Raw genomic sequence first — 113730 nt, 5'->3', positions numbered from 1 at the left:
AGCGCGATCAGGGCGAAACGGACATCGTCGACGGGCGAGGCGCGGTAAAAATGGAGCGCGGTGACGGCCAGCCCGCCCAGCGCGATCGCCGCGACCTGTCCGGCTTCGATCAGGCTGCCGCCAGGCCGCCACAGGCGCCAAAGTGCAGCGCTGCCGTAGAGGGCGATGATCCCTGCCATGACAAAGGTAAAGACCAGCACCGGCGGCGAGGGCCAACCGCCTGCGAGTAGTAGAGCGACAGCCAAGCCGACCGGCACCAGGCGGCGGAGCGATGCTTCGCGACCGCTCAGCCAGAGAAAGGCGATCGACAGAAGGCCGAACAAGGCCCAGTGGAGCGGCGCGAACCCGCCGGTGGCGACCAGCGCGGCCATCTGGGCCGAGGCGACGACAGCTGATGCTGCCCGCAACAAAATGGCCTTGCTGCCGGAAAAGGCCAGCAGCGGGAAACCCACGCCTATCGCCAGGATCAGCAGGCCGACCGAGAGAGACGCGGTAAGGTCGAGCGCGCCGTTCAGGATCAGCAGGCTGCCCCAGCCTGCGCCGCCGATCAGTGCGCCGATGCCCAGCCACAGCCAGCGCTGGGTGCGAGACAGGGCGCACAGCCCGCCAATGGTGAGCGCGAGATAGCAGGACAGGAGCGGGACATTAGGCTCGTTCGATCCTGCCAATGCGGGCGCAGCCAAGCCGCCGACCAGACCCAGCAGAGCACTCGGTGCGCCAAAGCGCAGCGACAGCCCCATGGCGATCGCCGTCACAGCGGCCAGGCCGACAAAGGCGGTCGCGGGTCCGATCAGATGATAGAGATTGGCGGCGGTCAGGATAACGGCGTACAGCGTCGCGATGCCCGCCCCGGCCAGCGCCTGACGCACGCGGGGATCGCGTAGCCGGTCCTCCTGCCGCAGCGCGCCTTCCGCAGCGACGATCAGTCCGCCACCGAAGAGCAGGCCCAGCATGAGCCTGATGACCGGCGACAGCAGCCCTGTGTCGATCGAATATTTGACCAGCAACACGCCCGCCACCGCTAGCGTGATACCGCCCGCCCATATCGGCAGACGACGGCCGAACAAATCCTCGAACGCAAAGCCGGGGCGGGCAGGGGAGGCAGCCTGAGTCTCGGGGGATAGTATCGGGTCCGGGGCGGCGACGGGAGCGGAATCGCGCACAGCCGCAGGGGATGGCACGACAGGCTCGGGCTGTTCAAACGGTCTCGGCTCGACTGCCGGTATAGGCAGGATGGGCGCTTCTGGCTCTTCGGGCGTCCTTCGCACTACGGCAGCCGCGACCGGTCGCAGCGCTGCGGTTCTGGATGGCCATATGGCGGCGGATGGCGCGGGCCGCGCATCCGTCTCGATCAGGGCGAGGCGAGATTCCAGCGCCTTCATCCGGCTTCGGGTGTCGAACAGCACGACCCCCAGCACGATCAGGACCAGCGTAACCAGCATGACTCACCCTCCAGTTGATCCGTGCGTGATAGTGCGAAATTAGACGGTGATCAATTAAAATATTAGACAGTGATCAATTCAGATCATACAGCGATGTCATGGGCAGACGATCCGACCATAGCCGCGCTGAACTGGAAGCGTTGATTCTAGACGAAGGGCACCGCCATATGGCGGAAGTCGGCTTCGCCCGCTTTTCCGCGCGCGAAGTGGCCAAACGCATCGGCTATGCTGTCGGGACGCTCTATAATGTGTTCGGCAGCTATGATCGGCTGATCGTGGCCATCAACACCCGTACCTTTGAACAATGGGCCGCCTATCTCGAAGACCGGCTGGCCCAGCCTTCGACCGACCGGATCGCCGCGCTGGTGGAAGGCTATTTCAGTTTTGCGGCAGAACATATGCCGTTGTGGACCGCGATCTACGACCATCGTCTGCCGCCAGACATGGCCATGCCGGAAGGGTTTGCCGCGCGGCGCGGCGCGTTGACCGATGTCGTTGTGCGCGAGGTCGCGGCGGTGTTGCCGGTCCAGCTGCGGGACCGCGCACCGCGCCTTGCCCGATCGCTGGTGGCCACCGTCCACGGCCATTGCACCTTCGCCCTCAACGGAAGTTTCGCTCTCTTGGGCGAAACCGCGCCGTTGGACATGGCGATCGCACGGGTAAGGGAGTCGCTGGCCGCTTCGGGCGCATCGATGCCATTGGCGGATACCGGGTAGTTTCGACCATGAAATGGTTAGAAATTTTGGAGCGCGATCTGCAATTCTCCGCTGGTCGGCACCAGATTGTGTCCAGTGGCGGTGCTACATTGGCCCGAATGGGTTGCGATGCCCGAACTCGCACCCTGGCGCGACTGAACCGGCCTGAACCCGGCAGTCGGATATCCCTGTCGCCGTAAAGCCGAGCGAGGGATAGAAAAACATCCAGAAAGATAGCGGACGGTCTGCACCTTGGCAGCGAAAACTGAATGTTGAGCGTCCGTGAGGGTCGTAAGCCTCTTATGCCGCAATTTTGCTTGTCCCGTGAATCAACCATTCTAAACTGAGGAACAGCGCAGGGGAGCGACATGGGCATATTGGATTTTCTGTCGAAGCAGTTCGTCGATGTCATCGACTGGGTGGAAGAGCCGGGACAACTCGGCTGGCGGGTGCCGCTGGCCGACCGGGAAATCCAGAACGGCGCGCAACTGACGGTGCGGGAGGGGCAGATCGCCGCCTTCTTCAACGAAGGGCGGATCGCCGACATGTTCGGTCCGGGCCTCTACACGCTCGATACATCGACGTTGCCCCTGCTGACGGCGATCATGAACTGGGACAAGGGTTTCAAGTCGCCCTTCAAGTCGGACGTCTATTTCTTCTCCGAAAAGGAGCAGATCGGCCTGAAATGGGGCACGGCGCAGCCGGTAACGCTGCGCGATCCCGAATTGGGGCCGCTGCGCGTCCGCGCCTTTGGCAGCTACAGCTTCCGCGTCAATGAGGTAGCACCCTTCGCCTCGCGCATCATGGGCACGTTGGGCGAGGTGAAGGTCGCGGATATCGAGCCGCAACTGCGCGCCGCGATCCAGACTGCGCTGGCAACCGGGGTGGCCGGCGGCGGCACCGCTTTCCTGGATCTGGCGGCCAGCCAGACCGCCTTGTCCGAGGCGCTCCGGGCAGCGGTCGCGCCGGCCTTCGCCCAATGGGGCCTGTCGGTCGAAAGCTTCTTTGTCGAGAGCCTTTCCCTCCCAGAAGAGGTGCAGAAGCATCTCGACAAGGCCAGTTCGATGCGCGTGCTGGGCGACCTCGACCGATACGCCAAATTCCAGGCGGCCGAAGCGATCGAGACGGCAGCGGCACAGTCTGGCGGCGTGGCCGGGATCGGGGCTGGCGCGGCGGCGGGACTGGCCATTGGTCAGGCGATGACTGGCGCGCTGGGCGGTGCGGCGGCAGCGCCGGCTCCAGCCGAAGACCCGTTCGCGCTGATCGAAAAATTGCACAAGCTGCTGGATATAGGCGCGCTGACCCAGGCCGAATTCGATACGAAGAAGGCGGAACTGCTGGGCCGTATTCGATAGCACCCGATGCAGTCGGTCGCCTGTCCCACTTGCGGCGCGGACGTCATCTTCCGCTCGGCAGCGCTGCCCGTCCGGGTGTGCGACTATTGTCGCACGCTCGTCGTCCGCTACAATCAGGGTGCGCAGGGCCAAATAACGGAAAATGGGGGGGAGGCGGCGATCCTGCCCTTCGACGTCAGCCCGATCCAGATCGGGACGGAAGGGCGCTGTTTCGACCAGAATTTCCAGATCATCGGCCGGGTGCGTTGGGCCTGGGACGATGGCGCCTGGAACGAATGGCTGATGCTGCTGGCCGATGGCAGCCACGCTTGGCTGGGCGAGGCGATGGGCCAGTTCATGGCGCTGCGCGAGGTGGTACTGACGGGATCGCTGGCACAGGTCATCCGCCGCCTGATGAACGATAGGCCGGTCAAGCCGGGCGAAAGCGGCAATATCGACGGACAATCCTATGAGGTCGCCGATGTCCGCACCGTGCGCTGCATCGGCTGCGAAGGCGAGCTGCCTTTTACCGCGCCCGCCGGTTGGGAAACGCTGAGCGTCGATTTTCGCAATCGCGACGGGCGCTGCGCCTCCTTCCAGAAGGACCGGCACGGTCCGACTCTCTATGTCGGCCATCATGTGACGCTGGCCGCGTTGCAACCGCGAAACCTGCGCCCGCTCCCCGGCTGGAGTGTGCCCGCTTATGGCTGAGGATGACAGCGTCCGCTCCCTGTCCTGTCCGGCTTGCGGCGGCACGATCGCGCTGCGCGCGGCTGGCTATACGGTCACGCTGGCCTGCGAATATTGCGGCACGCTGATCGACGCGACTGATCCGGCGGTTAGGATCATCACCCGGTACAATGAAATGCAGGCTTCGCTCGCGATCCCGCTCGGCACGCGCGGCACGTTGCGCGGTATCGAATGGGAAGCGATCGGCTGGATGGAGCGGTCGGACGGCTGGGCGACATGGGAAGAAACCCTATTGTTCAACCCTTATGAGGGCTATCGCTGGCTGATTGCGCAGAATGGCCAGTGGAGCCTGGGCACGATGCTGACCGCCGCGCCGCAGCGCGATGGACCCGACCAGATCGTCGGCGGCCGCCGCTTCACCCCCTTTTATGGCGGCAACACCGCGCGGGTGACACGGGTCGCGGGCGAGTTCTACTGGCGGGTGAAGCCGGGTGAGGAAGTGCGCGCGAGTGACTATGTCCGCCCTGGTTTCATGCTCAGCCTGGAGCAGGACGATCGGGAGCAAGGCTGGACGATCAGCGAGCTGTTGACCGGGCGGGAGATACGGGCGGCCTTTGATGTCGATCCGCCGCCATTCTGGATACCCGGCATGACGCCGCTGGCGCACCAGCCTTCACCCTATGCCCGGCGGATCAAGGACTGGTGGCCGATCGCCGCCCTGTCCTTCGTGGCGCTGCTGGTTTTGCTGGCCCTGTTCGGCCGGACCATGCAGCCGCAAATGTTCAGCCTGTCGGTGACGCCCGATGGCCCCACCGTGTCGCAGACCTTCGGCCCGATCGCGCTGCCGCTTGGAAAGCAGGCGATGACGGTCGAGGCGTTGACCCCCAGCGTGGAGCAGGGCTGGGTGGATATCGACGTGTCCTTCGTCAATCGCAAGACGCAGGACAGCTATGACGCCTATGCCCTGAACGAACATTATTCGGGGCAGGATTCGGACGGCTACTGGTCCGAAGGTGCGCGGTCGCAGACCTTGAAGATTGCAAGCCTGCCGGCCGGAACCTACGACATGGTCGTCGATGTGCAGGCGCATCATTGGGGCAGTTCGGGCAATTGGGCCTTTGACTCGTCGAGCAGAACCTACAAGGCGGAAGGCCAGCCCCCGATCGAGGTCAATCTGACGGTGGCACGGGGCGCGCGCTTCACATCCAATTTCTGGCTGGCGGTGCTGATGATCCTGGTCCCGCCCTTGTTGATGCTGGTCCTGCACATCATGTTCGAAAATGCCCGGCTGGCGCAGAAGGACGGTTCGCCGGCCGACGCCGACGACTGGTTGCGGGGGATGGAATCGCCATGAACCGCAGCAGCTTCCTCTATGCCCTTTGGTGCCTGAGTGTAATGGGTCTCTATCTGACCGCCGCGTCGCAGGGCTATTCCCCCTTCGCCGACGGCGGACGCACCGCCAGCGCCGCCCGCGCCTATGGTCCCACGCATAAATAGGAGACGTCGATGATCATCTCTCTACCGACCTTGCTCAATTCATTGGTCTATGCCGGGATCGGCATCGTCGTTTTCGTCGTCGGCTTCGTCATCCTTGACCTGCTGACGCCGGGCAAATTGTGGGAGGAGATACGCGACAAGCAGAATGTCGCCGTCGCCCAGTTTGCGGGCGCCATCGCCATAGCGATCGGCATCATTGTAGCCGCCGCCATACATGGCTGACACATCGTTGCCGCCGACCGAGCGCAGACGCACCGCGCTGGTCGGACTGCTGCTGGCCAGCGTTTTTGCCGTTGCGACCTGTGGCCTTATCTACGAACTGCTTGCAGGGACGATCGCCAGCTATCTGCTGGGCGACAGCGTTACGCAATTTTCGATCGTCATCGGCACCTACCTCTTCGCCATGGGGGTGGGCAGTTGGTGTTCCCGCTATGTGAAGCGCGACGAATTGCGCCTGTTCATCCGCGTCGAGATACTGGTTGCGCTGCTGGGCGGCTGGTCGGCGGCCGGCCTGTTCCTGCTCTTCCCGCTGGTGGAACAGTTCCGGGCGATCCTCTATGGCCTTGTCTTCGTCATCGGTTTTCTCGTCGGCCTGGAAATTCCGCTGCTGATGCGTATCCTGCGCGACCGGTTCGATTTCAGCGAGACGGTGTCGAACGTACTGACCTTCGACTATGTCGGCGCGCTGGCGGCGTCGCTGCTGTTTCCGCTGCTGCTGGTGCCGCATCTGGGGCTGATCCGCACAGGCCTCATGTTCGGCCTGCTCAATGTCGGGGTCGCATTGCTCCTGCTGCTGCTCGTTCCCGCGCGCGCCAGCCTGATGCGGGAGCGCATCCTGGCGCTGGTCGTGATGGCCAGCCTGATCGCAGGCTTCATGGCGGCCGAGCGCATTCAGCGCTGGTCGGAAATCGCCGCCTATGGGGAGCGGGTCATCTATGCGACGTCCAGCCCCTATCAGCGGCTGGTGCTGAGCCGACATGACGACGATATCCGCCTCTACCTTAACGGCAATCTGCAATTTTCCTCGCGCGACGAATATCGCTATCATGAAGCGCTGGTGCATCCGGCAATGGGCCGCGTCGCACGCCCGGCCAATGTGCTGATCCTGGGCGGGGGAGACGGCTTGGCTGCGCGAGAGGTGTTCCGCCATCCGGGCGTGCGCAGCGTTACGTTGGTCGATCTCGATCCCGCCATGACCCGCCTGTTCGGCCAGACCGGCCTGCTGCGCACGCTGAACGGCGACGCCCTGACCGACAAGCGTATGCATGTCGTCAACGCCGATGCCTTCCGCTGGGTGCGGGAGACGCAGGCGCGTTTCGATGTCATCATCGTCGATTTCCCCGATCCGGTGGATTTTTCCGTGGGCAAGCTTTACACCGAAACCTTCTACCGTATGTTGCGCCCGCATCTCGCGCCCGGCGGCATGGCTGTCATCCAGAGCACGTCGCCGCTGGTCGCGCCCGCCGCTTTCTGGACCGTGGCGCAGACGCTGGAGGCGGCCGGTTTTCAGACCAGACCCTATCATGTCTATGTACCGAGCTTCGGCGAATGGGGCTTCATCCTGGCCGGACTGGCCGATCCCGGCACGACGACGCGCCTGCTGCCTGGCAATCGCTTCCTGTCGGATGCGACCGCCCGGCAGGCACTGTTCTTTCCACCCGACATGGCGCGCCGCCCGGTGCCGGTGAACCGGCTCGACAATCAGGCACTGGTGCGCAGCTTCGCCGAGGAATGGGCCCGCTATGAAGGCTGACGTTGGCGGTCCGAGCAGGCGCACCATCCTGAAGGGCGGGATGGCAGCGGCCACCGTGCTGGCTCTACCGGGCTGCGAAACGCCGCCTTCGGGCAGCAGCGGCGGCGCGGACATGGTGATTGGCCACCGCCTGCGCGACGGCGCCTTCCCGGAACCAGTGCGCGAGGAGCGCGTGCCGGTCCTGATCGCTGGCGGTGGGGTGGCAGGGCTGTCGGCGGGCTGGCGGTTGCGCGAAGCGGGCTTCGATGATTTTCGCCTGATCGAACTGGAAAGCCAGCCCGGCGGCAATGCCCGTAGCGGCCACAATGCTGTGTCGGCCTATCCGCTGGGCGCGCATTACCTTCCCATTCCCAATGAAGAAGCGCGCGGGCTGCGTCACATGCTGCGGCAAATTGGGATCATCGTGGGCGATCGGGATGGCAAGCCTGTCTATGATCCGCTGCAACTCTGCGCCGACTTGCAGGAACGGCTGCTTTGGCAGGGGAAATGGCAGGAGGGGCTGGTGCCCAAGACCGGCCTGTCCCCCAAGGACAAGGCCGACCTTGCCGCCTTCGACCGCGCCATGGCCGCTTTCTCCAGCCGTTGCGACGCGCAGGGACGGCCTGCCTTCGCCATCCCCATCGCCTATAGCGCGCAGGATGCCGACCTGCTCGCGCTCGACCGGATCAGCTTCGCCCATTGGCTCGACCGGCAAGGCTGGACCTCGCCGGTACTGCGCGCCCATGTCCGCTATGCCTGCCGCGACGATTATGGCGCCGAGCCGGGCGACGTGTCCGCCTGGGCCGGCATCCATTATTTCGCCAGCCGGCGCGGCTTTGCCGCCGCGGGTTCGGGCGACAATGAACTGACCTGGCCAGAGGGCAATGGTCGCCTCACCCGGCTGATGGCCGATCGGCTGGGGAACCGCATAGCGACGGGGCAGGTCGCCTTCCGCGCCCGGCGTGGCGAGCGCGGGGCGACAGTCGATATTTTCGACGCGGCGCGGGGGACCAGCATCCGCTATCGCGCCGACGCGGTGATCCTTGCCATGCCCCATTTCATCGCCAGTCGCCTGCTGGGCGAGAAACCCGATACGGCCTACAGCTATGCCCCCTGGTTGATCGCCAATGTCACGGTCGATCGCGCACCGGAGGGGAAGGGCAGCGCGCTCGCCTGGGACAATGTCTCGGCCAGCAGCGCCTCGCTCGGCTATGTCGTCGCCACCCACCAGAGCGCATCGCGCGCGGGGCCGACGGTGCTGACCTGGTATATGGCCCTGTCCGACATGCCGCCCGCATCCGCCCGCCGCCTGCTGGTCGACCGGTCCGATGCGGACTGGCGGCGGCTGGTGCGTGACGATTTGCTGGGGATGAATCCCGACCTGGACGGCGCGATCCGGTCGATCGACCTTTGGAAGTGGGGTCACGCCATGGTCCGGCCGACGCCCGGTTTCCTGTGGGAGGTCGCGCCGCAGCAACGTGCGGCGATCCAGCCGCCCTTCTTCCGCGCCCATTCGGACCTGAGCGGGCTGTCGTTGTTCGAGGAAGCCCATTATCGAGGCATGGCCGCGGCGGAAGCGGCGCTATCCTCGATCGGCCATCCGCATGAGACGCTACTATGATTCCGCCCATGACCTATGATGGCCGACACCTGCTGGCGGACCTTTATGGATGTCCCGTGCTGGACGATGTCGCGCTGATCGACGCCGCCCTGCGCGGCGCGGCGGAGAGCGCCGGGGCGACGGTGATCGGCCTTCACCTCCATCATTTCGGTGAAGGACAGGGCGTCACCGGCGTTGCCCTGCTCGCAGAATCCCACATGTCGATCCACACCTGGCCCGAGCATGGCTATGCTGCGGTAGATATCTTCCTGTGCGGCGCGCGCCATGATCCGGCGGCGGCACTTGACATATTATGCCGATATTTATCGCCTGCCCGTATAAGTCAAAATCTAATGCGCCGGGGTGACATTTATGATCTGGGGCGAGAAGTTGACGGCCAGCAACGGGAACGTTGAAATTGATTGTCGAGCGGCCACTATGCATCGAGATAATCGGTGGCTGAACCGTACTTGCGAAAACCTATCAAGCAGGCTATTGGCCGCATAGCCAATCTTGGCAGGTCCTGAACACGGAAAGGAGAATGACATGCGAGCAGCTTTTGCAAACCAGCCGAACATTCTTACTATCCGGAATATTCAGGATCAAATTGCATGGGCAATTTCCTTACGGGCGACCTTTATCGCCTGACGCTTTTCGCTGACCTGCAACGCGCAGGGCTTAGCGCCTTTACTACTGAAAATCTCTGCCGCCGACCCACCCCTTCCATCGGAAAGGAGTCCGGTCATGCGCGATGACATGTTCAAGCTTCTCGTCGAGCGGCCCCGCTGGGGTGCCGGTCACGCGCAAGCGGCAAAACTGAAAAGGACCTATGATCAGGACATAAAATATATCGGCCTCAAGCGCCATGCGTGGATCGCATCGCCCTACACCAAGTCTCTGAACGAGAACTTCGCGCCACTGATCCGCTTTTTGCGCAGTCGGCGCGGGCAGTCGTGGGGCAACATCTTCAGCGAGATATGCGCCGGCCTCGACACCGGGAGCACGGTGAAGATGCATGTCCGTCAGCATATCGAGGACTTCGTACTGACGCGCATCTCCGTGGGTCGCGATGGCGAGTGGATGTTCGAAGGAGAGGTGCTTGAACGAAACGGAAGCTGGTTCCGGCAGCGCAAGTTCTTCGTCGATCCCGAGGACGGGCTTCTGAAGGACTATGCGCAATTGCGGGACCGTTTGCCGTCGGTAAATCGGTCGCGGAAGGGAGGTGCGCGATGACGCAGGCATCCGTCAGCCTCATCGCCGCCGATCCTGCGCGTCTCGATCCATTGGCCGTCGACCAGCTTTATGCAACCGCGCGGCTCGAAGGGATCGAGCGCGTCGTGGGCCTTCCCGATCTCCATGCAGGTAACGGCATAGCGGTCGGGGCGGCCTTCTGGTCTCACAATCATATCTACCCGCATCTGGTCGGCAGCGACATCGGTTGCGGCATGGCCTTATGGGAAATCGACTGCTCGCTACGGAAATTCCGGCCGGATTCGGTGGAACGGAAACTTCACGGCCTCGATGCGCCATGGTCGGGGGAGGTGGAGGGCGCACTGGCAGCGGCAGGGCTACCCCCGGATCTGGCGGCCCAATCGCTTGGCACGATCGGCGGCGGCAACCATTTCGTGGAACTTCAGCGGATCGAGGAGGTCATCGACATGGTGCGCTTCGAGGCGCTGGCGCTCGACCAGGATCGTCTTTGGATGATGGTTCACAGCGGGTCCCGCGGGTTGGGCCATGCGATCCTCCAGTCCCATGCTGCCGCCAATGGCAGCAAGGGGATAATAGCGGATGGGCTGGAGGGACGGAGCTATATCCGCCGCCATGACGACGCCCTGGTCTGGGCCATCCTCAACCGTAAGATCATTGCGGAGCGCTTCACCGAGAAACTGGGATGGGAGGGCCGGCGCATCCTCGACATTTGCCACAACAGCGTGACGTCCCATCGGGGGGGATGGCTGCATCGCAAGGGGGCTGCACCGGGGAATCGCGGGCTGGTGGCGATCCCAGGTTCGCGCGGCGATTTCAGTTATCTCGTCGAACCCCTGCCGGACGGTGAGGACATGGCCCTCCACTCGCTGGCTCATGGGGCGGGACGCAAGTGGAGCAGGACGGATGCCCATGCGCGCCTGTCCGGGCGTTTCAGGCCTGCCGAACTGGAACGCACCGCATTGGGTAGTCGCGTCATCTGCGAGGACAAAAGACTGATCTTCGAGGAAGCGCCGCAAGCCTATAAGGACATCCACTCGGTCATCGCCGATCTGGAGCATGCGGGCCTCATACGAGTCATTGCGCGATTGCGCCCGCTGCTCAGCTACAAGACGAGGCGGACATGAGCGAGATCATCCTGCATCTGACATCCGGCTGCGGGCCGGACGAGTGTCGTTGGGTCGTAGGTCAACTCGCTGTCGCCTTTGGCAAGGAGGCTCGGGACGCTGGCCTGTCGTGCGAACTGCTCGAAGGGTATGACGGACTGCCGTATTCCCTGTTGCTCCGTGTCAATGGCGAAGGGGCTATGGCCTTCGCGACCGCGCGGGCTGGCACGATCCTGTGGATAGGCGACAGCCCCTTCCGTCCGCATCACAGGCGACGAAACTGGTTTGTGGGCGTCGCCATAGCGCCTCAGCCCGAATCCATGATCGACCTCAAAGAGGAGGATATCGACTATCAGGCGATGCGTGCGAGCGGACCGGGCGGTCAGCATGTGAACAAGACGGACAGCGCCGTCCGGGCGACACACCGGCCCACCGGACTGATCACGACTGCGCAGGAGCAACGGTCGCAGCACGCCAATCGAAAGCTGGCCAGGCTGAAACTGGCGCTATTGCTTGAAGAGCGGAGGGAACAGTCGCAGGCGCAGGGCCGGACTGCGGAGTGGACTTTCCACAAGCAACTGGAACGCGGAAACCCCGTCCGAACCTATGCGGGGCCGCGCTTCACTGTGAGGCGATAACACTGAGGAAAGTCGCACCCGGTGGCAGCCGCAATGGGCCGCCACCGGGTGCCCGTCACCGGATTTCCATCAGGTGCGAACCATCCTGCTGTGGAGTAAAAGCGCAACGTCGCCCAAGGAATTGCGCGATCACATCGCTGGCGGTGAAGCTGTGCTGGCTTGGTTTCACTGTCGTGAAGCTACAACCGCCCACGAGCGCGAACGGCAGCAGCAACTGATCCGCGAGATACGGCCCAGCAAAGGCTTCGGAGTCGAGATAGCCAACCATGCGGCCGACCGCGCGCTTTGCTACGCGATCCGCCGGCACGCCAAGCTCGCCAAAGCCGCTGACGATCTCCGTGCAATGCTCGAACCGCGCTTCGAGCAAAAGGATGTTGCCCGGCCCCTGATCCTCCGGCAATTCACGCACGAAACATTCGCGATCGCTCCAGCCAAGCCCCTTTTGCGCAGCCTTGATTTCCCGGTCGGCAATGTCGAACGGCAGGCCCGCAAAATAGGCGCAGGCGCTCCGCTCCAGCAACGCGCCGCGTTCGATGCAGTCGATCGGTGCCAGCGGAGCCGGGTTGATATCAACCTCGATCCGGCCACCCCCACGCGGATAAAAGCCATGGCGGATCAGCCGTGCTTCGACGCGCGGCCCCATGCGATTGATAATCGGCAGGAAGACTCGCGCGATGAAGTCGAACGGGGGTGCCAGCATATTGTGGGTGCCGCCCTCCAGCACTAACCGCGAGGGCTTGTCGGCCAAGATCAGAGGCATCAGTACGGTCTGGAGCACGAGCCCCGTCGACCCGGCGGTGCCGACCGAAAAGCGATACTCGCCCGGCACGACATGGCCCGGCTGGAATGTTAGTTCGGATGATCCGACGCTCAAGCCCTCACAACAGGCGTTGCCCACGGTGCAGGCGGCCTCAATCGCCGTAACATGCTGGCGCATCAGGCCGGGCTTGGATCGCCTGGCCCGCACATTCTCGATGCGGACGGGCGTGCCGGTAACCAGCGATAGCGCGCACGCATTGCGCACGACCTGCCCGCCGCCTTCGCCTTCTGATCCGTCGATGGTAATCATGGTTCCCCCCTGGATATGCGTGAAGGGTTACCCCTTCACGCACACCACCTGCTTTAACGTGTGGACGATCTCCACCAGATCGGCCTGCGCCGCCATCACGGCTTCAATCGGCTTGTAGGCCTTGGGCGTCTCGTCGAGGACGCTTTCATCCTTGCGACATTCGACACCCTGCGTGTCGCGGATATGCTCATCCAGCGTCACCAGCTTCTTTGCCTGGGTCCGGGACATCACACGCCCCGCACCATGGCTGCAGCTGTCGAACGATTCCGCATTGCCAAGGCCCCGGACGATGAAGGATTTCGCCCCCATCGATCCCGGAATGATGCCCATCGTCCCCTTCGCCGCGCGCACCGCGCCCTTGCGGGTCACGAGCACATTCTTACCGAAATGATTTTCCCGCTGCACATAATTGTGGTGGCAGTTGACCGCTTCCAGCTCGGCATCGAAGGGTTTCGCGATCTGGCCGCGCAGCGCCCGGATCACATTGGTCATCATCATCCGGCGGTTCAGCGCGGCAAAATCCTGCGCCCATTCGACCGCCTCGACATAGTCGTCGAAATGGTCGGTCCCTTCCGGGAAATAGGCGAGATCCTCATCGGGCAGGTTGATGAACCACTTTCGCATGTCCTGCTTGGCCAGTTCGATAAAGAAGGTGCCGATCGCATTCCCCACGCCGCGCGAACCCGAATGGAGCATGATCCAGACGCGCTGCTCGGTATCGAGGCACAGTTCGATGAAGTGGTTGCCCGTCCCCAGCGTGCCGAGATGGACAAGCTGGTTCGTGTTCTTGAACCGCGGATATTTCGCCGTGATCCGGTCGAACCGCTCCACCAGCGTTGCCCAGGCGTCCACGATCGCGGCCGGCGGGTCGCCCCACGAGCCAGTATCGCGCTTGCCACGGCCGACGTCCCGGCCATGCGGCACGGCCCGTTCGATGGCCGAACGGATAGCTTCCAGATTATCCGGAAGGTCGCTCGCCATCAGGGAGGTCCGCGCCGCCATCATGCCGCAGCCGATGTCGACGCCGACCGCAGCCGGGATCACCGCGCCCTTGGTCGGGATCACCGAACCCACGGTGGCGCCGATGCCGACATGCACGTCAGGCATGGCCGCGACATGTTTGAACACGAACGGCATCTGCGCCGCCTTGCGCAGCTGCTCGCGCGCCTTGTCGTCGACCGGCACGCCCCGCGTCCACATCTTGATCGGCACGCCACCGTCGACATGCTGATAGTCGAAATTGCTCTGGGTCATCATGACCTCCTTCTACATTCATGGTGCTGGCGACGAGGTTTGGCGAGACCGTTCGCGGATTCGAACCGCTCGGCCCGAAGGCCTTTCCCGATGTAGTCCCGCCAGCATTCGCCAGCATGTAATTGGTCCAAGGCGACGAGGGTTTTGACGGACACCACCTGCTCTAACCTCTGAGCTACGGGTCGATAACGGACCGACCCGGCAGGATTCGAACCTGCGACCTGGGGAGTTGCAATCCATGTAGTCCGTCAGGCATTCGCCAGGTTGATCTCGTCCACGACGACGAGGGTTTGGTGAAACGGTCATGCTCTACCCACTGAGCTACCCGGCTCGCACCGGGGGCGGATTCGAACCGCCGACAATGTAGTTTCACCGGCATTCGCCGTGAGAGTTTGGTCGGGTCGTGGCGACCAGTTACGGTGAGACGGCGGTCCTTAAGCTACGTTCCGGCGGCGGGATTCGAACCCGCATCTCCCTTCCAACCTTGCGGCCTTCCAGGCGCTTTACTCTTCGGACCTGTCTGTGGAGGATGTAGTCCCACCAGCATTCGCCACGACCCTGTTCCTAATACTCCACTTTCCTGATGATCTCGACCCAATCCCGCGTCTCGCCGGACACGAAGCGCGCGATCGTGTCGAACACGGCGTCGGAAAAGCCTCCGACATTAAGGATGTCCGCCCGGCCGGTGGCCTGCGTCGTCCAATAGGGCGCCACATCCACGCATACGAGCTTGGCGCCTGGGTTACGCTTCTTCAGCTTATCCCACTCGGTCATCGTCGCGGTCGCACCACGCCGGGTGGCATCCACCCAGCTTTCATTGTCCGACACGATGACGACAAGGTCGACCGCCGCCTTTTCCCGGTTCAGTTTCGCCAGCGGCGCCGAGACATTGGTCCCGCCACCACCGACCGCCGCCAGCTTCGCCGCGTTCACCGCTAGCCGATCGGTTGCCTTCAGCGTCAGGTCGATGACCTTCTGCTCAAACGGCAGCACATGAGCATCGCGATTGGTCCGCAGCATCGCAGCCGCGACCAGAGCCGCAACATCGATACACCGCACCTTGGACGAGGCACCCTTGCGATAGCCCGTCACCGGCGCGTTCATCGACCCCGACACATCGGGGCAGACGACAACCCGACCCGGCACCTTCGGCACCCCCTGAAGCGACAGCTCCAAGGCCTCCTCCAGCGCCGCCTGCACCTTGAGCGGCACGCCCGCATCAACCTGACCCAATGCCACTATCAATTGATAGGGCAGGGGCCGGACCTTGCGGAGCGCATCGCGATCGGCGAGACGCACGGCAACCGCATCAGTGACCCCGTCCACGCCGAACGCGCCTTTCCGCGCCAACGTGTTCAGGTTCATCCGCAGCGCCTGCCACCCCATGCGGGTCGACAGTTCGGCCCATAGTTCCGCGCTCAGCGGAAAAGTGGTGAGCCACTCGAACGGCACCGGTGGCAGGGGGAGCGAGCGATCGCTCTTCCATGCCTCGAACGCGGCGATCTCGGCGGGCAGCGCGGCGACGTCATAGGGACGGCCGATCAGCCAGCCATAAAAGGCCTTGCGCGTGGTATCCGCCGGCTTGGGGTGCACCATCTTGACGATGTCGGCCAGGCTTGGGGCATTGCCCGTCGCCGCCGCCATCAGATCGCGCATAGACGCCTGCTCCAGCCAGCGCTGGACCAGCCGCTTGGGCCGCGAGCCGAGCGACGTTCGCCCGACCTGCCCCGACCGCAGAATCTGCACATAGCTGCGCAGCAACCGCCCGCTGTTGATCACCCGTCCGAAGACCGGCACCGACAGGTCGGGATCGGCCACCGTCAAATACGCCGCCAGAAGGGCCGGCATATCCTTCATCGTACCCGATGACCGCGCATAGACGGCCGCCTGGGCAACGAACATCGGGTCCACCGCCTTCGCTGCGTCCAGCACCTCGGCCAACTGCGTTTCGGTAGTGCCATAGAAATTGTCCGCCAGCGTGCCGGTAGCGGCCAGTTGGGCAAGCTTCTGCTCGGGCCCATAAGCATAGGCCGGGGCACCCTCATAGTTCGTCGCATCGGCACCTTTACCCGCATTGGGCATCAGCATCGCGACGGCGGAAGCAAAGAGGCTCTTGTTGGCCATGTGCATCTTCCTTGTATCTCTGCCGGTTCCGGGGCGACCGGCCCATTCCGATCGCCCCATGTTTCCGATCCGCTTGTCCGAGAGGCGAATTATCGCCGCGTCGAACGACCAATACGTTGCAGAGGACGTGCCAATTGGCGCCGAAGTCAGAAATAAATTTCCTAACAATCTGATAAACAAAGAATAAAATGATTCGATAGACCTTGAACCGAAGACTGCCTGCCTGGTACACGGTGAATTTTTCTATCGATATAGATCGTTATTTATCTTATGAGATAAACTATGAAACCAACAGTCGTCATCGGATTCCTCGGTTCCACGCTGGATGCCAGCAAATTTGGCCCATCGCGCTGGAACAAGTGGCGCCCTTCGGTTGGGCTGACCATGCATGAGGATTTGCGGGTCGACCGCTTCATCATGCTTCACGGCCGCCAACATCAGCGGCTCGCCGAATATATCTCGGAAGACATCGCCTCCGTCTCGCCGGAGACCACGGTCGAACGACGCCTGCTCGATTTCGACGATCCTTGGGATTTCGAGGAAGTTTACGGCAAGCTGCTCGATTTCGTGCGAGCAGAACCCTTTGATCCGGACGTCGAGGATTATCTGATCCACATCACGACCGGCACCCATGTCGCACAAATCTGCCTCTTCCTGCTGACCGAGGCGAACTACCTGCCGGGTCGCCTGCTACAGACCCAGCCTTCTCGCGGCGCGCCGTCGAGCGGGCCGGGCACATGGACGACCATCGACCTCGACCTGTCGCGCTACGACAGCATCGCCACGCGCTTCGCGGCGGCGAGCGCGGAAAGCACGTCCTTTCTCAAGTCCGGCATCGAGACGCGGAACGCGGCGTTCAACCGGATGATCGACGAGATCGAGCAGGTCGCGATCCGCTCGCGCGCGCCCGTGCTGCTGATGGGACCGACCGGCGCGGGCAAGAGCCAGCTTGCGCGGCGCATTTATGAACTCAAGCGCCTGCGTCACCAGGTGAAGGGCGGGTTCGTCGAAGTGAATTGCGCCACCTTGAAAGGCGACAGCGCCATGTCCGCACTGTTCGGGCATCGCAAAGGCGCCTTCACCGGCGCGGTCGCCGACCGACCCGGCCTTCTCCGTGCAGCGGATGGCGGCATGTTGTTCCTTGACGAGATCGGCGAGCTTGGGCTGGACGAGCAGGCCATGATCCTGCGCGCGATCGAGGACAAGAAGTTCCTGCCCGTAGGCTCTGACAAGGATGTCGCCAGTGACTTCCAGCTTATCGCCGGCACCAATCGCGATCTTGCCCGTTGCGTGCGCGATGGCACCTTCCGCGACGATCTCTATGCGCGGCTCAACCTGTGGACGTTCACGCTGCCGGGCCTTGCGGAACGCCGTGAGGATATTGCGCCCAACCTTGACTATGAACTCGACCGGTTTGCTGAACGCGAAGGAAGCCGCGTCACCTTCAACAAGGAAGCGCGTGACCATTACATTGCCTTCGCTACGAGCGCGAAGGCTTTGTGGCTGGGCAATTTTCGCGATCTGGCGGCCAGCATCACGCGAATGGCGACGTTCAGCCCGAAAGGCCGCATCGATCTCGACTGCGTAAAGACTGAGATCGCCCGCATGAAGCGAGCATGGGTACCGGATCATACCGGTGATGACGGTCTTGATGTGTTGCTCTCCCCGGAACAGCGTGCGGCAATCGATCCTTTTGATCGGGTGCAGCTCGCCTATGTCACGAAGGTTTGTCGCGAAAGCCGCTCGCTGTCTGAGGCTGGCCGAAACCTGTTTTCTGCCTCGCTGTCGCGGCGCGCCTCCTCCAACGATGCCGATCGGCTCCGGAAATATCTGGCGCGTTTCGATCTGAGCTGGACACATTTTTGAGATAATGACCGAACAGAAATGTTTCCTTGCCGTTGATCAGAGAGCGGCGTTCCTGCGGAAAAAATACAAAAACCACCGATAGCCTTGAACTTCAATCATTCGCTCATAAGGCGGTCCGCGCCGGAGGCGCAGAAATTAGCTTTTCGGCTTATGACCGAGAGGTTGCCTTTACGTACCTTTGGCCGTTCCCCTGCGCTGGCACCGTTGGCGGCGAGGTCGTCGCGGGTTGCGCTGTATGCATGGCAGCGTTGGCTGTTGGCCGACGCCTTGACAATTCAGGCCAGGGGCTGCCGTGAATTTCCTGCTCAACAAACCGTAGGGGCGGTTCTTAGGGGCGATCAGTTCCCTGACGGGTCGAGCAGGTTGATAAATGCATCAATCATTCGAACCGGATTATCTTCCCCGATCCAATCATCTGCGCAGAGCGGAAATAGCGTGGTTTGTTGGCGATCAGCATTAGAAATGAAGCGACCCATTTGATCCCCCAAAACGCTAGACCACCATAGCATATCTGCCGCATTTTGACACAGTCTGGACCTGAGTTGGACCTTCCGTGATTATGGTTTAACGTCGGCTGGCGCCCGCACAAAGTTCACCACCCTTTATGCGTTCACCGCCAGGCGTCACCGAATGTCCAACTCGTTCCGATCCCCGGCTTCTATTGCCTGCGTGGAGCCGCGCCTCCTGAAATGTCGATGCTTGGTTTCGTCGGCGTGCCATTCGGCTGGGTCGATCCCGGCGGTCCATCGACGATCACCCGGACTTCCTTGAAGTTCTGCGCCAACGTCTGGTCAGCCGGATCGACCAGGCCGGATCGCTGACCGTTGGCGGCCAGGCGGATGATGTAGTCGCCCGGTGCCGTGAAGCTGATGGTGCGGGAAATATTGACCCGCTGCTGCGGCTTGGGCAGGACCGTCGCGTCAGTCGCAGTGCCGTAGGTCCAGTTGTACTGCACGATTTGACCAGTCGTCGGCGGCATTTGCAATGTGCCGACGAGCTTCACCGGCTCATCGACGGCGACCCTCGCATGATCGCTGCCGTTCACCGTGACCTCGACCACAGGCTGCAGTCCCTTGCGCAGGGCCGCGTCGGGCGACAGGATGACCTGGGTATTCGGAAGGTCGAAGCTCCACCGCGAGGACGGCTTGGGCGCCACGCCCTTTTCCGCCCAGGCCATCATGTCGATCAGCGCCTGGTTGAACACTCCGCCGACGATCCCGGCATTGGTATGACCGCCACGCTCCTGGTAATAGGTCCGCAGCATCTGTTCGGCCTTGGCCTTGCCCAGCGTCTGTTCGATGCTGTTCGCATAGCCCGCCACCCAGGAGGGGAACGCCAGAAAGTCGGACATGTTCTGGAAGAGCATCACCTTCGTCTTGATGTTGCCGAGAGAAAGCACCCCGGCGCCACTCCTCATGGTCGATAGGTCTGCCACGCTGTAAGCGCGTTGTGGATATTTCGGCGTCCCGTCGGCGTTGCGATACTGATCATATTGGTAATATCCGGGCACGATGGTGTGGCGCGGATAGAAGTATGAGGCGAGAATGAAGCGGTTGGTGACGCGGATCTGGCCGCCCTTGGCCAAGGCCTGCAACAGGACTGGGCTATTGTTCCCCGAAAGCTTGAGCAGCCCCGTCTGGCGGTCGATCGTACCGGAAAGCGCTCCGTAGGCGTCGGAACGCTGGAGTGGATCCACCACGCGCGTGCGCCCATCAGTCCCATAAACGTAGAAGCGCTGGCCGGTGGTGCCAATCGGTGAGACGGAGGCGGGCGGGACCGGGGGAATAGCGGCGGGATCAAGCTGGACCGATACAACCGCGCCCGCCGCATCGCGGTTTACTGCGGTGATCGGTGCGAAGCCGTCGATCTTGGCGGCGGTCAGGTAGGACGGCGGATTGCTGCCAGCGTAACCCGGCTTGGACCAGAAATCGTCCTCGTACGTAGGGTCGAGATGAAAAATCTCGTCTGTCCCGACGATCGGCTTCAGCCACATCATCGGGTTCAGCTCGTTAAGCGGATAGCCTGCGGCAAGCAGCTCGTTAAGGACCGATTTTTCCTCTTCGTTGAGCCCATCGTAGAGCAAGGTCTTTTCCGTAGCGGAGAGGCCATTCGATGCGTCGACACCATGACCGACCGCTCTAAGATCCATCAAATGTTCACGCTTCGCTTGCGGCACGGCCAGGAGAAAATGTCCCTGCCACTGAAAGGCGTGGGCCGGGTTCCCGCGCGTGGCGGGGCAAATAACGATGACCCCAGCCCAGACCCCGCTCTGACCTTCGGCTGCGGCCTGGGCCATCTGTCCGCCGCCGCTGCACCCCCAATAATAGCTGTAGATGCGGCCTGTCGTGCCATACATCTTGTGGACAATATCATCGGCGATTTTCGTGGCCGCCGCGCTGTGTCGCCAATGCGCCGAGCTGTTGGCGGGACCGGCGTTGACGTGGTTCACCGACATGGCTCCGTTGGTGAAAGCCAGGCGGTTGTCGATAACGCTGTCCGGGGTAACCGGATGCTGGATCTGCATCGAGCGATTGCGGAAGAAACGCTTGTCGGGGATGCGGAAAACATAGTCCTGCTGACGCAGGGTCGGGCTGTCGAAGACGCCCGGCGGCAAGGGATCGGTCTGGACATTGCGGGGGCGAAAGTAGCCCTTGATCTCGGTAAAAGGGATGGGTCCGCCGACACCGTCATAGGTCTGCTGCGTGGTGCTGGTTATCACGAAGTTGCTGGCGTTGAAGTAGGGATCGGCGCAGTGCTCGTCGATGATCAGCTTTGGCTCGATGCCTGCGCGCACGATCATCTCCGAAGGTTGCTCGAACTTGCAAACGGGGCTTGCCGCGGGTGGCGAGTCTGCAAGCGGTGTTCCGGGAGCCGCGAGAGCAGGCCAGGCATTTATGACGCTGCCGATTGCGAGGCCCGCCAAACAGATACTGATACGTGCCAACATCGTTCGCCTGTGATTCACATCTTTGCTCGTGAACAAAAGTCGCGTTTTCAACTTGCTCGATTGCTATGTACTACTGTCAGACTGCGCTGACAAAAAAGAGTTTCCCAAACGCCGGAGGCTCTGATTCATGTGTAAACGGCCCTTTGGCAAGGGTTTTGTTGTCGGAGCAATTGGCTTCGACCGACCGGATATCCGCAACCTCCGCTTCTGCCCTGCCGCCCCGTGGATGAGCTTAAGGCCAGTGATGGCGCAGCGCTCGCCACAGGCGCGCAGCACGACGCCCCGGAAAACCGCGGCCTCGCTCTATCCTGGAGACGAGTATCGTCATGCGGCGGCGTTCCTGTTCGGCGAAGAAGGGCATGGCCTCCTCGTGGAAGAGGGGCGGTGTCAGATTATCGACGCGCGGCAGATTCATCGCCCGGGCGCACTCCGCTCGTGAATGTCGATCATCAACAGCGTCATATGGGCGTGCTACCCCTACGCACATCAAGTTCATTCGAACGCAACACGCGCTGCTGAAACTGTCGAGGCGTGATCCCGGTCCAGCGACGGAATGCGTATGCAAAGCTCGATGTCGAGGAAAAGCTGAGGGCCATTGCGACGGCCTTGACGCTACCCTCGTTCCACAGAAGCTTCTTGGCAGTTTCCATGCGGTGATGCTGTACATAATGACCAAGCGTGCAACCATGGCTCTTGAGAAAGCCACGGGTAAGCTGTCGAACGGAAATGCTGCACAGCGCCGCCAGTTCGATGAGCGTCGGCGGAACAGCCAGGCTCTGAAGGCGCTCGTCGATGAGCCTCAATCGCCAGGCTGCGAGTCCGCCGTTGACGTGATCGTCCTGTACGGATTCGAGATAGCGGCAAAGCTCGATCGTCAACTGGGTCGCTATGGAATCCGCCAGAAGCTTTGAATCCCGGCGTGGGCTGCGCGCTTCTTCCGTCAATCGGCGCAGCAGCAACCTTACAGTGTGGCTGGAAACATCCATCGCTGCCCGGAGCCGCTGGTCGGTCCATTCCAGTTGGCCGCCCAGGCGCTGTAAAGCGAGCTTGCCCTTCAGTTCGCAGCGGATCGACGATTGGATGCCGCCGCCATCCCACCGGACAGAAAGAGGATGGCCAGGCGGCACCAGCACGATATCGCCGAGTTTCTCGAAGCGATTGCCGCCCCACTTGTCGACGAATGCGCCACGCGCGTTAACCGGACGTGGTGTGACGGATAGATCGAGAAGCGGATTGCCGCAACTCCATACCGAACGCCCATTGGGGACGACGGCAGCATGGACCAACCCAATCTCGACGCTTGATACGCGCAGGCCAGCATTGATCCCTTCTCCTGCACCGCTCCAGGCATTGGCCGTCATCGCATTCAGCATCCGCAGTTGAGTTGGCTCATCTTCTACACATGGACAGCAATTTGGCCAACTATCGACGTCGCGGCCAATTTGCGACGCGCAGGGGCATTGCGCAAGCGCGCTTCAACGAACACAAAAGCTGCAAATCGAACATAAGAATTGATTGGAGGGTGCCGATGTCGACCCAAGCCGCGTCCATGCAACTGGATGATTTCGATGTTCTCATTGACTGGGAAAAGCTGAAAATCTGGCTATCGACTACAGAGGAATTGAAATCAGTATCAATTAATTCTGTCAGCAAGTTGGATGGCGGACTTCAGAACAACGTCTTTCTTATAAAAACTGATGGACAAGACATTATCCTGCGCCGTCCCGGAAAGCACCTCAAACCCAAGAGCAATGAAACGATACTCCGCGAGGCACGGGTGCTGCGCGCTTTGAGCGGCAGCGCTGTACCGCATCCGTCCGTGCTGGCGACATGTGACGATGAGACTGTGATCGGCGCCTGTTTTTACCTGATGGAGCCATTGGAAGGCTTTGCCAAATCTGGCGATCTGCCAGGTGATTATGCAACGGATGCCAACTGGCGGCGTGCAATGGGCGAAGAGCTTGTCCGTGCGGCCGCGGCACTGGCGGACGTCGATCATGTCTCGGTCGGCCTGGCCGATCTAGGAAAACCGGAAAACTGGCACGAGCGCCAGGTCGCACGCTGGCGGTCCCAACTGGAAGGCTATGCCGCAACGCCTGGCTACGATCCAGGAGAATTGCCGCACACCGATGCAGTAGGATGCTGGCTGACCGACAATCTTCCCAGTGATCGGCAGATCGGCCTTGTCCACGGCGACCTGCAATTTCCCAACGTCATGTTCTCGCTCAAGGCTCCGATCATATCGGGTGTGCTTGACTGGGAACTTGTGTCGCTGGGCGATCCACTGCTCGACCTCGGCTGGATCTTGTCCAGTTGGTACGAAGATGGTGACCCGGATGGCAAGTCGCCCATGGTCAAACCTTGGGACGGTTTCCTGACGCGGAGGGAACTCGTCGAGCAATATTGCCAGTTGCGTGGTCGCGACGCGACGCAGGTTCCATGGTTCTTTGCCCTGGCCTGCTACAAGCTCGCCTGCCTCCTGGAAGGGACATATGCCGCATCCAAGGCCGGCAAGGTTCCGGCCAAGGTCGGTGATTCCGTACATGCCTATGCGACCTGGCTGATGAACAAGGCCCAACAGATCGTGGCTGCCTGAGGGCGGGCAATCACAATCAGCAAGATGGGATTTTGAGCATGGATTTTTCGGTGGATGCGCAGTTCCAGCAGAAGCTGGACTGGATGAACGCCTTCGTCCGCGACGAGGTGGAGGCCATGGATCTTCTATTCCCGCAGGGGAGCGAGCAATTCAACGTGAAGAACAGGAAAGCGCGAACCCTGGCGAAAAGGTTGCAGGCCAAGGTCAAGCAGCAGGGGCTTTGGGCATGTCACCTGACGCCGGAACTTGGCGGCAAGGGTTACGGACAGGTCAAGCTGGCGTTGATGAATGAAATTCTCGGCCGGACATCGTGGGGGCCGGTGATATTTGGGTGCGCAGCACCGGACACAGGCAATGCGGAGATCCTCGCGATGTTCGGCACTGCCGAACAGAAGGCCCGCTATCTCCAGCCCCTGCTCGATGGCGATATCTTTTCCACCTATGCGATGACGGAGCCTCAAGCCGGTGCCGATCCCAAGGAGTTCACCTGCCGCGCATGGCGCGAAGGCGACGAATGGGTGATTGAGGGCGAGAAATGGTATGCCTCGAACTTCAAGAATTCGAGCTTCGTCATCGCGATGGTGGTGACCAACCCGGAAAACCCGCCCCACCAGCGCATGTCGATGTTCCTTATTCCTTCGGACACGCCGGGGATCGTCGATGTCAGAGACGTCGCGGGCATGAACGATAGGGTGGACAATGGTCATCACGCCTATCTGCGGTTCGATCGCGTCCGTGTACCGCTCGATGCGATGCTCGGCGCACCGGGCGAAGGCTTCAAGCTGGCCCAGGCCCGCCTTGGCGGAGGCCGCATCCATCACGCCATGCGCGTTGTCGGCCAGTGCCAGCGCGCGCTCGACATGATGCTGGAGCGGGCTGTCTCTCGCCGCACGCAAGGTCGATCGCTTGGCGATCATCAGTTTGTGAAGGGGATGATCGCGGACAGCGCCATGGAACTGGAGATGTACAGGCTTCTCGTGCTGAAGGCCGCCTGGACCATCGATACGCAACCCCATGGCGCGGCGCGCATCAATATCGCGATGAGCAAGGTCGCAATGGCCCGCGTCTATCACGACATCGTCCGCCGTGCGGTCCATCTGCATGGCGCGCTCGGCACCACGCATGAAACGCCACTGGCGAAGATGTGGATGGGCATTCCGATGCTGTCGGTGGCCGATGGTCCGACGGAAGTCCATCAGGTCCAGATCGCGAACATGCTGCTGAAGGATGCAGTACCCGTCGATCGCCTGTTCCCCAGCGAGCATATTCCAACAAGGACCGCCGATGTCGAGGCTCGCTATCTGTCCGAGCTTGAAGAGATCGAGCGCGAACTTGCGATAGCATGATTGGATCGACAGATGCGTAGCCTGTTTGACCTTACCGACAAGGTTGTCCTCGCAACGGGGGGAATGAGCGGCATCGGCCTGGCCTTTCTGCAAGGATGCGCGCGGCAGAATGCCTCTATTGCGATACTGGACCGCGATACGCGCCAGGCTCGAAATGTCACGGACAAGCTAAAGGCTCTGGGCGCGCCGATCGTGCATATTGAAACGGTCGATGTTTCGGATGACGACAGCGTTGATCGGGCGTTCGCATCTACGATCGGCGCCATGGGTAAGATCGATTGTGTCTTTGCCAATGCAGGCGTCAGTAATCGCGCAAAGTCCTTCGATGAGATCACGAGTCAGGACTATCATGCGCTGCTGGACGTCAACCTGCATGGCGCCTTTTACACCCTGCGCGCGGCAGTGCGCCATATGAAGGCGCGTGCGGAGGAAGGCGACCCAGGAGGATCGCTCGTCGCTTGCGGCAGCCTGTCGATCTTCCAGGGGCTTCAGGGCATGGAGCACTATGCGGCAGCCAAGGGTGCCTTGCTGGCTATGATCAAGGGACTGGCGGTAGAGATGGGGCCTTATGGGGTCAGGGCGAATATGCTGGTGCCCGGCTTCATCCTGACCGGGCTTACTGGCAGCAGCCCGGAGACTGAAAAGCTGATCGAGCACTTTTCCCGGATAACTCCGCTCGGTCGTCCGGGTGACCTGTCAGACATTGAAGGGCCGGCGGCCTATCTCGCGTCCGACGCCTCCAAATTTCAGACCGGCGGTACGCTGATCATCGATGGCGGCAGACTTGTCCGAAATGGCTGACCCCGTGCTTGGCAGCCAATTGATGATATCCTTCTGGATTTGAGGTGTTTCATGTCGGTTTCGATTGATTTGAGTGGACGGGTGGCTGTCGTGACTGGCGGAAGCCGGGGTCTGGGCCGGGCGATCACATTGGGGCTAGCGCGGGCCGGTGCCGCAGTTGCCATCGCCAGCCGCAAGATCGGAAGCTGCGAGGCTCTGGCCGAAGAGGTGGCAGCGGCAGGCGGCAGAGCTTCCGCCCATGGTTTCGATGCGGGCATTTGGGACGATTGCGACCGCCTTTTCCAAGAGGTCAACGACCGTTGGGATGGCGCACAGATACTTGTCAATAATGTGGGCAAATCGCCAGTCGAACCCTCGTCGCGAGAAACCAGTCAGGCGGCGTTCGATCATATCCTTGCGGTCAATCTGCGCTCCGCCTTTCGCCTTTCATCGTTGTTCGGCGCGCGGATGGTCGAGCGCGATGGCGGCGCTATCATCAACATAAGCTCAACCGGATCGATCAAGCCGGAACCCTATTTCGCGCCCTATGCTGCCGCGAAGGCCGGCTTGAACGTGCTGACCGAGTGCTTTGCCAAGGAATTTGCGCCCAAAGTCAGGGTCAACACAATCATGCCGGGTCCCTTCCACACCGATGGGACCAGAAGCTGGTCGCGATCGGACGGATTTTCAGACCATGCACGCAAACACCAGCCGCTTGGGCGAGGCGGCGAGCCCGACGAGATTGTCGGCGCGGTTCTGTTCCTCGCCAGCGATCTGGCTTCCTATGTCACTGGCACCCGCGTGGCGGTCGATGGCGGACACAGCATCTCCAGAGGATGATCAACCCCGATATCCGCAAATTGAGGAACGAATTGTGAAAGATCGGGTCGCCCTAGCCAGCGGACGGAAGGCCAACGGGAATCTTGTACTGGCGGCGTGCCGGCAGTCGCATCGAACATAACATGTCGCTCATCGAACTGGTTGTGGCGATCATGTCGTTGGGGTTGGCTTCTACCCCGGTTGAACAGGCGGCGGCGATCAGGGGTGTGTGCCCTCGCTCTTGGCCAAAGCCTCAGCGATTTCGCGCGACCCGATGGTGATCCTGAGCGAACACAGCGTTCATGGACGGTAGCAGTTCAGGCCTCGGCAGGTCGCTTCGCGCGCCAATGACTACTCGCCCGTTTCTCTCTCATCAGAAGGTGACATACGAGACTGTCCCGGTGATCGGGACGTCGTTTCTGTCCCGGCGGAACCCAATCCACTGGCGCACGGCCACAGAAAAGGCTGTTGGGACCATCGATCCTTTCCCCTGCCATCGATGCCGACAGCGCCGTGGCGATCATCCCGGCAATCATCGTCAGATTGCTATACCGCATGACTGAACCGGGTTTCCGCCGGGCGGAGATAGGTGTCGAAGCACGCTGCGATCGAACGGGCATAGGGCTGCGCGTCGGGCAGGATCTTGATCCTGCCTTCGCCCAGTTTCACCATGCCCATACGGACAAATCTGTCGAGGCTTTCCGACCCGCAAAGATCGCCGACAGGCGCCATACCATCGCAAAGCAAGCGCTCGATCAGACGCCCGCGCTCTTGGTCGTCCAGGCTCCGCACGACACCGCGTGTCGCAGGCAATCGGTCCCCTGCGACGATCTCTCTATACGCGCCGGCATTTTTCTCATTCTGCACGATCAGGTCGGGAAACTGGCTGATCGCACTGGCGCCCAGCCCAATCAGCATATCGCTGTCATCTTCGGTAAAGCCCTGAAAATTGCGTCTCAGCGTGCCGTTGGCGGCGGCTTGTGCCAGCGGGTCCTGAGGCAGCGCAAAATGATCAAAGCCGATCGCGCGATAGCCTGCGGCGGTCAGCATGGCATGGCCGCGCGTTGCCATGGCGAAGCGTTCCGCCATGCCCGGTAGGTCCGCCTGCGCGATCCTGCGTTGGCGGTGCAACAGATGGGGCATATGCGCATAGCCGAACAGCGCGATCCGCGAGGGTGCCAAACTTATGGTGGTTTCAAGGGTCTGGGCCAGATCCGCCTCGCTTTGCCCCGGCAAGCCGTACATCAGGTCAAAACCGACCGTCACATTGTTCCGCTTGAAACGGGCAACCGCCGCCTCCACCATGTCGACCGGCTGAATCCTGCCGATGGCCTGCTGGACGTGCGGGGTGAAGGTCTGCACCCCCAGATTGACCCGCGATATACCCATCCGGGCGATGGCGTCGATCCAGCTCTGGTCGAGCCGCCGGGGGTCGAGTTCGACCGAGAGGGACGCGGCGCTGGTGTCGAAGCAGACCAGCAGCTGATGGTTGATACGGAGCCAGTCGACCAGTGGCAGCGAGTTGGGACTTCCACCGCCAAAGGCGATCTGCGTCACCCGGCCACGTCCGCCAAGGCGCGCCGCGACCATGGCGATTTCCTGCTCCAGCGCATCGACATAGGCGGCGAGGCGATTAGGCCGGGTCGCGGCACCGGTGTTGCAACCGCAATACCAGCAAATGTCATGGCAATAGGGAATATGAAGATAGAGCGAGATGCGCGCGTCCCCGCGCACGGACGCGAGCCGCGCCTCCAGCGCCTCTGGGCCCACATCATCGGTAAACTGCGCGGCGGTGGGATAGCTGGTGTAGCGCGGCACTGGCGCGGCCAGCAGGTCGGGGTGGTATTGGAACATGGGGATCGGCCTGCCACCCGATAGCCTCTGCTGCATTGCGCTGGATCAAATCAGCAATTGCGCGGCGTCAAGGACGTCGGCGCAACTCCGGCGCACAAGGCCGCCACTGACCGCAACATCAGGGACGGAGAAAGATAATGCGCATGAAAATCATCTTGCTGGCCAGCGCCATGGCGGCCGCTTCGGCCACCGCGCCGGCGCAAGCCAAGCAGGGCGATATAGTCGTAAGGACGCGCGCGATCATGGTCGCGCCCAACGAAAAGAGCGGCAGCGTGCTGCCGGGCTTTCCGGGGGAAAGGGTATCGGTCGACAACAGCATCATGCCTGAAATCGACATCACCTATATGGCGACCGACCATATCGGCTTTGAACTGATCGCTGCGACGACGAAGCACACGGCGAGCGGCCGCACCGGGACCACCGGCAGTATCGGCAAGCTGGCCTCCACCTGGGTGCTGCCGCCGACGCTGACAATCCAATATCATCCGGTCGTGGACGGTCATGTCCGCCCCTATGTCGGCGCGGGCATCAACTATACGCTCTTTTATGCCGAAGATGCGTCCAAGGCGCTGGAGACGGCGGTCGGCAAGACCAGGGTCCATATGTCCGACAGCGTCGGCTGGGCCGGGCAGGTTGGTGTCGATATCGACCTGAACGACAAGATATTCCTCAACATCGACGTCAAATATATCGATATCAACACGAAAGCGCGGCTGGCTACGACAGCAGCAGGCACGCAGCGGGTGAAGCTGGCACTCGATCCTTTGGTATTCGGCGTGGGCGTGGGGATGCGTTTCTGACGCCCTGAATAGGGACATTTGCGGATGGAGGCGGCCGCAGCACCGGCATAATCAGAAGGGCAATTCCCTTACGTATCCATCCCCGGAGTTCACCCCATGAAAACCATTCTGCTGCACATCCACGGGGATAGCGCCCAGACGAGCAGGATGGAGGTCGCGCTGGACATTGCCCGCGCGACCGGCGCGCATATCCGCTGCCTTCAGGTCACGCCGGTCATCGATTATGTTTCGGCGGATATGTATGGCGGCAGCTATGTGCTGCCCAGCGACATCGACAATATTCGCGTCGCCGAGGCGCAAGAAAAGGCCAAGGTCGAAGCGCGGATGCAGCGCGAGGGCGTGACGTGGGACTGGCGGCATAGTGACGGCGATGTCGTGCAGTGCCTGCTGTCCGCGTCGCGGCTGGTCGATGCGATCGTCGTGACCCTGCCGGCGCAGGGCCGCCGGGCGATTGGCGATCCGCTGCCGATCGTCGCCGACCTTGCGGTCAGCAGCCGCGTGCCGATCCTGGCGGTGCCGCAGGGGTGCCAGGGCTTTGTCTGTCAGGGGCGGGTAATGGTGGCATGGGACGGATCGCATGAAGCCGCCGTCGCCTTGTGCGCCGCCCGGCCGCTGCTGGCGCTGGCCAGCGAAGTGCATGTCGTCACGGTCGAGGAAAAGACCAAGCGCGATTTCCCCCCGATCGACGCCAGCGAATATCTCTCCCGCCACGGCATTGCTTCGGAAATCCACGAATGGCCGCGCAAGGGGCGCACGGTCGAGGAGGCGCTGGCCGCCGCTGCCGCAGAATTGCGCGCGGACTGGATTGCCATGGGTGCTTTTGGCCATAGCCGCCTGCGCGAGACCATCTTTGGCGGCGTCACTCGCTACCTGCTCGGCGAAGCGCGGGTTCCGCTCTTGCTGGCACACTGATTTCCGGTCAGTGATGGGCGATGGCAATCAACGATGTCGATCCGCGCGATGATGCGCACAGCCTGGAACAGGCATTGTTGGGATCGATCCTGGCGACGGTGCCTGACGCCTTGATCGTCATCGACGCGCGCGGGCGCATCATATCGTTCAGCCCCGCGGCGCAGCGCATGTTTCACTATAGCGAAGCCGATGTGCTGGGCGAGAATGTGGCGATGCTGATGCCATCGCCCGATCGGGATCGGCATGACGGCTATCTGGCCCATTATCGCGACACAGGCGAAAAGAAGATCATCGGCATCGGTCGCCTGACCACGGCCCGGCGGCGGGACGGGTCGACCTTCCCGATCGAACTGGCGGTGGGCGAGGTGCATGATCAGGGGGAGCCGCTATTTACCGGCTTCATCCGCGACCTGACCGAGCGGCAGCGGACCGAGCGGCGGGTGCAGGATTTGCAGGCGGAACTGAGCCATGCGTCGCGCGTGACCGCCATGGGGACGTTGGCCGCCGCGCTGGCGCATGAACTCAACCAGCCCTTGACCGCAATCGCCAACTATATGGAGGCGGGCCGCGATCTGCTGGCGCAGGACGGCGCGATCGACCGTGCCTTGCTGGGCGAAGCGATGGACGAGGCCGCGACCCAGGCGCTGCGCGCGGGGGAGATCATTCGGTCGCTGCGCGAATTCATCCGCCGTGGCGAAGCCGACCGCCAGCCCGAAACCGTCGCCACTTTGTTGTCGGAAGGGGTTGCGCTGGCCTTTATCGGCATCGACAGCCGGGGCATCGACATGGACATTGCCGTCGATCCGCGTGTCGGTAGGATCATGGCCAACAGGGTGCAGGTGCAGCAGGTGATCATCAACCTGGTCCGCAATGCGGTGGAGGCCATGGAGGGACGGCCAATGCGCATCCTCCATCTCTCCGCCGCGCCCGATGAGGAAGGCCGCGTGGAAATCATCATCGCCGACAGCGGCCCCGGCCTTGATCCCGCAGCCGAAAAATCGCTCTTCACCCCATTCAGCACCACCAAGCCCACGGGCATGGGCGTTGGGCTGTCGATCAGCCGCACCATCGTCGAAGGGCATGGCGGCCGCATCTGGACGAGCCGGTCGCGCTGGGGCGGGGTCGCCTTTCACTTCACCCTTGATGCTGCGGATTGACGCCATGACCCAACCCCTCATCTATGTCGTCGATGATGATGAGGCGATCCGCCGATCGCTCAGCTTCATGCTCAAGACCAGCGGCTTTGCGGTGCAGAGCTTTTCGGGCGGCATCCCGTTCCTGAAGGATGCCGCCGGGCTGGCGCAGGGCTGCGTCCTGCTGGACGTGCGGATGCCGGATATGGACGGGCTGGAGGTCCAGCGCGAACTGCGCGCGCGGGGCATCATATTGCCCGTCATCATCATGACCGGCCATGGCGACGTTGGCATGGCGGTGGCTGCGATGAAGGCGGGCGCGACCGACTTCATCGAAAAGCCGTTCGAGAAGGCGGCGCTGCTGGACGCCATCGCCGCTGCCTGCGCCCAGGTCGCCGCGCACCGCGATGCGGGCGCCCGGCGGGACGAGGCGCAGGCGCGTCTCAACATCCTGACCGATCGTGAGCGTGAGGTGCTGAACGGGCTGGTCGAAGGGCTGCCCAACAAGTCGATCGCCTATGATCTGGGCATTTCGCCGCGCACGGTGGAAATCCACCGCGCCAACCTGATGCAGAAGCTGGACGTGCGCAGCCTGTCCGAAGCTTTGCGCATCGCGTTCCAGGCGGGGCTGGAATGACGCCTGATCAGGGACATTACGGATAGGCCCATGCCCGTCGCTGCGTCAGGCAGCGATCATGATGATGCATTTTGATCTGGCGCAAACCGCGCCCGCCGCCGCTCCGGTCCCCTGCCAGGATGCCAGCTATTGCCAGCAATGCGACGTGCGGGCGCGCGCCATTTGCGGCACGCTGGAGGATGACGAGCGCGCCGCGCTCAATCGCCTTGGTCGGCGGGTCATGGTGCAGGCCGGACAGACAGTGATGTGGGAGGGCGACGACGCCACCATCGTCGCCAATGTCATTGAAGGCACGCTCAAATTGTCGGCCTCCACCGGCGACGGACGCGAACAAATTGTCGGCGTAGTCTATCCATCCGATTTCATCGGCCGCCCCTTTGGCCGCAGCACGCCGCACAGCGTCACCGCGCTGACCGACGCGCGGCTTTGCCTGTTCACGCGGGGCGCGTTCGACGGCTTTGCCCGCAACCATCCCGAATTGGGTCATCGCCTGTTGCAACGCACGCTGGATGATCTCGATCGGGCGCGGGCCTGGATGGTGCTGCTGGGTCGCAAAAATGCGCGGGAAAAGATTGCGACCTTCCTGCTCGACATGTCGCATCGGCTGGCTGGGGAGGGCGCTGGGCCGCTCGACAGTTTCGCGCTGCCCCTGTCGCGTCAGCAGGTCGCCGATGTGCTGGGCCTGACGATCGAGACGGTCAGCCGCCAGATGACCGATATGAAGCGCGCCGGGATCATCGCGCTGCCCAATCGGCGCACCGTCGATATTCTGGATCGCGACCAACTGGCCTGCTGCGCCGAAGCGGCCTGATCCGCCTGTTTCGGCCCGGCTAGGGACATTCCCCTACAGACCCCGATGCCCCCTTTTGACAGAGGACAAGGACAGTCGATGCCCGGCCGTGCAGGCGCGGCGACGAACATATCTCCTGGGGGATAAGCATGGAACAATTGGTCATCAAGGCGGGCGGATGGTTCGCGCTGGCCCTGCTTGCAGCCGCTGCTGCCGTCATGGCAGCGGACACCGGCTTTGCCGTCCATATGACGATCGTCGCAGCGACGGGATTGCTGCTTGCGGCGCTCACGCTCAATCGCGCCGATTATGGCGCGATCGTGCGTGGCGCGCTCAGAATGCCCGATCCGGGGCGCTATGATGACGACATGGTTCGCTGGGGCGTGATCGCCACCATTTTTTGGGGTCTGGCGGGATTTCTCGCCGGTCTCTACATCGCGCTTCAGCTGGCCTTTCCGGCGCTGAACCTGGGCATCGAATATACCAGCTTCGGGCGGTTGCGGCCGCTGCATACTTCGGCGGTGATCTTTGCCTTTGGCGGCAATGCGCTGATCGCGACCAGCTTCTATGTCGTGCAGCGCACCTGCCGCGCGCGGCTCGCCTTCCCGACGATGGCCCGGTTCGTGTTCTGGGGCTACCAGATGTTCATCGTGCTGGCGGCCACCGGCTATCTGATGGGCATTACCGAGGGCAAGGAATATGCCGAGCCGGAATGGTATGTCGACCTGTGGTTGACGGTGGTGTGGGTCTGTTACCTGCTGGTGTTCGGCGGCACGATCCTCAAGCGGTCCGAACCGCATATCTATGTCGCCAACTGGTTTTACCTCGCCTTCATCATCACCGTGGCCATGCTGCACATCGTCAACAATCTGTCGATGCCGGTCAGCCTGCTGGGGTCCAAAAGCTATAGCGCTTTTGCGGGGGTACAGGATGCGCTGACCCAATGGTGGTATGGCCATAATGCGGTCGGCTTCTTCCTGACCGCCGGCTTCCTGGCGATGATGTATTATTTCGTCCCCAAGCAGGCCGAGCGACCGGTCTATAGCTACCGCCTGTCGATCATCCACTTCTGGTCGCTGATCTTCCTCTATATCTGGGCGGGTCCGCACCATCTGCATTACACCGCGCTGCCCGACTGGGCGCAGACGCTGGGCATGGTGTTTTCGATCATGCTGTGGATGCCCAGCTGGGGCGGGATGATCAACGGCCTGATGACGCTGAACGGCGCATGGGACAAGATCCGCACCGATCCGATCATCCGCATGATGGTGATGGCGCTCGCCTTCTACGGCATGTCGACCTTTGAAGGCCCGATGATGTCGATCAAGGCGGTCAACAGCCTGTCCCACTATACCGACTGGACGATCGGCCATGTCCATAGCGGCGCGCTGGGCTGGAACGGCATGATCACCTTCGCCTGTCTCTATTATATGACGCCGCGCCTGTGGGGCCGGGAACGCCTCTATTCGCTGCGGATGGTCAACTGGCACTTCTGGCTCGCGACCGTCGGCATCGTTCTCTACGCCGCGGCGATGTGGACGGCGGGCATCATGCAGGGGCTGATGTGGCGCGAATATGGCAGCGACGGTTACCTCGTCTACGCCTTCTCCGAAGTCGTGAAGGCCATGTTCCCGATGTATGTCATCCGCGCTGCGGGCGGCCTGCTCTATCTGGCCGGTGCGATCATCATGGCGGTCAATATTGGCCTCACCATCGCAGGACGCCAACGGGACGAAAAGCCGATGCGCGACGCCGCCTTCGATCCTGCTGCGGATCGTCCCCTCCAGCCGCACGCCGCGTGACGGAGAAACCGACATGGAAACCAAGACAAAACGCAAATTCTTCGATCATGGCCGACTGGAGCGTAACGTCTCTTTGCTGGGGATCGCGTCGCTGATCGTCGTCGCCATTGGCGGCATCGTGGAGATCGCGCCGCTCTTCTGGATCGACAGCACGATCGAGAAGGTGGAGGGGATGCGCCCCTACACCCCGCTCGAACTGGCCGGGCGCAACATCTATATTCGCGAAGGCTGCTACAATTGCCATAGCCAGATGATCCGCCCGTTCCGCGATGAAGTCGAACGCTATGGCCATTACAGCCTGGCCGCCGAAAGCATGTATGATCACCCCTTCCAATGGGGGTCCAAGCGCACCGGGCCGGACCTGGCCCGTGTGGGCGGGCGCTATTCGGATGAATGGCATGTCCAGCATCTGGTCGATCCCCGCGCGGTCGTGCCGGAATCGATCATGCCGACCTATCCATTCCTGGCGGAGCGGGAATTGAAGGCAGGCGACATGAGCGGCGACCTGACTGCCCTGTCGCGGGTCGGCGTCCCCTATGACAAGGCCGCGATCGCTGCCGCCAATGAGGATTTGAAGGCGCAGGCCGATCCCACCGCGGACAGCATGGCGCTGGTGAAGCGCTATCCCAAGGCGCAGGTCCGCGATTTCGACGGTGACCCGAACAAGTTGACCGAGATGGATGCGCTGGTCGCCTATCTCCAGATGATCGGCACGCTGGTCGACACCAGGGCCGCCGCCGCGCAGGAGACGGTGCGATGAGCTATGACGCGATGCGCCATTTCGCCGACAGCTGGGGCCTGGTTTTCATGGGCCTCACCTATCTGATCCTCATCGGCTGGCATTTTCGGCCCGGCGCGCGCCGCCGCAGCGGCGATGCTGCCACGATGATCTTTACCGACAGCGAACCGAAGGGAAGCGACCATGGCTGACCCGACCAAGAGCAAGATCGACGAACCGACCGGCACCCCCACCATGGGGCATGAATGGGACGGGATCGAGGAACTGGATACGCCATTGCCGCGCTGGTGGCTGTGGACCTTCTACGCCTGCATCCTGTTTTCGCTTGGCTATGTGATCGCCTATCCGGCCTGGCCGCTGATCGAGGGCTATACCAAGGGTGCGCTTGGCTGGTCGAGCCGGGGCGATCTGGCCAGGGAGATGGCGACGCAGGCGGCGAAGGTGGCACCGATCCACCGGGCGATCGCGGCGACCCCGATCGATCAGCTTCCGGCCAGGCCCGCATTGATGCAGGCCGCGGTCGATGGTGGGCGCGCCGCGTTCAAGGTCCATTGCGTCCAGTGTCACGGGTCGGGTGCTGCAGGATCGAAGGGCTATCCCAACCTGAACGACGACGACTGGCTGTGGGGCGGCGATCTGGCCACCATCGAAAAGACGATCGTCGATGGCATCCGCAATCCCGATCATGCCGCAACCCGGCTGTCGATCATGCCAGCCTTTGGCCGCGACCAGCTGTTGCAGGCCGCGCAGGTTGATGATGTGGTTGCCCATGTCCGCACGATCAGCGGCCAGCAGAAGGGGGATGCTGCATCGCAGCGCGGCGCGCAGCTTTTCGCGGACAATTGCGCGGTCTGCCATGGCCCGGCGGGCAAGGGCAATCGCCAGTTGGGTGCGCCCAATCTGACCGACGGCATCTGGCTCTATGGCGGCGATGGGGACTCTCTCCACCAGACCGTCTGGAACAGCCGTCAGGGCGTGATGCCGCGCTGGGGCGACAGGCTGGACGCAGCGACGGTGCGGATGCTGGCGGCCTATGTCCACAGCCTGGGCGGCGGAGAGGCGGTGCCGATGACGGTGGTGGACAATGTTGCGCGCGAGGCGAGCGATGCGCGTCCCTAACGCCCCTCCGTTCGTCCCGAGCCTGTCGAAGGACCGTCCTTCTTTTCCACGGTCGGAAAGAGAAGGACAAGGCTTCGACAGGCTCAGCCCGAACGGATTTTGGGATGGCAGGCGTCTGGCTGACCTCCCATGACCACCGCCCCCCTGTCCCTCTACGAAAAGCGCAAGGGCGTTTATCCCAAGGCGGTCGATGGTTTCTACCGTCGCCTGAAATGGGCGGTAATGGCGGTCACGCTCGCCATTTACTGGATCACGCCGTGGCTGCGCTGGGATCGCGGTCCCTATGCGCCCGATCAGGCGGTGCTGATCGATCTCGCCCATCGTCGCTTCTACATGTTCGCGATCGAGATATGGCCGCATGAATTTTACTATGTCGCGGGGCTGCTGGTCATGGCCGGGGTCGGCCTGTTCCTGGTGACATCTGCCGTCGGGCGGGCCTGGTGCGGCTATGCCTGTCCGCAGACGGTCTGGACCGACCTCTACCAGCATGTCGAACGGTGGATGGATGGCGACCGCAATGCCCAGATCCGGCTCGACAAGGCACGCTGGAGTGTAGCCAAGCTCGCCCGGCGGCTCGCCAAATGGAGCGTCTGGCTGGTCATCGCCTTTGGCACTGGCGGCGCGTGGATCTTCTATTTCGCCGATGCGCCGACGCTCCAGCATCAGTTCTGGACCGGGACGGCGGCGAGTGTCGCCTATGCCACCGTCGCCATCCTGACCGCCACGACCTTCATCCTGGGCGGGTTCATGCGCGAACAGGTGTGCATCTATATGTGCCCCTGGCCGCGCATCCAGACTGCGATGCTCGACGAAAAATCGCTGGTCGTCACCTACAAGCATTGGCGCGGCGAACAGCGCGGCAGCCTCAAGAAGACGCAGGCGGCCCCGACGGAGTTCGGCGATTGCATCGATTGCGACCAGTGCGTCGCGGTCTGCCCCACCGGCATCGACATTCGGCAAGGGCCGCAGATTGGCTGCATCACCTGCGCGCTCTGCATCGACGCCTGCGACAAGGTGATGGGACAGGTCGGGCGACCACGCGGCCTGATCGACTATTGCACGGAGGATGACGCCAATGCGGAAAAAGCGGGGCGCGCGCCACGCCCCGTCATCCGGTCGCTGCTCCACGTTCGCACGCTCGTCTATCTGACGCTGTGGAGCGCGGTCGGCGCGGCGATGCTGTTTGCGCTTGGCACCCGCACGCGCATGGACATCAGCGCGCAGCAGGACCGCAATCCTATCGCCATGCGCCTGTCCGATGGCACGATCCGCAACGCCTTCACCGTCAAGCTGCGCAACATGGAATCGCGGCCCCGGCCCATGCGGGTCACGGTGGAGGGGCTGGCCGGGGTCAGCCTGTGGACCGACCGTGATGGTCGGGCCGATGCACGCACGGCGATCGACACGATCGTCCCGCCCGACAGCGTGGCGAAACTGCGCCTCTTCCTCGCCGCGCCAGCCCATGGCCCGCTGCGTCAGGACTTCGCCTTCACCGTCCGCGCCACCGATCGCGAAGGTGGCACTGACCGCGAACCTGCCCATTTTGAAAGGCTGCAATAATGTCCGGCTTTCGCCTTAACGGTCGCCATGTCGCGGGGATATTTGTCGGCTTCTTTGCCGTGGTCATCGCGGTGAATGTCCTGATGGCCAGCTACGCCATCGGGGGCTTTGGCGGCACGGTGGTCGATAACAGCTATGTCGCGAGCCAGCGCTTCAACGGCTGGCTGGCGCAGGCGCGCGCGCAGGACGCGCTGGGGTGGGAGGCGCAGGCCCAGATTGATCCAGACCGACATCTGGTCCTGACCCTGACCGGGCCGCAGAATGCCGCCGTTTCAGCCATCGCCGAACATCCGCTGGGTAAGGCCGCAGACATTGTGCTGCACATCACTCGCCAGGCCGACGGACGATTTCGCGCAACCATGCCGCTGCCACCGGGTCGCTGGCTGGTGCGCTGGACTGTGCGGGCCGATCGCCGCGCAATGCGTTTTGTGGAGAGGCAGGGATGATGGCAAGCGACGCCAAGACCATATTGCCCGAACGGGCGACGATCCACAGCATCTTCGCGGTGCCGGACATGCATTGCGCCGGCTGCATCGCCAAGGTCGAGCGCGGCCTCGCCAATGTACCCGGCATCGTGTCGGCGCGGGTCAACTATTCGGCCAGGCGGGTCACGATCGAGCATGACCAGGCGCTCAGCCCACCGGAGTTGCGCGCGGCCATCGCCGGGATCGGCTTTGCCGCCGAACCACTGGCGGACCCGATGGTCGATGACGGGCAGGCCGAGAGCAAGACGCTGCTCAAGGCTTTGGCCGTCGCCGGTTTCGCGTCGATGAACATCATGCTGCTGTCCGTATCGATCTGGTCGGGCGCGGATGGCGCGACGCGCGACCTGTTCCACTGGCTGTCGGCGCTGATCGCCCTGCCGACGGTCGCCTATGCCGGGCAGCCCTTCTTCCGTTCCGCCTTTTCGGCCCTGCGCGCGGGCCGCACCAATATGGATGTGCCGATCAGCATCGGCGTGCTGCTGGCAACGGGCATGAGCCTGTTTGAAACGATCACCGGCGGTCGCCATGCCTGGTTCGATGGCGCAGTGATGCTGCTCACTTTCCTGCTGGCTGGGCGCTGGCTGGACGGCGCGATGCGCGGCAAGGCACGCGATGGAGTCGCGGCATTGCTGCGCCAGAGCGCGCCCGGTGCCTATGTCGTGCGGGCAGGACAGCGCAAATGGGTGGCAGCGCGCAGCCTGACTCCGGGCATGATGATGCAGGTGGCCGCGGGCGAACGCTTTGCCGCCGATGGCGAAATCCGCGACGGGCGCAGCAGCATCGACCTGTCCTTCCTGACCGGCGAAAGCCAGCCAAAACCTGTCAGCATCGGGGATATGGTCCATGCCGGCGCGCTCAATGTCGATGGTCCGCTGACCGTCATTGTGCGCGCCTGCGGTCCCGACACGGTGATTGCCGATATTGCCCGGATGATGGACGCGGCGGGGCAGGGCAAGTCACGCTATGTCCGTATCGCTGATCGTGCAGCGCGCATCTACGCGCCGGCTGTCCACCTGCTCGCCGCGCTGTCCTTTGCCGGATGGATGATCGCGGGGGCGGGTATTCACCAATCGCTGCTGATCGCGACGGCTGTGTTGTTGATCACCTGTCCCTGCGCCCTGGGACTGGCCGTGCCAGCCGCGCAGGTTGTAGCCTGCGGCGCGCTGATGCGGCGGGGCATATTGGTCAAGGACGGGTCAGCGCTCGAACGGCTGGCGGAGGCGGATCGGGCGATCTTCGACAAGACCGGCACGCTGACGCTGGGACGCCCGGAACCGATCAATCTCGCATCGCTGACGCATGAGAAAAAGTCCATCGTGCTGGCACTGGCCCGCGCCAGTCGTCATCCGCTCAGCATCGCCCTTGCAGGGGCATTGCAGCGTCAGGGAATAGTCGCGGCAATGGTCGATGATCTGCAGGAAGTGCCCGGCGTTGGAATGCGCGGCAGCTGTGCCGGGCATCCTGTCGCGCTGGAGCGGCCATCGGGCGCGACCGCATGGGCGGGGCTGGCAACGCAATTTATGTTTGGCTCCCGCCGCGTCCTCCTGACCTTTGCAGACGCGCTTCGCCCAGATGCGGTTTCGAGCGTGGCCCGGTTGCGCGTGATGGGGCTGGAACCGATCATCGCCAGCGGCGACCGGCCCGAAGCGCTGCATGACATAGCCATCGCCACCGACATGCTGGCCACCGGCCGGATGACGCCGCAGGCCAAGCTCGCCATGATCGAGCGGCTGAAGGCACAGGGCCATCGCGTGCTGATGGTAGGGGACGGATTGAATGACGGGCCTGCATTGGCCGCCGGGCATGTCAGCCTGGCCCCGTCATCTGCCAGCGACGCCAGCCAACTGGCCGCTGACGCCGTGTTCCTGGGCGACAGCCTGGCCCCGGTCGCCATCGCCGTGCGCGCCGCGCGGCGGACGCTGGCGGTGGTGCGGCAGAATTTCGCGCTGGCGATCGGCTATAATCTGCTGGCGGTGCCGCTCGCCATCGCAGGCATGGTCACGCCGCTGGTCGCCGCGCTTGCCATGTCGGGATCGTCCATCGTCGTGGTCGCCAATGCATTGCGTTTGCGGAATGCGGCGAAATGATCGGCCTTGCCGTCCTCATCCCGATTGCCCTGTTGCTCGGCACGATTGGGCTGGCCGCCTTTTTCTGGGCGCTGCGGGCTGGCCAGTTTGACGATCCCGACGGTGCTGCGCTGCGCATCCTGAACGATGATGACTGAGCGGATCACTGGCCGGACCGGGCACTGTTACACAGCATTCAGCGAACGAGCCGAGCTTTCCTGAAGTGGGATGTAGAGAGGTCGTCGGTGCGAGCGCCCGTGTCGACCAAAGCGGATGGGCGGCGCTTGTCGGAGCCTGTAAATATGAGTGTCGACAAACAGTATACATATCAAAATGATATGCGGAACTGTCGAGTCCTCTAAGCCACCTTCTTCGGCCCTGAACCTGTCTTAAGGCGGTCTTGGCGTATCGGCCACTATGGCCTCCAGCGCCATCAGGATCGGCGGCATCGCCTGGCGCAACCCTTGCGCGCGCGGGCTGAACAGCAGGCCGATCGTGCGCCGCGCGCCGAAGTCCTTGAGGGCCGCGCGCGCCATGCCCGGCCAGCCATAGCCCATCGGCATCACCGTCACGCCCAGCCCCGCCGCGACCATCTGCATCACCCGTTCGTCATTGGTCGCGCGAAAGGCGAAATGCGGGCGCACGCCGCGATCGACAAAATAGCGGCTGGTCGCCGACAGCGCCTCGCAATGGCGGCGCACGATCATCACCTCGCCCGCCAGTTCCTCCGCCGCGATCATGGTCCGCCCGGCCAGTGCATGGCTGGCGGGCAGGGCCAGGCCATAGCCTTCCTCCGCGATCGGGCGCGCCGCATAGCGATCCGCCCCGTCGCGCACCAGCGTCAGCGCCACGTCGACCCGTTCCGCATCCAGCCGCGCCAGCAATTCGCGCTCGGTCCCCGGCACCAGCTCCAGCGCCTGCGCATCGCCCGGCGCGCAACCCGCCACCGCCTGTGCCACCAGCGCGCCGGGGATGCTGGTCAGCAACCCGATGCGCAGCGGCGCGCCCTGCGCCGATCGCGCGCCTGCCTGCTCGGCCAGGTTGAACTCCCGCTCGATCCGCCGCGCATGGCCCAGCAGTTGCGCCCCCGCGCCGGTCAGCTCGACCCGCTGGTTGCTGCGCAGGAAGAGCGGCGCGCCGACCGTCTGCTCCAGCTTGGCAATGCCGACTGACAGCGTCGGCTGCGACACATGGCAATGCGCCGCCGCACGGGAAAAATTGCCCTGGTCGACCACGGCCAGGAAATAGCGCAGCAGATAGCGTTCGATCATAGATGGAAACTATACACTATGCCGCGCCCTTTCAATTTTTCTCTTGGGCCGCCAGCCGCTAGGATGGGGACAATGGAGAGATGCCAATGACTGATTTCGATTTTGCCCTCGGCGAGACTGCGGATATGATTCGCGACACCACCCGCCGCTTCGCCGATGATCGTATCACCCCGCTGGCTGGCCGGATTGATGCGGAGGACTGGTTTCCCCGCACGCTGTGGCCCGAAATGGGCGAACTTGGCCTGCATGGCATCACTGTGGATGAGGCCGATGGTGGCCTTGGCCTTGGCTATCTGGAGCATGTCGTCGCGCAGGAGGAAGTCGCCCGCGCCTCCGCCTCCATAGGTTTGAGCTATGGTGCCCACTCCAATCTTTGCGTCAACCAGATCCGCCGCTGGGGCAATGCCGAGCAAAAGGCGCGCTACCTCCCCAAACTCATTTCCGGTGAGCATGTCGGCAGCCTCGCCATGTCCGAAACTGGGGCCGGGTCGGACGTCATGGCAATGAAGCTGCGCGCCGACAAAAAGGGCGACCACTATATCCTGAACGGCACCAAGTTCTGGATCACCAATGCGTCCGAGGCCGACACTTTGGTCGTCTATGCCCGTACCGGGGACGGTACGAAGGGGATCACCACCTTCCTCATCGAAAAATCCATGCCGGGCTTTTCGATCGGGCAGAAGATCGACAAGGTCGGGATGCGCGGATCACCGACAGCCGAACTGGTGTTCGACGATTGCGCTGTGCCGGAAGAGAATATTATGGGGCCGCTCAATGGCGGCGCGGGCGTGCTGATGTCAGGCCTTGACTATGAACGCACCGTGCTGGCGGGCATCCAGCTTGGCATCATGCAGGCCTGCCTCGATGTCGTTCTGCCCTATGTCCGCGAACGCCAGCAGTTTGGCAAACCGATTGGCGCGTTCCAGCTGATGCAGGCCAAGATCGCTGACATGTATGTCGCCCTCAACAGCGCGCGCGCATACGTCTATGCCGTCGCCAAAGCGTGCGACGCGGGCCGCACCACCCGCTACGACGCGGCGGGCGCGATCCTGCTCGCCAGCGAAAATGCGGTGAAGGTCGCGCTCGAAGCGGTCCAGGCGCTGGGCGGCGCGGGTTACACGAAGGACTGGCCGGTCGAACGCTTCATGCGCGATGCCAAGCTGCTCGACATTGGCGCAGGCACGAACGAAATCCGCCGCATGTTGATCGGCCGGGAACTGCTGGCGGGATGATTCACGGCTTGCCGATGAACAGGAATCCAACCCCCGCCATGATGCAGGCGAAGGCGGCGAAATGGCGCCAGTGCAGCGGTTCGCCCAGCACCACGACCATGAACCCGCCGAAGATCACCAGGGCGATGGCCTCCTGTGCGACTTTGAGTTGCCCTGCGGACCAGCCATGGGCAAAGCCGATGCGATTGGCGGGGACGGCAAAACAATATTCGACCAGCGCGATGCCCCAGCTGATCAGGATGACCAGCACTAGCGGCTTGGTCATACCGCCTTTCAAATGCCAGTACCAGGCGACGGTCATGAAGAGGTTTGAAATGACGAGGAGAGCAATGGTGGGCATGAACGGCCTCGAACAGGGCAGGGGACACAGCTGTGGCACCATCGGGCGCGGGAGCGCAAGGGCATGAGCGCGCCAGTCCTCGACACCAAATTGTCCCCCGACAGCGACGCCTTCCGCGCCAACACCGCGAACAACCGCGCGCTGGCCGACGAACTGCGCGCCAAAGTCGCCGCCGCAGCCGCAGGCGGCTCCGCCAGCGCCCGTGACAAGCACACCGCACGCGGCAAACTGCTGCCTCGCGACCGCGTCGAGCGCCTGCTTGATCCCGGCTCGCCCTTCCTGGAAATCGGCCAGCTTGCCGCCAATGGCCTTTATGGCGATGAAGTCCCCGGTGCGGGCCTGATCGCCGGGATTGGCCGCGTCGCCGGTCGTCAGGTCATGATCGGCTGCAACGACGCCACGGTAAAGGGCGGCACCTACTACCCCGTCACCGTGAAGAAGCATCTGCGCGCGCAGGAAATCGCGCTCGAAAACCGGCTGCCCTGCATCTATCTGGTCGACAGCGGCGGCGCGAACCTGCCCAACCAGGCGGAGGTATTCCCCGACCGCGACCATTTCGGCCGCATCTTCTATAATCAGGCGAACCTCTCGGCGCAGGGCATTCCCCAGATCGCCTGCGTCATGGGCAGCTGCACCGCGGGCGGCGCTTATGTTCCCGCCATGTCCGACGAAACCGTCATTGTCCGCAATCAGGGCACGATCTTCCTGGCCGGGCCGCCACTGGTGCAGGCCGCGACCGGTGAAGTCATCACGGCAGAGGATCTGGGCGGCGGCGACCTGCATGGCCGCAAGTCGGGCGTGGTCGATCATGTCGCCGACAGTGACGATCATGCGCTCACCATCGTCCGCGACATCGTCTCGACCCTGCAACCCGACCGCAAGCCGGACCTCAACCTGCGCGAACCCCGCCCGCCCAAATATGATGCGAGCGACCTGTACGGCATCATCCCCGACGATGTCCGCGCGCCCTATGATGTGCGCGAAATCATAGCCCGGATTGTGGACGGCAGCGAATTTCACGAATTTAAAGCCCTCTACGGCACCACATTGGTCTGCGGCTTTGCCCATATCTGGGGGATGCCCGTCGCCATCCTCGCCAATAACGGCGTCCTGTTCAGCGAAAGCGCGCAAAAGGGCGCGCATTTCATCGAACTCGCCTGCCAGCGGCGTATCCCCTTATTGTTCCTTCAGAATATCTCCGGCTTCATGGTCGGCGGCAAATATGAGGCGGAGGGGATCGCCAAACATGGTGCCAAACTCGTCACCGCCGTCGCCACTGCGCAGGTGCCCAAAATCACCGTCCTGATCGGCGGCAGCTTTGGCGCAGGCAATTACGGCATGTGCGGCCGAGCCTATCAACCCCGCTTCCTCTTCACCTGGCCCAATGCGCGCATCAGCGTGATGGGCGGCGAACAGGCCGCATCCGTCCTCGCCACCGTTCACCGCGACGCGGCCAAATGGACGCCGGAAGAAGCCGAAGCCTTCAAGACCCCCGTCCGCCAGAAATATGAAGAAGAAGGCAACCCCTATTACGCCACCGCCCGCCTATGGGACGACGGCGTCATCGACCCCGCGCAAACCCGCGATGTGCTGGGGCTGGCCTTTGCCGCCGCGCTGAACGCCCCGGTTGGCGAGAGGGCGCAATTTGGCGTGTTTCGGATGTGATGGGGGTGGGCGCGCCCCTAAAATTCCTTCCCCAGCTTGTCTGGGGGAGGGGGACCGTCCGGCGCAGCCGGATGGTGGAGGGGCAATCGCGCCACCGCCTCAACCAGGACCAGACGCATGACCGCATCCAGATCGGTCAGCACATCCCGCGCGGCAATGCGCAGCGTATGGATGTCCGCTTTGGCAAACCATCGGTCACGTTCAGCATCCCGCTCGATTTGCGACCTGTCGGCGTGGCCCTCGCCATCGATCTCGATCGCAAGCCTTGCATCGGCACAATAAAAGTCGAGGACAAAAGGACCGCTCGGATGTTGCCGACGAAATTTCAAACCATGCGGTCGCTCACGAAGCACTTGCCACAGCAGCACCTCGGGCAGCGTCATCGTCCGACGCAACTGCCGCGCTTTGCGCACAGTGCCAGTTCTTGCCTTGGGCGCCCGGTCTTTCAGCATCGCGCTACCACCCCTCCACCATGCTTCGCATGGTCCCCCTCCCCGAGACAAGCTCGGGGAGGATTTTTAGCGACATTGCCTTTCCATTCCTCCCTGAGCTTGCTCGGGGAGGGGGACCGTTCGGCGCAGCCGAATGGTGGAGGGGCAGGAAGGACAGCCTCATGATCCAATCCCTCCTCATCGCCAATCGCGGCGAAATCGCCTGCCGTATCATCCGCACCGCGCGCGCGATGGGCATCCGCACCGTCGCCGTTTACTCCGACGCCGACGCACAAGCCCTCCATGTCCGCTCCGCCGACGAAGCCGTCCATATCGGCCCGTCCCCGGTGCGTGAATCCTATCTGTTGGGGGACCGCATCATCGCCGCCGCCCAGCAAACCGGCGCGCAGGCGATCCATCCCGGCTACGGCTTCCTGTCCGAAAACGCCGAGTTCGCGCAGGCGGTCATCGACGCAGGGCTGATCTGGGTCGGACCCAACCCGTCCTCTATCACCGCCATGGGCCTTAAAGACGCCGCCAAGCAATTGATGCAGGATGCGGGCGTCCCCACCACGCCCGGCTATCTCGGCGCAGACCAGTCGCCCGCCTTTCTCGCGGCCCAGGCCGACGCCATCGGCTACCCGGTCCTGATCAAGGCGGTCGCGGGCGGCGGCGGCAAGGGGATGCGCAAGGTGGACGCCCCCGCCGATTTCGCCGACGCACTCGCCTCCTGCCAGCGCGAAGCCGCATCCAGCTTCGGCAACGACCATGTCCTGCTCGAAAAATGGGTCACCAACCCGCGCCATATCGAGGTGCAGGTGTTTGGCGACACCCACGGCAATGTCGTCCACCTGTTCGAACGCGACTGCTCGCTCCAGCGCCGCCATCAAAAGGTGATCGAGGAAGCCCCGGCACCGGGCATGGACGCCGCCACCCGCGAAGCCATCTGCTCCGCCGCCGTCCGCGCCGCCAAAGCGGTGGACTATGTCGGTGCAGGCACGATCGAGTTCATCGCCGACGGATCGGAAGGCCTGCGCGCCGACCGCATCTGGTTCATGGAAATGAACACCCGGCTTCAGGTCGAACATCCCGTGACCGAGGAAATCACCGGCGTCGATCTGGTCGAATGGCAACTGCGCGTCGCATCGGGCGAACCGCTGCCTTTGGCGCAGGACCAGCTCAGCATCAACGGCCACGCCATGGAAGCGCGGCTTTATGCGGAGGATCCGATCAAGGGCTTCCTGCCGTCCATCGGTCGCCTCGACACGTTCGACCTGGGGGAAGGCTGCCGCATCGACACCGGGGTAGGGCAGGGCGCGGAGATTTCGCCCTTCTACGACCCGATGATCGCCAAGATGATCGCCCATGGCGCGACCCGTGATGACGCCCGCGAAACCCTCGCCGCCGCGCTCGACGATACTGCCATCTGGCCACTCAAGACCAATGCCGGTTTCCTCGTCAAGGCGCTGGAGCATCCCGATTTCGTCGCTGCCCGGCTCGACACCGGCCTGATCGGGCGCGAAGGCGATGCGCTGATGCCGCCCCATCATCCCGAAGCCGAAGCGCTGGCCGACGCGGCGGCTGCGTTGACGCCGGGCGGGGTGCTGGCGGGCTTCCGTCTCAACGCGCCAGTGCGGGCGGAGGCACCCTTCCTGCTCGACGGCGAGACCATCACCATCGCCTTCGACCCGCGCGGTGGGGAGGCTGATCCCAACCATGAGGATGTGCTGATCGCCCAGGCGGGTCAGGTCTGGCGGCTGGCCCCATGGCGCGCGACCGGCGGCGCAGGCGGCGGTGCCTCAGACGGCGCGATCCTCTCCCCGATGCCCGGCCGCATCATCGCCGTGTCAGTCGCGGCGGGTGACGCAGTGGTCAAGGGCCAGAAACTGCTGACGCTCGAAGCCATGAAAATGGAACACAGCCTCATCGCCCCCTTCGACGGCACCGTGGCCGAACTCAACGCCAGCGAAGGCGGACAGGTGAGCGAAGGCGTGCTGCTGGCCAAGATCGAGAAGGCGGAGGGGTAAGGCGCGCATCACGCCTTCCCACCGTTCGTTTCGAGCGCAGTCGAGAAACCTGCGCGCGACGTTTCTCGACTTCGCTCGAAACGAACGGGCTGTATGTCCTACCGAACTTCCATCTGCTATAACAAACTGTAATCACTAAACTTTCGATATATTTCCACGCATCAAATGGGCGAAGATCGAAAAGTTAGAGCCAAGAGGGGGCAAAAATGGCCGGACGCTATTTCGACCAGTGGACCATCGGCGACAGTATCGCCCACGACATCCGCCGCACCGTGACGGAGACGGACAATCTCCTCTTCACGACCATGACCCATAACCCCCAGCCGCTCCATCTCGACGCGGAAGCGGCCAAAGCCTCTGAATTCGGACAGATTCTCGTCAACGGCACCTTCACCTTCGCGCTGATGATCGGCCTGTCGGTGGGCGACACGACGCTCGGCACGCTGGTCGCAAACCTGGGTTATGACAAGCTCGTCATGCCAAAGCCGGTGTTCATCGGCGACACGATGCGATGCGAATCCGAAGTCACGGACCTGAAGGAAAGCCGCTCCCGCCCGGACGCGGGAATCGTCACTTTCACCCATCGCCTGATCAATCAGCGCGACGAAATCACCTGCCAATGCCTGCGCATGGCGCTGCTCAAGAAGGCGACGGCCTGAGCGATGATCGGGCGGCCTATGGCCAATATTTTGCGCAAAAGACCGTTGCCAGCCCGATTTCCCTCGCCTATAGCCGCGCACATCGGGGCCTTAGCTCAGCTGGGAGAGCGCGTCGTTCGCAATGACGAGGTCAGCGGTTCGATCCCGCTAGGCTCCACCATATTTCCAGAAAAGCCGGATTTCGCGCAGCAGCGAAGTCCGGCTTTTCCTATTCTCCCCCGGCTCCAGTCCGGCGGCAATGGCCCTTCACCCGCTCGGCTTGCCGTTCTAGACCGGAGGCAATAGGGGGATCAGTCCATGTCCAACGCGCCATTCGCCATCACCGCCCATGACGTCGCCGACGCCGCCCGCATCATCGCGCCCGCCGCCATCGTCACGCCCTTGCTGGAAAATGCGGCACTGAACGCTTTGGCTGGCCGCCGGGTTTTCCTGAAGTTTGAGGGCGCGCAACATACCGGATCGTTCAAATTCCGCGGTGCCTATAACCGCCTCGCCCGGCTGAACGCAGCGGAGCGCGCGGCGGGCGTCGTCGCCTGGTCATCGGGCAATCATGCCCAGGGCGTCGCCGCTGCCGCCCGCCTGCTCGGCATCCCGGCAACCATCGTGATGCCCGCCGACGCGCCCGCGATCAAGCTGGCCAACACCCGCGCCTTGGGTGCAGATGTCGTAACCTATGACCGCCATCGCGACAGCCGCGAAGCCATAGCGGCCGAACTGGCGGGCGAGCGCGGCGCGACGATCGTGCCGTCCTTCGACGATCCTTTCATCATCGCGGGGCAGGGGACGGCGGGACTGGAAATCATGGCGCAGGTCCAGGCCGCAGGCGCATCGGTTGGCCAGATACTCGTCTGCTGCGGCGGTGGCGGCCTGACTGCCGGGATCGCAACGGCGGTAAAGGCGCAGTCACCCGACACCGCCATCTATAGCGTCGAACCACGCGACTTTGACGACACCGCCCGATCGCTGCGCAGCGGCGTGCGCGAACAGGTTGTCCCCGGCGCACGCTCGATCTGCGACGCCTTGCTGTCGCCCAGCCCCGGCGAACTGACCCTGCCGATCATGCGCGCGCTGGTGACCGATGGCCTGACCGTCAGCGACGATCAGGTGCGCGACGCCATGCGTTTCGCCTTCTCCACGCTCAAGCTGGTGGTCGAGCCAGGCGGTGCTGTCGCGCTGGCGGCGATGCTGGCGGGGCTTGCGCCGCCGTGCGACGGGGCCAGCGTCGTCGTCATGTCAGGCAGCAACGTCGATCCGGCGATGTTTGCGCAGATCATCGCGCCATGATCGACCCGCGCGCCATCCGCACTTTCCTGGCTGTCGTGCGCAGCAATTCGATCAGCGGCGGCGCGCGCCTGCTCAATATATCGCAGCCGTCCGTATCCAACGCCATCGCCCAGCTGGAACAGACGCTGGGCGTATCCCTGTTCGAACGCTCGCGCAGCGGCATCCAGCTGACCCCGGAAGGGGAGGCGCTGCTGCGGCGCGCGGAATCGATCGACAGCCTGTTGCGCGATGCGGAGGCGGAGGTGAAGCTGGCGAGTGCAGGCGTCGCAGGGCCGCTGCGCGTGGGTGGCACGCCCGGCGCGCTGGTCAGCCTGTTGCCCGATGCGGTTCGGCGTCTGGAGGACCAATTCGGCCAGTTTGCGCTCCATGTGGTGGAACGGCCCGACCATGATCTTGCCGCGATGCTGCATCGGGGCGAGATTGAACTGGCCTTCGTCACGACCGGGATCGAGGAGCCGCCGGAAGGCATAGAGGAACGCACCTTCTCGCGCGATCCTTTCGCGCTGATCGTCGGACGGCAAAATGATCATCTGCCCGCGCGCGTCTCCCTGCGTGAGATGAAGGCGATGCGCTGGGTGCTGCCCGAAGCGCGCGGCGCATTCCGGCGACAGATCGACGCCCTGTTCATGGCCGCCAATGTGCCCGCGCCGCAGGACATCATCCGCTGCGATTCCCTGCTGACGACCAAAGCGCTGGTGCGGGGCAGCCGCCGCGTGACGATATTGCCGATGCAGGTGGCGTCGGCGGAACTGTCGATCGGCGTGTTGCGCGCGATTCCGATCGAGGAAGCGCAATTCCCCCGCGCGATCGGTGTCCGGCAGGTGGCCGGGCGACGGCTGTCGCGGCTGGGCGCGGCGCTGCTCGATGTGCTTATCCATAGCTCCAAGCTATGACATTGCCAAAAATCATTATTTTTGTTGTGGGTCAAATCGCGTCATAAGAAACGCCAACACATAGGCTTTCAGGAGAGCGCGCCGTGCGGCAACTGATCCGCAACATCAGCATATTCGACGGCACCGGCAGCGCCCCCGCGCCCGGCGCGGTCCTGATTGACGGCGACCGCATCGCCGCAGTGCTGAGCGAGGACGCTGACATTGTCCAGCTCACTGTCGACAAGGTGATCGACGGGCAGCGCGGCACATTGATGCCCGGTATGGTTGATTCCCACACCCACCTGACCTGGGGCAGTTCGGTCGAGAAAATCTACCACCAGTTCATCCTGCCCGCCGACGAACTGAAAGTCGCGGCATGGCGCAATGCCCGTGTGCTGCTCGACCATGGTTTCACCAGCGCCTATTCGGCGGGCGCACTGGGCGATCATATCGAACCCGAACTGGCTCGCGCCATTGCGGCAGGCGAAACCCCCGGCCCGCGCCTCGTCCCCTCGACGCTGGAACGCAGCCCGGAAGGCGAAGAGGGTGTCGAAACCGGGGACGTGTTCAATGGCCGTGGCGCGCAGTCGATGCGCGATTTCGTCACCTATTGCGCGGATCAGGGCGTCCAGTCATTGAAGCTGGTGATTTCGGGCGAGGATGCGTTGAAGCCCGGTTCGTCGGGCGATATCCTCTACACCGACGAAGAAATGCAGGCGGCGGGCGAAGCGGCAAAGGAAGCGGGCCTGTGGATCGCTACACACGCTTATTCGCCCCGCGCGATCCAACTGGCCCTCGAAGCTGGTGCGCGCATTCTCTACCATTGCTCCTTCGCTGATGAGGCGGCGATTGACGCCATGGTCGCGCACAAGGACCAGATTTTCTACGCTCCCGGTCCCGGCGTATCGGTCGCCGCGCTGGAAGCAACCCCGCCGCCCCATATCAACATGGCGTCCATGAAGGCCAGCGCCGCCGAGCGGCTGGAATTGGAAGCCAGGCTGGTGCCTGAATTGAAGCGCCGCGGCGTGCGTGTGTTGATCGGCGGCGACTATGGCTTTCCGTTCAATCCCAATGGCCGCAACGCCCGCGACCTCGAACATTTCGTCACCCGCTTCGGCTTCACCCCCGCTGAGGCGCTGAGCGCAGCGACGATGCTGGGCGGGCAGCTGATGGGGCTGGACGTGGGCCAGGTGAAGGCCGGTTATCTCGCCGACCTATTGCTGATCGATGGTGATCCGACGCAGGACGTGACGATCCTGCAAGATGCCAGCCGCCTCAAGATGATCATGCAGGGCGGCAAATTGCACAAAGCCCCCGTCACCGAGCCGGTAACGGCCTGATAGCGCCACAAGAAAGACGACAATGTTCGATGTTGCGATTATCGGCTGCGGGCCGGTAGGGGCCTTTGCGGCCAATTTGCTGGGCAAAAGCGGCCTGTCGGTCCTCGTGATCGAGAAGGAAGCCAACCCCTATCCGCTGCCCCGCGCGGTGCATCTGGACCATGAAATGATGCGCCTGTTCCAGACGGCGGGTGTCATTGACCGGGTCGCTGGCGACATGCGCGATACCGAGGGGCATCTGCATGTCGGTGCGGACCATGGCGTTATCAAATATATGGGCACGGTTGGCCGGGCTCGGCCGTTCAGCTGGTCCAACGACTATTTCTTCTACCAGCCCGAACTGGAACAGCATCTGCGCGACGCCTTGGCCGCGCACGATAATGTGACTGTCCAGCTTGGTGTCGGGTTTGAGGGACTGACACAAGATACTGATGGCGTGACGCTGCACCTGTCGGGTGGCGACTCCGCACTGGCGCGCTATGTCATCGCTTGCGACGGGTCGCGCAGCGCGGTGCGCAAGGCGCTCGGCATTGCGCTCGACGATCTGGATTTCGAGGAACCCTGGCTGGTGGTCGATGCCGAAGTCGATGGCTCCGTCCGCTTCCCCGACCTGTGGGGCGTGCCCGAAGCCGCCGACCTGCAAAAATTGTCGGTGATGATCTGCGACCCCAAACGTCCCGCGACCATCGTGCCGGGGCGCGGCAATCACCGCCGCTGGGAATTCATGCTGCTGCCGGGTGAGGAAGACCAGGCGATGATGGAACCGCATAATGTCGCGGCCCTGGTTGCGCCCTACCTCTCCGGCGTGCCGCACAAGGTGGTGCGCGCGGCGACCTATCGCTTTCATGGTCTGGTCGCGAAGCAGTGGCGGCAGGGCGGCGTCTTTCTGGCGGGCGACGCCGCGCACCAGACGCCGCCATTCTTCGGGCAGGGCATGTGCCATGGCCTGCGCGATGTCGCCAATCTGGCGTGGAAGCTGGCGGCGGTGGTCAAGGGTGACGTGCCCGATGTGCTGCTCGATACCTATCAGCCCGAACGCGACCCGCATGTTCGCGCCGTGATTTCTGCCGCCGTGGGCGCTGGTCGCTACATCTGCGTGCTTGACCCGCAGGCTGCCGCTGCCCGTGACGCCGAAATGCGCGAAGCAGCCAAAGTGACGCAGCAAGGCACTGCTGCCGACCTGATCCCCGCCATTTCGACTGGCATCGTAGCGCTCGGCACGCCGGGCGCTGGCGAACGCTTCATCCAGCCGCGCGTTGGCGACCAATTGCTCGACGATGTGACCGGCCATGGCTGGCGGTTGTTCGCACGCCACGCCGTCCCCGCGCCCAATGATGTGACCGTGGTAGCGCTCGACACGCTCGACGATGGCGGCGCGATCGCCGCCTGGCTCGATGCGCGGGGCGCGAATGCGCTGCTGCTCCGTCCCGACCATTATGTTTTCGGCACCGGTGAACCGGCGGACCTGATCGCGCTGCGCGACGCGCTGATCGCGGGAACCATTGCTCAGGAGATTGCGGCATGACCCTGACCCTTGCCCAGGCACGGACCATCATCGACACCGCCCTGGCGCAGCCGCGCGGCGACAATCCACCGGCGCTCGCCGTCGTGGTGCTGGACGCAGGCGCGCATCCCGTCGCCTTCGCGCGGGAGGATGGTGCCAGCCTGTTCCGCTTCGACATTGCCAAGGCCAAGGCGACAGGCGCGCTCGGCATGGGCGCGGATACCCGCGTCATTGCCGGGCGCGCGGCCAACAATCCGGCCTTCTTTCAGAGCGTGGTGGCCGTCACGGGCGGTCAGCTCGCTCTGTCACCCGGCGGCGTCCTGATCCGTGAGTTGGAAGGTACGGCGATCGGCGCCGTCGGGATCAGCGGCGACACCGGCGATTGTGACGAAGCCTGCGCCATCGCCGGCATATTGGCCGCCGGCCTGACCCATGGAGACGTGAAATGAAGTTGCGCAGCATCGAATTGTCGCTGCCCGGCGTGGCGGAGGCAGCCGCCTTCCTGACCGATATATGGGGCATGGCACCTGCGGCGGTCGAAGGGGAAACCCATTATCTGCGCGGGTCGGGCAGCTTCCCCTATCTGATCGCGCTGGAGGAATCGGCGGACTGCTATGTGCGGTCCACGACCTTCGTCTGCACCGCCGATCGGCTGGAGCAGCTCAAGCGATCGGTGACCGCAGCCGGGCTGATTGCCGCGTCCGTCGTGTCGGAAGATTTGGGTGGCGGTCATGGCATTATCGTCGAACTGGCCGAGGGTGAATTGCTGCGCTTTCTGGTCGACGCCGAAGAGGTCGCGCCGATCGAGGGGCGCGACCTGCCGGTCAAGCTGACTCATGTGGTGTTCAACAGCATCGACGCGGAAATGACCGGCCATCTGGTCGAGGATGCGCTGGGCTTCCGCGTGTCGGACCGGACCAAAGGCATGGTGTTCGTGCGCTGCAATGACTCGCATCATTCGACCGCCTTTGCCCGATCGGGCTTTGCCAGCCTGAACCATATCGCGTTCGAGATGGAAGATCTGGACGCGGTGATGCGCGGCATCGGCCGCCTGCGTGACCAGAATATGGCGCCGGCCTGGGGGCCGGGCCGCCATGGTCCGGGTGCCAATGTGTTTGCCTATTTCATTGCCCCGTTCGGCCCGGTCATCGAATTTTCGACCGCCGTGAACAAGGTGTCCGACGATTATCCAGTGGGCGCCCCGGACGACTGGACCTGGCCCGCCAGGCGGATCGACCAGTGGGGCATTTCGAACAAGGATTTCGACGGCCTGCGCGCCGCCGAGGAAAAATTCCGCCATCGCCGCGACTGGGAAGCCCGGTCGCTGGACGTCCTGACAGAGGGAAATATCTAATGCGTTACGTCAGCTTCCGCCGCCCCGACGGTACTGCCAGCTTCGGCCGTCTGGACGGCGAAACCATCGTCGAACTGGCGAGCGATGCCGTGCCGAGCCTGAAGGCTGCGCTGACCGATGGCAGCCTGCCCACGCTGGCCGATGGCGCATCCTTTGCCGCTGCCGATGTCGTGCTGCTGCCGGTCATTCCCGATCCCGCCAAAATCCTGTGCGTCGGCCTCAACTATGCCGAGCATGTCAAGGAAACCGGTCGCGAGCAGAAGGCGCATCCCGCCATCTTCGTGCGCTATGCCGACAGCCTGGTTGCCGATGGCCAGCCGATGGTGAAACCCGCCGTGACCGAGCGTTTCGATTATGAAGGCGAACTTGCGGTCGTGATCGGCAAGCCCTGTCACAAGGTCGTAGCCGCCGACGCCATGGCCTATGTGGCAGGCTATAGCGCGTTCAACGACGGGTCCGCCCGCGACTGGCAGCGCCACAATATCCAGTTCACGCCGGGCAAGACCTTTCCCGGCACCGGCGGCTTTGGCCCCGCGCTGGTGACGCCGGACGAGATCGCCGATCTGGGCGCGCTCAGTGTCCAGACCCGGTTGAACGGTGACATCGTGCAGCACCAGCCGGTCAGCGACATGATCTGGGATATTCCCACGGTCATCGAATATATTTCCGCCTTCACCCCGCTCAGCCCCGGCGATGTCATCGCCACCGGCACGCCCGGCGGTGTCGGCGATAAGCGCACCCCGCCGCTCTACATGAAGGCCGGGGACAAGGTGGAGGTCGACATCGGCACCATCGGCACGCTGACCCACCGGATCATCGACGAAGCCTGAATATCTACGGACGACCCAATGAAAAGAAGGGGAGGAGTTACCATGCGTAAACGGACTATTTCGATCGCGGCGCTTGCCAGCGCGAGTGTCTTTGCTCTGGCCGCACCGGCCATGGCGCAGGATGTGGTGCCGCAGGCGGCGGCGGAAACCGCCAACGGCATCGACATCGTCGTCACCGCGACCCGCCGCTCGGAACGTTTGCAGGACGTGCCTCTGGCCGTGTCGGCTATCAGTGCCGATCAGCTTGCAGCGACCGGGTTCAAGGATCTGACCAATATCGCCTACACTTTCTCCGGTGTACAGTTCGGCACGACGCCCAACGATGCCGGCTTCCGCGTCCGCGGCGTCGGCACGCTGGGCGGTTTTACCAGCGCATCCGAAGCGCCCGTCGGCCTGGTCGTCGATAACGTCGTTGTCGGCTTCGGCAGCCCGGTCAACAGCCTGGGCGATCTGGAACGGATCGAAGTGTTGAAAGGTCCGCAGGGCACCCAGTTTGGCAAGAACGCGTCGTCGGGTGTGATCAATATCACGACCAAGCGCCCCGAACTGGGCGAATTTGGTGGCAGCGCCTTTGCTTCCTACGGTTCGCTGAACGAACGCGACATTCATGGTGCGGTGAACGTGCCGCTGGGCGAGAAGGCGGCGCTCAACATCTATGCTTTCGATCGCGCCTATGATGGTTTCATCAAGAACATAGTCCGCAACGAAGAGTGGGGTGGCCAGCATTTCTATGGCACCCGCGCCAAGCTGCTGGTCGAGCCGACCGATGGTTTGTCCATCTATGTGATCGGCGACTATTCGCGCCAGAAACAGAAGGGGCCGGGCCAGACCTGGACGCTCAACAAGCTGTCGGTGGCGCAGACCGCACCGGGTGGCATTGCCGGTCTGCCCTTCGTCAACCTCGCTGCACTGGGCGTTACGCCGGGCCTGCACAACAATGTGTCGATCGAAAATGGTCAGGGCTTTTATGACGTCGAAAATTACGGCGCGTCGCTTCAGGCCGATCTGGAAATGGGCGATTTCACCCTGTCGTCTATCACCGCCTATCGCGAGTTCAACGAAGCCCCCTACGTCTATTCGATCGACGGCCTGCCCTATTCCAAATTTGCCGCAAAATCGAAGGGCGAAACCAAGCGCTTCTATTCGCAGGAACTGCGCCTGACGTCGCCCTCAGGCCAGCCGCTCGAATATATTGCAGGTCTGTATCTGTCGCGGCAAAAGACCGGCCTTGGCGGCGGCCAAAGCGCCACGCTCAGCCCGGCGTTGCCCTATTCGGTATTCCCGACCATTTCGATCACCGGCGGCTACAATGTCACGCGCACCACGTCAGACAGCGCAGCTTTGTTCTTCGACGGTAAATATCACATCACCGACACGCTCAGCCTGATCGGTGGCGGTCGTCTGACGCGTGACAAGGTGAAGGCCAGCAACTTCTCCTATGTTGATCCGGCGCTTGCACCGTTCGTGCCACCGATGCCGTCCAATGGCTTCACTCCGTCCGGCACTTTGCCGTACACGGCGCGCCCGCTTCAGACTAGCGTTGCCAAAAAGACGGACATTTCGGGCCGTGCGGGTCTGGAATATAAACCTGATCGCGACCTGCTGTTCTACGCCACCTATGCCCGTGGTTATCTCGGCCCGACGGTCACATTCTCCGGCCTGTCCGGCACCCGCAGTTCGGTCGCGCCGCAGACGGTGAACGACATTACCGCAGGCGCGAAGATGCAGTTCCTGAACCGCACCCTGACGCTGAACCTCAATGCTTTCTGGGACAAATATAAGGATCTCCAGACGTCCGTGTTCGACGGCCAGGAATTCCTGACCGAAAATGCTGGTGGCGCGGAAGTGAAGGGCTTTGAGGTCGAGGCGGTTGTCCGTCCGGGCCAGGGCTTCAGCTTCAACACGTCGCTCACCTATTCGGACGCGAAATTCACCGATTACATCACCGCCTGTCCCGGCGTGATCGTGCGGGCGGGCAATGCGGCGACACAATGTACCGCGCCCGGTTCGACCGCAGCGACGCCGCTTTATCAGGCGGCGGGCAACGTCCTGCCCGGTTCGCCCAAGATCAGCGTCGTCATGGGTGCCAACTGGGAGCGTCCGATCACCGATACGTTGACGTTCGACGCATCGGCGAACATCTCGTTCCGCAGCAAGACGCAGAATGCGGTGGCCGACAAAAATACCGTGCAGCCTGCTTATGAGGTAGTGAACCTCAATGTCGGTCTGGGCGATGCGGACGGCGCATGGCGCGTTGGCGCCTTCGTCCGTAACCTGTTCAACACCGACTTCAACTCGGCGATCCTGGGCTTGCCCTTCTCAGACGGTGGCTATGTGAACTGGCGGACGCGCGAGGCTGAGCGTACCTTTGGCGTATCGCTCGAAGGCCGCTTCTAAAGCATGAGCGGGTCGTCGTCCGGCATGGGCGGCGACCCCTTCGCATGACGGGCCGGGCGAGCGGTTTTGAGCAGAAGGATGACGCAGCGTGCAACCCACCGACATCAGACATGCAATTGCTGCCATGGGGACTGACCTTGGTCCCGACGTCCTGGCGCAATGCCGTGCGTTGTTCGATACGGAACAGACTGCCTTTCAGGCTGCTGTGCCAGTGACGCAGGGCGATATTGCCTATGGCCCGCATGAACGGCACCGGCTGGATATCTACGCGCCGCTGGACGCTACCGGCCCCGTGCCGGTGCTGGTCCTTGTCCATGGCGGGGGTTTCCTGAAGGGCGATAAAGGTTCGAGTGGGGGCGGGGCGGATGCCTGGCCCAATGCCAATGTCGGGCGGATGGCGGCGCAGGCGGGCTTTGTCGGCGTGGTCATCAACTACCGGCTCGCCCCCGATCATATGTGGCCTGCCGGGTCGGAGGATGTTGTGGCGGTCGTCGCATGGCTCAAGGCGAATGTTGCGCAGCATGGCGGCGATCCTGACCGGATCGTGCTGGCTGGCACATCGGCGGGCGCGGTTCATGTTGCGGGCTATCTCAAGCTGGCGGGAGACGCGGACATTCGCGGCGCGGTGCTGCTGTCGGGCCTCTATGGCTACACGCAGTTGGATGAGCGGGATTTGCTCTATTATGGCGACGCGGCCCTCTATCCAGAGCGGATGCCGATGGAGGCGGTTGCGACCACCAGATTGCCGCTGCTGGTCGCCTGTGCGCAATATGATCCGCCGCGCTTTCAGGCTGAGTTTCTGGGGCTGATGCAGGACCGGCTGGCCCGTCACGGCGCGATGCCGCGCGCGGTCATCATGACCGGCCACAATCATTACACGATGCCGATGCATCTGGGCACCGCCGACCGGCGGCTGGCCGACGAGATATGCGCCTTCGTGCGCGACATAAGTCATTGAACAGGGAGATGATGTGATGCTGGACCGCAGGACGATGCTGGCGGCCGGGATGGCGGCGGCTGGCGCAATGGCCGCACCCGCGATCGCTGCGCGCAAGGCGGCGGCCAGCCCGGCTTTTCCCAAGGGCTTTTTGTGGGGCGTGGCGACTGCGCCGCACCAGATTGAGGGCAATAATGTCGCCAGCGATCTGTGGTTTCTGGAAAATCAGCAGCCCACCATATTTGCCGAACCCTCGCGCGACGCCTGCAACAGCTTTGCGTTGTGGGAAACTGACCTCGACATCGTCAAGGCCATGGGTCTCAACTGCTATCGTTTCGGCATCGAATGGGCGCGGATCGAGCCGGAGAAGGGCTTGTTCAGCCAGGCGATGCTGGACCATTACAGGGCGCTGATCGAGGGCTGCCGCGCGCGTGGCCTCGCTCCGGTGGTGACGATGAGCCACTTTACCGCGCCGCGCTGGTTCAGTGCGCAGGGTGGCTGGACCAACCCGGAAAGCGCGGACCTGTTCGCGCGTTATTGCGACCGGGCGATGCGCGCGCTGGGCGCTGGCATCCACAATGTCATCACCTTCAACGAACCCAATATCCTGTTGCTGCTCAAGCCCATGCTGCCGCCACAGGTTTGGGACATTCAGAAACTGACGCTGGAAACCGCGGCCAGGCGTCTGGGCGTGCCGAAATTCCTGTCCGCCAATGTTGCGGGGGTCGAGGATCTGCCTGCGCTGCAAAAGGGGCTGCTTGCCGCGCACAAGGCGGGCAAGGCTGCGATCAAGGCGGTGCGGCCGGACCTGCCCGTCGGCTTTTCGCTGGCGATGATGGACGATCAGGCGGTGGGCAAGAACAGCCTGCGCGACGCGATGCGGCAGGAACTCTATGGCGCATGGCTGGACGTCGCCAAGGCCGACGATTTCATGGGCGTCCAGAATTACGAGCGCGCGCTGTGGACTGACAAGGGCCGTTTGCCTGCGCCCAAGGGATCAATCGTCAACTGGAGCGGCACTGAAGTGTGGGCGCCTTCGCTGGCGGGCGCAGTGCGCTATGCCCATGAAGCCACGGGCGTGCCGATTCTGGTGTCGGAACATGGCGTTGGCACAACAGACGACAGCATCCGGCAAAGCTTCATCCCGGCAGCGCTCGCTGACCTTAAGAAGGTGATCGATGACGGCGTGCCGGTGCAGGGCTATTGCCACTGGTCGCTGCTCGACAATTTCGAGTGGATTTTCGGCTACAAGGTCAAGTTCGGCCTGCACAGCGTCGATCCGCTGACCTTTGCCCGGACGGCCAAGCCCAGCGCGGCGGTCTATGGCGCGATCGCGCGCCGCAACGCGGTCTGAATGCGCGCTCCTGTCCTGTCGATCCCGCGTGAGGCGGGGATCAGCTTTGCGATCAATGCGACGCTGAGCCTTGTCTTTTTCCTTGGCGTATTCGGGCTAGGCAGGCGCGCCCTGTCCGGGACTATGCCCGATGCGCTGGCATTCGACTTCGTGCCGCAGAGCATCGCGGTATCGCTGATGAGCGCGCTGGTTCCGGCCCTGATTGTCCGCAAGCGTCTTGCCATGGCGATCGGGCTGCGGTCGATTGTGCTGCGCGCGATCGCCTTTGCGCTGGCTGGGGCTGCGCTGGGTGGGCTGATCGCCTTTCTGATTGGCAGTGCAGGTTTCTCCCCGGTCGACTGGCACGTCGCACTCGCCATGAAGCTGACCTATGGCGGGTCGCTCGGCGCACTTATAACAAGCCTGACATTGCAGAGGATGACCCGATGAAATTGCTTCCCCTGACCTTGACGCTGGCCGTCGCGACGCCTGCTTTTGCCCAGCCCAATGTGCGGATGGAGAGCATCGCCGCGCCCGACCAGAGCAAGGCGATCGCCCTCTATCCCGACCAGCCTGTGGTGGCAGCGGGACAGGATGAGCAATGGTCGCATATGCAGGTGACGATTGGCACCAATGCGATGGACAACATCATGGTCCGCAATGTCGTGCGGCCGACCATCACCCCCTATCTGCCCGATCCGGCCAAGGCGACCGGCGCCGCCGTGATCGTCGCGCCGGGCGGCGCCTTCATGTCGCTGTCGATGACGAGCGAGGGGAGCGATGTCGCGCGCTGGCTGGCTGACCATGGCGTTGCAGCCTTGGTGCTGAAATATCGGCTGAACGTGACGCCGCGAGACGACAAGGCGTTTCTGGGTGCCATGGGCGCGCGTTTTGCCGCCGCGGCCAAGCCTGGTGCTGTGCGCAGCATCGAGGAACCGCGCGCGACGCTGGATGCTCTTAAAGCGCTGGAAATCGTGCGCAGTCGTGCGGCGAGTTGGGGCATTGATCCTGCGCGCACTGGCATGATCGGCTTTTCGGCAGGCGCGATGACCACGCTTAACGCCACGTTGGAGGGGAAGGGTGAGCAGCGGCCCGCCTTTATCGGCTACATCTATGGGCCGATGACCGACGTAGCCGTGCCTGTCGATGCTCCGCCGATGTTCAACGCTATCGCCATGGACGATGGCCTGTTCAAGGGCCAGGGTTTCGCCCTTGTGGAAGGCTGGCGCAAGGCGGGTCGTCCGGTGGAACTCCACGCTTATGAGCGGGGCGACCATGGCTTTGGCGCGGGCAAGCCCGGCACCACGACCATGGGTCTGATGCCGCAATTTTTCGCCTGGATGGAGGCGCGCGGCCTTCTGTCCAAGCGTCCGTAATCCAGGGAATCCAGCCATGTCCAAAGCCCTCCGCCTCGCCGCGCTGCTGGCCTGCACTGCCTTTGCAACCCCGCTGCGCGCCGACGATCTGGCCGACGGTTTTCGCAATCCGCCGCAATCGGCGCGACCGCGTGTCTGGTGGCACTGGATGAACGGCAATGTGACCAAGGACGGGATCGACAAGGATCTCGAATGGATGGCGCGGATCGGGATTGGCGGGGTCCAGAATTTCGACGCCAGCCTCAAGACGCCGCAGATAGTTAAGGAACGGCTGGTCTATATGATCGATGGCTGGAAGGATGCGTTCCGCCATGCGGTCAGGACAGCGGACGCCAAGGGGCTGGAATTTGCCATCGCGGCCTCGCCCGGCTGGAGCGAGACCGGAGGTCCATGGGTGAAGCCGCAGGACGCGATGAAGAAGCTGGTCTGGTCCGAAACGCTGCTGGCCGGTGGCCAGCGCGTCAAAGGCGCGTTGGCATCGCCGCCGTCGGTGACCGGGGGCTTCCAGAGCGCGAAATTCGTCGATCCGCTGGCTATGGGCGCTGAGGTGGCACAGCAACCCGCTTTCTATCGGGACGCGCTGGTGCTGGCTTATCCCGTCGCGGTCCAAAGCCTGCCGACACCTACGATCAGCCAGGGCGATGGCAAGAGCGTCGAAGCTGCGCCCTTGTCCGACACTGAGTTGGACAGTGTCGTGCAAGTTGCAAAGGGCGATCCGGCCAGGCCCGGCACGCTGGTGCTGGACTATGGCAAGCCTGTCATAGTGCGGTCGGCCAGCCTGTTCATACCCCATGCGCGGCCACCCTTTGGCGACCCGGAATATCTGCCCGCGCTGGAGGTGGAGAAGGACGGCGCATGGCAACGCATCGGCGCATTTCCGCTGACCGAGGCGACGACGACGATCGGCTTTGCGCCCGTGACCGCGCGTCGCTTCCGGCTGGTGCTGGCACCCAATGACGGGGTGAAGGCACCGAGCCTTGGCGATGGCGCGCCCGGTGCGATGAAGTTTGATGTCTTTGCCCAGCCACCCAAGCCGACGCTGGCGATCGGCGACCTGCGGCTGTTCGCCGAAGCGAAGATCGACCAATTTGAGGCCAAGGCGGGTTTTGCGATCCTGGCCGACTATAACAGGCTGAGCGATGGCGCGGCGCAGAGCGGCCCGGCAGTCGATCCGGCCCGTGTCGTCGATCTGACCAGTCGCCTGGCGCCCGATGGCACACTCGACTGGACCGCGCCCAAGGGAAGCCAGTGGCGCATCGTCCGCATGGGCTATTCGCTGACCGGCAAGACCAACCATCCCGCAACCCCGGAAGCGACGGGGCTGGAGGTCGACAAATATGATGCCGATGCCGTGCGCCGCTATCTGGAAACCTATCTGTCCATGTATCGCGACACAGTCGGTCCCGAATGGATCGGCAGCAAGGGCATAAGCGCGCTGCTGACCGACAGTATCGAGGTTGGCGCGTCCAACTGGACGCCGCGTATGGTCGAGGAATTCAGGGCGCGGCGCGGCTATGATCCGGTGCCGTTCCTGCCGACGCTGACCGGGACGATCGTCGGATCGCCCGCGCAAAGCGATGCCTTCCTGCATGATTATCGCCAGACGCTGGCCGACCTGCTGGCCGACGCCCATTATGGCACGGTGGCGAAAGTGGCGCATGAGCAGGGGCTGACAGTCTATGGCGAGGCGCTGGAAAATGCGCGCCCTGTGCTGGGTGACGATCTGGCCATGCGGTCCCATACCGATGTGCCGATGGCGGCGATGTGGACCTTCAATCGCGGCGGCGCCCCACGCCCGACGCTGATCGGCGACATGAAGGGGGCCGCGTCGGTCGCGCATATCTATGGCCAGAATATCGTGTCGGCTGAATCGATGACGTCGGCCTTCTCGCCCTGGGCCTTTGCGCCGTCGGACCTGAAGCGGGTGATCGATCTGGAATTTGCGTCGGGGGTCAACCGGCCGATCGTCCATACGTCGGTCCATCAGCCGGTCGATGACAAGCTGCCGGGGCTTAGCCTGATGATATTCGGGCAATATTTCAACCGGCATGAAAGCTGGGCGGAGATGGCTAAGCCATGGGTCGACTATATGGCACGCACAGGCTTCCTGCTCCAGCAGGGCCGCGACAGCGCCGATGTCGCCTATTTCTATGGCGAGGATATGCCGATCACGTCGCTGTTCGAACATGGCGTGCCGACCGACCTGCCGACCCGCCATGCCTATGATTTCGTCAATGCCGGCATAGTGGCGAAGAAATTTACGGTCGATGGCGGGGAACTGGTCGCGGGCAGCGGTGCGCGTTACCGGGCGCTCTATCTGGGCGGCACGAGCCGGGTGATGACGCTGGCCACGCTCCAGCGGATCGCAGCGCTGGTCGATGCCGGGGCGACGCTGATCGGCATGGCTCCTGAACGCGCGCCGGGGCTGAAGGATGATGCGACAGCGTTCAAGGCGCTGGTCGACAAGTTGTGGAGTGGCGGCGCGACCGGCGAGGGCCGCGTGATCGCCAGCCGCGATGTCGAGGGCGCACTGGCCAGCGCCGGTGTCGGTCCCGATTTCCGGGTGACGCAGGGCGGGGCGGACAAAGATTATCGCTTCGTCCATCGCAAGCTTACCGATGGCGATCTTTATTTCGTCAACAACCGCACCGACCGGGCCGGGCCGATCGAGGCGCGCTTTCGCGTGACCGGCAAGCAGCCCGAAATCTGGCGCGCGACCGATAGCAAGGCAGAGCCTGTCTCTTATCGCACCGAGGGTGGCGAGACGGTGATACCGATTGACGTTGCGGCGGAGGATGCTTTCTTCATCCTGTTCCGCTCGCCTGCCGCTGTGCCGTCGATGACGGTTCCGGTGAAGATCGCAAAGACGGTCGGGAGTATCGCCACCCCATGGAGCGTCCGCTTCCAGCCGGGGCGTGGCGCGCCGCAGGGCGTCGAGATGCCGACCCTTACGCCGCTGGAGGCCAGCGCCGATACGGGGATCAAATATTTCTCCGGCACGGCGACTTACACCACCCGCTTCACCCTGCCTAAGGGGGTCAAGCCCGGCGCGCCGCTCTGGATTGACCTCGGCAAGGTTGGCGATCTGGCGCAGGTCAGCGTCAATGGACAGGCCGCAGGCACGGTCTGGCTGGCCCCTTATCGGCTCGACATCAGCAAGCTGGTCAAGCGCGGCGCTAATGCGTTGGAAGTCAAGGTTGCCAATCTGTGGGTCAATCGCCTGATCGGAGATCAGCAGCCCGGCGCGCAGAAGGTGACCTTCACCGCCGCGCCCACCTATATGCCCGATGCACCTCTGCGGCCGTCCGGGCTGATCGGGCCGGTGACGTTGGTGGCGGAGTAGCGGGTCAGATGCGCCGGGCGATCGCGCCCGCGGCCCAGCCCATGCCGACCGCCAGCGCAATGGCGGTCAGGCCGTAAAGGAAGGACCATTGCTCGGCCGCCGTCGCCATAAATTGTTCAAAGCCCGATTTGCGCACGGTGATGTCGCGGACGGCGGCGGCGACGACGCGGCCGTCCTGCACCAGAAATGTCTCGGCAGTGTAATCGCCCACAATGACGCGCGCCGATAGCGGCAGGCGGGCGCGGTACAGCACGCCGTCGCTGATCTCGACGGTGCCGGGGCGCTCGACGAACAGGCCGGATCGTTCACGCAGGTCGACCAGCCCCTGCTGGAACCGGCTCAGCTCCGCGCTTTCGTTGAGCGAGGAGGGCGACAGTTGCAGCTTGTCGACGCCCAGTTCGTAGATGGCGGCGGTGCGTTCATCGACGATGCGGTCTATCGGGCGGGAGGAAGCCATTGCGTAGAAGCTGGGTGCAGAGCGGAAGCTGGCGCGATCGGCATTGACCCAGATGCCGGCCACCTTCTGCTTTTCGCGCATCGTGATCGACTGTTCCGGCCCTTTCAGCACGACGACGATGTCGGCGGGTTTTTCCGGGCGGACGCCGTCGGGATAGACGATCGCGCCGAACAGCAGCAGGTCCGCGCCGGTGAAGCTGTACTGGATTTCAATGTCGCGCTGCGACACGTCCGGCACCAGTTGCGGGGCGTTGGCTGCCACCAGCAGCAGCGCGGGGGCCAGCCGCCACAGGGCACGCCGCTGCATCAGCTCAGCTCTATCGTGAAAATTTCATCGGGCCGCCAGCCCAGCCCCAGCGCCATGCGCGCGGCGACGAGCAGGACGATGAGCGCCAGCAGCACGCGCAGATATTCGGGCCGGATCGTCATCGACAGCCGCGTGCCGACCTGCGCGCCGGTGACGCTGCCGATCAGCAACAGCATCGCCAGCACCAGATCGACCGCCTTGGTCGTCATCGCGTGCATCATCGTCGTTGCCATGGTGACGAACAATATCTGGAACAGCGATGTGCCGACGACCGACTGGGTGGTCATGCCCAGCAGATAGAGCATGGCGGGGACAAGGATGAAGCCGCCGCCAACCCCCAGCAGCATTGTCAATATGCCGGTCGCCATGCCCAGCAGCAGTGGCGCAAGCGGGGAGATATAGAGGCCGGAACGGTAGAAGCGCCAGCGCATCGGCAGCGCGGCGACGAGCGGGTGGTGCCGCCGCTTGCGGGCCTGAACACGCTTGCCGGTCTTGAGTGCGATCAGCGCCTGGATCGATTCCTTGGCCATCAGCAGGCCGATACCGCCCAGCATCAGCACATAGAGGATGCCGATCACAGTATCGATCTGCCCCCAATATTGCAGCAGGCGGAAGATCAACACGCCCAGCCCCGCGCCGACCACACCGCCCGCGATCAGCACGCCACCCATGCGAAAATCGACCGTGCCGCGCGATATGTGGGTGAATACGCCCGACACGCTGGCTCCTGTGACCTGCGAAGCGGCGGATGCGGCGGCGACGGTGGGGGGGATGCCGTAGAAGATCAGCAGCGGAGTCGTCAGAAATCCGCCGCCCACGCCGAACATGCCCGACAGCAGGCCCACGACGCCGCCCAGGCCGATAATGACCAGCGCGTTCACCGACAGATTGGCGATGGGCAGGTAAAGATCCATGGCCTGTCCGGGGGTAGTGGCAAAATGTGTCGAGTGAAAGCGGCGCGATGCCCCGCGCGTCAAAAATCTGCGGCCAGGGTGATGGCAAGGCCGGAGGCAGGGGCCGCGCGACCGGCAACACGCTCCCGCCATTCGATCGCGACGCGGGCGGGGACGTTGGGCAGGGGCAGGCGGACCTGCATTTCCGGGCCGATGTCGATCCGCTCGACGCCGGGCTGCGCGCCGCCGGAAAGAGCTGCGCCGATGCGCAGCTTCGATGTGCTGACTGGCGAGAGTAGCGAGACTTTGCCGTCGATAAAGGCGTCGCGCCGGTTGAAGCCGACCACCCCGGCTTGCGCATAGGCTTCCGCCTCCAGCCCGCGTCCGACCGGCGTGGGGCCAAAGCCGCCGACGGCCATGACCGTTGTCGCGTTACGCGCGCCCTGGCCCAGCGCGATGCGGCGTTCGACGGCCAGGCTGACGGGGATAGTGCGGACGGGCTGGATGGCGAGGCCGATCGCGGCTTCGGGCGCTGCGGGGCGCTGAAGCGCGCTGGTCGTGCGGGCATAGGCGACGGTGCGGCTTGAGGCGGCGGGGGTCAGGTCATAGTCGATGCGCACCCCGGCTTGCGACGCGCCCAGTCGGCCGATAGCGGCATCGGTGGGGGACGTGCCATTGTCCCGCCACAACATCCATGCGCTGCCATGCCAACGATCCGGGCGGGTCGGTGCGGACAGGAGCAGCGGCGCGGGGGAGGGGGACGGGCTGCCACGATTATAGTCGGGGTCTGTCGCATAGTGGCGGTTGGCGAAGGCCATGGAGAAGGCGATGAAATCGAGCAGGTCCACCGGCATGGCGGCTTGGGCCTGGGTGGGGCGGACGGTTGTCACAGCCGGAATGGCGGGGGACACGAGGGACGCCATTGGGGTGGCCCATAGCCTGTGTGGCGAAGGACTGGCTTTGTTGGGGGCGTCCTCCGATACCGTTGGCGAAGGCATCGGCAGGCGCTTCGCGGCGATTACTGCGAATTTTTCAGGCGCTATCAACGGCAATGGCGGTCCCGGCTGGCTCCACAGGCGCATTGCCACCCATCCGACCATCACCAGGCCGAAGAAACGGAGCGGGCGGCCACTGGCGGATGCGATCATGGATCGGACCGCATGTCGGGAAAGCGATGCTTGGTCTTATCCCATTTTAGCGGCTGGCCGAGCAATGACCGGACATATTGGAAAATGGCGCGACGGGCCGCGAGGATGGCGATATAATTAGCGATGAGGGTGCGCGGCACGGCACCCAGCCCGTAGCGCCAGCCATAGGCTTGTCCCACGAACAGTGCGCGCATCAGGCCACGCCAGCTCATCAGGGCCAGGTTGATCCACAAAAGGGTTATGATTGTCGGCGAGAGTGGGCGGGGCGGAATCGGCAGGAAGAGGCCGATCAGCCAGAGCATCCCCCATAAAGGCAGCGCCACATAGGCAGCGAACAGGACTAAGGCGGACAGGGCGGCGCGCCGGTCGCGCAGCCGCATCCACCATTCGGCTGGTCCCCCGCGCCAGCCCATCCGGTCCCATCCGGCCAGCGAAATGCCCACAATCCAGCGCGCCTTCTGCTTGACGGCACTATCGATTGTGTCGGGGAAATATTCGCGGGTTGCGACCAGGTCACCGTCCGCGTCGCGCATCCGCACGAATATGCCGCGCCCGCCATTGTCGCGAATGCGCAGCCCCGCCTCATAATCCTCGGTCAGTGATGACGGGTCGAACGGGCCATGGGTTGGATCGTCGGCCAGTGCTGCCAGCGTGTCACGCTCGAACGCGCAGGCGACCCCGGCGGACGGGACCGACGCACCCAGGGCTTCGCGCACGGTCAGATATTTGCCATGGCTTTCTGCAAATTCATCGCAATAATGATTGGCGATGGCGCGTGACAGCCAGGTGCCTCGACCGGTCAGCGGCAGCACGGGCAATTGCACCAGCTGGAACCGGTCGATCAGCACGTCGAACAGGCGGATTTCATCGGCATGGACGACATCTTCTGCGTCATGCAAGACGACGGCCTTGTAGCGAAATCCGTTCCGTCGCTCCTCGTCCAGCATGGCACGCCACAGGACGTTGAGACAATCCGCCTTGGTCGTGGGGCCGGGATGCGGGTTGATGCCGAGCAGGATGCGGGGTTCGCCCTGCGCCACGGCGGCGATGGCCTCGATCGTGGCGGGATCATTGGGATAGGTGCCAACGAAGATCCGATAATTGGCCTCTCCCCAGCGCCCCAGCGCATAACGCAGCATTGGCCCGATCACCTCCGCCTCGCGCCAGGCGGGGACGAAGATGGCGATTCGTCCGGGCGTCGATGACGAGGGCAGGGTCGCGGTCGTCATCCGGGCATGGCGGCCATAGACGAACAGGTCGCGCCACGCCTTGCGCGCCAGAAATAGCAGGTCGATCAGAAAATCGTCGACCCCGCCAATGGCCAGGCCGACGACGGCAAAGAGCAGGATTTCATGATGAAGGATCGCAAGGCCCGCGACCAGCATGTCCCCCAAAGCCTTGACCCCCATGCTTCGACAGTGGAGAGGATGACATTGGCGTCAGCAGCTTCCAAGTCTTTTGCGTAATTTATGCAAATCGGTCGCGACAAAACAGGATGAACCGAAGAATGACAAAGCCGCGTCCGTCAGTATTGCGCGAATTTCTGGCCGGGCAGGCGGGCAGCGCTGTGTTGCTCATGATCGCAGCGGCGCTGGCGATGCTGCTGGCCAATCTGCCGGGTGGAGGCGGACATATCTACCACGACCTGATCCATGCGCAGGTCGGTCCGGTCCTGACCCCGAAGCTGGGACCGATGACTGTCCACTTGTGGATCAATGACGGGCTGATGGCGATTTTCTTCCTGCTGGTCGGGCTGGAGATCAAGCGCGAGTTTCTGGACGGCGGGCTGTCGACCTGGGAGCGGCGAAGGCTGCCGATCATCGCTGCCGTTGCGGGCATGGTTGCGCCTGCGCTGGTCTATCTGGTGGTGACGGGTGGGCGGGCGGAACTCGCCAGTGGCTGGGCGATTCCTGCCGCGACCGACATCGCCTTTGCGATCGGGGTGCTGGCGCTGCTGGGCGACCGGGCGCCGGCCTCGCTCAAACTGTTCCTGACGGCTGTGGCGATCGTCGATGATATGGGCGCGGTGGCGATCATTGCGCTGGTCTATACGCAGGGGCTGGATATGCCCGCGCTCGCCGGGGCGGCAGCTGTGCTGGCGGTGATGATGGGCATGAACCGTGCGGGGGTGAAGGTACTGATCCCCTATCTGATCGGCTTCATGCTGCTCTGGTATCTAATGCTATTGTCTGGCGTCCATGCGACGGTCGCGGGCGTTCTGGCTGCGATGACGATCCCTATCCGCTGCACGCCCGGCGCGCCCGATGCGGTCGATAGCCCGCTGCACCGGCTGGAACATGGGGTGCATCCGTGGAGTGCCTATCTGATCGTGCCGCTGTTCGGCTTTGCCAATGCCGGGCTGACGCTGAACGCACAGGTGTTTGGCGCGCTGCTGGCCCCTTTGCCCTTGGGGGTGGCGTTGGGCCTGTTTCTGGGCAAGCAGATCGGCATCTTTGGGAGTGTCTGGGTTGCTGCGCGGCTGGGCGTGGCGGAACGACCGGTCGGCGCGAACTGGGCGCAGGTTTACGGCATGGCGATGCTGTGCGGTATCGGTTTCACCATGAGCCTGTTCATCGGCGCGCTCGCCTTCCCCGGATCGGCGTTGCTGGTCGAGGAAGCAAAGGGCGGGATTTTGATGGGCTCGCTGGTTTCGGCTGTGGCGGGCTATGCCCTCTTGCGCTGGATCGCGCCGTCGCCGCGTTAGGCGGGTTCGCCAAGCCGATATTTTTATGCTATACCCTCGCTTGCTGCTTTTCCGCACATTGTACGGTGCAGCCAATAATCGACCAATCTTCCAGGAAAAATACCAGGAGAGGGCGAATATGAGTATGGAGACGGACGTCAATTATCTGCTGCATCGCCAGCAGATGTCGCTGATCAAGGCGCAGGCTAGCCCATCGCGGGAAGGGCGCAGTGCCTATGAGAGTCTGGCGCAGCGCTATATCGAGCAGATCGATGCCTATCGGCAGGAAAATGAGAGGCTGATTGTCCGCGCCCATTAGGGGAGGCGGGCGTCAGCGGCGCTCCAGCAACCGCTCGATCGCCCGATGATGGGCGGCGTCATCGCCACATTCTTTTTCCAGCACCGCCTTGATCCGCTGCAATTCATCTTCGGTCAGATGTTCGATGCCGATAAAGTCGTTGCGGGCATTGTCCACGGCGCGGATCAACTCGTCCAGCTTGGCCTGGATCGCTGATCCGTCGCGATTTTGCGCATTCTGGATCAGGAACACCATCAGGAACGTGACGATGGTGGTGCCGGTATTGATGACCAGCTGCCAGGTATCGGAATAATCGAAGAGCGGCCCGGTGGTGATCCAGACCAGCACGACGGAACTTGCCAATATGAAGGCCAGCGGCTGGCCTGCCCAACTGGCGACCCGGTGTGACAGGGCCGCGAAAAATTTGTCCATGATGCTGCCATCCTCTGCGCACCGCGGTGCGGCGCATTTATGCTGCGTTCAGGCATGTGTTGCCATGAAGCGTTCATGACAGCCATCGCTTTCCGTGTCGTCGCCTGCGCTCTAGGCGCATCGCTGCTGGCCTCCTGCGCCACCGTCTCCCCCGAATCGCGTCTGCGCACGGGATTGCTGGAAGCCGGACTGTCGCCCCGAATGGCAGGCTGCATGGCCGAACGCATGGTCGATCGGCTCAGCCTGATGCAGTTGCGGCGACTCCAGTCGCTGGCCTCGCTCCGCAAGTCTCACATGGGCGAGATGAGCGTCGATCGCTTCCTCTACAAGGTGCGCGCGCTGGAGGATCCGGAGATTTTCCTGGTCACCAGCAAGGCAGCGATCGGCTGCGCTTTTTAACCCCTATTTTGCAACAATCCGGGCCAGCACTCCGCAAAGGTTTTGCAATTTTGCAAAGTCGTTTTGCGAAATCATACTGGCCCTGCAATCCCGTCTGTGCTTTAGCCGTCGCCATCACGGTTCGACGGAAAAGGACGGCACGCTCCATGAATATTCATGAATATCAGGCGAAAGAACTGCTCGCGAAATATGGCGCGCCGATCGCCGCTGGTTATGCCGCTTTCTCGGTCGAGGAAGCTGTCGAGGCAGCCAAGAAGCTGCCTGGACCGCTTTATGTCGTGAAGTCGCAGATCCACGCCGGTGGCCGTGGCAAGGGCAAGTTCAAGGAACTGCCTGCCGAAGCCAAGGGCGGCGTCCGCCTCGCCTTCAACCTGGACGAGGTCAAGGCCCACTCCACCGACATGCTGGGCAACACGCTGGTGACGATCCAGACCGGCGACGCGGGCAAGCAGGTCAACCGCCTGTACATCACTGACGGCGCGGACATCGACAAGGAATTCTACCTCGCCCTGCTGGTCGATCGTGGCAGTAGCGAAGTTGCGTTCGTCGTGTCGACCGAAGGCGGCATGGATATTGAGGAAGTCGCCCATTCGACCCCTGAAAAGATCCACAGCTTCTCGGTCGATCCCGCGACCGGCTTCATGCCGCATCATGGCCGTTCGGTGGCCGCTGCGCTGGGCCTGACCGGTGATCTGGCCAAGCAGGCGTCCAAGGTTGCTTCGTCGCTTTATGCCGCGTTCCTCGACACCGATGCCGAGCAGATCGAAGTCAATCCGCTGGCGCTGACCAAGCAGGGTAATTTGCTGGTGCTGGATGCCAAGGTCGGTTTCGACGGCAATGCCATGTTCCGTCACAAGGATATCGCGGAACTGCGCGACCTGACCGAGGAAGATGCGGCCGAAGTCGAAGCGTCCAAGTACGACCTCGCCTACATCAAGCTGGACGGCAACATTGGTTGCATGGTCAACGGCGCGGGCCTGGCCATGGCGACGATGGACATCATCAAGCTGAACGGCGAATTCCCCGCCAACTTCCTGGACGTAGGCGGCGGCGCCACGACCGAGAAGGTGACGGCGGCGTTCAAGATTATTTTGCAGGACCCGGCGGTCAAGGGCATCCTGGTCAACATCTTCGGCGGCATCATGAAGTGCGACATCATCGCCGATGGTATCGTTGCAGCGGCCAAGGAAGTGAACCTGTCGGTTCCGCTGGTGGTTCGCCTGGAAGGCACCAATGTCCAGCAGGGCAAGGATATTCTCGCGGCTTCGGGCCTGGCCATCGTCCCTGCGGACGATCTGGGTGATGCGGCGCGCAAGATCGTGGCGGAAGTGAGGAAGGCAGCCTGAGGCCGCTTTTCATCTGAACTGACACCAAAAGGGTGCGGGTAGTCCGGTTACGGGCTGCCCGCGCCCGTGTTGGCATTTATAGTGGAGGATGTTGAAATGAAGATCCTTGTCCCCGTGAAGCGGGTGATCGATTATAACGTAAAACCGCGCGTGAAGGCGGATGGAACGGGCGTTGATCTGGCGAACGTCAAGATGAGCATGAACCCGTTTGACGAGATCGCGATCGAGGAAGCCATCCGCCTGAAGGAAAAGGGCGTCGCGACCGAGGTGATCGCCGTGTCGATCGGCGTCGCCAAGGCGCAGGAAACGCTGCGCACGTCGCTGGCGATGGGCGCTGACCGGGCGATCCTGATCCAGACCGATGAGGAAGTCGAGCCGCTGGGCGTGGCCAAGCTGCTCGCCAAGGTGCAGGAAGAGGAAGGCGCTGGCCTGATCATCCTGGGCAAGCAGGCAATTGACGATGACAGCAACCAGACCGGCCAGATGCTGGCGGCGCTGCTGAACCTGCCACAGGGTACCTTCGCATCGAAGGTCGAGGTTGAGGGCGACAGCGTGTCGGTGACCCGCGAAGTCGATGGCGGGCTGGAAACGGTCAAGCTGTCCACCCCCGCGATCATCACCACTGACCTGCGCCTCAACGAGCCGCGCTACGCTTCGCTGCCCAACATCATGAAGGCGAAGAGCAAGCCGCTCGCGCAGAAAACGCCTGCCGATTATGGCGTCGACATCAGCGCCCGGCTGGAGACGCTCAAGGTCGTCGAACCGCCCAAGCGCACCGCTGGCGTCAAAGTCGCCGATGTCGATGAACTGGTTGCCAAGCTCAAGGCCATGGGAGTTGCCGCATGAAAACGCTCGTCTGGGTTGAACATGAGGGCGGGGCCGTCAAGGACGCCACCCTCTCTGCCGTCACCGCTGCTGCCAAGCTGGGTGAAGTCCATTTGCTGGTCGTTGGTGAAGGCGTCAGCGCCGTTGCCGATGCGGCGGCTAAGATTGCGGGCGTGGGCAAGGTCCATGTCGCTGACGACGCGGCCTTTGGTCATGCACTGGCCGAAAATGTCGCGCCGCTGATCGTGGAACTGATGGGGCATCATGACGCCTTCATCGCGCCCGCCACCAGCAACGGCAAGAATATCGCCCCGCGTGTCGCCGCTCTGCTCGACGTGATGCAGATCAGCGACATCCTGTCGGTCGAGAGCGAAGATACGTTCACGCGCCCCATCTATGCCGGTAACGCGATCGCGACGGTCAAGAGCAAGGACGCCAAGAAGGTCATTACCGTTCGCGGTACGGCGTTCGAAAAGGCTGAACGCGATGGCGGTTCGGGGACGGTGGAAGCCGTGGCCTCGACCGGCGACAAGGGACTGTCGTCCTTTGTCGGTGCCGAAATCGCCAAATTGGAGCGGCCGGAACTGACCAGTGCCAAGATCATCGTGTCGGGTGGCCGCGCCCTCAAGGACGGGCCGACGTTCGAGGAAGTGATCTTCCCGCTGGCCGACAAGCTGGGTGCAGCTGTGGGCGCAAGCCGTGCGGCTGTCGATGCAGGCTATGTGCCGAACGACTATCAGGTCGGGCAGACTGGCAAGATCGTGGCACCCGAAGTCTATGTGGCGGTCGGCATTTCCGGCGCGATCCAGCATCTGGCTGGCATGAAGGACAGCAAGACGATCATCGCGATCAATAAGGATGAGGACGCGCCGATCTTCCAGGTGGCCGACATCGGCCTGGTTGGCGATCTGTTCAAGGTCGTGCCGGAACTGACCGGCAAGCTTTAATCCAGCGTCACGCAGAAAAAAGGGCGCGGGATGAAAATCCCGCGCCCTTTTTTGCGTCATTCGCAGTTGACGTCGTTCCGGTCGATTGCCCGGCCAGCCAGTGCGCCGGCACCGCCGCCCAGGATCGTGCCGAGGGTTTTCGAGCCACCCGGAGCGATGATATTGCCGAGCACGCCGCCAGCAATCGCGCCGACGATCGTGCCGGTCGTGCCGTCGTCACGCTTGCAATAATAACGGCCGTCGCGGTCGCGGTAGATTTGCTCGTCGTCGCGGATCGGTCGTCGTTCGTAACGAGGTGGCCCGCGACGATCACTGGGGCGGTCGTAGCCATAACCACGGTTGCCGCCACCGTCGGAAACGCAGGCTCCCAGCGGAAGCATGGCGACCAGGGCAACGGCCAGGAGGGGCTTGCGCATCAGGACACCAGCGGCGTGGCTGTGTGGCTTACCGGGGTCGTGATTTTGGTGTCGGCGGCGCGCTGGTCCGACAGGTCGGCCTTGGCCTGGTTATAGCGGGCGACGAGATCGTCGCGGAACTGGTCCAGCTTGCCGTCGTCATACAGCTTCTTGCCGACATAACCGGCGATGGCGCCGAAAATCAGGGTGCGGATCATGGGGTGGCTCCTTTGTTGGTGTCCAAGATGTCGGCCAATCAACGGGCGGCGACGCCAGGGGTTCCGGCAGAGCGGACAACAAAGAGAGCGGGGATATTATTCGGCGGCGTCGGCCAGCCGTTCGGCGCGGGCGTCGGCAGCGGCATTTTCGCGGCGGGCGCGGGCCGTGTCGGTCAGATCCTGGCGTTGGGCCATGGCGAGCCAGGCGGCTTCGGCGCGGAGGCAGCGGTCGCGGACATTGGCCAGCGTCGCGGCGTCGGCGTCGGTGCGGGCTTGCGCGGCGAGGCTATGATAGTCGGTAACGGCCATGAGGCTCTCCTCAAAATCAAAGGATGAAAGGTCCGGGCGCGAAGGATGACCCCCGCGCCCGATCCGGGCCGTCTGAATTATTCAGCGTGGGCGATGTTCACCGCAGCCATCTTGCCGCGCTTGTCCTGCTCCAGATCATAGGACACGCGGTCCTTTTCACGCAGGGTAGCCAGGCCAGCGCGCTCGACGGCGCTGATGTGAACGAATGCGTCTGCACCGCCATTGTCGGGGGCGATGAAGCCATAGCCCTTGTCGGCGTTGAAGAATTTGACGACGCCAGTGATGCTGCTCATGTGGTATTCCTTCTTTCTGTGCGGCGAACCCCGTGTGGACGCGCCGGGTTGCTAAGGGGCAGGGAAAGAAGGAAGTAGGTGCCGCAAAGCGCCGAAAACCGTCGATTTGCGACTGTAGCCACGCCTATGTAGGGCAGGCAGTGGCAAATAGCAAATCGCATGACGGGCCATGCCCCCCAGGGCAGCGCAATTTGCCCGGCCGGGTGTGCGTCAGCATCACGGACAAGGCCGAATTGGGGGCGAGCGCATCAGCAGTGAGATGAGAGGCTTCAGCGGGATTTGATGTGCTCTGCAATCATGGGAGTCAGGTCGACTTCGGGGCCTTCATCGCCTTCACGCCAGAAGAAGCGATTGAAACTCTCAGGCGTTGCATTGCTGACATCTTTCATATCGTCCGCAACAAAGCGCTGCATGGTGGCATCGACCGGGCCAAGAGCGGGGCGAGCCTCGATTCGGTCGCGCCACGTCCTGAGGTTGGGCAGGTCGTCCCATTTCAGGCCGTGCCGTTCGACATAGAGCGCCCAGGGATAGGTCGCGATATCCGCAATTGAATAATCGCCGCCGGCCAGCCAAGGCACTTCGGCCAATCGCTGATCCAGGAAGCGATACAGGCGGGTAGCCTGTTCGCGATAGCGTCGGCCCGCATAGCTGCTGGCGTGTTCCGGTGTGATAATGAAATGATTATGCTGGCCGAAGATGGGGCCAATATTGGCCATCTGAAGCATGAGCCATTTCATGACCGCATAGCGCTCGCGACCGGCCGCAGGCAGCAGGTCTTGCCGACCATAGGCCTCCGCCAAATAGATAAGGATTGCGCCGCTTTCAAAGATTGGTTCACCTGCCGGGCCGTCAGGATCGACAAGGACCGGCACTCGTCCAAGCGGATTGAGCGCCAAAAATGAGGGCTGGAACTGCGCCCCGTTCATAACCCCGACAAAGCTGGTTTCGTAATCCAGCCCTAGTTCCTCCAGCATGATCACCACTTTGCGGACGTTGGGGCTGCCGCAGCCATACAGCTTGATCACACCATGCACTCCCTGTTCACTTTCCATTCGATCCAAACTCTTGGGCAATCTGGATGGCGTATCAACACTCCCGTTGACTGATCCGTCGGAACGCATGTTGGCAAACCCCGCTTCCGTTAAGAAGTCGGGTTTGCAGGCGCGTCGGCACCGGTCGTCGCATCAAAATTCGTAGCCGAACTTGACGCCATAGACTCTCGGTTCGCGCGCCGTGGCAAAGGACCAGAGGCCGGCGACCGTGAAGGCCGACGTAGTACCGCGATCATTGGCAAGGTTGCGGCCGAACACGGTAACTTTCGCCTTGTTGCCATTGACGTCAAAGCTGAGCGAGGCGCTGGCGTCCAGCAACCCCTGCCGGTCGGTCGCGTGCGCTGAATGTTGATGACGCCGCCGATCGTGTTGCGACCGAACAACGTGCCTTGCGGACCGCGCAGGACCTCAATCGATTCAGTATCAAAAAAGTCGAGAAACTGTCCCGTGCCTGTACCGATGAACACGCCATCAACGACGATTGCGATGGTCGGATCGAAGGATTTTTCAACATCGGCGAAGGCGAGGCCGCGGATCGAGGTATTGGCGGTGCCCGCGCCCGTACTCTGCGCGGTGATCAGCACGTTCGGTGCTGCCCCCAGCAAATCACCGATGTTCATCGTCGCCTTGGCCTCAAGCGCCGACGGCGCCAGCGCGGTCATGGCAATGGGGGTTTGCTGGATGGTTTCGTTACGGCGTCGCGCGCTGACAATGATGTCGGCCAGGCTCAGCTCGCCGTTTGCTTCCGGCGTTTCCTGCGCCAGTGTCGGCGTGGCGAAGCCTGCCAGATGCGTCGTAATGAGCGCAGTCAAAATTGCAGGACGGCTTCCAACATTCATCATCAGACCCTCCCCCGAAATTCATCCGCCTCCCCGGGCGCAGAATATTGTCTTGTGGGGATGAAGATCGACGGATTTCTGACCGTTGCGAACTCTAACTAGTAGTAGGTGGCTCAGGCGCTCAGGCCCGCGTGGCGATACTCGATCGCCCGCCAACCCCATGATTGCGGAGTGCCTGTAGGGGTTGTCACCGATTTAGAGCGCGCTGCATTAAATCAGACGCAGGTCGCGCGTTCTAAGTATTTGTGGTTGCATCGTTTTAGGCGGAAAACCGGTTCCCACTTTTCCGCACGATGCTCTAGCTGCTCGACGGCATATACAGTCTACTGTGCGTCGAGACGGGCAAATCAACGGTCAATGTTCCCTGAAAGACGACCAGAAACTACCAATTAATGGTTCGAGCATGTAATCAAGAGCGGTCCGCTTACGAAGAGGGATGAGGATTTGTACGGGCATACCCGCCCGCAGTGCGAACGCTGGGCCACGCACCTTCTGGATAATCTGCAACTGGCTTGATGGAATCTCCGCTTCGCCGGTGAAATAGCTTTGCCCGGTGCTTTCTTCGGTGAAGCTGTCAGCCGACAGGCGGGTGAGTTGACCCTTGAGGTGGGGCAGTGTTCGTTCATGCAGTCCCGAAAATTTGACCAACAATTCTTGTCCTATGGAAAGGTCGTCGGAATCATCGGGCGAAAGCCGGATTTGAACCCGCAGAGGTTGCCTTTCCGGAACTATATCCATCAACTTTTGCCCTGGGGAGATTACACCACCGGGGGTGAACACCGTCATACCGACGATAGCGCCCGTTGCAGGCGCGCGGATCTCGGTACGGGCGAGCTGATCGCGCGCAGCGCGCCATTTGGGGAGGACGTCTCCCAATCGCAATTCGACATCGCGCAGTTCCGACCCGGTTCGCTCGCGAAAACTGCTTTCAGCCTCCAGCACCTGGATTTCATTCTCGCGCGCCGCCCCCTGGGCTTGCGCTACGCTTGCGGCATATTGGCCGCGCTGCCCCTGGAGCAACGCACGTATGCGTTCCATCTCGCGTATGCGGGTTTCGGAAACGAAGCCTTTTGCGGCGACCGGTTTCAAGGCTGCGATTTGCTCGTCGATCAGTCGTAGCTGCTCGCGGGCTGAAACGGCTTGCTCCTTATATCCCTGGCCTTGCTGTCCGGATTGAGCGACCCTCTGGAGCAGTGCATCGCGTTGCGCCCGCAAAACCGATGCGCGCGCGATCAATTCTGACTGTTGCAGCTTCATGGCCAGTGCAGCCTCCGCCTTGTCGTCCGCCTTCAACCAGGCAAATTCCCGCGGCGGGTTAATGCGCGAAAGATTCATCAGTTCGGCTTCCAGTCGCGCCCGTTGCGCCAACAGCCTTATGGTCTGCGATGTTAGCGCCCGTTCCTGTGCCTGCACTTCCGCCGCTGCCAGGCTGATGAGGAGGCGACCACGCTCTACCCGCTGCCCCTCTTTGACATGGATGCTGCCGATCACGCCGCCGTCGCGATGCTGGACAGACTGGCGCTGACCGGAAACGATCAAACTACCTGTGGCATAGGCTGCCGCATCCAGCCGTGCGAACGCCGCCCAGCCCAGAAACCCCACGAAGAAGATCGCCGCTACCGTCAGCCCCCATTTGATGTCCCTGTTCGGATCTGCGATGGCAGGCAGATTCACGTCCATAGGCGTGGCAGGCGGAGCGATCTGCTGTGTCATGAGGCACCCTTCGCCACGGATGCAGCCGAAACACGGTGCATCCGGGGCGGCGCTATCTTGGCAAGGACTTCGTCGCGGGGACCGAACATCTCCATCCGACCATCCCTCATGACCAATATCTTATCGACGACCGGCAGGATGCCCGGTTTGTGCGAGATGATAAATATTGTTTTCCGCTCCGCTTTTGATGCGCCGAGTGTGGCAATCAGCGCTGCGTCTCCTTCGCTATCCAGATGGGCGTTGGGCTCATCCAGGATGAGGATGGCGGGATTGCCGAAGACGGCACGCGCAAGTGCTATGCGCTGGGCCTGACCGGCTGACAGGCCGCTGCCACCCAATTTGAGCTGATGGTCATACCCATTGGAGAAGCGTCGGATCAGGGCATCGGCACCCACTTTCATAGCGGCCGCGACGACAGCCCTATCCAGCGCAACCTTGTCATCACTGAATTGCGTGGCGAAGCGCGCGATATTTTCGCTGATTGATCCTGCCAGCAAGGTGGAATCCTGGGGAAGATAGCCGATATGCTGTGCGAGACGGTCGGGATCCCAATCCTGCGCATCGGCACCATCAAAACGTACCGTACCGCGATCAGGCAAGAGCGCGCCCGCGATAACGCGCGCCAGCGTCGATTTGCCCGCACCGCTCGGACCGACGATCGCTATGACCTCGCCAGGGGCGATGGCGAACGAGATATTCTGGAGCACCGCGCCGCTTCGTTCCTCATTCATGATCGTCAGGGCGTCGACGGCGATTGCGCCGACAGGCGCAGGCAGTGCCGTCTTTACGGCTGTGCCGGGAGCGGTGGCCAGTAAAGCCCGGATACTGCCATATTGCTGGCGCGCCTGAATGAGTGCTCTCCATGTGGCGGTCAACTGCTCGATAGGCTGCAAGGCACGCGCAATCAGGAAGGACGCGGCAAAAATCGCGCCTGCCGAGATAAGATTATCCACCGCCAACAAGGCACCAAGGCCCAGAGCCAGCGATTGCAACGCAAGCCTGATGAACTTGCTGATCGTGAGGAAGCGGCCAGCGGATAGCGCAGCTTCCGTTTGCGTGGCGATCATCGCTTCGCGCTGACCCAGTTGCCGAGCGACCAGCGCCCGACGCATCCCAAGCGCCCTGATGGTATCGGCCGCACCCAACATGCTTTCCTGGCCAGCATATGAGCTATTCGCTGCCCATTGTGCCTGCTCCAGCTTCCCGCGGGTCGCTCGCTCGGTCGCGAACGCCGTGAGCGGGAGGAGAATGCATCCCATGATCGCCAGCGCACCAATCCAGGGATGCACGAGAAAGCAGGTAATCACATAAATGGGTATCCAGGGCGCGTCGAACAACGCGATCGTCGCCGGCCCGCTCAAGGTCGCGCGCAGTGCATCGAAATCCCTAAGCGCCTGACGCGCGCCTGGAAAATCGGGCCGGCCAAAGGTCGCATCCAGCAAAATGGGTGCTATCAGCAGGTCGAGCTTCACGCCAGCCCGCACCAGCAGGCGGCTGCGTACACGATCAAGCAATGCAAGCGTAGCGAGCGCAAAAAGCAAGGCCAGCGTCAGGAATAAAAGCGTCTGCAATCCTCGAGTTGGAACTACACGGTCGTAAATCTGCAACATGTACAGCGTGGGAGCGACATATAGGAGGTTGACCAGCGCGCTAAACAGCCCGACCGCTACGAAATATACCCTGGTCTTTTTCCATATGATCTTATCAATAGGCATCGGACTATATTGCATGGCGGCTATATCATTCGCGGAATGGCAATCCGGTCCTGATTCCTTGAGCGAGAGAGAGCGTGGCAACGCGCAGAACGATCGGTCGATTCCGGTGTTTACCAGCGCGCATCAGCACAGGAAGCAGATAAACATTTGGCCACCTCTATCGGTCAATAATCTGGGCGGACTTATGCACAACGTGTCGAATTGTGCCTGAACGTGAATCGCGTTGCTACCACAACCGGCTGGTTCTTGACGGCAACCGTCAGAAAAACTCCTCAGGCACCGGGAAAACGAAATCCTGTTCCGTCAAACTGGACATGCTCACGCCATTCAGGATCAGCGACTGGCCGGGGAGGAAGGTGAATACGGTATTGGCACCGACTTGGGCTCCCACAGCCATGACCTCCTCGAAGGTATCGAAAGGCTCGCCCAGGTTGATGAAGAGTGCATCGCCTGAGCTTGCTCCAGGTACGAAGTCCATGATGCGCTCAACATCATGCCCCCATTCGAAAAGAAAGATGTCGGAATCCGCGCCGCCATAAAGCGTGTCATTCCCTGCAAAGCCTCCAAGCCAGTCGTTACCAGCCCCACCTTCGATGCGGTTGTTATTGTCGTCGCCGTACAGATAGTCCCGCGCGGATCCGCCGACCAGATTTTCGAAATTGACGAAGCTGTCGCCAGCAGCTTCGAAATAGCCAAAATTGGCCCCCATGCTGATGTAGACGCTTTCGGTCGATCCGGCATAGCTGAGCGTATCGATGCCTGCACCGCCGTCCATGACGTCCGTACCTGCGCCTCCGATGATGGTATCATTGCCATCGCCGCCTGATAATGTGTCGATGCCTGCGCCGCCGTTCAGGACGTTGGCGCCGCTATCGCCCGTCAGCGTATCTGCAAAAGCCGTACCCTTCACGCGCTCGAAACCTGTGAATGTGTCGCCGTTCGCGTCACCGCCGGATCCGGTCTGTGTCGCCAGGTTCACGATAACGCCTGCGCTGGAACCGGTATAATCCAGCGTATCGTTGCCCAGACCACCGTTCATTATGTCTGCGCCGGCGCCGCCCCTGATGATATCGGCGCCGTCCAAGCCGTTGATGACATCGTTTCCGGCGCGCCCGAAAAGCCAGTTGTCGCCATTGGTGCCCGTGAGTGCATCCGCAAAATTGCTGCCTTCGGCCCGGCTGATACTGATCAACGTGTCGCCCTGCGCATCACCGCCGGACACGCTTTGGGTCAGCAAGTTTATGGTGACGCCAGCCAGCGATGTGTCATAGGTAACGCCGTCTTCGCCTGCATCCCCTTCCAGTCGGTCCGCACCTGCTCCGCCAGCCAGCCAGTCATCGCCGTCGCCGCCGCGCAATATATCATTGCCCGCGCCGCCGGTTAGTCTGTTGCCGCCCGCGTCGCCTGTCAGCACATCATCAAATGCGCTGCCAGTCAGTCCTTCAATCGACAAGAATGTGTCCCCGTTGGCCTCGCCGCGCGTGCCGGTGTTGGTCAACAGGTTGGCAGTGACACCGCTCGTCGCGTTGGCATAGCTGGCAATGTCGATCCCGTCTCCGCCATTGAGCGTGTCAGCACCCGCACCACCTTCCAGCCTGTCGTTGCCAGCCATGCCCATCAGCGTGTCGTTGCCGACCATACCCAAAAAATTGTCGGTCTGGCTGTTCCCCCACATGGTATTGGCAAGTGAATTACCGATGCCAGTGAAGATCGCAAGATTACCGATATTCGTCATATTCTCGACATTCGCGCCCAAAATATAGGTCGCGACCCCCAGGATACGGGCTTCATCCACGCCCTGACCGGCAAGTTCGACGATGCCATCGTCGGCGCGGTCGATCACATATTGGTCGTTGCCCAGGCCGCCTTCCATCACATCCTTGCCAGTGCCGCCGTCCAAAGAATCGTTGCCGTTTCCACCTTTCAGCGTGTCATTGCCTTCATTGCCGTAGAGGCGATCATTGCCGCCGCGACCTTCCAGAATATTGACGGCAGAATTACCATAGATATCGTTATTCTGTTCGTTACCGAAACCGTTGCGTGCGTCTCCCACCAGCGAGAGGGCCTCGACATGCGGTGAGAGCGTGTAGTTCACGCTCGCGATGACATAGTCGGAAGCGCCACCGTTCGATGTTTCGACGACGACATCGCTAGCCGAATCGACCATATACTCATCGTCGCCGATGCCGCCGGTCATGATGTCGTTGCCAGCGCCGCCGCGGAGTTGGTCGTTGCCGTCACCACCCTCCAATATGTCGTCGCCGTCTCCGCTATCCAGATAGTCGTCGCCGGCATAGCCGCGCAGCACGTCCGCGCCGTAGCCGGACAGGATGATCTCTGAAGCGGTCGTGCCCAAAATCACCTTGTCCGTACGCGCCATACCGGCGTTCAGGATGTGCAGGGTCATGGATATGTTGACGCCGCTAAAGTCGTTTTGCGCGTAAAAGGTGAGTGTGCCGTCGGACACATCCTCGCCCGAAGGGAAGCCCATGTAGATGATTACTGTCTCGGACGACGGAGCGCCCCAATTACCCGTACCGCCACCACCAAACTGGTCGCTGAAAGAATAATTCCAGCTGGTGCTGTAAAATTGCTCGCCCGTCTCAGGATCATCATATCCTGGAATATCGTAATTTACCGCGATTTCGAATGTGTTGGATTCACGGTCCAGATACAGTCCATAGCCGATACTGCTCATCGTCCTGCTCCCACTACCATATATACCGCGGCTATATTCCTCCCAGAACATTACGGCAAGTATATGGGCAGTGATGTCGCAATAATCTGTGCTGGTCTTGATCTGTCATGCCGACGAGTATCCCTTGCTCAGGTCGAAGCGATATTGGCCGAACATGAAGCCTTACCAGCCATCATCCTGCATCCGCAGATTGTCACGGAATACCGCCGCCAAGTCGACCTGCTCGACCGCGCCATCGCCCAGGGTGAAACGTCAAAGCTGGAGGCCAGAGCGTCAGGCAGCGAATTTATGATCGGTGCAGAAAGCGAATGGCGCGCCCAGCGTGTAAAACACCTGTAAACGAGCCAACATGGTAGCTGCTAAGTGGTTGAAAAATGGTAGCGGAGGAGTCGCTAAAAGTATCGTGTCATGCGGGTTCATGGCGTCCGTAAGCACATTGTAACATCGGTGATTTTTGTTGTAGCCTGTTCGCGGTCGGTCGCCCTGATTTGTCTGAACCCGCATCAAAATGTGGGAACAACAGTGGGATCATTTTTTGCTACGAAATGTGGGACCAGTTTGTGGGAACACAGGCGGAAAATTCCCTAATAGGGAACCGAACCTGATGGCACTAACAACTTTGAAAGTTAAGAACGCGAAACCCGGTCGCCATACCGATAGTCGTGGCCTTTGCCTGCTCGTGAAGGACAGCGGGGCGCGGACATGGGTTCTGCGAATGCAGAGACACGGCCAACGCCGTGACTATGGGCTGGGATCAGCGTTGGACGTATCGCTAGCCGAGGCGCGCGAAGCAGCAGCAGCACTACGTCGCCGAGTCCGAGAGGGCTTTGATCCAGTCGCCGAGCGGCGGAAGGCGCGAAAGATCGTGCCCAACTTCGAAGCCGCGACTCGGACTTGCCACGAGACGTTACGCGAAGGCTGGAATGGCGGGCACCATGCGAAGTGGCTCGCTAGCTTCGAAAAGCATCTGTTCCCGAAGATCGGCAAGAAGCCGGTAGATCAAGTAGATAGCGCCTGCGTGGTCGAGGCGCTCGCGCCGATCTGGCTCGAAATTCCGGAAACTGCCCGCCGCATTTTGCAGCGCATAAGCGTTGTTTTGGATTTTGCGCACGTCAAAGGCTGGGTGCCGGGGGAAGTGTCGCTGCGTTCCGTTCGCAAAGGGCTTCCGCGCCAGAACGACAAGCGCGGTCATATGGAGGCCATGCCCTATGCCGATGTTCCAGCGCTTATGCAGAAGCTGGCGGTGGCAGCGCCGACAACGGGCCGGGACGCGCTGCGCTTTACCATCTACAATGCCGTGCGCTCCAACGAGACGCGCTTTGCCGTCTGGACAGAGTTTGACTTGGACAAGGGCATTTGGACCATTCCAGGCGAACGGATGAAGGCACGGGAAACCCATATCGTGCCATTGTCCGCGCCTGCTGTAGCGTTGCTACGCAAACGGTGGAACGAGCGCACCAGCGACACTGGGCTTGTGTTCTCTCATAATGGCGAGAAGCCTATCAGCGATGTAACTATGACCAAGCTGTTGCGAGATGATGGAATCGCAGGAATTACGGTCCATGGCTTTCGTTCATCCTTTACCGATTGGGCAGCCGAACGGACGCGCTTCCCGAAGGAGGTTGCCGACAAGGTGCTAGCGCACAAGCTGCCCAACAAGGTTGAAGCCGCCTATCGCCGCACCGACTTTTTCGACAAGCGGCGCAGCCTCATGGCGCGTTGGGCCGAATATCTCGACCGCACAGAGACACAGAACGTCAAGGGGTCGGACGCCACTGCAACGGCGTCCGACCCTACAGCGCCCCGCGTTGCCGCCTGACCAAATCGTGCAGGCTGGCGGTGGTGATACGGGTTGCCTTGCCGAGCTTCACCGTTTCGACCTCGCCAGCCGCGATCAGTTCATAGAGCTTGGTGCGACCGACGCTGATCATGCGCGCCGCTTCATTGACGCGGACGCAGATCGGATCGGGGGGCTGGAGCGCGGTCATTGGACGTGGCTCCTAGCCCGTTCCTCGCGATAGCTGACAGGATCGGCCATCCAGCGTTCGACGGACGACTCCCGCCAGCCCGCGCCGTGAACGCTGATCCTGATTTGCGCGGGAAATGTCCCGTCCGCAATCTTGCGGTAAAGGGTGGAACGGGAAAGCCCGGTGCGGGCCAGAACGGTCTTCAATCGAATGATACGATCAGTGTTGGACATCGACTTATTCCATACATGCGCCAGTTATGCCTTTCCCCCATGAGAGTTGAACAGTACGCATCCGATAGCAGACGCAGTGGAGCTGAGGGTCAAGATGTGAGATTATCGGCAGCGCCGCGAGGAGCTGCCTATGGAAGAGTGGGATATAGACACCGACCGGATTGATGAGGCGGTCCTGGCTCTGATGTTTTTGACGCTGCACGACCTGGATCGGATGTCAGGGACCTGTCGAGCCTGGAAGTCCTTTGATTGGGGCGCACTGGGACGCTTGTACGAGCAAGGATTGATCCACAATCCCGTGGGCAAGGCGAAGTCGGTAGTGTTGACCTCAGCCGGCCGTGAGCGCTGCGAGCAGCTATTTCAGGGACTGTTCTGCGCAAGCCGCAAGCCCTCAGTCTAACAGTTCAGGCGGCGAGTTCCTCGGCGGCCTGCTGCTGAGCAGCTTTCCAATGCCAAGGCAGGAGTTCGTGAAGGTGGTTCTGTGGGATGTCGGCGACCCGGGCGAGGACGTCGGTGAACCAGGCGAGCGGATCGACGTCGTTGAGCCGAGCCGTGCCGAACAGGCTGAACATCATCGCCGCACGCTGGCCGCCACGGTCTGAGCCCACGAACAGCCATGCTTTCCTTCCTCGAGCAACGCTGCGCAGTTGGCGCTCCGCGGCGTTGTTTGAGAGACATATCCGGCCATCGGCGAGGAATGTGGTGAAGCCCGCCCAGTCGTTCTGAAGGTAGGCGATGGCCTTGGCCACGGCATCGTGACGAGAGAGCTTGCTGCGCGTCTCGTGCATCCATGCCTCCAGTTCGGCAACGATCGGAGCGGACAGCTCCTGGCGAACGGCCAGGCGCTCGGCGGCAGGCTTGCCGTTGATGCCGCGCTCGATGGCAAAGAGCCGATCGATGATCTCGAGCGCCTCGGTCGCCAGCGGCGAGATGAGCGGCGCGGTGCCCTTTTTCTTTCGCTTGAGCTGCTGCCGGATGTCGACGAGCTTGAAGAATTCCCGGCGTGCATGAACCCAGCAATTTGCGCGCGTCATGGGCTTATCGGCCCAGCCTTCCTCGAACAGGGCATTGAAGCCGGCATACCTGTCGACCTGGAGAATACCGGTATAGCCGGCCAGGTGGGCGCGGGGATGCTCGCCCCTGCGATCGCTGGAGTAGTAGCACAGTGCCACTGGCGGGGCCGGGCCGCCGAACGGGCGATCGTCGCGCACATAGTCCCATATCCGCGCCACGCTGGTTTTCAGCTTGGCCAGAAGTGGAACGGTGGTGTCGTCTGCATGCAGGCGGTCAGCGGCAAGCCCGTGCGCCTCCAGCAGCAGGAACAGGGGTTTCACCGCCACGCAGATCGCGCCGATCTGATCCGCGAGCGTCGAGAGGCTCAAGGGGATGCCCTCGGCCTCGAGCCGGTCACGCTGGCTGTTGAGAGGCTGGTGCAGACCGTACTTCTGGAAGGCGAGGTTTGCCAGGAAGTGCGGCCCGAACATCCCGCGCGGCGTCACGTGGAAGGGCGCTGGTGGCTGGCTGATCTTCTCGCACTTACGGCACGAGACCTTCTCCCGGACCGTCTGGATCACCTTGTGGCGGGCCGGTATTCTCTCGAGCGTTTCGGTGATCACCGGGGGCAGATGGCTAAGATCGTCCGAGCCGCAGCACGGGCAAAGCTCTGGCGCTGGGATGACGACCTTCTCGCGCGGAACGTCGGCCGGGAAGTCGCGGCGCGTGGACCGCTTGCGGGTGAACGCTGCGACCGCGGTGGTCTTGTCGGCCGCAATTTGGCCGAGCAGTTCGGCCTCGCTGGCATTGGCCTCGAGTTCCTCGAAGGTCAGTTCGAGCTGACCCAGCAGGCGCCGGCTGCGCTCGGAGCTCGCGCCGTATTTGTCGCGGCGCATTGTCTCGTTCATCAGCTCGAGGTGGGCGTTGCGGGCCAGCAGATCAGCGTTGATTGCCCAGACTTTGGCAACCCGTGCTTCGGCCTCGAGCAATCTGGCCTGGGCCTGTTCCTGAACGATGGCGACCTCAGCCTCGGCCTTATCGGCCCGTTCCTGAACGACCGCAAACTGAGCGCGAAGCTGGATGAGATCGTCGGACGGGTCGCTTGCAGGCATGCTTTTCTATAGCACGAACCTGCCGCAAACCCCAGGATTTAAGCCAGTTTTCCCGCGTATTTTGTCTCACCAATGCGCCCGGACAGGCGGGATTTCTCGCACCTTGATTGACGCGGTGGATCAGCCAACCTGGGTCGGGCGCCAGGTCTCCCGGGGGTTACGCCAGTCTATACCCTCGAGCAGGCAGGCCATCGCCGATGCCGAGATGGCCACCGTTCCGTCCTTTGCGGCGGGCCAGACAAAACGTCCTCTTTCCAAACGCTTCGCGAATAATGACATCCCGAGGCCGTCATGCCACAGGATTTTGCACAGCGATCCGCTCCGGCCCCGAAAGACATACAGGTCGCCAGCATGGACGTCCTTGTTCAAGGCCTCCTGAACCTGCAACGCGAGCGACCGCATCCCCTTGCGCATGTCAGTGTGGCCTAACGCGAGCCAGACTTTGCCTCCGCTCGGAACCGGGATCATCGGATCAGCGCCTTCAGAACAGCGGCAGCCACGCCGGGCGGCGCCGATGCGTAGATATTCACACGCCGCCCGCCAGGCAGATCCACCACGACAGCTGGCGGCGAAGGTGCCTGCTTGCTGCCTCCGTCATCAAGCACGACTGCTTCGACGAAGCCGACCTGCGCCGCAGTTGAAGAGCCCGCCACGCCAGACGCTTGGCACGCTTTGCGGCGCCAGGTGTAAATCAGCGCCGTCGATACATCATGCTGGCGAGCTACACGCGCCACGCAGGCGCCAGGAGAAAAGGCCTCGGACAGAATCTTCGCCCGCTCGTCATCATGCCAGCGCCGCCGACGCTCAGGCCCGCCGAAAACCGTGATCTGACCCACAAAAACCGCTCCTACGACCGCGCTCAAGAGCGACCTTAAGAGCGGTCTGTCACGTCCCGGGCAAGGCGACGCTCAACGGATGCGTACGTTGAACAATGCGGGCCGTCCCTCTGCCCGCAAGGGGCAATCGGCGCGCATAGGGCTATGGCGGGCCTACGGCGGCAAATGTCGAGGATCGGCGGAGATTTCGCGCATGTGGCGGCAATAGCGGATCATCGGTGGCCCCAGACGGCAAGCGGCGGTCGCCTTTTGCCGGGATTGGGCAGGGCAGTGCCTTGCAAGGGCCAGCAGCGGGCGCTTAGCCCTCGAAATGATAGCAATCGACCTGTTCGAGTCGCACGCCATGGCGGACCTCTTGTTGACGACCCGCCAAGCCGTCTTGTGCTATGCCTCCGGGACGTATGCTGTCTCGCTTTCTGCTGTCGCGCAAGGGGATAGGCAGTAGAGTTCCGGAAGTAGGCACTACACTGCCGCTTTCGGCATTTCAGTGCCGATTTGCACATTGTAGTGGCACTTGCACCAAAGGACTCTGCGGTTTCCCGATGGCCATTGTCATGCGATTGAATTACATGTGAGCCGAAGGAGTGATCCCATGGCCAACAACGCGCTTATTCAGACCCGAATCGATTCGGACGTGAAGGACCGTGCCTCCGCCGTGTTTGAGCGGATGGGGCTCACGGTATCAGACGCCGTGCGCATCCTTCTGACCCGCACCGCGCGGGAGGGCGTTGCCCCCATGGAACTGCTGGTAGAGCGGCAAGCCTATGACCAGTGGTTCCGGGCGCGAGTGCAGGAGGCGCTGGACGATGATCGGCCCGACATTGACGACGCCGAGGTTTCTGCGCGATTTGCTGAGCTTCGCGCGAACGCGCGAAAGGGCATCAAGCCGGTGCAATGAAACTCGCTTGGTCCAATCGGGCGACGACTGATCGTCTGGCGATATTCATTTGGATTGCCGAGGATAATCCGCAGGCCGCCGCCGATGTGGATGATCGGATCGAGGCAGCAGCCCGGCGCCTCAAAGATTTCCCGAATAGCGGGCGTCCGGGTCGGATCGAAGGCACGCGCGAATTGGTGATCGCGCGCACGCCCTATATCGCACCTTACCAGATCATCGGGGATACCGTGCGCGTCCTTCGCGTAATCCATGGCGCACGCATGTGGCCCCACGACATGCCGCAGTAAGCTGCCAGATACCCACCGTCGGTGCACGATGGCCGGTAGGCGAATGGCGGGTTTGGAGCATCGACGCTGGGGTAGCTGCCGTTCGGCCGGCGGCGGTTTCAATCGCAATTACTCTGCTTCTACCGGGTTCAACGAGTTTGGAACTGCGGGCGAAACCACTGAAACAGATAGTAAGCCCATGCGCTCTAGACTCCCGTCCACCAACTCAATTTCAGCCAAGAGCTTATCAATATCACTTTTCTCATCGCTGAAAGGATCGCGGATCGTTCTCATCGAGACGCTGCTGGATTTGTGGACAAGATCGCCACGCTTCCTCCCCGTCTGATCTGATTGTATTAAAAAAGTTGGCGAGAAGTTATCTTTCATCATGCCAAGTGGGCAGAGCAAATTAGCCAAATTTGCGCTCTTTATTCCGTTGTTACCATCAATCGCTTCTTTTTGCTTTGCTATCGCGTATTCAATTAACTTTGCAAGATCGGCATTAGCCGATGGTTGCGAAGGATTTTCAGGTATCGCGACTCTCTCCGTTCTCCTGAACGCAAGAAGCGATGCGATAACTCGATCAATCGAATTGCTACTGTGCCACCTGTACTCCGCTTCTCGGAGTATCCGGCGCGCTACTTTTTCCCAGTAGACTTGGATTTCAGCATGTGAAAAAATCACATAGGCTTGACACTTCAGAAGCTCCTCAGTTGAGTAGGGGTCTACAACCTTCACCTCAAAGTTTAAAAGATCGCCTTCAAGCTCGGAAATCGACTGTGTTAACGATCGATATTCTATCGATGCCATGGGTTAACCCGTAAATTTCTTACTGCTCGTATCGACTCCCGATAGAGCCTGTACGGCATCACCCCAGCGATTAAACCTAATTCGGTTTGCTTCAATTGATTTTGTGGTCGTTTCCAATGATGAGCGAAAATCGTCTTGATCGCACAACTTCACAAATGCGTCGGTTATATCCTTTTCTTTTCCTGCAAGTGCCTGTCGGATGGTTTGATCCGAAAAATAGTGCAGCATGATATCGAAAACCGCGCGATTCTTTTTGCTTTCAAATTCTTTGCCATTCCATTTTCGAAGATAGAACTTATCTCCAAAAGCATTCCGGGTAAATTCAAGCGCATTTTCGAATTCGGTCACTTGCGTGCGTAATTCGACCTCTCTCGTAGGCCAATCATCATTAAGAGCTTCGGTCGTTCTATCGAGAAACACCTTAAGGTTGCCAGCATATGTATCAATGAAGTTACTATATGCCAAGAACCGGAGTAATATTTCGGCATCACGCATACGAAAATCCGGCTCCTTCAGTTTCAACGTGGCGCGCAATTCTTGCGACGCTGCAGACGCTTCGTTGACGAAGGTAGAGAATGGACCGGGATGTAATGCTTGTCGTAGCTCTTGGGGCGAGAGTTGTACAGAACCCGTATTGATACGTAAGAAAACTTCGTACAGGTATTCTTCCTGATCTGCATTTCTGATGATGATCGTTCTAATACTGCTGTTTTCAAACGCGGCTCGATCATCATCTAGACCTAAATCTTGCTGCATGTCAGCATAGGTTTTGCCGTTGAGATTTTTTAGCTTTTGAAGGCCGCGTAGCTTCAACGGGGTGAAGCCCGTGTTGGGCTTAGTCGAACCAAAACGGCGCAATGCTAGCAATCTTTGCTTACCGTCAATGACGATGAAAGAACCCCGCTTCTTCCGATTTTCAGCCAAGATAAGTTGGGGGATGGGCAGACCCAACGCTAACGATTCGATAAAAAGGCTCTGCTTTTTCTCGTCCCACGCGGAACGGCGCTGGAAGCTAGGATCAAGATCGATATTTTGCTTATCTAGCTGCGAAATCACCGTTTCCGTCGTCCAATCAGTCGACCAAAGAACGGCACCACGCGACCAATCTCCGGAGACCTCTAAATCTTGAAGTTCCTCTTCAAGATTTTCTTCAATCAGTACGTCATCAGACATAACAAACCCTCTCGATCCGAAGCCGATATACGGCAGTGGCTCGGCCAATCAACTAACATGGCAATTGCCGGCCAGAGGGGATTGCATGTCGATGCCCGCAGGTTGGGATCAAATTGCATGAACCTGCGGAGGGCTCGGCAGCTAATCCTGTCGCATTGGATAACGGAGCCTCACCGAGAGGCATCTGTCAGGAAACGAAATTCGGCCGCTGCATGGCAACAAGTGGCGCATTGCCGGCTGTCAGAGATTTTTGGCTATAAACCTCAGACGTTCGCGGTGGTCCATAAATCTCTGCAACGGAACTGACCATTACCTGGTGTCCGACAATCACCGTTTCGGGTTTTTGTGAGGGTGGAATGACACCTAGCCAGCCTTACCCTGCTCGTTCTCGCGGCGTTCGACCTCGCGCTCCAGCACTTCCCGAATAAAGGCTGCGCGGCGCTGCCGCCCCACCAACTTGTCAATCCGTTCGCCGAGACCTTCGGGCAGTCGGATGTTCGTCGATTTCACGTTGAGCGGTGGCCTTCCCATGCTTGTGTCGTAACCGTGCTTGGCACCTGTTCAATCAGAACCAGAATAACCGGCACCGGTTATTGAACATTGCCTCCCTTTTATGTTATAAGCGGCGCCGCTTAGGGCCGCGAATGCCTCTTGATGCGTTCGTGACAGTAAAATGAGGAAGGTAGGCCGATGACCTTATCCGATTCTCTCTCGGGTGATTCGAAGATCGCCACGTCGCGCCGCGCACTGCTGCGCGCACTGACCATCGCGCTGGTTGCCGCATCGGCAATTGCCTCGCCCTGGGGTGGCGCACTGGGGGCGCTTCACCAACGCTACGAAGACGAACCCGCGAAGCTTGTGCGGACGAAAGATGGCCGGAGCATAAGCCGCTTCCGCTATCACAATGCGGAACGCTGGATGACCACGCTGGAAGCGGATTTCCCCACCGAGCCGCGATTTGCAAGGGAAGCGCTGCATCAGGCCGGTTTCGTGACCCAGCAGGCCCTGTGCGCCTACCTGCTGGACGTGGGCTTTGCCGATACGTGGAACGCTAGCCACATCAAGCAGGACATCGCCAAAGCGCTGGCCTACGCCAATGCCTGCGGCTTTGGTCATGATTGCCCCGACATGGCGCGGCTGGCGGCGGTTCTCTCGCCCTATTGGAAATGGGGCTATCACTATCATGATTGGGAGGAAGACCGCCCTCGCACGGGCGGGTTTATTCCCGCCACGATTACGCCCCTTGTGCGTGCCTTGGTGGATCGCGTGCATGATGTCACCGGCCACTCTCGCCCGAGGGGTTGCCAGCGCCGCCCACAGGAGGCGCGGTCATGATGCTGCGCACCGATGCCGACCATCTGCCCGCACCAATCACGGATGAGCTTCTCCACGTCACCACGATCCTGTTCGAGGCCTTCGAGGAGACGACCAAAGGCCGATGTTCTGAACATTTCCGGGCGGGCCGCATCCTTACCCTAATCCTGCACGGTCCTCATGCCGAGAAAGATTGGGAAGATGTTGCGCCGGGGGAAGCGTTCCGCCTGCTGGCGCTCGTCAACTATCCCCGCCTTGCCCGGAGCGAACGCGACTGGCGGCTGGTGCGCGACCGGCTGCGACGCGCATGGGAGCATGGCGAAATTACCCGCCCGGTGCGGCTGAGCGTGGAAAGCCTTGAGCGGATCAACGGCGCGCTTGTCGATGGCGTCCCGCATTTTGTCACCATCGCCGAGCAGGGTATCGCGCTATACCAGATGGAAGGCTTGCGGTTGAAAGAGCCGCGTCACTTGCCGGTGCGGGAACGGGCGATCCGGGGTGTGGCTGAGTTTATCCGGTGGCATAAGCGCGGAACCGGATTTCAAGCGGGCGCGGCTTTCTATCGGGACCGGGGCGATGCGCCGATGGCGGCGCTGATGCTGCATCAGGCGTGCGAGCATTTCTATCTGTGCGTATTGCGGTCGATCAGCCTCCACGCCCCGCGCACCCATGCGCTGGATGAACTGCGCGAGGCGGCGGAAGCGCTGGACCCGCGTCTGTGTTCGGCATGGCCGCGCGACAGCCGGTTTGAGCGGCGCGCGTTTGGCTGCATTCGCCGCGCCTATGTCGAAGCACGCTATGGGCGATCCTACCGCATTTCGGGTGAGGAACTGGCATGGGCGTTCGACCGGGTGGAGATATTGCAGGAACGGGCAGCGTGCGCCGTCGCGGATTATCAGGCGTCGCTTGCCGCAAGCCTGCCAGTGCTGATGCTTCCGCCACCCGGCGAGCCGACAACTGCGATAGCCTTTTCCCAGCCTCCTCGCCGTGCAAACATGCTGCAACGGACATGGCGGATCGTGCGACGTGCCGCCCCGCCGCAGGGCCGATGGAATCCGCTCATTCCGCTCCGACGGTTCTGGCGCTCCGACAGGTTCATGGGCTGGGTTGACCATCTGCCCTTGGCGATTGTCTGCCTGTCCTTCTTCATGGCGGGTGCCGAGGCAACGCTATGGCGGGTGAAGTCCGCGCAGCCTGTCCGTTCCGAACCCGCCGACCTGTCCGCCGTGCTCGACTTCGACGTGCGCGCGGACACGGTGCTTGGCGCTGTCATGGACGTTGCGCAGAGGGCGGGCTACCGGGTCAAGGCCAATGAAGATATTTGGACCGTGCGGTGGACCGGAGCCTATCGCGCCAAGGCGACGACCTTCGACGCGCTGGCGGACATTCTCTATGGCTCCGGCCTGTGCCCTGCGATCCGAGAAAACTTCATCACCGTGCGCTATTGCGACAAGAGCAGCCCACCAATAGCGGCGATGGTCGAGTATCAGGCGGAACCCGACAGCAATGTGCGCTTGTCAGTTTCGCGCTAACCGCCGTCCTGTTCCGCTTCGAAGGCCCGCTTGCCCTTGCGCTTCCAGAGGGCAAGCGCGTTGGCGCGTTCCTCCCCGCGCAGTCTGTCGGCAACGGTGAGGAATGCGCCGTAGAGCGTGGCGCGGTCATCGTCGGTCAGATCGACCAGCCCGGCCTTGACGACGAGGCCGCCCAATTCGATCAGGTGCCGGGTGCGTTCACGCCGAGCAATGGCCCAGTCCCGCATGTCGGTTCGCGCCTTCCGAGCCTCAAGCCGATGCCGCGCCGCCGTCGAGCGGGCGAGTGCCGCTTTGCTGGTCAGAAGGTCCGCTCGCAGGCTTGCCGCCTTTGCCGAGAAAGAACGCCGTGCCCGCCTTGCGCCATCCCTCCTTTGTCGCTGCGTCCTTCACCGTAGCGGCATGGAGCAGCGCCCCGGCCAGTATATCGGCATCAAGTGCGTCGGCCCCGGTCGCCGTCACCAGTTCGCCAAGCTGGCGCACGCGCCGTTCCCTGAGCGCCTTGGCCTTGTCAGCCAGGGCTTTGAGTTCCGAATCAAAATCGCGGGGTTTGCGCATCGCAAAGTCTCCATTGAGTGACGATGACGCTATGATAAGATGATCGCTCCGCAAGCGCAGTAGAGTCGCCGGGACAGCCTGACACGGCCTAGTCCCGACCGAGAAATTTTCGAGAAGGGCGCGCTTATACGTCGTTCCGACGTGCGCTTGAGCATAGTAGATGGACGATCGTCATGGCGATCTTCCATTTCTCCGTTCAGGTCATTAGTCGCGCGGCGGGCCGCTCCGCCGTCTCCGCCGCCGCCTATCGTGCGGGCGAACGCCTGCACGACGAGCGCCTGGATCGCGACCATGATTTCCGCGCCCGCTCCGGCGTCGAGCATAGCGAAAACATGTTACCCGAAGGCACGCCGGAACAATGGCACGACCGCGAACGCCTCTGGAACGATGTCGAGGCGTTCGAGAAGCGCAAGGACGCCCAGCTTGCCCGCGAGGTCGAGTTCGCCATTCCGCGCGAAATGACCAAGGCGCAGGGCATCGAACTGGCCCGCGATTTCGTGTCCGCGCAGTTTGTCGATCACGGCATGATCGCCGACCTCAATGTGCATTGGGATATCGGCGCGGACGGCCAGCCCAAACCGCACGCCCACGTCATGCTCACTATGCGGGAGGTTGTGCAGCGCGAAGATGGCACCGGTGGGTTCGGGGCAAAGGTGCGCGAATGGAACGATCATGAGAATGTCGAGCGCTGGCGCGAACGCTGGGAGACCCACGTCAACACGCGCCTTGCCGAACTCGACATCGACGCGCGCATCGATCGCCGCAGCCTTGCCGATCAGGGCATAGACCTCGAACCGCAAAGCAAGATCGGCGGCCCCGCGCATCGGATGGATGGCCAGGGGTTGGAAGCCGACCGCGCCGAGATGCACCGCGAGATCGCGCGGGAGAATGGCGAACGCATCATCGCCGATCCCGGCATCGCCCTTAACGCCATTACTCACCAACAGGCGACATTCACCAACCGCGACATGGCGATGTTCATTCATCGGCACAGCGATGGGCAGGAGCAGTTCAACGCGGCCATGCGCGCGGTGCGTGCTTCGCCGGACCTGATCGCGCTGGGCAAGGACGGGCGCGGCGACGATCGGTTCACCTCGCGCGAGATGATCGAGACCGAACAGCGGATGAGCCGCGCCGCTGACCGGCTTGCGATGGACCGGAGCGATGGTCTCTCGGCGGCGGCGACCTACGCCAGTCGCGCCGCCGAGAGTGGTGGCCTTGCTCTGGGAGCAGAGCAGGAAGCCGCGCTGCGCCATATAACGGGCGAGCGTGGATTGTCACTGGTGCTGGGTTATGCCGGGACCGGCAAAAGCGCTATGTTGGGCGTGGCGCGCGACGTGTGGGAAAGTGCGGGCCTCAACGTGCGCGGCGCGGCGCTTGCGGGCATCGCCGCCGAGGGGCTGGAGAATGGCTCCGGCATCGCGTCGCGCACCATCGCCAGCATGGAGCATAGCTGGGCGCAGGGCCGCGATTTGCTCAATGCCCGTGACGTGTTGGTGATCGACGAGGCGGGCATGGTCGGCACGCGGCAGATGGAGCGCGTGCTGTCCCATGCCGCCGATGTTGGGGCAAAGGTCGTCCTTGTCGGCGATCCGCAACAATTGCAGTCGATCGAAGCGGGCGCGGCGTTCCGCGCGATCCATGAGCGCCATGGCGGCGTCGAGATCACGCAGGTTCGCCGCCAGCATGAAGGATGGCAGCAGGATGCGACCCGGCATCTGGCCACCGGCCGGACGGGCGAGGCGATTGCCGCCTATGCCGACAACGGTATGGTGCATCAGGCCGAGGCGCGCGAGGATGCACGGCGCGAACTGGTCGAACGTTGGGATCGCGAACGGCAAGTAAATCCCGACGCCAGCCGCATCATCCTGACTCACACCAATGCGGAGGTGCGCGACCTCAACGAGGCTGCGCGCGCGGCGATGCGCAATGAGGGCGAATTAGGCGACGAGCGGCAGGTGAAGACCGAGGGAGGCGACCGCCTGTTCGCGTCGGGCGACCGCATCATGTTCCTGCGTAACGAACGCAGCCTGGAGGTGAAGAACGGCACGCTGGGCACCATCGAACATGTGAATGAGGCCCATATGTCCGTCCGAACCGATGACGGGCGTGTCGTGTCGTTCGACACCAAAGATTATCGCGACCTCGATCATGGCTATGCCGCTACCATCCACAAGGCGCAGGGCATGACCGTGGACAGGGCGCATCTGCTGGCGACGCCGGGGATGGATCGGCATGGGGCCTATGTCGGCATGTCCCGCCATCGCGACGGCATGGCGCTCCATTATGGCCGCGATGATTTCCGCGATCAGTCCCGGCTTGTTCGCACGCTGTCGCGCGAGCGCGGTAAGGACATGGCCACCGATTACAGACAAGCCGACCCAGCAAGGGAATATGCCGAGCGGCGTGGCATTAGCTTTGGCGAGCGGGTCGCGGAGATCGTAAGGCCCATCGTCGAGAAAGCGCGCGGGATCTTCGACAATTTCCGGCCCAGTAACCCGACGCAGCAGGAACGCGACATATTTGCAGGCTTCCAGCCTAAAGCTGAACCGCCCGCGCAGGAGCGGGCCGTTCAGCGCCAGCCCGAATATGATGCACAGCCAATGCGCGCAGGCGGCGTGCGCGGTGCGGTAGAGCGCTATGCCAAGGCATGGCAAGCGATCCAGCAGACCCGCGCGCAGGGTCTGGACGCCATGCCCCACCAGCGCGAGGCGTTCGACAGGGCGCGGGATGCCTTGGACGCCATCCGCCCCGAAGGTTCTTCGGACCTGAACAGCGCGTTGCGCAGCAGCCCAGAGCTTGTCCGAGAGGCTGCAGAGGGGCGTGGCCAGGCTGCCGTGCGGGCGATGCAACTGGAAACCGAAATCCGCATGGACCCCTTCCAGCGGGCCGACCGGTTCGTGGAAGGGTGGCAGCAGTTGCAGCGCCATCATGCCGACCTTGTTCGCGACGGTAATTTTCGGGGCGCGAAAAGTGCCGCGCAACAGATGGCGGGCATGGCGAAAAGCCTTGAGCGCGACGCCCAGCTTGAATCGGTGCTGGGCCTGCGCAGTCGCGAACTTGGGCTTGAGATCGGCCAGCAGGCGGGCCGCAGCCTTTCCCATGACCTCGCATCCTCCATCCCCTTCGATCACGGACGCGACATCAGTCGCGGCATGAGCCGCTAACCCCAAGGAGACACGACATGGACGACGAACAAAGCCTTTTGAACGAATCGGAGCCGGAACCCCGGTCAAATGCCGCCGCCGACGCCTTCGCGCACCTCTCGGAGCGTGTGGCCGCTATGGAGGAGCGGTTGGACGGGCGTATGGCGGTGATGGCCCGTGCGCTTGAGCATATCGCCATCGAGAAGCAGAGCATGGAATTCCCGGACTATGGGCCGACACTCGCCCAGATGAACGGCTATCTTGCGAAGGTGGCGGGGCAGACGAAGACAATCATGGATGCACCCGCCATGCAGTTGACGCCGGAGAGCATGGCGGAGCGGATCGGCGAGGCGGCGATGGCGGCTCGCGAGACCGACCGGGTAACAATCAAGAAGTCGGTGGAATTGCATCATCAAGTCCAGGTGGATCAAATGCGCGCGATCGGCACCATTCGGACGAAAATGGAACAGCGCTGGCAGATGTTCTATTGTGGTGGAGGCGCGGCGCTGGTCATCTTGCTTTTGTGGCTGATCTATCCCGGTTGGGCGGCGAGCATCGGCCCGCAAAGCTGGCATTGGCCGGAGCGGGTTGCCCGTCGCACGCTAGGCGAGGCATCGCTATGGGATGCCGGTATTCGCCTCATGCGCGTCGGGAACCCGGACGGCTGGCAGGTGATTCTGGACGCCGCCGACCTGGCGCGGGAGAACCGCGATACCATTGCCGCATGCGAGAATGCGGCCGTCAAAAGCAAAAAGCCGGTTCGATGCACCATCAGCATTAGGAAGCATTGAGGTTCTGGGGAGCGTAGGACCGAACCGCGCCGTGACGAAACCCTCGGCAATTCCTCTTGTCGGACAGTTTTCCATTCCGACAACGATTGTCGCTCATCGGCGGACGAGTGGGGATTGAGCCATCTGTGAGGTCTGAATCGGCTTTGACCGCCTGGAAGTAAGGTGGATCAATCGCTAGCGGGGAGAAATGGCGACTTAAAAGCTAGACGGCTTGGTTTGACCGATGGCGACGACGCAAGGTGAAGCGTAGCTTCTCATCGCATTTGCAGGAGGCTTAGCGCGGCTCAAAATGTTTGAAATGCCCACACTTGGGCATCAAAGTCACATTAGTTAGACTTCGGACCTGTCGAGCCTTGCAACGCCAAGCTGCGGCCAATACTCCCTCTACCGGAGGGGGATACCGTGTCGCAAAGTTTCTTCGAACATCCGATTCTTAACTCGCCGTACGAGCCTCCGACCCGGTATCACGCGCTGGACGAGGAGGGACAACCACTTGAAGCCCCGCCTACCAGCGGACGGCGTCCTTGCGACTTCATCACACCGGTTCCCAAGCCCAAGCGCAAGTCCGGGAAAGCGGCGCAAGCCTCTTTGGTTTTCACCGACGCCGAAGGTCTGTCGGATGAGGATCAGGAATATAACCCCAAGCCAATCATCAACGAAATCCGCTCGCATGTCGAAACGTGGCGGGCGTTGCCCAGCGATCGCGATTGGGGGGTGTCACCCGCTACGGCGCGGCTGCTGCACCATTGGCGGAGGACAGAAGTTGAAGGGCTGCGACCCTTCTTCTGTCAGGTCGAAGCTGTCGAGACGGTCATCTGGCTAACCGAAGTCGCTCGTAGCCAAAAACGCTATGCTCATCTGTGGGCGCATATCGAGGGAGCGAACCGGCAATCTAGCCCTGATCTCCTTCGCATTGCGATGAAGATGGCGACAGGGGCAGGCAAAACCACAGTCATGGCGATGTTGATCGCCTGGCAGACCGTCAATGCCGTGCGTTCGCCGACCAGCAGCTTGTTCAGCCGGGGCTTCCTGATCGTTGCACCGGGTATCACGATCAAGGACCGGCTGCGTGTGCTGCTGCCTGACGATCCCGACAACTACTATCGGTTCCGCGATATCGTCCCATCGGACATGCTACTTGAAATCGCCAAGGCAAAGATCGTCATCACCAATTATCACGCCTTCAAACGGCGTGAGACGATGGACGTCACCAAGGTCGGCAAAGCGCTCCTGCAAGGACGCGGCGAAGCGCCGATGACGACCGAAACCGAAGGCCAGATGCTGCAACGCGCTTGTGGTGACCTGATGGCGATCAAGAACGTCGTCGTTATCAACGATGAGGCGCACCACTGCTACGAAGAGCGCCCGGTGGGCAGCGTCGAGGATTTGGCCGACGCGGATAGCAAGGCCGAGGCCAAGGAAAACAAGGAAGCCGCGCGCCTCTGGATCAACGGCATCAAGGCGCTGAAACGGAAGACCGGTGTTCGGGCGGTCTATGACCTGTCGGCAACGCCATTTTTCCTGTCCGGGTCCGGCTATATCGAGGGCACGCTGTTCCCTTGGGTGGTCAGCGACTTCTCGTTGATGGACGCAATCGAATGCGGGATCGTCAAGCTACCGCGCGTGCCGGTAGCCGATAATCTCCCGATCGCCGACGTGCCGATTTATCGCAAGCTGTGGGATCATATCGGCAAGGAAATGCCCAAGAAAGGCGCGGCCAAGTCGGGCGACCTCGATCCGCTGAAACTGCCCACAGAATTGCTGACCGCGTTGGATGCGCTCTACAACCATTATGTCAAAGTCGATGAGGCTTGGCGGCGCGCGGGCATTCCGGTCCCGCCCGTGTTCATCGTCGTTTGCAACAATACCTCGACCTCCAAGCTGATCGCTGAGTGGATTTCCGGCTGGAACCGCCCGAACGCGGATGGGGAGATGGTCAACATCCATCGTGGCCATCTCGAACTGTTCCGCAACTATGACGAACACGGCAACCGGCTTGCCAAGGCCCCGACGTTCCTCATCGACAGCGCGCAGGTCGAGAGCGGTGAGACGATGGACGCGGATTTCCGCAAGATCGCCGCCGCCGAAATAGAGCAGTTTCGCCGCGAGAAGCAGGAGCGGACGGGTAGAGCAGAAGACGCCGACGATATCGATCCCGCCGAACTGCTGCGCGAGGTGATGAACACCGTGGGGCGCGTGGGTCGGCTTGGCGAGTGCGTGCGATGCGTCGTTTCGGTGTCCATGCTGACCGAAGGGTGGGACGCGAACACCGTGACGCACATCCTCGGCGTTCGGGCGTTTGGCACGCAATTGCTGTGCGAACAGGTTGTGGGGCGCGGGCTGCGTCGCCAATCCTACGAATTGAACGAGCATGGCCTGTTTGATGTCGAGTATGCCGACGTGCTCGGCATCCCGTTCGATTTCACCGCTAAACCCGTTGTGGTGAAGCCGACGACGCCGAAGGTCGTCACGCGCGTTCAGGCTGTGAAGGAACGGGTTGCCGCCAAGCCTGAACTCGAAATCGTCTTCCCGCGCGTGGAAGGCTACCGCGTCGATCTTCCCGAAGAACGTATTTCCGCGACGTTCAACGCCGACAGTCGCCTTGTGGTCGATCCATCGATGATTGGCCCGTCGCGCGTCACCATGCAGGGCATCGTCGGCGCGAGCGAGGAGCTGACTGCGCAGGGCGTCGGCGATCAACGACCGAGCGCCATCGCCTACAGCCTTGCCGCGCATCTGCTGAAACGCTTTGCGGGCGATGATGGCGACTTGCCCGTTCACCTGTTCGGGCAGGTGCGCCGGGTCGTGCGCGAATGGCTAGACGAAGGCTATCTCGTCCTGAACGGCGTGCCGATGGGCGTCCTCGACTATCTTGAAATCAAGGATCAAGCGGCGGAACGCATTTTCCTCGCCTGCCAGCGTTTCGAGCATGGATCGAAGGCGATCAAAGCGATCCTCGATCCCTACAACCCCAAGGCGTCATCACGCTTCGTCAACTTCACGACAAGCAAGGACACCTACAAGAGCGATCATCGCACCCATGTCAGCCATGTCGTCTGCGATTCCACATGGGAGGCGGAACTTGCCCGCGTGCTCGAAACGCATCCGCGCGTGATTGCCTTCGTCAAGAATCAGGGGCTTGGCTTCGAAGTCCCCTATCGCGACGGATCGACACCGCGCCGCTACCTGCCGGACATGATCGTGAAAATCGACGCCGGACAGGACGATCCGCTCAATCTCATTCTGGAAACCAAGGGGTATCGCAAGGGAGATGCGCAGTTGAAGGCCGAGACGATGAAAACCCTGTGGGTCCCGGGCGTGAATAACCTCGGCACGTTCGGCCATTGGCAGTTTGCGGAGTTTACGGACGTGTTTGAGATTGAAGCCGCGTTCGCCAAGCTGGTTGAAGAGGCGATCCGGCCATGAAGAAAATTCTGTGGGTCAAATTCGGCTGGTCCGAACTCTATCGTGGCGGGCCGGTCGATGGCAATTTCGGCTGGTTGAACGACAATAAGGGGAAGAAGAACGAGGGGCGCGGGCACGAGGCGTTCAACTTCAACCCCGGACCGAACGGCACCTATCATTGCTACGTCCCGCCGCAGAAGAAGGAATATGCGCCGTCAAACGCCGATCCCCACGGCTGGACGGTGGTTTGCCTCGCAAAAAACCCCAAGCATACGGGCGTTCACGTCGTCGGGTGGTATGAGGATGCGACCCTCCACGGGGATTGGCTCGATCCGCCAGAAGGCACGATGTCGAAGCGTGGCGATACCGTGCATCCGGGCTATGACTGGTCCTACTGCATCAGCAGCAAGACGGCCTATTTCGTGCCGCCCGAGCATCGGACCATGCCCTTTTCGGACAATTCAATCAGGCAGGGAAAATACTCGTTCCTAGAAGGGCCGGACGTTAAATCGAGCGACAACAAGAAGCGCGTGCTCAAGTTGCTCGAAGGCCGCCTAAAGGCGCTTGAGCCGTTCGCCGTCAAAAATCCAAGCGAGGGCAACCTGCCCGACCCGGAGATTGACGCGGCCGATCCGTTGAAGGGCTTCGGCACGCCAGAGCATCGCAAGAACGTCGAGAAGGCGGCAGAGCGGGCAGTGATCGCACATTACGAAGCACGAGGCTTCACCACCGACCGCGTCACGCACCTGCCTTGCGGTTATGATTTCGTCTTCACCAAGGGGAAGGCGGTGAGGCACATCGAAGTCAAAGGCACGTCGAGCGCCACACCCCAATTCTTCCTGACCCGGAACGAGCATGGGAAGGGGATGCAGTCCAACCCTGCATGGCGGCTGGCTATGGTGACTTCGGCGCTGTCCGATACGCCGAAGATCAACGAATATGACGCGAGGGATTTGGCGCGGGCGTTCGACCTCGAACCCTACGTCTATATCGGAAAATTTGTACCGACACCGGAGAGTAATTAATGGCGCGCAAGCCCAAAGCCCCCAAACAGGTCACGACGCTTGCCCATGATCGCGATGCGCGCCGCAACATCCCGACCGCTGAAATGGCCGATCTGGCGGCAATGCAGGAGGAACTCGATCCGCTTGCGCCGATCGCCTATCCGCGTGCCCGTCCATTAGCGGAAGGGGAGTCGCGCGAGCGCGATACCGACCTTGATCCACAGATCGTGTGGAACGGCGCGCGTATCCGGCTGACCAAGGCCCAGGTTGCCCAACTATCCGAAACCGGCGAGGTCGAAATCGGGGATGCCCAGCTCGTCTGGCGCGGCAAGGACCGGCAGGACTGGTCCGATCTGATCGTCACCGCGCCGCCGCTCTACATTCAGGAAAAAGTGCACCCCAAGGCGATCATCGACGACCTGATCCGCCGGTCGAAGGCGACCAAGGAAGCGGATACCGACGCGCCCGATCTGTTCGCTGATTTCAACGGCCTTGCCGACCCGATGGCGCGCACCGAGTTCTACCAACACGAACAACACTGGTCGAACCGGATGATCCTTGGAGACAGCCTTCAGGCGATGGCGAGCCTTGCTGAGCGCGAGGCACTCAAAGGCAAGGTGCAGGCGATCTACTTCGATCCGCCTTATGGGATCAAGTTCGGGTCGAACTGGCAAGTGTCGACACAGAACCGCGACGTAAAAGACGGTAAGCAGGCCGATCTAAGTCGCGAACCAGAACAGGTTAAGGCGTTTCGAGATACGTGGAAGGACGGCATCCACTCTTACCTGACCTACCTTCGCGATCGCCTGACCGTCATGCGGGAGTTGTTGACCGACAGTGGTTCGATGTTCGTGCAAATCAGTGACGAAAATGTGCATCGCCTTCGCGCGCTACTGGATGAAGTGTTCGGAGAACAGAATTTCATTTCCCAAATTTCTTTCAAAAAGACATCAGGCAGTGGAGCGGCTTATATCGAGAATACATACGATATTATTCTATGGTATGCGCGAGACTTTAAAAAAATGAAGTTCCGTAGGGTCTTCAAGGAAAAATCAGACGATCTATTATCTTCTCAATATACAGGTTCCGACCAGATTCGGTTCAAGCATGGGTTTGGCGATCCCCGATATATGCCCGACACTATTAGCTCCCAAGGCGCGAGTGAATCCGGCACATATCCCATCACATTGGACGGAAAGGTGTACAATCTGCCGCCCAATACTCATTGGAAGGCATCCCGAGCAGGTATGCCTCGACTGGCGCGTGCTCGGCGGCTCGTTGGGATAGGGCAGCGCATCCGCTACCGGCGTTATGCAGATGATTTCCCGGTAGTGACCTTTCCCAACGTTTGGGATGATACCATTATTTCGGGCTATGCAGACCCCAAGACATACGTTGTTCAAACCTCAGCCAAAGTCGTGGAGCGATGCATATTAATGGCGACCGATCCCGGCGATCTCGTGATTGACCCAACCTGCGGCTCGGGCACCACGGCATTTGTGGCTGAACAATGGGGCCGCCGCTGGATCACGATGGATACCAGTCGCGTAGCGTTGGCGTTGGCACGCACGCGGGTCATGGCGGCCCGATATCCGTGGTATCTTCTGGCCGACAGTGCCGAAGGACGGCGCAAGGAGGCTGAGGCCACCGGCAAGCCGCCGTCAGATAGTCCGACCTATGGCGATGTGCGCCAAGGCTTCGTCTACGAACGGGTGCCCCACATCACGCTCAAATCGATCGCCAACAACAGCGAAATCGATGTCATCTGGGACAAGTGGCAAGACGTTCTCGAACCACGCCGCGCCGAACTGAACAGCCTCACGGGCAACAACTGGGCGGAATGGGAAATCCCTCGGGAACCCGATGCTGGCTGGTCGAGCAATGTCGTGGGCGTCCATGCCTCTTGGTGGGAAGCGCGCATTGCCCTCCAGAAGGAGACTGACGCCTCGATCGCCAAGGCGGCGGACGTCGAATATCTTTACGACAAGCCTTATGCCGATCCGAACCGGGTTCGCGTTGCCGGTCCCTTCACGGTCGAAAGCCTGTCGCCGCACCGCATCGTCCCCGCCGATGCTGAAGAACTGATCGACGTTCTCGACGCAGCGGATGGCAAGAAGAAGCGCGGGCGGCTGTCTTCGTCCGAAACCGACTTCGCGGCGATGGTGATCGAGCATTTGAAAACGGCGGGCGTCCATCAGACCGACCGCGATGATCGCATCACCTTCACCAGCGTTATCCCCTTCGCCGGACGCGGCTATATCGGCGCGGAAGGGCGCTTCATGGAGGGCGAAACCGAACGCCGCGCCGCGATTTTCATCGGCCCGGAATTCGGCACCTTGTCGCGCATCGATTTGACCGCTGCTGCCCGCGAAGCTGCCGAAAGCCGCTTCGACGTGTTGATCGCCACCGCCTTTTCCTTCGATGCCCACGCCTCGGAACTCACGCGGCTTGGCCCGCTGCCAATCCTCAAGGCCAAGATGAACCCGGATCTGCACATGGCGGGTGAACTCAAGAATACCGGCAAGGGCAACCTGTTCACCGTCTTCGGCGAACCCGATATCGACATTCTCGACGAAGCCGATGGCTGCATCACGGTGCGGGTCAACGGCGTCGATATCTACGATCCCAACACCGGCGAAGTCCGCTCCAACGACGTGAAGGGCATCGCCGCGTGGTTCATCGACACGGCCTATAACGAGGAAAGTTTCTTCGTCCGCCACGCCTATTTTCTCGGCGCGAACGAACCCTACAAGCAGTTGAAGAACGCCCTGAAAGCCGAAATCGACGAGGAAGCATGGGCTACCCTCAACCGCGCCACGTCACGCCCGTTCGACCGGCCCGATACAGGCCGGATCGCGGTGAAGGTCATCAATCACTTTGGCGATGAAGTGATGAAGGTGTTCGGGGTGTAAAGTGAGCCGTTTTCACCGCTCCGGACATTGGCGAACCAACATGTATGGCACGACCTATTGGGTTAGTGGCCACACGGTGGATCGCGATGATTGGGGCGGGATATATTACTCGCCACCACCCCCGCCGCCGCCATCGCCTCGCCCATCGCCCCAACCTATCGCCCGTCTCATTTCAGATGGCAGCCGTGCTTCTTTCACTGTTCCAAACGCAACCTGCCCGGTCTGCGGTGCTCAGGTGTTTTTCTATCAGAATGATTTCGGGAGCCGCGTCTATTTCGACGATCTTGGCCCACCATGGCCTAAGCATCCATGCACAGACAATGATCCTGTCCGGGCAGAGGGTCTAGGCCAAAGGCCGAAGATCGTTGTGAGCATAACAAGGCGGACAATACAAACTGGTCCGATTGAGGCAGATGCAACGCCCAACGATACTGGTAGCGATGGCGAATATGCGGTGCCCGCGCGCACAATTGATGGCTGGGATCGCTGCACGGTGAAGCGATGCGCGATGCGGGACGAGATCGCTTATTTCGTAGTGAACAACGCCTCTGATCCAACCAACAAATCGATCCGATTTTCAACGGCAGGGCGAGCCGACCTGCCGACCGTGGGCGAGACCTTGTATCTGCTGGGCGATAAGATGTCGTTTTTCAGCTTTGCGGAGTTTGCCCCTCAAAAGGTCGAGATTGAGCGCAAGAGGTCCAAGGCAGTATCATCGACGCGGAGGCGCAAAGCCCGCAGAAAGAAGCGGCGGAAATGAAGTTCCACCTTGCCGATACCTTCACCGCCGCACTGGCGCGGTTGCCCGCTCAAGAGAGCAAGGCGGCGAAGGCAACCGTGGTCGATTTGCAGATCGATCCCGCCGGCAAGGGGTTGTCGTTCCACCGCATCGAACGATCCAAGGATGCTAATTTCTGGTCGGTACGGGTGACGCGCGACCTGCGGCTGATAGTCCACAAGACCGACGACAGCTTGCTCATCGCCTATGTCGATCACCACGATAAGGCCTATGCGTGGGCCGAGCGTCGCCGGATCGAGGCGCACCCGCGCACAGGAGCAATCCAGATTGTCGAGGTGCATGAGCGGATCGAGGAAATCGGGCCGCTATTCGCATCATCGGTTCCCGAGCCGTTCATTGAAGCGCCAGCGGTCGAGGCTCCGGCGATCTTTGCGGCATTATCCGACGATGACTTGCTGAACATCGGCACGCCGGAGGATTGGCTGGCGGATATCCGAAGCTGGACTGAAGATCGCTTCTTCCAGATGAGTGATCGCGTTCCCGCAGAGGTCGCGGAAGCCTTACTCGACTATGCGGCCACAGGACGGCTGCCAACGCCCGCACCGATATCGGTCGAGCCGTTCGCGCATCCCGATACGTTGCGTCGCGTGCAGACTGTGGAAAGCGAGGACGCGCTTCGCCTCGCTTTGGATTATCCGTGGGACAAGTGGAGCGTGTTCCTGCACCCGTCGCAACGTGCGGTGGTCGAACGTGACTATAGCGGCCCTGCACGGGTCACAGGGACGGCAGGGACGGGCAAGACCATTGTCGCCCTGCATCGTGCCGCACGGGCCGTGCGCAGCGATCCGAATGCCCGCGTATTGCTCACGACATTTTCGCGCCCGCTGGCCAATGCGCTGCAACCAAAACTGGCAATGTTGCTGTCGGGGGATCGGGCGGCGCTGGACCGGGTGACAGTCGCGTCGTTTGATGACACGGCCTCAGAACTCTTCCAGCTATCGACGGGACGCCGGGCCTCAATCGCTACCGACGATGCACAACAGGCGCTGATAGAGGCGCAAATGAAGGCGGCGGACTTTACCGGCTTGCCATTGCGCTTCGTCGCTTCGGAATGGCGGCATGTGGTGGATGGCTGGGGCATCACCAGTCTTGCGGACTATGCCGATGTGCCGCGCATCGGTCGGCGCAATCGCCTCGGCACGCGCCAGCGCGAGACTTTATGGCCGATCTTTGAAGCGGTGCGGGCAGCTTTGTCGGCACGCGGCATGGTGACAATTCCACAGATGTTCGCCGCCGTTGAGCGTGAATACAGGAGCAAGGTCGAAAAGCCCTTCACCCACATCATCGTCGATGAAGCGCAGGATTTGGGCGTGGCGCAGCTTCGGATGCTGGCGGCGCTTGCATCGGGGCCGAACGCCTTGTTCTTCGCGGGTGACCTTGGGCAGCGCATTTTCCAGCAACCATTTTCTTGGAAGGCGCTCGGCGTTGATGTGCGTGGTCGATCGGCGATGCTCAGGATCAACTACCGCACATCACGCCAGATCAGAGAGGCCGCCGACCATCTGTTGCCACCCACAGTGCGCGATGCCGATGGGCTGGAAGATGACAGGCGCAGCGCGCAATCGGTTTTCGAGGGGCCATCACCGGTTGTGGCGCTTTGCTCCGATCAGGATGCCGAAACTGAGGCGGTCGCCGCGTTCCTGCGCGCAGCAAGCGAAGACGGCATTGCGGCGTCCGAGATGGGCCTGTTCGTCCGATCTGGCGATCTCCTGTCACGCGCTCGCGCTGCTGTCACAGCCGCCGGTCTGGAAGCCCGACAGTTGACCGAGCGCGCCGAAGATTTCGGGGACTGCGTTTCGATCGGGACGATGCATCTCGCCAAGGGCCTGGAATTCAAGGCGGTCGCGGTCATGGCGTGTGACGACGAGGCCCTCCCGCTCCAATCGCGCGTGGATGATGCGACCGACGAAGACGAACTACGCGAAGTCTTCGAAACGGAGCGGCACCTGTTTTATGTGGCTTGCACCCGCGCACGCGACAGGTTGCATATCAGTGGGACCAAGCCCGTCTCCGAGTTCCTCGGCGATATCCGTGTTTCACGGGAGTAGCGGATGGCGAAGCGCAGCATCCACGATGAGGAGATAGGACTGATTAAAGCCATGCTCGGGCGCGGCATGAAAAACCGGGATATTCAGTTTTATTTCAACCGTCAGGATCGCCCGGTCAACAGTGGGCGGATCACGGGGATTCGCGACGGCAGCTACGGTCCCGAGGTTCCAAAGGCAGAGAATTTGGCGCTCGACGCATTTCTTGCGTCTTTTAAGGCTGCTGAAATCGGGGCAGTCATAAGCGGACCAGCACCCGCCACAGAGCCATCAAGAGCAGAGCGAGCGCGGGCACTTTTCGAGAAACTCGAAGACAATTCGTGGAGGCTGAAAGACGGCGAAACGGACCAGCACGAGTGCAAAAAGGAGTTCGACCCAAAGAAGCTCTCGGCTGTCTTATGCGCCATAGCAGCCATGTCGAACAACCGGGGTGGATACCTGTTTGTTGGAGTGTCCAACAGTGATTGCAAAGTCGTTGGCATAAGCGATGATTTTGCGAATTTCGATGTTGCTAAACTGATGGACAAGGTAAAGGTCCACCTTGCGCCCACGCCGGTTATCACGACGAAGGAAGTGATCGACCTGGACCGAAAAAGGGTCGGATTCATCCATGTGGAGCAGCACCCGCACAAGCCTGTGATCGTATGCAAGGATGACGGCGACAAGTTGAAGGAGGGGGAGATCCTCTTTCGCTACGCGGGCCAGTCAGCGCGCATCAAATTTACCGATTTGCGGGAGTTGCTGGCCGAGCGCGATCGGAAAGCGCAACTCGCGCTGGCTAGCGCAGCAGGCAAACTTGCCACGGTTGGAACCGCTAATGCATTGATCCTCGATACTGACAAAAATGTCCTTGATGCTGATGGCCGTGAAATCCTGATCGACGAGGAACTGGCAAAGGGCATCAACTTCATTCGTGAAGGTCATTTCGACGAGGTGGATGGAGCGCCCACGCTTAAACTGGTGGGCGAGGTGAAGGCAGTCAACGTCCAGTCGCTGCTAGCCGAGAAGCATATCGATAAGGCAATTTCACAGGAGCGGATTCTCGAAGCATTCCTTGCCCAAGAAACCGTTACAAATCCAAGGGAATATGTGCTTGCTGCCGTGTCGCAGCCACGCAAATGGCTCCCGTTGTTCTACTTCACTAATCAAGCGAACCTTACTCCATCGGCGATGATGGATGAGGTAACGGCGCTTGCCACCTCACAAAAGGAGAAAAAGAAAACCGTTGTCGCGCGCCTTTCTGGCAAGGAAAAGGCGCACACCTCTTCGCCGACGAGAAAAGCCCGTAGCGTGGCATTCGGTCTCGAACAGGGGACGGCCAAGGTACCCACTAAGCTAGAAGATGTCGTGACCTTCTGTCAGGCCATCTGTTCAATCTCGAAAACCAGAATGTCGCTGACTCATGCATTGGCCGCCTTGAGGCACTGCCACGATTTGGCTGGGGCTGACAGCAACGCACTCAGCTCCGTTTTTAAAGCTGCGTGCAGGATCGATGAAATGTTCTTTCAAATCACTTGATATTGATGTGCTGCGCGTAGGCCGAATTCCGTGATTCGCATGGTGACCCATGCCTTCTCCGCTTATCTCGACTTATCTCGACCTCTATTCATAAAGCGGTCCATCCGCCACTTTTTGCACGGCAATCAGGTTGGCTATTTTCCTATTCCACACAGCCCAAGCTTAACGGCCGCCAAAGGAAAAGCCAGGTTGCATCCCATTCTGTTCCGAATCATGCCATGGCGGCGCAATTGAAAAGTGGGAACAAATGTGGCTTTTTCTGATTGGGGTCTGGGGTTTATCATGTCAAAACAACACGATAAACCCCTTGACTGGTAGCGGAGGAGGGACTTGAACCCCCGACACGCGGATTATGATTCCGCTGCTCTAACCAGCTGAGCTACTCCGCCCCATGGGGCCGCGCGGGGCGTGTCGCCCTGCGGTGAGGCGGCGCTATACGCAGCGGGGGCGGGTCGGTCAACGGGGGTAATGCGGGTGGCAGGCAACTTATTTGCGGCGCACGCTCCAGCCTGCGGGCAGCGCCGTGGGATAGGCCGCCATTGCGCCCGAATCGATCGCACCGACCGCTTCGCTCACCAGCGGGCCAAGCTGGCTCATGTCGGGATTATGGCCCGCGCCCGGCACGGTCAGCAGGGTGGTGGGCTTGCCAGCGGCGGCGAACAGCGCGTCGGCTTGGCTTAGCTCCACCCGGTCATCGGCGGTGCCCAGCATCATGACGAGCGGCGCATGAATCTTGGTTGCCGCGTCCAGATTATTCCATTTGTCGGGCAGCAGCAGCCCGACACCACCGGGGGCTGATTCCTCCAGCTTGTCGAAGGTCGATAGCGTGACCACGCCCGTCACTGGCACGGTCGCCCCGACATGCAACGCCACCGCCCCACCCAGCGAATGGCCGACCAGAAAGACATGCGAGTCCGGTCCGATGAGTTCTCGCGCCCGCGCCACGAAGGCGCGGCCATCGGCCATCAGCCCGGCCTGCGTCGGACTGCCCGGATTGCCGCCGAAGCCGCGATAGGAGACGACGATGACATGATCGCCGCGCCCGGTCAGATGTTCGGCATAGCGCGCCGCCACCCCCTGGTTCGATCCGCGGCCATGGAAGAAGAGAATGATATCGGGATCGTCCGGATCGCCCGGCCAATAATAGCCGGTCAGCGCCAGCCCATCCTCCGTCCGCACCGGCAGCGACTGGGGCGGTGCCTTGGTCCATTGCGCCACGCTGATCGGCGTAGCGTCGGCTTTATATATCCGCTCCCGCACGCCCGAAGCGCAGGAGGCCAGCATCAGTGCCGCCGCAATAAAAGCCGTTTTCCCGCCCCGCATCATCGTCCCCATGCCGTTCTGCGCCACGAATAGCGCAATCACAGGGTTAAGCGCGATTTTTCTGTTGCAATCTTTTTTGGGCCAAGTCCTAATGTTGCAACGCACAACCGGCCATGATGGCTGAGGGAGGATCGACAACTTGCCCTTCCATGAAATGTTTGAGCCTGATGGTTCGATACGCCCCTGCTACGCTGAAGTGCAGAAATGGGTGGAGCGAACGGGCATTTCCGGGCTTAACCGTCGACTGGACGAGGCAGAGGCTATTTTCCGCCGCATCGGCATCACCTTTGCTGTCTATGGTGAGGGGGGCGACCCTGAACGGCTGATCCCCTTCGATCTGCTGCCGCGCATCTTCACCGCGCAGGAATGGCGCGTGCTGGACAAGGGCATCCGCCAGCGCGCCCGCGCGCTCAACGCCTTCCTGCACGACGTCTATCATCGCGGCGAGATTGTGAAGGCAGGTATCATGCCCGCCGACATCATCTATCAGAACAGCGCCTATCTGGCCGAAATGGCGGACTTCTCGCCACCGGGCAAAGTCTATAGCCATATCGTGGGCATCGACATCGTGCGGACTGGCCCTGGCAGTTTCGAGGTGCTGGAGGATAATTGCCGCACCCCGTCCGGCGTGTCCTACATGCTCGAAAATCGCGACATCATGACGCGCATGTTCCCCGAACTCTTCGCGCAGGGGATCGTAGCCCCAGTCGATGACTATCCCGCCGAATTGCTCAAGAGCCTCAAGGAAGTCGCGCCGCCCGCGTGCAAGGGCGATCCCGTCGTCGTCGTGCTGACCCCCGGTTCTCTCAACAGCGCCTATTATGAGCATAGCTTTCTCGCCGACTTGATGGGCGTCGAGCTGGTCGAACCGGCGGACCTGTTCGTCGATGAAGGCCGGGTGTGGATGAAAACCACGCTGGGACCAAAGATAGTCGATGTCATCTATCGCCGCATAGACGACGAATATCTCGATCCGTTGGTGTTCCGCCCCGACAGCCTGCTGGGCGTGCCGGGCATCTTCAACGTCTATCGCAGCGGCGGTGTCACGCTGGCCTCGGCCCCCGGTTCGGGTATCGCCGATGACAAGGCGGTCTATATCTATGTGCCGGAAATGATCCGCTTCTATCTGGGCGAAGCGCCGATCCTGGACAATATCCAGACATGGCAATGCGGCAAGCCTGACGAATGTGCCTATGTGCTGGAAAATCTGCACGATCTGGTCGCCAAGGAAGTCCATGGTTCGGGCGGCTATGGCATGTTGATCGGGCCGAAATCCACCACGGCGGAGGTGGAGGC

The 113730-nt window shown here is 61.8% G+C and carries 106 protein-coding genes and 3 tRNA genes (2 of these 109 cut by a window edge); 71 read left to right on the top strand and 38 right to left on the bottom strand.

The window, feature by feature from the left end; genetic code table 11:
- Positions 1–1442 carry the 5' portion of a DUF2339 domain-containing protein gene (locus D0Z70_RS03885; RefSeq protein WP_119744056.1) on the bottom strand. The gene continues 1501 nt to the left of window position 1, outside the view, so 1442 of the gene's 2943 nt are visible here — the first part of the coding sequence; the start codon lies at positions 1440–1442; its stop codon lies beyond the left edge, outside the window.
- 98 nt (positions 1443–1540) lie between these two features.
- Here D0Z70_RS03885 and D0Z70_RS03880 point away from each other — a divergent pair, with 98 nt between their 5' ends.
- From D0Z70_RS03880 to prfH, 12 genes are all read left to right on the top strand, one after another.
- Positions 1541–2158: a TetR/AcrR family transcriptional regulator gene (locus D0Z70_RS03880; RefSeq protein ID WP_119744055.1), complete on the top strand. Its 618-nt coding sequence runs from the start codon at positions 1541–1543 to the stop codon at positions 2156–2158.
- Positions 2159–2505: 347 nt separating this feature from the next.
- Entirely contained in the window at positions 2506–3492 is a 987-nt protein-coding gene (locus tag D0Z70_RS03875) for an SPFH domain-containing protein (protein ID WP_119744054.1), read from the top strand.
- 6 nt (positions 3493–3498) lie between these two features.
- Positions 3499–4182 (top strand): DUF4178 domain-containing protein, encoded by a 684-nt coding sequence (locus D0Z70_RS03870; RefSeq protein ID WP_119744053.1) that lies wholly within the window; start codon positions 3499–3501, stop codon positions 4180–4182.
- A complete protein-coding gene (locus D0Z70_RS03865) occupies positions 4175–5515 on the top strand; it encodes a DUF4178 domain-containing protein (RefSeq protein WP_119744052.1) in 1341 nt (446 codons plus the stop codon). The genes D0Z70_RS03870 and D0Z70_RS03865 overlap by 8 nt, the downstream gene beginning before the upstream one ends.
- Positions 5512–5658: a hypothetical protein gene (locus D0Z70_RS24815; protein ID WP_182913829.1), complete on the top strand. Its 147-nt coding sequence runs from the start codon at positions 5512–5514 to the stop codon at positions 5656–5658. The genes D0Z70_RS03865 and D0Z70_RS24815 overlap by 4 nt, the downstream gene beginning before the upstream one ends.
- Before the next feature lie 9 nt (positions 5659–5667).
- Complete coding sequence (locus tag D0Z70_RS03860) at positions 5668–5880, top strand: DUF350 domain-containing protein (protein WP_119744051.1); 213 nt, start codon at positions 5668–5670, stop codon at positions 5878–5880.
- Positions 5873–7411, top strand: coding sequence for a polyamine aminopropyltransferase (locus D0Z70_RS03855; RefSeq protein ID WP_119744050.1), 1539 nt, complete (start codon positions 5873–5875; stop codon positions 7409–7411). Before D0Z70_RS03860 ends, D0Z70_RS03855 begins: the two co-directional genes overlap by 8 nt.
- Positions 7401–9011, top strand: a complete 1611-nt coding sequence (locus D0Z70_RS03850) for a flavin monoamine oxidase family protein (protein WP_119744049.1) — start codon at positions 7401–7403, stop codon at positions 9009–9011. Before D0Z70_RS03855 ends, D0Z70_RS03850 begins: the two co-directional genes overlap by 11 nt.
- Positions 9008–9406: an adenosylmethionine decarboxylase gene (gene speD, locus D0Z70_RS03845; protein ID WP_119744048.1), complete on the top strand. Its 399-nt coding sequence runs from the start codon at positions 9008–9010 to the stop codon at positions 9404–9406. Before D0Z70_RS03850 ends, speD begins: the two co-directional genes overlap by 4 nt.
- A 328-nt stretch (positions 9407–9734) precedes the next feature.
- Positions 9735–10223 carry a hypothetical protein gene (locus D0Z70_RS03840; RefSeq protein WP_119744047.1) on the top strand — a complete coding sequence of 163 codons (489 nt, stop codon included), beginning with the start codon at positions 9735–9737 and terminating at the stop codon, positions 10221–10223.
- Positions 10220–11326: an RNA ligase RtcB family protein gene (locus D0Z70_RS03835; RefSeq protein ID WP_119744046.1), complete on the top strand. Its 1107-nt coding sequence runs from the start codon at positions 10220–10222 to the stop codon at positions 11324–11326. The genes D0Z70_RS03840 and D0Z70_RS03835 overlap by 4 nt, the downstream gene beginning before the upstream one ends.
- The gene (gene prfH / locus D0Z70_RS03830) at positions 11323–11943 is read left to right on the top strand and encodes a peptide chain release factor H (RefSeq protein WP_119744045.1); all 621 of its coding nucleotides are present in this window, start codon (positions 11323–11325) and stop codon (positions 11941–11943) included. Before D0Z70_RS03835 ends, prfH begins: the two co-directional genes overlap by 4 nt.
- 55 nt (positions 11944–11998) lie before the next feature.
- On the opposite strand, the gene rtcA is transcribed toward prfH, so the two are convergent.
- The 4 genes from rtcA to D0Z70_RS03815 form a co-directional block, all read right to left on the bottom strand.
- The gene (gene rtcA / locus D0Z70_RS03825) at positions 11999–13012 is read right to left on the bottom strand and encodes an RNA 3'-terminal phosphate cyclase (protein WP_119744044.1); all 1014 of its coding nucleotides are present in this window, start codon (positions 13010–13012) and stop codon (positions 11999–12001) included.
- Between the two features lie 27 nt (positions 13013–13039).
- Positions 13040–14269: an RtcB family protein gene (locus tag D0Z70_RS03820; RefSeq protein ID WP_275402206.1), complete on the bottom strand. Its 1230-nt coding sequence runs from the start codon at positions 14267–14269 to the stop codon at positions 13040–13042.
- Positions 14270–14459: 190 nt separating this feature from the next.
- Positions 14460–14594, bottom strand: a tRNA-OTHER gene (locus D0Z70_RS24810).
- Between the two features lie 236 nt (positions 14595–14830).
- On the bottom strand, positions 14831–16390 hold the full coding sequence (locus tag D0Z70_RS03815) for a vWA domain-containing protein (RefSeq protein WP_119744043.1): 1560 nt from the start codon (positions 16388–16390) through the stop codon (positions 14831–14833).
- A gap of 282 nt (positions 16391–16672) precedes the next feature.
- Here D0Z70_RS03815 and rtcR point away from each other — a divergent pair, with 282 nt between their 5' ends.
- Positions 16673–18256: an RNA repair transcriptional activator RtcR gene (rtcR, locus tag D0Z70_RS03810; RefSeq protein WP_119744042.1), complete on the top strand. Its 1584-nt coding sequence runs from the start codon at positions 16673–16675 to the stop codon at positions 18254–18256.
- Between the two features lie 338 nt (positions 18257–18594).
- Here the strand turns inward: rtcR and D0Z70_RS24805 are convergent, their stop codons facing one another.
- Complete coding sequence (locus D0Z70_RS24805; RefSeq protein WP_182913828.1) at positions 18595–18732, bottom strand: hypothetical protein; 138 nt, start codon at positions 18730–18732, stop codon at positions 18595–18597.
- A gap of 182 nt (positions 18733–18914) precedes the next feature.
- Positions 18915–21056, bottom strand: a complete 2142-nt coding sequence (locus D0Z70_RS03805; protein WP_119744041.1) for a hypothetical protein — start codon at positions 21054–21056, stop codon at positions 18915–18917.
- A 274-nt stretch (positions 21057–21330) separates the two neighbouring features.
- On the opposite strand from D0Z70_RS03805, the gene D0Z70_RS24545 reads away from it, so the two are divergent.
- Positions 21331–21642, top strand: coding sequence for a hypothetical protein (locus tag D0Z70_RS24545; RefSeq protein ID WP_147418733.1), 312 nt, complete (start codon positions 21331–21333; stop codon positions 21640–21642).
- Positions 21643–21661: 19 nt separating this feature from the next.
- Here the strand turns inward: D0Z70_RS24545 and D0Z70_RS03795 are convergent, their stop codons facing one another.
- Positions 21662–22576 carry a helix-turn-helix transcriptional regulator gene (locus D0Z70_RS03795; protein WP_119744039.1) on the bottom strand — a complete coding sequence of 305 codons (915 nt, stop codon included), beginning with the start codon at positions 22574–22576 and terminating at the stop codon, positions 21662–21664.
- Between the two features lie 29 nt (positions 22577–22605).
- Between D0Z70_RS03795 and D0Z70_RS03790 the strand changes: the two genes are divergently transcribed.
- The 4 genes from D0Z70_RS03790 to D0Z70_RS03775 all read left to right on the top strand — a co-directional run bounded on the left by D0Z70_RS03790 (position 22606) and on the right by D0Z70_RS03775 (position 26765).
- On the top strand, positions 22606–23799 hold the full coding sequence (locus tag D0Z70_RS03790) for a phosphotransferase family protein (protein WP_220475619.1): 1194 nt from the start codon (positions 22606–22608) through the stop codon (positions 23797–23799).
- Positions 23800–23837: 38 nt separating this feature from the next.
- A complete protein-coding gene (locus D0Z70_RS03785) occupies positions 23838–25145 on the top strand; it encodes an acyl-CoA dehydrogenase family protein (protein ID WP_119744038.1) in 1308 nt (435 codons plus the stop codon).
- A 12-nt stretch (positions 25146–25157) separates the two neighbouring features.
- Positions 25158–25946 carry an SDR family NAD(P)-dependent oxidoreductase gene (locus D0Z70_RS03780; RefSeq protein ID WP_119744037.1) on the top strand — a complete coding sequence of 263 codons (789 nt, stop codon included), beginning with the start codon at positions 25158–25160 and terminating at the stop codon, positions 25944–25946.
- 81 nt (positions 25947–26027) lie between these two features.
- The gene (locus D0Z70_RS03775) at positions 26028–26765 is read left to right on the top strand and encodes an SDR family NAD(P)-dependent oxidoreductase (RefSeq protein WP_239018798.1); all 738 of its coding nucleotides are present in this window, start codon (positions 26028–26030) and stop codon (positions 26763–26765) included.
- 525 nt (positions 26766–27290) lie between these two features.
- On the opposite strand, the gene D0Z70_RS03770 is transcribed toward D0Z70_RS03775, so the two are convergent.
- Positions 27291–28598, bottom strand: coding sequence for a radical SAM protein (locus D0Z70_RS03770; protein ID WP_119744035.1), 1308 nt, complete (start codon positions 28596–28598; stop codon positions 27291–27293).
- Positions 28599–28735: 137 nt separating this feature from the next.
- On the opposite strand from D0Z70_RS03770, the gene D0Z70_RS03765 reads away from it, so the two are divergent.
- From D0Z70_RS03765 to ccoS, 13 genes are all read left to right on the top strand, one after another.
- Entirely contained in the window at positions 28736–29398 is a 663-nt protein-coding gene (locus tag D0Z70_RS03765; protein WP_119744034.1) for an OmpW/AlkL family protein, read from the top strand.
- Between the two features lie 96 nt (positions 29399–29494).
- Entirely contained in the window at positions 29495–30310 is an 816-nt protein-coding gene (locus tag D0Z70_RS03760; RefSeq protein WP_119744033.1) for a universal stress protein, read from the top strand.
- Between the two features lie 20 nt (positions 30311–30330).
- Positions 30331–31467 (top strand): sensor histidine kinase, encoded by a 1137-nt coding sequence (locus D0Z70_RS03755; RefSeq protein ID WP_119744032.1) that lies wholly within the window; start codon positions 30331–30333, stop codon positions 31465–31467.
- A gap of 4 nt (positions 31468–31471) precedes the next feature.
- Positions 31472–32080 carry a response regulator FixJ gene (gene fixJ, locus D0Z70_RS03750; RefSeq protein ID WP_119744109.1) on the top strand — a complete coding sequence of 203 codons (609 nt, stop codon included), beginning with the start codon at positions 31472–31474 and terminating at the stop codon, positions 32078–32080.
- Positions 32081–32138: 58 nt separating this feature from the next.
- Positions 32139–32891 carry a Crp/Fnr family transcriptional regulator gene (locus tag D0Z70_RS03745; RefSeq protein WP_119744031.1) on the top strand — a complete coding sequence of 251 codons (753 nt, stop codon included), beginning with the start codon at positions 32139–32141 and terminating at the stop codon, positions 32889–32891.
- Positions 32892–33019: 128 nt separating this feature from the next.
- A complete protein-coding gene (ccoN, locus tag D0Z70_RS03740; RefSeq protein WP_119744030.1) occupies positions 33020–34672 on the top strand; it encodes a cytochrome-c oxidase, cbb3-type subunit I in 1653 nt (550 codons plus the stop codon).
- A 13-nt stretch (positions 34673–34685) separates the two neighbouring features.
- Positions 34686–35432 carry a cytochrome-c oxidase, cbb3-type subunit II gene (gene ccoO, locus D0Z70_RS03735; RefSeq protein WP_119744029.1) on the top strand — a complete coding sequence of 249 codons (747 nt, stop codon included), beginning with the start codon at positions 34686–34688 and terminating at the stop codon, positions 35430–35432.
- Positions 35429–35602, top strand: a complete 174-nt coding sequence (locus tag D0Z70_RS03730; protein WP_119744028.1) for a cbb3-type cytochrome c oxidase subunit 3 — start codon at positions 35429–35431, stop codon at positions 35600–35602. Before ccoO ends, D0Z70_RS03730 begins: the two co-directional genes overlap by 4 nt.
- The gene (gene ccoP, locus D0Z70_RS03725) at positions 35595–36530 is read left to right on the top strand and encodes a cytochrome-c oxidase, cbb3-type subunit III (RefSeq protein ID WP_119744027.1); all 936 of its coding nucleotides are present in this window, start codon (positions 35595–35597) and stop codon (positions 36528–36530) included. The genes D0Z70_RS03730 and ccoP overlap by 8 nt, the downstream gene beginning before the upstream one ends.
- A 129-nt stretch (positions 36531–36659) precedes the next feature.
- Positions 36660–38090: a cytochrome c oxidase accessory protein CcoG gene (gene ccoG / locus D0Z70_RS03720; protein WP_119744026.1), complete on the top strand. Its 1431-nt coding sequence runs from the start codon at positions 36660–36662 to the stop codon at positions 38088–38090.
- Positions 38090–38536 carry a FixH family protein gene (locus D0Z70_RS03715; protein ID WP_182913827.1) on the top strand — a complete coding sequence of 149 codons (447 nt, stop codon included), beginning with the start codon at positions 38090–38092 and terminating at the stop codon, positions 38534–38536. The genes ccoG and D0Z70_RS03715 overlap by 1 nt, the downstream gene beginning before the upstream one ends.
- Entirely contained in the window at positions 38533–40662 is a 2130-nt protein-coding gene (locus tag D0Z70_RS03710) for a heavy metal translocating P-type ATPase (RefSeq protein ID WP_420820358.1), read from the top strand. Before D0Z70_RS03715 ends, D0Z70_RS03710 begins: the two co-directional genes overlap by 4 nt.
- On the top strand, positions 40659–40799 hold the full coding sequence (gene ccoS / locus D0Z70_RS03705) for a cbb3-type cytochrome oxidase assembly protein CcoS (protein WP_119744023.1): 141 nt from the start codon (positions 40659–40661) through the stop codon (positions 40797–40799). The genes D0Z70_RS03710 and ccoS overlap by 4 nt, the downstream gene beginning before the upstream one ends.
- A 231-nt stretch (positions 40800–41030) precedes the next feature.
- Here ccoS and D0Z70_RS03700 read toward each other — a convergent pair whose 3' ends face one another.
- The gene (locus D0Z70_RS03700; protein ID WP_119744022.1) at positions 41031–41912 is read right to left on the bottom strand and encodes a LysR family transcriptional regulator; all 882 of its coding nucleotides are present in this window, start codon (positions 41910–41912) and stop codon (positions 41031–41033) included.
- An 86-nt stretch (positions 41913–41998) separates the two neighbouring features.
- On the opposite strand from D0Z70_RS03700, the gene D0Z70_RS03695 reads away from it, so the two are divergent.
- Complete coding sequence (locus D0Z70_RS03695) at positions 41999–43144, top strand: isovaleryl-CoA dehydrogenase (RefSeq protein WP_119744021.1); 1146 nt, start codon at positions 41999–42001, stop codon at positions 43142–43144.
- Position 43145: 1 nt separating this feature from the next.
- Here D0Z70_RS03695 and D0Z70_RS03690 read toward each other — a convergent pair whose 3' ends face one another.
- A complete protein-coding gene (locus D0Z70_RS03690; protein WP_119744020.1) occupies positions 43146–43484 on the bottom strand; it encodes a DMT family protein in 339 nt (112 codons plus the stop codon).
- 63 nt (positions 43485–43547) lie between these two features.
- On the opposite strand from D0Z70_RS03690, the gene D0Z70_RS03685 reads away from it, so the two are divergent.
- Complete coding sequence (locus D0Z70_RS03685; protein WP_119744019.1) at positions 43548–45149, top strand: carboxyl transferase domain-containing protein; 1602 nt, start codon at positions 43548–43550, stop codon at positions 45147–45149.
- A gap of 17 nt (positions 45150–45166) precedes the next feature.
- Here D0Z70_RS03685 and D0Z70_RS03680 read toward each other — a convergent pair whose 3' ends face one another.
- Positions 45167–45601, bottom strand: a complete 435-nt coding sequence (locus tag D0Z70_RS03680; RefSeq protein WP_119744018.1) for an endonuclease domain-containing protein — start codon at positions 45599–45601, stop codon at positions 45167–45169.
- Positions 45602–45762: 161 nt separating this feature from the next.
- Here D0Z70_RS03680 and D0Z70_RS03675 point away from each other — a divergent pair, with 161 nt between their 5' ends.
- The 16 genes from D0Z70_RS03675 (at position 45763) to D0Z70_RS03600 (ending at position 64836) form a co-directional block, all read left to right on the top strand.
- Entirely contained in the window at positions 45763–47607 is a 1845-nt protein-coding gene (locus D0Z70_RS03675; RefSeq protein WP_119744017.1) for an acetyl/propionyl/methylcrotonyl-CoA carboxylase subunit alpha, read from the top strand.
- A gap of 206 nt (positions 47608–47813) precedes the next feature.
- Positions 47814–48266, top strand: coding sequence for a MaoC family dehydratase (locus D0Z70_RS03670; protein ID WP_119744016.1), 453 nt, complete (start codon positions 47814–47816; stop codon positions 48264–48266).
- 84 nt (positions 48267–48350) lie between these two features.
- Positions 48351–48426: transfer RNA gene (locus D0Z70_RS03665), tRNA-Ala, on the top strand.
- Between the two features lie 137 nt (positions 48427–48563).
- The gene (locus D0Z70_RS03660) at positions 48564–49550 is read left to right on the top strand and encodes a threonine ammonia-lyase (RefSeq protein ID WP_119744015.1); all 987 of its coding nucleotides are present in this window, start codon (positions 48564–48566) and stop codon (positions 49548–49550) included.
- Entirely contained in the window at positions 49547–50443 is an 897-nt protein-coding gene (locus D0Z70_RS03655) for a LysR family transcriptional regulator (RefSeq protein ID WP_119744014.1), read from the top strand. The genes D0Z70_RS03660 and D0Z70_RS03655 overlap by 4 nt, the downstream gene beginning before the upstream one ends.
- An 83-nt stretch (positions 50444–50526) precedes the next feature.
- The gene (locus tag D0Z70_RS03650; protein WP_119744013.1) at positions 50527–51762 is read left to right on the top strand and encodes an amidohydrolase family protein; all 1236 of its coding nucleotides are present in this window, start codon (positions 50527–50529) and stop codon (positions 51760–51762) included.
- Between the two features lie 22 nt (positions 51763–51784).
- A complete protein-coding gene (locus D0Z70_RS03645; protein ID WP_119744012.1) occupies positions 51785–53287 on the top strand; it encodes a bifunctional 3-(3-hydroxy-phenyl)propionate/3-hydroxycinnamic acid hydroxylase in 1503 nt (500 codons plus the stop codon).
- Positions 53284–53715, top strand: coding sequence for a GlcG/HbpS family heme-binding protein (locus D0Z70_RS03640; protein ID WP_119744011.1), 432 nt, complete (start codon positions 53284–53286; stop codon positions 53713–53715). Before D0Z70_RS03645 ends, D0Z70_RS03640 begins: the two co-directional genes overlap by 4 nt.
- The gene (locus tag D0Z70_RS03635) at positions 53712–54620 is read left to right on the top strand and encodes a VOC family protein (protein WP_119744010.1); all 909 of its coding nucleotides are present in this window, start codon (positions 53712–53714) and stop codon (positions 54618–54620) included. The genes D0Z70_RS03640 and D0Z70_RS03635 overlap by 4 nt, the downstream gene beginning before the upstream one ends.
- Entirely contained in the window at positions 54620–55450 is an 831-nt protein-coding gene (locus D0Z70_RS03630; protein WP_119744009.1) for a fumarylacetoacetate hydrolase family protein, read from the top strand. The genes D0Z70_RS03635 and D0Z70_RS03630 overlap by 1 nt, the downstream gene beginning before the upstream one ends.
- 42 nt (positions 55451–55492) lie before the next feature.
- Entirely contained in the window at positions 55493–57847 is a 2355-nt protein-coding gene (locus tag D0Z70_RS03625; protein ID WP_119744008.1) for a TonB-dependent receptor, read from the top strand.
- A gap of 124 nt (positions 57848–57971) precedes the next feature.
- Positions 57972–58805, top strand: a complete 834-nt coding sequence (locus tag D0Z70_RS03620; protein ID WP_239018796.1) for an alpha/beta hydrolase — start codon at positions 57972–57974, stop codon at positions 58803–58805.
- Positions 58806–58821: 16 nt separating this feature from the next.
- On the top strand, positions 58822–60138 hold the full coding sequence (locus D0Z70_RS03615) for a family 1 glycosylhydrolase (RefSeq protein ID WP_119744006.1): 1317 nt from the start codon (positions 58822–58824) through the stop codon (positions 60136–60138).
- Positions 60139–60567, top strand: a complete 429-nt coding sequence (locus tag D0Z70_RS03610; protein ID WP_119744005.1) for a hypothetical protein — start codon at positions 60139–60141, stop codon at positions 60565–60567.
- Positions 60564–61493 (top strand): alpha/beta hydrolase, encoded by a 930-nt coding sequence (locus D0Z70_RS03605; protein WP_119744004.1) that lies wholly within the window; start codon positions 60564–60566, stop codon positions 61491–61493. Before D0Z70_RS03610 ends, D0Z70_RS03605 begins: the two co-directional genes overlap by 4 nt.
- 16 nt (positions 61494–61509) lie before the next feature.
- Positions 61510–64836 carry a glycosyl hydrolase gene (locus tag D0Z70_RS03600; protein ID WP_119744003.1) on the top strand — a complete coding sequence of 1109 codons (3327 nt, stop codon included), beginning with the start codon at positions 61510–61512 and terminating at the stop codon, positions 64834–64836.
- A gap of 4 nt (positions 64837–64840) precedes the next feature.
- Here D0Z70_RS03600 and D0Z70_RS03595 read toward each other — a convergent pair whose 3' ends face one another.
- Genes D0Z70_RS03595 through D0Z70_RS03580 form a run of 4 tightly spaced genes read right to left on the bottom strand, consistent with a single transcriptional unit; the run spans position 64841 to position 69025 of the window.
- Positions 64841–65599 (bottom strand): TIGR02186 family protein, encoded by a 759-nt coding sequence (locus tag D0Z70_RS03595; RefSeq protein ID WP_119744002.1) that lies wholly within the window; start codon positions 65597–65599, stop codon positions 64841–64843.
- Positions 65599–66513 (bottom strand): sulfite exporter TauE/SafE family protein, encoded by a 915-nt coding sequence (locus D0Z70_RS03590; protein ID WP_119744001.1) that lies wholly within the window; start codon positions 66511–66513, stop codon positions 65599–65601. The genes D0Z70_RS03595 and D0Z70_RS03590 overlap by 1 nt, the downstream gene beginning before the upstream one ends.
- A gap of 59 nt (positions 66514–66572) precedes the next feature.
- Complete coding sequence (locus D0Z70_RS03585) at positions 66573–67640, bottom strand: hypothetical protein (protein ID WP_119744000.1); 1068 nt, start codon at positions 67638–67640, stop codon at positions 66573–66575.
- Entirely contained in the window at positions 67637–69025 is a 1389-nt protein-coding gene (locus tag D0Z70_RS03580; RefSeq protein ID WP_119744108.1) for a glycosyl transferase family protein, read from the bottom strand. Before D0Z70_RS03580 ends, D0Z70_RS03585 begins: the two co-directional genes overlap by 4 nt.
- Before the next feature lie 122 nt (positions 69026–69147).
- Between D0Z70_RS03580 and nhaA the strand changes: the two genes are divergently transcribed.
- Both nhaA and D0Z70_RS24540 read left to right on the top strand, forming a co-directional pair.
- On the top strand, positions 69148–70344 hold the full coding sequence (gene nhaA, locus D0Z70_RS03575) for a Na+/H+ antiporter NhaA (protein WP_119743999.1): 1197 nt from the start codon (positions 69148–69150) through the stop codon (positions 70342–70344).
- 118 nt (positions 70345–70462) lie between these two features.
- The gene (locus tag D0Z70_RS24540; protein ID WP_147418732.1) at positions 70463–70642 is read left to right on the top strand and encodes a hypothetical protein; all 180 of its coding nucleotides are present in this window, start codon (positions 70463–70465) and stop codon (positions 70640–70642) included.
- Between the two features lie 12 nt (positions 70643–70654).
- Here D0Z70_RS24540 and D0Z70_RS03570 read toward each other — a convergent pair whose 3' ends face one another.
- On the bottom strand, positions 70655–71053 hold the full coding sequence (locus D0Z70_RS03570; protein ID WP_119743998.1) for a low affinity iron permease family protein: 399 nt from the start codon (positions 71051–71053) through the stop codon (positions 70655–70657).
- 75 nt (positions 71054–71128) lie between these two features.
- On the opposite strand from D0Z70_RS03570, the gene D0Z70_RS03565 reads away from it, so the two are divergent.
- From D0Z70_RS03565 to D0Z70_RS03550, 4 genes are all read left to right on the top strand, one after another.
- Positions 71129–71452: a hypothetical protein gene (locus D0Z70_RS03565; RefSeq protein WP_119743997.1), complete on the top strand. Its 324-nt coding sequence runs from the start codon at positions 71129–71131 to the stop codon at positions 71450–71452.
- 146 nt (positions 71453–71598) lie between these two features.
- Entirely contained in the window at positions 71599–72798 is a 1200-nt protein-coding gene (gene sucC / locus D0Z70_RS03560; protein WP_119743996.1) for an ADP-forming succinate--CoA ligase subunit beta, read from the top strand.
- 96 nt (positions 72799–72894) lie between these two features.
- A complete protein-coding gene (locus tag D0Z70_RS03555) occupies positions 72895–73644 on the top strand; it encodes an electron transfer flavoprotein subunit beta/FixA family protein (protein WP_006948583.1) in 750 nt (249 codons plus the stop codon).
- Positions 73641–74570 carry an electron transfer flavoprotein subunit alpha/FixB family protein gene (locus D0Z70_RS03550; protein WP_119743995.1) on the top strand — a complete coding sequence of 310 codons (930 nt, stop codon included), beginning with the start codon at positions 73641–73643 and terminating at the stop codon, positions 74568–74570. The genes D0Z70_RS03555 and D0Z70_RS03550 overlap by 4 nt, the downstream gene beginning before the upstream one ends.
- Before the next feature lie 56 nt (positions 74571–74626).
- Here the strand turns inward: D0Z70_RS03550 and D0Z70_RS03545 are convergent, their stop codons facing one another.
- The 9 genes from D0Z70_RS03545 to D0Z70_RS03505 all read right to left on the bottom strand — a co-directional run bounded on the left by D0Z70_RS03545 (position 74627) and on the right by D0Z70_RS03505 (position 83802).
- Positions 74627–74986, bottom strand: a complete 360-nt coding sequence (locus D0Z70_RS03545) for a glycine zipper 2TM domain-containing protein (protein ID WP_119743994.1) — start codon at positions 74984–74986, stop codon at positions 74627–74629.
- On the bottom strand, positions 74986–75183 hold the full coding sequence (locus D0Z70_RS03540) for a hypothetical protein (RefSeq protein ID WP_119743993.1): 198 nt from the start codon (positions 75181–75183) through the stop codon (positions 74986–74988). Before D0Z70_RS03540 ends, D0Z70_RS03545 begins: the two co-directional genes overlap by 1 nt.
- 96 nt (positions 75184–75279) lie before the next feature.
- Positions 75280–75492: a hypothetical protein gene (locus D0Z70_RS03535; RefSeq protein WP_006948573.1), complete on the bottom strand. Its 213-nt coding sequence runs from the start codon at positions 75490–75492 to the stop codon at positions 75280–75282.
- 77 nt (positions 75493–75569) lie between these two features.
- A complete protein-coding gene (locus tag D0Z70_RS03530; RefSeq protein WP_006948571.1) occupies positions 75570–75785 on the bottom strand; it encodes a cold-shock protein in 216 nt (71 codons plus the stop codon).
- Positions 75786–76054: 269 nt separating this feature from the next.
- The gene (locus D0Z70_RS03525; protein WP_220475618.1) at positions 76055–76837 is read right to left on the bottom strand and encodes a glutathione S-transferase family protein; all 783 of its coding nucleotides are present in this window, start codon (positions 76835–76837) and stop codon (positions 76055–76057) included.
- Positions 76838–76926: 89 nt separating this feature from the next.
- The gene (locus D0Z70_RS03520; protein ID WP_119743992.1) at positions 76927–77679 is read right to left on the bottom strand and encodes a TonB-dependent receptor plug domain-containing protein; all 753 of its coding nucleotides are present in this window, start codon (positions 77677–77679) and stop codon (positions 76927–76929) included.
- A gap of 351 nt (positions 77680–78030) precedes the next feature.
- Entirely contained in the window at positions 78031–79389 is a 1359-nt protein-coding gene (locus D0Z70_RS03515) for an HlyD family type I secretion periplasmic adaptor subunit (RefSeq protein WP_119743991.1), read from the bottom strand.
- Positions 79386–81104, bottom strand: a complete 1719-nt coding sequence (locus D0Z70_RS03510; protein WP_119744106.1) for a type I secretion system permease/ATPase — start codon at positions 81102–81104, stop codon at positions 79386–79388. Before D0Z70_RS03510 ends, D0Z70_RS03515 begins: the two co-directional genes overlap by 4 nt.
- A 259-nt stretch (positions 81105–81363) precedes the next feature.
- The gene (locus D0Z70_RS03505; RefSeq protein ID WP_275402205.1) at positions 81364–83802 is read right to left on the bottom strand and encodes a calcium-binding protein; all 2439 of its coding nucleotides are present in this window, start codon (positions 83800–83802) and stop codon (positions 81364–81366) included.
- A 63-nt stretch (positions 83803–83865) separates the two neighbouring features.
- Here D0Z70_RS03505 and D0Z70_RS03500 point away from each other — a divergent pair, with 63 nt between their 5' ends.
- Both D0Z70_RS03500 and D0Z70_RS03495 read left to right on the top strand, forming a co-directional pair.
- A complete protein-coding gene (locus D0Z70_RS03500) occupies positions 83866–84141 on the top strand; it encodes a hypothetical protein (protein WP_147418731.1) in 276 nt (91 codons plus the stop codon).
- Between the two features lie 169 nt (positions 84142–84310).
- Positions 84311–85621: a tyrosine-type recombinase/integrase gene (locus D0Z70_RS03495; RefSeq protein WP_239018795.1), complete on the top strand. Its 1311-nt coding sequence runs from the start codon at positions 84311–84313 to the stop codon at positions 85619–85621.
- Here D0Z70_RS03495 and D0Z70_RS03490 read toward each other — a convergent pair.
- Together D0Z70_RS03490 and D0Z70_RS03485 are read right to left on the bottom strand one after the other, a co-directional pair.
- On the bottom strand, positions 85596–85790 hold the full coding sequence (locus D0Z70_RS03490; protein WP_119743987.1) for a helix-turn-helix domain-containing protein: 195 nt from the start codon (positions 85788–85790) through the stop codon (positions 85596–85598). The two genes, D0Z70_RS03495 and D0Z70_RS03490, sit on opposite strands and share 26 nt — an antisense overlap.
- On the bottom strand, positions 85787–86002 hold the full coding sequence (locus tag D0Z70_RS03485; protein WP_119743986.1) for a helix-turn-helix transcriptional regulator: 216 nt from the start codon (positions 86000–86002) through the stop codon (positions 85787–85789). Before D0Z70_RS03485 ends, D0Z70_RS03490 begins: the two co-directional genes overlap by 4 nt.
- 130 nt (positions 86003–86132) lie before the next feature.
- Here D0Z70_RS03485 and D0Z70_RS03480 point away from each other — a divergent pair, with 130 nt between their 5' ends.
- Positions 86133–86402, top strand: a complete 270-nt coding sequence (locus tag D0Z70_RS03480; RefSeq protein ID WP_096064123.1) for a DUF6429 family protein — start codon at positions 86133–86135, stop codon at positions 86400–86402.
- Between the two features lie 4 nt (positions 86403–86406).
- Here the strand turns inward: D0Z70_RS03480 and tnpC are convergent, their stop codons facing one another.
- The 3 genes from tnpC to tnpA all read right to left on the bottom strand — a co-directional run bounded on the left by tnpC (position 86407) and on the right by tnpA (position 88943).
- Positions 86407–88107 carry an IS66 family transposase gene (tnpC, locus tag D0Z70_RS03475; protein WP_119743985.1) on the bottom strand — a complete coding sequence of 567 codons (1701 nt, stop codon included), beginning with the start codon at positions 88105–88107 and terminating at the stop codon, positions 86407–86409.
- Positions 88108–88227: 120 nt separating this feature from the next.
- Positions 88228–88575: an IS66 family insertion sequence element accessory protein TnpB gene (gene tnpB / locus D0Z70_RS03470; protein ID WP_096064083.1), complete on the bottom strand. Its 348-nt coding sequence runs from the start codon at positions 88573–88575 to the stop codon at positions 88228–88230.
- A complete protein-coding gene (gene tnpA, locus D0Z70_RS03465; protein WP_096064084.1) occupies positions 88572–88943 on the bottom strand; it encodes an IS66-like element accessory protein TnpA in 372 nt (123 codons plus the stop codon). The genes tnpB and tnpA overlap by 4 nt, the downstream gene beginning before the upstream one ends.
- A 592-nt stretch (positions 88944–89535) precedes the next feature.
- Between tnpA and D0Z70_RS03460 the strand changes: the two genes are divergently transcribed.
- Both D0Z70_RS03460 and D0Z70_RS03455 read left to right on the top strand, forming a co-directional pair.
- The gene (locus D0Z70_RS03460; RefSeq protein ID WP_021316614.1) at positions 89536–89841 is read left to right on the top strand and encodes a type II toxin-antitoxin system RelB/DinJ family antitoxin; all 306 of its coding nucleotides are present in this window, start codon (positions 89536–89538) and stop codon (positions 89839–89841) included.
- Positions 89838–90128, top strand: coding sequence for a type II toxin-antitoxin system RelE/ParE family toxin (locus tag D0Z70_RS03455; RefSeq protein ID WP_119743984.1), 291 nt, complete (start codon positions 89838–89840; stop codon positions 90126–90128). The genes D0Z70_RS03460 and D0Z70_RS03455 overlap by 4 nt, the downstream gene beginning before the upstream one ends.
- 108 nt (positions 90129–90236) lie before the next feature.
- Here the strand turns inward: D0Z70_RS03455 and D0Z70_RS03450 are convergent, their stop codons facing one another.
- From D0Z70_RS03450 to D0Z70_RS24800, 3 genes are all read right to left on the bottom strand, one after another.
- Positions 90237–90917, bottom strand: a complete 681-nt coding sequence (locus tag D0Z70_RS03450; RefSeq protein WP_119743983.1) for a hypothetical protein — start codon at positions 90915–90917, stop codon at positions 90237–90239.
- A gap of 3 nt (positions 90918–90920) precedes the next feature.
- Positions 90921–92138: a DUF262 domain-containing protein gene (locus tag D0Z70_RS03445; protein WP_239018793.1), complete on the bottom strand. Its 1218-nt coding sequence runs from the start codon at positions 92136–92138 to the stop codon at positions 90921–90923.
- Between the two features lie 315 nt (positions 92139–92453).
- Positions 92454–92600, bottom strand: coding sequence for a hypothetical protein (locus tag D0Z70_RS24800; protein ID WP_182913834.1), 147 nt, complete (start codon positions 92598–92600; stop codon positions 92454–92456).
- Positions 92601–92780: 180 nt separating this feature from the next.
- Between D0Z70_RS24800 and D0Z70_RS03440 the strand changes: the two genes are divergently transcribed.
- A complete protein-coding gene (locus tag D0Z70_RS03440; RefSeq protein WP_119743981.1) occupies positions 92781–93425 on the top strand; it encodes a hypothetical protein in 645 nt (214 codons plus the stop codon).
- Complete coding sequence (locus D0Z70_RS03435) at positions 93422–94936, top strand: HEPN domain-containing protein (RefSeq protein ID WP_119743980.1); 1515 nt, start codon at positions 93422–93424, stop codon at positions 94934–94936. Before D0Z70_RS03440 ends, D0Z70_RS03435 begins: the two co-directional genes overlap by 4 nt.
- On the opposite strand, the gene D0Z70_RS03430 is transcribed toward D0Z70_RS03435, so the two are convergent.
- Entirely contained in the window at positions 94933–95163 is a 231-nt protein-coding gene (locus tag D0Z70_RS03430; RefSeq protein ID WP_119743979.1) for a conjugal transfer protein TraD, read from the bottom strand. The genes D0Z70_RS03435 and D0Z70_RS03430 overlap by 4 nt on opposite strands.
- 22 nt (positions 95164–95185) lie before the next feature.
- The gene (locus D0Z70_RS03425) at positions 95186–95491 is read right to left on the bottom strand and encodes a conjugal transfer protein TraD (protein WP_119743978.1); all 306 of its coding nucleotides are present in this window, start codon (positions 95489–95491) and stop codon (positions 95186–95188) included.
- A gap of 173 nt (positions 95492–95664) precedes the next feature.
- On the opposite strand from D0Z70_RS03425, the gene traA reads away from it, so the two are divergent.
- The 8 genes from traA to D0Z70_RS03385 all read left to right on the top strand — a co-directional run bounded on the left by traA (position 95665) and on the right by D0Z70_RS03385 (position 111111).
- The gene (traA, locus tag D0Z70_RS03420) at positions 95665–98658 is read left to right on the top strand and encodes a Ti-type conjugative transfer relaxase TraA (RefSeq protein WP_119743977.1); all 2994 of its coding nucleotides are present in this window, start codon (positions 95665–95667) and stop codon (positions 98656–98658) included.
- A gap of 17 nt (positions 98659–98675) precedes the next feature.
- Complete coding sequence (locus tag D0Z70_RS03415) at positions 98676–99428, top strand: DUF6118 family protein (protein WP_119743976.1); 753 nt, start codon at positions 98676–98678, stop codon at positions 99426–99428.
- A gap of 402 nt (positions 99429–99830) precedes the next feature.
- On the top strand, positions 99831–102854 hold the full coding sequence (locus D0Z70_RS03410) for a BPTD_3080 family restriction endonuclease (RefSeq protein WP_119743975.1): 3024 nt from the start codon (positions 99831–99833) through the stop codon (positions 102852–102854).
- On the top strand, positions 102851–103858 hold the full coding sequence (locus D0Z70_RS03405; protein ID WP_119743974.1) for a protein NO VEIN domain-containing protein: 1008 nt from the start codon (positions 102851–102853) through the stop codon (positions 103856–103858). The genes D0Z70_RS03410 and D0Z70_RS03405 overlap by 4 nt, the downstream gene beginning before the upstream one ends.
- Positions 103858–106749, top strand: a complete 2892-nt coding sequence (locus D0Z70_RS03400) for a site-specific DNA-methyltransferase (RefSeq protein WP_119743973.1) — start codon at positions 103858–103860, stop codon at positions 106747–106749. The genes D0Z70_RS03405 and D0Z70_RS03400 overlap by 1 nt, the downstream gene beginning before the upstream one ends.
- Positions 106750–107203: 454 nt before the next feature.
- A complete protein-coding gene (locus D0Z70_RS24795) occupies positions 107204–107509 on the top strand; it encodes a hypothetical protein (RefSeq protein ID WP_220475616.1) in 306 nt (101 codons plus the stop codon).
- Positions 107506–109596, top strand: a complete 2091-nt coding sequence (locus D0Z70_RS03390) for a 3'-5' exonuclease (RefSeq protein ID WP_119743971.1) — start codon at positions 107506–107508, stop codon at positions 109594–109596. The genes D0Z70_RS24795 and D0Z70_RS03390 overlap by 4 nt, the downstream gene beginning before the upstream one ends.
- A 3-nt stretch (positions 109597–109599) precedes the next feature.
- Complete coding sequence (locus D0Z70_RS03385) at positions 109600–111111, top strand: AlbA family DNA-binding domain-containing protein (RefSeq protein WP_119743970.1); 1512 nt, start codon at positions 109600–109602, stop codon at positions 111109–111111.
- Positions 111112–111423: 312 nt separating this feature from the next.
- Here D0Z70_RS03385 and D0Z70_RS03380 read toward each other — a convergent pair.
- Positions 111424–111500 (bottom strand) — tRNA-Met (locus D0Z70_RS03380).
- Between the two features lie 97 nt (positions 111501–111597).
- Positions 111598–112476: an alpha/beta hydrolase gene (locus tag D0Z70_RS03375; protein WP_239018792.1), complete on the bottom strand. Its 879-nt coding sequence runs from the start codon at positions 112474–112476 to the stop codon at positions 111598–111600.
- Between the two features lie 97 nt (positions 112477–112573).
- On the opposite strand from D0Z70_RS03375, the gene D0Z70_RS03370 reads away from it, so the two are divergent.
- On the top strand, positions 112574–113730 hold the 5' portion of the coding sequence (locus D0Z70_RS03370) for a circularly permuted type 2 ATP-grasp protein (protein ID WP_119743969.1). It continues 253 nt past the right edge of the window; 1157 of the gene's 1410 nt are visible here — the first part of the coding sequence; the start codon lies at positions 112574–112576; the stop codon falls past the right edge of the window.

The sequence above is a fragment of the Sphingobium terrigena genome (genome assembly GCF_003591655.1).
GTDB lineage: Bacteria > Pseudomonadota > Alphaproteobacteria > Sphingomonadales > Sphingomonadaceae > Sphingobium > Sphingobium terrigena.
The sequence above is the reverse complement of the archived record's forward strand: the minus strand, read 5'-3'. Positions and strand labels throughout refer to the sequence as shown.

Excerpts from the sequence above, each read along its gene's own strand:
- D0Z70_RS03880 (WP_119744055.1), top strand. The coding sequence starts at position 1,541 with ATGGGCAGACGATCCGACCATAGCCGCGCTGAACTGGAAGCGTTGATT.
- D0Z70_RS03875 (WP_119744054.1), top strand. The coding sequence starts at position 2,506 with ATGGGCATATTGGATTTTCTGTCGAAGCAGTTCGTCGATGTCATCGAC.
- D0Z70_RS03870 (WP_119744053.1), top strand. The coding sequence starts at position 3,499 with ATGCAGTCGGTCGCCTGTCCCACTTGCGGCGCGGACGTCATCTTCCGC.
- D0Z70_RS03865 (WP_119744052.1), top strand. The coding sequence starts at position 4,175 with ATGGCTGAGGATGACAGCGTCCGCTCCCTGTCCTGTCCGGCTTGCGGC.
- D0Z70_RS24815 (WP_182913829.1), top strand. The coding sequence starts at position 5,512 with ATGAACCGCAGCAGCTTCCTCTATGCCCTTTGGTGCCTGAGTGTAATG.
- D0Z70_RS03860 (WP_119744051.1), top strand. The coding sequence starts at position 5,668 with ATGATCATCTCTCTACCGACCTTGCTCAATTCATTGGTCTATGCCGGG.
- D0Z70_RS03855 (WP_119744050.1), top strand. The coding sequence starts at position 5,873 with ATGGCTGACACATCGTTGCCGCCGACCGAGCGCAGACGCACCGCGCTG.
- D0Z70_RS03850 (WP_119744049.1), top strand. The coding sequence starts at position 7,401 with ATGAAGGCTGACGTTGGCGGTCCGAGCAGGCGCACCATCCTGAAGGGC.
- speD (WP_119744048.1), top strand. The coding sequence starts at position 9,008 with ATGATTCCGCCCATGACCTATGATGGCCGACACCTGCTGGCGGACCTT.
- D0Z70_RS03840 (WP_119744047.1), top strand. The coding sequence starts at position 9,735 with ATGCGCGATGACATGTTCAAGCTTCTCGTCGAGCGGCCCCGCTGGGGT.
- D0Z70_RS03835 (WP_119744046.1), top strand. The coding sequence starts at position 10,220 with ATGACGCAGGCATCCGTCAGCCTCATCGCCGCCGATCCTGCGCGTCTC.
- prfH (WP_119744045.1), top strand. The coding sequence starts at position 11,323 with ATGAGCGAGATCATCCTGCATCTGACATCCGGCTGCGGGCCGGACGAG.
- rtcA (WP_119744044.1), bottom strand. The coding sequence starts at position 13,012 with ATGATTACCATCGACGGATCAGAAGGCGAAGGCGGCGGGCAGGTCGTG.
- D0Z70_RS03820 (WP_275402206.1), bottom strand. The coding sequence starts at position 14,269 with ATGATGACCCAGAGCAATTTCGACTATCAGCATGTCGACGGTGGCGTG.
- D0Z70_RS03815 (WP_119744043.1), bottom strand. The coding sequence starts at position 16,390 with ATGGCCAACAAGAGCCTCTTTGCTTCCGCCGTCGCGATGCTGATGCCC.
- rtcR (WP_119744042.1), top strand. The coding sequence starts at position 16,673 with ATGAAACCAACAGTCGTCATCGGATTCCTCGGTTCCACGCTGGATGCC.
- D0Z70_RS24805 (WP_182913828.1), bottom strand. The coding sequence starts at position 18,732 with ATGGGTCGCTTCATTTCTAATGCTGATCGCCAACAAACCACGCTATTT.
- D0Z70_RS03805 (WP_119744041.1), bottom strand. The coding sequence starts at position 21,056 with ATGATCGTGCGCGCAGGCATCGAGCCAAAGCTGATCATCGACGAGCAC.
- D0Z70_RS24545 (WP_147418733.1), top strand. The coding sequence starts at position 21,331 with ATGTGTAAACGGCCCTTTGGCAAGGGTTTTGTTGTCGGAGCAATTGGC.
- D0Z70_RS03795 (WP_119744039.1), bottom strand. The coding sequence starts at position 22,576 with ATGCTGAATGCGATGACGGCCAATGCCTGGAGCGGTGCAGGAGAAGGG.
- D0Z70_RS03790 (WP_220475619.1), top strand. The coding sequence starts at position 22,606 with ATGGACAGCAATTTGGCCAACTATCGACGTCGCGGCCAATTTGCGACG.
- D0Z70_RS03785 (WP_119744038.1), top strand. The coding sequence starts at position 23,838 with ATGGATTTTTCGGTGGATGCGCAGTTCCAGCAGAAGCTGGACTGGATG.
- D0Z70_RS03780 (WP_119744037.1), top strand. The coding sequence starts at position 25,158 with ATGCGTAGCCTGTTTGACCTTACCGACAAGGTTGTCCTCGCAACGGGG.
- D0Z70_RS03770 (WP_119744035.1), bottom strand. The coding sequence starts at position 28,598 with ATGTTCCAATACCACCCCGACCTGCTGGCCGCGCCAGTGCCGCGCTAC.
- D0Z70_RS03765 (WP_119744034.1), top strand. The coding sequence starts at position 28,736 with ATGCGCATGAAAATCATCTTGCTGGCCAGCGCCATGGCGGCCGCTTCG.
- D0Z70_RS03760 (WP_119744033.1), top strand. The coding sequence starts at position 29,495 with ATGAAAACCATTCTGCTGCACATCCACGGGGATAGCGCCCAGACGAGC.
- D0Z70_RS03755 (WP_119744032.1), top strand. The coding sequence starts at position 30,331 with ATGGCAATCAACGATGTCGATCCGCGCGATGATGCGCACAGCCTGGAA.
- fixJ (WP_119744109.1), top strand. The coding sequence starts at position 31,472 with ATGACCCAACCCCTCATCTATGTCGTCGATGATGATGAGGCGATCCGC.
- D0Z70_RS03745 (WP_119744031.1), top strand. The coding sequence starts at position 32,139 with ATGATGATGCATTTTGATCTGGCGCAAACCGCGCCCGCCGCCGCTCCG.
- ccoN (WP_119744030.1), top strand. The coding sequence starts at position 33,020 with ATGGAACAATTGGTCATCAAGGCGGGCGGATGGTTCGCGCTGGCCCTG.
- ccoO (WP_119744029.1), top strand. The coding sequence starts at position 34,686 with ATGGAAACCAAGACAAAACGCAAATTCTTCGATCATGGCCGACTGGAG.
- D0Z70_RS03730 (WP_119744028.1), top strand. The coding sequence starts at position 35,429 with ATGAGCTATGACGCGATGCGCCATTTCGCCGACAGCTGGGGCCTGGTT.
- ccoP (WP_119744027.1), top strand. The coding sequence starts at position 35,595 with ATGGCTGACCCGACCAAGAGCAAGATCGACGAACCGACCGGCACCCCC.
- ccoG (WP_119744026.1), top strand. The coding sequence starts at position 36,660 with ATGACCACCGCCCCCCTGTCCCTCTACGAAAAGCGCAAGGGCGTTTAT.
- D0Z70_RS03715 (WP_182913827.1), top strand. The coding sequence starts at position 38,090 with ATGTCCGGCTTTCGCCTTAACGGTCGCCATGTCGCGGGGATATTTGTC.
- D0Z70_RS03710 (WP_420820358.1), top strand. The coding sequence starts at position 38,533 with ATGATGGCAAGCGACGCCAAGACCATATTGCCCGAACGGGCGACGATC.
- ccoS (WP_119744023.1), top strand. The coding sequence starts at position 40,659 with ATGATCGGCCTTGCCGTCCTCATCCCGATTGCCCTGTTGCTCGGCACG.
- D0Z70_RS03700 (WP_119744022.1), bottom strand. The coding sequence starts at position 41,912 with ATGATCGAACGCTATCTGCTGCGCTATTTCCTGGCCGTGGTCGACCAG.
- D0Z70_RS03695 (WP_119744021.1), top strand. The coding sequence starts at position 41,999 with ATGACTGATTTCGATTTTGCCCTCGGCGAGACTGCGGATATGATTCGC.
- D0Z70_RS03690 (WP_119744020.1), bottom strand. The coding sequence starts at position 43,484 with ATGCCCACCATTGCTCTCCTCGTCATTTCAAACCTCTTCATGACCGTC.
- D0Z70_RS03685 (WP_119744019.1), top strand. The coding sequence starts at position 43,548 with ATGAGCGCGCCAGTCCTCGACACCAAATTGTCCCCCGACAGCGACGCC.
- D0Z70_RS03680 (WP_119744018.1), bottom strand. The coding sequence starts at position 45,601 with ATGCTGAAAGACCGGGCGCCCAAGGCAAGAACTGGCACTGTGCGCAAA.
- D0Z70_RS03675 (WP_119744017.1), top strand. The coding sequence starts at position 45,763 with ATGATCCAATCCCTCCTCATCGCCAATCGCGGCGAAATCGCCTGCCGT.
- D0Z70_RS03670 (WP_119744016.1), top strand. The coding sequence starts at position 47,814 with ATGGCCGGACGCTATTTCGACCAGTGGACCATCGGCGACAGTATCGCC.
- D0Z70_RS03660 (WP_119744015.1), top strand. The coding sequence starts at position 48,564 with ATGTCCAACGCGCCATTCGCCATCACCGCCCATGACGTCGCCGACGCC.
- D0Z70_RS03655 (WP_119744014.1), top strand. The coding sequence starts at position 49,547 with ATGATCGACCCGCGCGCCATCCGCACTTTCCTGGCTGTCGTGCGCAGC.
- D0Z70_RS03645 (WP_119744012.1), top strand. The coding sequence starts at position 51,785 with ATGTTCGATGTTGCGATTATCGGCTGCGGGCCGGTAGGGGCCTTTGCG.
- D0Z70_RS03640 (WP_119744011.1), top strand. The coding sequence starts at position 53,284 with ATGACCCTGACCCTTGCCCAGGCACGGACCATCATCGACACCGCCCTG.
- D0Z70_RS03635 (WP_119744010.1), top strand. The coding sequence starts at position 53,712 with ATGAAGTTGCGCAGCATCGAATTGTCGCTGCCCGGCGTGGCGGAGGCA.
- D0Z70_RS03630 (WP_119744009.1), top strand. The coding sequence starts at position 54,620 with ATGCGTTACGTCAGCTTCCGCCGCCCCGACGGTACTGCCAGCTTCGGC.
- D0Z70_RS03625 (WP_119744008.1), top strand. The coding sequence starts at position 55,493 with ATGCGTAAACGGACTATTTCGATCGCGGCGCTTGCCAGCGCGAGTGTC.
- D0Z70_RS03620 (WP_239018796.1), top strand. The coding sequence starts at position 57,972 with ATGGGGACTGACCTTGGTCCCGACGTCCTGGCGCAATGCCGTGCGTTG.
- D0Z70_RS03615 (WP_119744006.1), top strand. The coding sequence starts at position 58,822 with ATGCTGGACCGCAGGACGATGCTGGCGGCCGGGATGGCGGCGGCTGGC.
- D0Z70_RS03610 (WP_119744005.1), top strand. The coding sequence starts at position 60,139 with ATGCGCGCTCCTGTCCTGTCGATCCCGCGTGAGGCGGGGATCAGCTTT.
- D0Z70_RS03605 (WP_119744004.1), top strand. The coding sequence starts at position 60,564 with ATGAAATTGCTTCCCCTGACCTTGACGCTGGCCGTCGCGACGCCTGCT.
- D0Z70_RS03600 (WP_119744003.1), top strand. The coding sequence starts at position 61,510 with ATGTCCAAAGCCCTCCGCCTCGCCGCGCTGCTGGCCTGCACTGCCTTT.
- D0Z70_RS03595 (WP_119744002.1), bottom strand. The coding sequence starts at position 65,599 with ATGCAGCGGCGTGCCCTGTGGCGGCTGGCCCCCGCGCTGCTGCTGGTG.
- D0Z70_RS03590 (WP_119744001.1), bottom strand. The coding sequence starts at position 66,513 with ATGGATCTTTACCTGCCCATCGCCAATCTGTCGGTGAACGCGCTGGTC.
- D0Z70_RS03585 (WP_119744000.1), bottom strand. The coding sequence starts at position 67,640 with ATGATCGCATCCGCCAGTGGCCGCCCGCTCCGTTTCTTCGGCCTGGTG.
- D0Z70_RS03580 (WP_119744108.1), bottom strand. The coding sequence starts at position 69,025 with ATGCTGGTCGCGGGCCTTGCGATCCTTCATCATGAAATCCTGCTCTTT.
- nhaA (WP_119743999.1), top strand. The coding sequence starts at position 69,148 with ATGACAAAGCCGCGTCCGTCAGTATTGCGCGAATTTCTGGCCGGGCAG.
- D0Z70_RS24540 (WP_147418732.1), top strand. The coding sequence starts at position 70,463 with ATGAGTATGGAGACGGACGTCAATTATCTGCTGCATCGCCAGCAGATG.
- D0Z70_RS03570 (WP_119743998.1), bottom strand. The coding sequence starts at position 71,053 with ATGGACAAATTTTTCGCGGCCCTGTCACACCGGGTCGCCAGTTGGGCA.
- D0Z70_RS03565 (WP_119743997.1), top strand. The coding sequence starts at position 71,129 with ATGACAGCCATCGCTTTCCGTGTCGTCGCCTGCGCTCTAGGCGCATCG.
- sucC (WP_119743996.1), top strand. The coding sequence starts at position 71,599 with ATGAATATTCATGAATATCAGGCGAAAGAACTGCTCGCGAAATATGGC.
- D0Z70_RS03555 (WP_006948583.1), top strand. The coding sequence starts at position 72,895 with ATGAAGATCCTTGTCCCCGTGAAGCGGGTGATCGATTATAACGTAAAA.
- D0Z70_RS03550 (WP_119743995.1), top strand. The coding sequence starts at position 73,641 with ATGAAAACGCTCGTCTGGGTTGAACATGAGGGCGGGGCCGTCAAGGAC.
- D0Z70_RS03545 (WP_119743994.1), bottom strand. The coding sequence starts at position 74,986 with ATGCGCAAGCCCCTCCTGGCCGTTGCCCTGGTCGCCATGCTTCCGCTG.
- D0Z70_RS03540 (WP_119743993.1), bottom strand. The coding sequence starts at position 75,183 with ATGATCCGCACCCTGATTTTCGGCGCCATCGCCGGTTATGTCGGCAAG.
- D0Z70_RS03535 (WP_006948573.1), bottom strand. The coding sequence starts at position 75,492 with ATGGCCGTTACCGACTATCATAGCCTCGCCGCGCAAGCCCGCACCGAC.
- D0Z70_RS03530 (WP_006948571.1), bottom strand. The coding sequence starts at position 75,785 with ATGAGCAGCATCACTGGCGTCGTCAAATTCTTCAACGCCGACAAGGGC.
- D0Z70_RS03525 (WP_220475618.1), bottom strand. The coding sequence starts at position 76,837 with ATGGAAAGTGAACAGGGAGTGCATGGTGTGATCAAGCTGTATGGCTGC.
- D0Z70_RS03520 (WP_119743992.1), bottom strand. The coding sequence starts at position 77,679 with ATGATGAATGTTGGAAGCCGTCCTGCAATTTTGACTGCGCTCATTACG.
- D0Z70_RS03515 (WP_119743991.1), bottom strand. The coding sequence starts at position 79,389 with ATGACACAGCAGATCGCTCCGCCTGCCACGCCTATGGACGTGAATCTG.
- D0Z70_RS03510 (WP_119744106.1), bottom strand. The coding sequence starts at position 81,104 with ATGCCTATTGATAAGATCATATGGAAAAAGACCAGGGTATATTTCGTA.
- D0Z70_RS03505 (WP_275402205.1), bottom strand. The coding sequence starts at position 83,802 with ATGAGCAGTATCGGCTATGGACTGTATCTGGACCGTGAATCCAACACA.
- D0Z70_RS03500 (WP_147418731.1), top strand. The coding sequence starts at position 83,866 with ATGGGCAGTGATGTCGCAATAATCTGTGCTGGTCTTGATCTGTCATGC.
- D0Z70_RS03495 (WP_239018795.1), top strand. The coding sequence starts at position 84,311 with ATGTGGGAACAACAGTGGGATCATTTTTTGCTACGAAATGTGGGACCA.
- D0Z70_RS03490 (WP_119743987.1), bottom strand. The coding sequence starts at position 85,790 with ATGACCGCGCTCCAGCCCCCCGATCCGATCTGCGTCCGCGTCAATGAA.
- D0Z70_RS03485 (WP_119743986.1), bottom strand. The coding sequence starts at position 86,002 with ATGTCCAACACTGATCGTATCATTCGATTGAAGACCGTTCTGGCCCGC.
- D0Z70_RS03480 (WP_096064123.1), top strand. The coding sequence starts at position 86,133 with ATGGAAGAGTGGGATATAGACACCGACCGGATTGATGAGGCGGTCCTG.
- tnpC (WP_119743985.1), bottom strand. The coding sequence starts at position 88,107 with ATGCCTGCAAGCGACCCGTCCGACGATCTCATCCAGCTTCGCGCTCAG.
- tnpB (WP_096064083.1), bottom strand. The coding sequence starts at position 88,575 with ATGATCCCGGTTCCGAGCGGAGGCAAAGTCTGGCTCGCGTTAGGCCAC.
- D0Z70_RS03460 (WP_021316614.1), top strand. The coding sequence starts at position 89,536 with ATGGCCAACAACGCGCTTATTCAGACCCGAATCGATTCGGACGTGAAG.
- D0Z70_RS03455 (WP_119743984.1), top strand. The coding sequence starts at position 89,838 with ATGAAACTCGCTTGGTCCAATCGGGCGACGACTGATCGTCTGGCGATA.
- D0Z70_RS03450 (WP_119743983.1), bottom strand. The coding sequence starts at position 90,917 with ATGGCATCGATAGAATATCGATCGTTAACACAGTCGATTTCCGAGCTT.
- D0Z70_RS03440 (WP_119743981.1), top strand. The coding sequence starts at position 92,781 with ATGACCTTATCCGATTCTCTCTCGGGTGATTCGAAGATCGCCACGTCG.
- D0Z70_RS03435 (WP_119743980.1), top strand. The coding sequence starts at position 93,422 with ATGATGCTGCGCACCGATGCCGACCATCTGCCCGCACCAATCACGGAT.
- D0Z70_RS03430 (WP_119743979.1), bottom strand. The coding sequence starts at position 95,163 with ATGCGGGACTGGGCCATTGCTCGGCGTGAACGCACCCGGCACCTGATC.
- D0Z70_RS03425 (WP_119743978.1), bottom strand. The coding sequence starts at position 95,491 with ATGCGCAAACCCCGCGATTTTGATTCGGAACTCAAAGCCCTGGCTGAC.
- traA (WP_119743977.1), top strand. The coding sequence starts at position 95,665 with ATGGCGATCTTCCATTTCTCCGTTCAGGTCATTAGTCGCGCGGCGGGC.
- D0Z70_RS03415 (WP_119743976.1), top strand. The coding sequence starts at position 98,676 with ATGGACGACGAACAAAGCCTTTTGAACGAATCGGAGCCGGAACCCCGG.
- D0Z70_RS03405 (WP_119743974.1), top strand. The coding sequence starts at position 102,851 with ATGAAGAAAATTCTGTGGGTCAAATTCGGCTGGTCCGAACTCTATCGT.
- D0Z70_RS03400 (WP_119743973.1), top strand. The coding sequence starts at position 103,858 with ATGGCGCGCAAGCCCAAAGCCCCCAAACAGGTCACGACGCTTGCCCAT.
- D0Z70_RS03390 (WP_119743971.1), top strand. The coding sequence starts at position 107,506 with ATGAAGTTCCACCTTGCCGATACCTTCACCGCCGCACTGGCGCGGTTG.
- D0Z70_RS03385 (WP_119743970.1), top strand. The coding sequence starts at position 109,600 with ATGGCGAAGCGCAGCATCCACGATGAGGAGATAGGACTGATTAAAGCC.